We start from the raw sequence: 115,343 nt of genomic DNA, 5'->3' as shown, positions 1-115,343 counted from the left end.
GACCTTCACCCTGTCCGACAGCTGCCTGGCCGGCGGCGACGGCGGCAGCCTGTGCGTATCGGCCGACTGGCCGCGCAACGGCGTGCGCGCGCACTCCGACCGACTGCCGCTGACCCTGGTGCAGCCGTGGCTGCCGCAGCAGGACGGCCGCCAGCTCAGCCTGCGCGGCGACCTGACGCTGGAGGCCAACCTCAAGCCGCAGGCCAACGCCTGGCAGGGCCAGGTGCACATCGCCTCGATGGACGGCGGCCTGAAGATGGGCAAGAACAGCCGCGGCGAACTGGTCCACTACGATCACTTCAGCATCGATGTGGACATGACCCCGCAGAAAATCCACGGCCGTCTCGGCACGGGCTTCGCGGGCAACGGCTTCGTCGATGCGACCTTCGATACCGGCTGGGACAGCTACGCGCCGCTGACCGGCAACATCTATCTCTACAACGACCGCCTGTTCTGGCTGGAGCTGTTCTCGCCGGACCTGGTGCGTCCGCAGGGCAAGCTCAAGGGCCACATCGGCCTGGCCGGCACGCGCGGCGCGCCGTTGCTCAGCGGCGAGGCCGACCTGAGCGACTTCACCGGCGACCTGCCGGCGCTGGGCATCACCCTGGTGCAAGGCAATGCGCAGCTGACCGCGCTGTCCGACGGCACCGCGCAGATCAAGGGCAGCGTGAAGTCGCAGTCGGCCACCGGCGGCGGCGGCACCGGCGGCGCGCTGTCCATCGATGGCTCGCTGGGCTGGCAGGGCGGCGACGAGCCGCTGCTGTTCCACGTGCGCGGCGACAACTTCCTGGCCTCGGACACCACCCAGCTGCGCGCGGTGATCGACCCGGACATGACCATCGCCCTGCAGGGCAAGGTGCTGGGCGTCGGCGGCCAGGTCACCGTGCCCTCGGCCAACCTCAACCTGGAGAAGCTCAGCGAAGGCGTGTCCACCTCCGAGGACGTGGTGGTGCTGGACCCGGCCGACCCGGAGGAAGGCGGCAGCTCGCTGCTCAAGCTGGACCTGGCGGTGAACCTGGGCGACCAGGTGCGGATGAAGGGCTTCGGCCTGGAAGGCTCGCTGCAGGGCCAGATGAGCGTGCACTCGCGCGCCGGCCGCGCCATGTCGGCCACCGGCCAGCTCAACGTCGATGGCCGCTACACCGCCTATGGGCAGAAGCTGACCATCACCCGCGGCGAGCTGAGCTGGAGCAACGACGACGTCTCCGACCCCAACATCAACATCCGCGCCGAACGCGAAGTGGTCAGCGCCGGCGTGACCGCCGGCATCGACGTCACCGGCCGCGCCAGCGCGCCGCGCGCCAGCGTCTGGTCCAACCCGGAGACCTCCGAATCCGACGCGCTGGCCTACCTGGTGCTGGGCCGCCCGCTGAGCACCGCCAGCAGCCAGGAAAGCGCGCAGGTCAGCGCCGCGTCCTCGGCGCTGTCGGCCGGCGCCGGCCTGCTGGCCTCGCAGCTGGGCGCCAAGATCGGCCTGGACGACGCCGGCGTGCTGGAGTCGCGCACGATGGGCGCCTCGGTGTTCGGCATCGGCAAGTACCTCTCGCCCAAGCTCTACGTCAGCTACGGCGTGGCCATGGTCGGCGGCGGCTCGGTGGTCACCCTCAAATACCTGCTGCGCAAGGGCTTCAACGCCGAGATCGAATCGTCCACCGTGGAAACGCGCGGGTCGATCAATTGGCGCAAGGAGAAGTAGTCCTCATCGCCAGCAGCGCGAAGGCGCTGCGCGGCCAGCTCAACATCTTCAAAGGTCAAGGAATCAGGCCATGAACCGGGAAGACTGTATCGCTGTTGGATCGCGCCTGTTCGCGATCTTCCTGTTGATCACGTTGCTGCGGTCGTTCCTGCCGAGCATGGCGGCGCTGCGCGCGCAGCACGACACCACGGCGATGGTCTGGAGCCTGGCGGTGCTGGCCCTTGGCCTGCTGATCTGCGCCGCACTCTGGCGCTTCCCACTGACCATCGCGCGCAAGCTGCTGCCGGTGATGAAGGAGCCGCGCGCCGATCACGCCATGGGCGCCTCGACCGCGTTGTCGGTAGGCCTGACCCTGCTCGGATTCTGGACGCTGCTGACGGCCCTGCCCGACGCCAGCTACTGGGTCACGATCTACCTGCTGACGCGACACGAAGCCTCCGGATACTTCGCCTGGGGCCCCGAGCAGTTGGGCGGCGTGGTCTCGACCTTGCTGCAGCTGGTCCTGGCGGTCTGGATGATCTTCGGAAGCACGGGCCTGCAGCGCTTCGTCACCCATGTGCGATACGGCCGCGACGCCGACTCCGCCTGACCGCGACAAGCCCGCATCGGGCATGGTGCGGGCTTGTCCTGCGCGCTGACGCCCGCATCTTGCCCCCACGGCCGCAGGAACCGGCCCGGGAGCATCACCATGCGGTTGTCGCTTCTGTCGCCGCGCAGGCGGCGCCAAGTTCGCTGGGCGGTCCTGCTGCTGGTGATGCTGCTGTTCGCCACGCATCCGGAAGTGCGGCTGATGCTCCCGGTGCTGGATGCGATCGGGCTGGACGTGGTGCTGATGCTCCTCACCGCGCAGCTGCTCTCCGCCTATGCCGATGCGATGCCGATGCTGCGTGGCCTGCGCTATGCGGTGGTGGCCCCTGCGCTGCAATGGCTGGCCAACGGCTCGCGACGTTGGCCGGTCTGCCGCAACGTAAGAGCCTGGACATCGCGGACGCTGCGGCGCGCGCGGCTTGGTCGCCAGCTCTGGATATCGCTGCACGTGCTGGGCTGGGCGCTGGTCCGACGCACACCTGCGCCCTCGCGCAGGCCAACCGGCACGCCGATGACCGAACCGTCATGCGTTTGCCATTTGCCGCCCGCGCAGACGGCCGCTACTGTCGCGGCCACGTTTTTTCACCCGTCGTGAGCCCATGACCCGCACCCTGCCCCTGGCCGCCTCGCTGGCGCTGCTGCTGTCCCCCACCGCCCGTGCCGACGAAGGCATGTGGCTGCCCACGCAGCTGCCGTCGCTGGCCGAGCCGCTGCGTGAGGCGGGTTTCCGCGGCGATCCGGCCGCGCTGGCCGATGTCACGCAGGCGCCGCTGAGCGCGGTGGTGAAGGTCGGCGGCGGCACCGGCTCGTTCGTCTCGGGCGACGGGCTGCTGGTCACCAATCACCACGTGGCCTATGGCGTGATCCAGTACAACACCAAGGCCGGCGCCAACCTCATCGACGATGGCTTCGTCGCGCAGGCGCGCGGCGAGGAGCTGCCGGCCAATCCCGATTTCCGCGTGCTGGTCACCACCGCCTTCGACAAAGTCACCGACCAGGTGCTGGCCGATGCGAAGGGCAAGACCGGCCGCGCCTACTACGATGCCGTGGACGCGGCCAGCAAGCGCCTGGTGGCCGCGTGCGAGGCCGCCGGGAACGTGCGCTGCAGCGTGGCCACGATGGACTACGGCGCGGACTTCTATCGCGTGACCCAGCTGGAGCTGCGCGACATCCGCCTGGTCTATGCGCCGCCGCGCGCCATCGGCAACTACGGCGATGAGATCGACAACTTCATGTGGCCGCGCCACGCCGGCGATTTCACCTTCCTGCGCGCTTATGTCGGCAAGGACGGCAAGCCAGCCGACTACAGCGCCGACAACGTGCCCTACCAGCCGCCGGCGTTCCTCAAGATGGCCATCGAGGGGCCGAAGGAAGGCGACTTCGCCATGCTGGCCGGCTATCCCGGCATCACCTATCGCAACCGCACCGCGGCCGAGTTCGAGGCGCAGGTCGGCCATGTGCTGCCGGCGCGGGTGGCCGTGTTCGATGCGCTGATCGCGCAGATCGAGCAGGCCGGCAAGGCCAATGCCGAGGCACGCACGCGCTATGCCTCGCAGCTGCAGTCGCTGAAGAACAACCGCAAGCGCGCCGCCGGCGAGCTGGAAGGCCTGCAGCGCAGCGATGCCGCGCGCCTGCGTGCCACCGACGAGGCCGGCATGCTCGCGGCCACGCGCGGCGCGCAGAAGCAGCAGATCGATCAGCTGCAGCAGCTGCTGGCCCAGGGCCAGGCGCTGGGCGATCGCGACCTGCTGCTGGGCCTGGTCGCCGGGCAGACGCAGCTGCTGCGTTCGGCGCTGACCCTGGAGCGCCTGCGCCTCGAGTCGGCCAAGCCCGATGCCCAGCGCGAGACCGGCTACCAGCAGCGCGACCAGGCGCTGATCGAGGGCCAGCTCAAGCAGGTCCAGCGCCGCTACGACGCGGCCACCGAGAAGGCGCTGCTGACCGTGCTGCTGGGCCGTTACCAGCAGCTGCCGGAGGCGCAGCGCGTGCCGGCCTTCGATGCCGCCTTCGGCCGCACCCCGGCCGAACTGGCCAAGGCGCTGGACGCGCTGTACGGCGCGACCACGCTGGGGACCGAAAGCGAGCGCCTGTCGCGCTTCGCTGCCGCGCGCCAGGGCCAGCCGCTGGCCGACGATGCGCTGATCGCACTGGCCGCCAAGCTGGTGCCGGCGCAGCTGGAACTGGAGAACGCCCGCAAGACGCGCGAGGGCGATCTGCTGCGCCTGCGCCCGGCCTATATGCAGGCGCTGGCCGCCTGGCGCGCCAAGCAGGGCCGCGCCAGCTATCCCGATGCCAACAGCACGCTGCGCGTGAGCTTCGGCCGCGTGACCCCGCTGGCGCCGCGCGATGCGGTGGCCTATGCGCCGCTCACCACGGTGGCCGGCATCGTGGAGAAGAACACCGGCACGGTGCCGTTCGATGCACCCAAGCCGCTGCTGGAGGCGATCGCCAAGGGCGATTTCGGCAGCACCGCCGACCCGGTGCTGAAGACCCAGACCGTGGACTTTTTGACCAACCTGGATACCACCGGCGGCAACTCCGGCTCGCCCGTGCTCAACGCCAAGGGCGAGCTGATGGGCCTGAACTTCGACAGCAACTGGGAAGCGGTCAGCGCCAGCTGGTGGTACGACCCGCGCTACAAGCGCGCCATCCACGTCGATGCGCGCTACATCCGCTGGCTGCTGGCCAAGGTCTATCCGGCCCCTGCCCTGCTGCGCGAGATGGGCGTGCCGGCGCAGTAGGTCCTGCTCCTGCCCCCTCCCTTTCGCCGCAGGCGAAGGGGAGGGCTGGGGAGGGGTGCTTTTGCTCTTCGCTTTGAGATCTGCGCGACCTGACACAACCCCCTCCCAGCCTCCCCCTGCTGCGCAAGGGGAGGGGCAGCACGCTGCACCCTGCTTGGCCTTCTGGCCCAGTAAGCCCACAAACCCAAGGCGCTGCACCGCTTCTGCCCCCTCCCTTTCGTCGTAGACGAAGGGGAGGGCTGGGGAGGGGTGCTTTTGCTCTTTGCTTTGAGATCTGCGCGACCTGACCCAACCCCCTCCCAGCCTCCCCCTGCTGCGCAAGGGGAGGGGCAGCGCGCTGTGCTTGTTAGGCCTTCTGGACCAGTAAGCCTACAGACCCAAGCGGCTGCACCGCTTCTGCCCCCTCCCTTTCGCCGCAGGCGAAGGGGAGCTCGAAGTCGCGATCTAGCGACTGAGGGGGATGGGTGCTTTTGCTCTTTGCTTTGAGATCTGCTCGACCCAGGATCGCCTCGCAGTTGCCGGTGGTCTCAAGGTGCAGAATCCTGCTTTCCCCGATCCCCCCACAGGGAGTATGCCGCAGTGACCCAGACCGCCAACGTGATCGCCGTGGATCACACGGGCTTTGCCGTTTCCTCGCTGGACGAGGCCATTCGCTTCTGGACGCAAGCGCTCGGCTTCACGCTGCGGCGGCAGTCGGAGATGGGAGGCGAGTTTCTACGTCAGGTCACAGGGGTGGACGATCCGAGCGTGCGGACCGCGATCGTCGAGGCGCCGGACGGGTTCGTGATTGAACTGCTGCAGTACTCCGGAGGCGGCGAGCATGGAGCCGTACCGGAGAGCGCAGGTGCGATCGGCGCCGCGCACCTGGCGCTGGCCGTGAAGGACATCCACGCCGCCATCGCGCGCGTCGAGGCGGCGGGTTGGAAAGCGAAAGGCAGCCCACAGCCGATACCCGGCGGGCCGCGCAAGGGGACGTTGGTTGCCTATGTCACCGGCCCCGATCGCATCACGATCGAGTTCATGCAGCCGCCAGCGGAATGACCGGGCGCGTGAGAGGCCTAGCCGCGCCTGCAGTCCAAGTGATTAGCAGCACTTCGTTCGACGATGTCGCCGCGCTGGGGCGCAATCCAACGGGAACTGCGATTAGCGAACCAGTCAGTGAAAAGACTGCTGCTCTTCGGTAGAAATCGCCTCGGCTGAGCAACCCCCTCCCGGCCTCCCCCTGCTGCGCAAGGGGAGGGGCGGAGCGTGGGCTAGGTGACCTTCTTGAAGACCGTGATGCCCAGGACGAACAGGATCACGGCGATGATGATGAAGGCCCAGAACAGGAACTTGGCGATGGCGAACGCGCCGCCGGCGATGCCGCCGAAGCCGAGTACGCCCGCTACCACACCGATGATGGCGAAAATCAGCGCCCACTTGAGCATGGGATGTCTCCTTGCACGGTCAGATGACGGCACCCTAGCCAGCGCGCGGTGCGCATCGGGTGAGGACACGCAGACGCGATGCTCACATCCTGCGTAGCCCGGTCCGCAACGACCGCGCGGGCGCGTTGCTGAGGTATCCCATAGCCCGCGCGGGCCGGCGCATGCTGACGGCCCGCCAACCTAGCAATCCCTGCAATCCTCCTGGCCTCTGGCCTCTGGCCTCGGGCACGAGTCTCCCGCGCAATCCCGCCCTAAACCAACGAACCGCCCGCCAACGCCCCACGCGCCGGCTGACGCTGCGCTCAGCGCATCAACGGCGCGTGCTGCTGCACATCCTGCTCGCGCGACTGCACCTGCGGCGGTGGCGCCTGCGGGACCTGCAGGGCCTGTGCGCTCTGCTCCAGCGGCTGGCGGCTGGCCTGGGCGCTTTCGACATGGCTGCGCAGGGCGTCGGGCGCGCCCGGCTGGCCCTGGACCGAGAACAGCCGGCCATCGCGGCCTTCATGCACGCTGTCGATCCGGTGCAGGCCGTCCTGCTGCGCCTGTGCCGCCATCGCCGCGGCGGTCTGGCGGAAGGCCATCCCGTCCAGGACGGCACCGGTCTGCGTGCGTCCCAGGCCTTGCGCGGCATCATCGTAGAGGCGGTTGCCGGATAGCCCGTCAGGCGCCGCGGCCGGCACGCCGAGCCGTGGCTTGGCGCTGGTATCGACATACGTCGCGCTGGTGGAGACCTGGCCCTTGGACACACCCAGCGCCTTGAGGTCGACCTCGATCTGCGGCGCGCCCTTGCCCGGGTGGTAATGCGCCTCGGCCTGGCCGGCATAGTCGAGCAGTTGGGAGACGTTCTGCTGCGGGTAGCCGCGCGCTTCGTAGAAGTAGGTGTTGACCGCGGCCAGGTTCTCCTTGGTCTCCGCCATCTTCAGCCCGTCCAGCGTGATGCCCGGACGCGGCGTGTAGGTCGGGTTGGCCGGCGTGCCGCCCTTCTGGATGTACGGATCCATGTCGCTGGGCGAGGTGTTGTAGACATCGCGCAGCGTCGCCTTGGGATTGTCCTTCAGCACCTGGGCGACCACGACGTTGTAGCCGGTCAGTTCGGCATGCGTCTCCAGGCTGCGCGAGGTCTCGTTGAACTGCTTGATCACCGCGGTGTAGTCGTGGACCTTGCCGCCGCTGCCGGCCAGCGCATTGACGCCTTTCTCCAGGCTGGCGTCCGAGGTCATGATCTGCGCGCGATCGGCCGCGTGCTTGACCTCGTGGCCCAGAGTGAAGCGCACCGAGTTGAGCATCTCCGGGTCGGTGCGCGCGATGTGCAGCTGGCTGGGGGAAATCTGGATGGTGCGCGAATCGCCCATGTAGACGCCCAGCGCGCCGTTGACGTTGAGCGCCTCGATCCTGTCCAGCTGCTTCTTCTCGATCGCGTCGAGCACATTGGCCTTCAGGCCCGGCGTGCTGTCCAGCACGGCCTTGAGGTCTTCCCCCGGATGCACGCTGCCGCTGGCATTGGCCTTGTCGAAGGCATCCAGCATCGACTGCAGCTGCTGTTCCGGGGTGAGCGAGGGCTTGCCTGCGACGTGCTTGTCGTTCATGTCCTAGTCCTCGCCAACGCTACTGGTAGACGCCGATCACCATGGACGCCACGCAGTCCGGCGCAGGCGAGGCGCCGCGCGCGGGGCGGACATGCAGGTTCACGCTCACGCCCTGGCGGGTGAAGTACCAGGCTTCGTTGCCGCGGTGACCGGCCGGCAGGTGCTGGCCGGAGAAGCCGGCGGCCGCCAGCGCGCTGCGGTAGCCCTCGACGCTGGCGCAGGGCGCGGCCGCATCGTCGGGTTCGAAGGAGAGCAGCAGGCTGTCGACCTGGCCGGAGGCGTTCTTGTGCGAGGACACCAGGCTGTAGCGGCCCTGGCCTGCGACCGGGCCGGCGATGCCATAGATCGTCGGGTCTTCGGCATTGACCTCCACCTCCACGCCCGTCAGGCGCTGCAGCTGCGCCGGTGCGAGATCCTCGCGGCTGTGGATGCCGTCGATCAGGCGCAGGACGCGCTGGTTGAGATCGTCCAGGCTCAGGGGCATCGCGGTGGTGGCATTCATCATCGGATCCTTCGAAGGGATGGAAGCGGCGGCGGGGGCGGCGTCCGGACGCGTCGGTGTCGCGCAGCCCGTGGTCGCAAGGCCGCTCAGGGCCAGCCAGATCAGGCGCAGGGAGACGACGGCGGCAGATGGGGTCGGACGGTGCATGGAGATCGGTCTCGCTGCGAGAGAGAGGCCACCCCCGGATGGCCCGGTTCACCTTCTAGCAGCGCCCCGGAAAGGGGTCAAACCCGTCAGCCGCGACGTCTGTCCCAGCTTCAGTGTCTTCACCGGAAGAACTGGCTCGGCGTCTGCCCGAAGCGGCGCTTGAACATGGTCGCGAACGCGCTGGGGCTGTCGTAGCCCAGCGACAGCGCCACATCGATCACCTTCTCGCCCACCGCCAGGCGCTCCAGCGCGCGCAGCAGCCGCGCCTGCTGGCGCCACTGGCCGAAGGTCATGCCCAGCTCGCGCTGGCACAGGCGCTGGATCGTCTTGACGTCCACGTCCAGGCGCGCGGCCCAGTCCTGCAGGGTGGAGGCATCGTCGGGCGCCTGTTCCAGCTGGCGGCCGATCGCGCGCAGCCGCGCGTCGCGTGGCTCGGGCAGATGCAGGGGCAGCACCGGCAGGGTCTGCAGTTCGTCCAGGATCAGGCGCATGAGCCGGCCATCGCGCGAGTCGGCCGCGCACGGCGAGGCGACCTCGGCCGCGGCATGGATCAGCGCGGCCAGCAGCGGCGTCACCGAGACGGTCGAAGGCGCCTTCGGCGCGGCCGGCAGCGCGCCGGGCAGGATGTACAGGCTGCGCATGCGCACCAGGCCGATGCAGTGCACCTGATGCCCGACGCCCGCCGGCATCCACAGCGCGCGCGTGCTCGGCACCACCCAGCGGCCATCGCCGGCGCGCACCGCCAGCACGCCGCCTTCGGCGTAGACCAGCTGGTGCCGGTCGGGATGGTGGTGCAGCGGAATCCGCGTGTCGGCCGGGTAATCGCGGGCCAGGCAGGTCACCGGCACGTCGGCGGCCGCCCCGACGCGGCGGGATTCACCCAAGCCATCGATGTCCTTTTCGCGGGAGGTCATGACCAGATCGCGCAAGAAAGGCGTCGGCCGCGACTTTACCATGCGCCCCCTGCCCGTCCCGGACCGTGCCGCCGTCATGTCGACCACCACCGCGCCCCTGCCCGCCCAGCCCGCCACGTCAGCGCCCGCGCGCGGCCCGGTCGCGGTGGGCGTGCTCGCCGCGCTGACCGGCTCGCACCTGGTCAACGACATGATGCAGTCGCTGATCCTGGCGCTGTATCCGATCCTCAAGGGCCAGTTCCAGCTCAGCTTCGCCCAGGTCGGCCTGATCACCCTGACCTATCAGCTCACCGCTTCGCTGTTCCAGCCGCTGATCGGCCTGCGCACCGACCGCAAGCCGGCGCCGTACTCGCTGCCGATGGGCATGGGTTCCACGCTGTGCGGTCTGTTGCTGCTGGCCTATGCGCCCAACTTCGTCATGGTGCTGTGCGCGGCGATGCTGGTGGGCATCGGCTCGGCGGTGTTCCATCCCGAGTCCTCGCGCATCGCGCGGCTGGCCTCGGGCGGGCGGCATGGGCTGTCGCAGTCGGTGTTCCAGGTCGGCGGCAATACCGGCACGGCCATCGGCCCGCTGATCGCCGCAGCGGTGATCGTGCCCAACGGGCGCACCAGCGTGGCCTGGTTCGCCGGTGCGGCGCTGATCGGCATGGGCCTGCTGACCTATGTCGGGCGCTGGTACGGGCTGCAGCTGGCGCGCAGCGCGGCCAGGCCCAAGGCGGCGGCGCCGGCCGGCATCGCGCCGCTGCCGCGGCGCACGGTGGCCTGGGTGATCGGCGTGCTGCTGGTGCTGATCTTCAGCAAGTACTTCTACATCGCCGGCATCAGCAGCTACTACACCTTCTTCCTGATCCAGAAGTTCCACCTGTCCGTGCCCAGCGCGCAGCTGCATCTGTTCGGCTTCCTGCTGGCCTCGGCGGCGGGCACGCTGATCGGCGGGCCGGTGGGCGACCGCATCGGCCGCAAGCCGGTGATCTGGGCCTCGATCCTGGGCGTGGCGCCGTTCGCGCTGCTGCTCCCCTACGCCAGCCTGGGCTGGACCACGGTGCTGACGGTGATCATCGGCTTCGTGCTGTCCTCGGCGTTCTCGGCGATCCTGGTCTATGCGCAGGAGCTGATGCCGACCCGCATCGGCACGGTGTCCGGGCTGTTCTTCGGCTTCGCCTTCGGCATGGGCGGGCTGGGCGCGGCGGTGCTGGGCGTGCTGGCCGACCACACCAGCATCTTCTGGGTCTACCAGGTGATCTCGTTCCTGCCGCTGCTGGGCATCGTGGCCGCCTTCCTGCCCAACCGCCGGCACGCCTGAGCCGGCGTGCGGCCCGGCCCGCGCGGCAGCAGCTACCGCGCGCCGAGGCCGCGGATCAGCAGGACCAGGATCACCGCGACGACGACCAGCAGCACCGGCACCCACCGCCGGACGCCCGACCGTCGGGTTCGCGCATTCGCATCACCTGGCAATCCCGCCGCCTCCGGCGGTCGACGCGTATGACGCGTCGTGGCCTCGGCTGGGCGAGCGAACGAGGACTGCGCCAGGGTCAGCTGGGTCAGCCGCGTCATGTAGCGGTCGGCGAAGGCGATCTGCTCGGCCTCGGGCAACTGCTGGACGACGGCCTCCAGCGCGCGGCCGGCCTGGCGCAGCATCCGATCCTGTGGGCCTGCGAATTCGCGCGCGTGCTGTTCTGCCAACTGCTCTGGATCGGGGATCATGGTGACGTCCTGTCATGGGTGGTACTTCCGAGTCGGGCGGCGATCCACGGCCCTTAGTTCTTCTAGCAGCGGCTCGGCATCGCGTCAAACCGCAATTTGGACATCCGCGATGAAAGTCAACCGCTTGGACTGACGCACGCAGGAAGCCACAATCGCCGGCCCTGTAGTCCCGGTTGAACCACGCAATGGCAGCACTCTCCGCGGCGCTCGCGCGCCAGATCGCCCAGACCATCGCCGACGAGATCGGCGCGCAGGCCGCGCAGGCGCAGGCCGCCATCGCCCTGCTGGACGAAGGCGCCACGGTCCCGTTCATCGCGCGCTACCGCAAGGAAGTCACCGGCGGCCTGGACGACACCCAGCTGCGCACGCTGGAAACGCGCCTGGTCTACCTGCGCGAGCTGGAAGACCGCCGCGCCGCGATCCTGGCCAGCATCGACGAGCAGGGCAAGCTGACCGACGAACTGCGCAACGAACTGCTTGCCGCCGACAGCAAGTCGCGCCTGGAAGACCTCTACCTGCCCTACAAGCCCAAGCGCCGTACCCGCGCGCAGATCGCGCGCGAGGCCGGCCTGGAGCCGCTGGCCGACGGCCTGCTGGCCGACCCCACGCGCGTGCCGGAGGACTTCGCCGCCGGCTTCGTCGATGCCGACAAGGGCGTGGCCGACGCCAAGGCCGCGCTGGAAGGCGCGCGCGCCATCCTGATGGAGCGCTGGGGCGAGGACGCCGCGCTGCTGGGCGAACTGCGCACCTGGCTGCAGGACAACGGCGTGATCCGCGCCCGCGTGGTGGAAGGCAAGGAAGACGCCGGCGCCAAGTACCGCGACTACTTCGACCACAGCGAGGCGCTGGCCAAGATCCCCTCGCATCGCCTGCTGGCCCTGTTCCGCGCGCGCCGCGAGGAGTTCATCCAGCTCGACCTGGAGCCCGGCGCCGACGTCGAGGCCGGCAACGCCTATGCCGAAGGCCGCATCGCGCGCGCGGCCGGCATCGACCACCGCGGCCGCCCGGCCGACGCCTGGCTGGCGCAGGCCTGCCGCCTGACCTGGCGCGCCAAGCTGCACCTGCACCTGATGCTGGACCTGTTCAACCAGGCGCGCGAGAAGGCCGAAGGCGAGGCCATCGAAGTGTTCGGCGACAACCTCAAGGACCTGCTGCTGGCCGCCCCGGCCGGCCCCAAGACCGTGCTTGGCCTGGACCCCGGCATCCGCACCGGCTGCAAGGTCGCCGTGGTCGATGCCACCGGCAAGCTGGTGGCTACCGACACCATCTACCCGCACGAACCCAAGCGCCAGTGGGAGCAGTCGCTGCAGACGCTCAAGCGCCTGTGCCAGCAGCACGACGTGGCGCTGATCGCCATCGGCAACGGCACCGCCAGCCGCGAGACCGACAAGCTGGCCGGCGAGGTCATCAAGGCCTGCAACAATCCCAAGCTGCAGAAGATCGTGGTCAGCGAGGCCGGCGCCTCGGTGTATTCGGCTTCGGAAACCGCGGCCAAGGAATTCCCCAACCTGGACGTGTCGCTGCGCGGCGCGGTGTCCATCGCCCGCCGCCTGCAGGACCCGCTGGCCGAGCTGGTGAAGATCGAACCCAAGGCCATCGGCGTGGGCCAGTACCAGCACGACGTGGACCAGTTCCGCCTGGCGCGCGCCCTGGACGCGAAGGTGGAGGACTGCGTCAACGCGGTCGGCGTGGACGTCAACACCGCCTCGGCCGCGCTGCTCACGCGCGTGTCCGGCCTGTCCCAGGCCGTGGCCGAGAACATCGTGGTCTACCGCGACCAGCACGGCCCCTACCCCACCCGCAAGGCACTGCTGAAGGTGCCGCGCCTGGGCGAGAAGACCTTCGAGCAGTGCGCCGGCTTCCTGCGCATCAACGACGGCGAGCAGCCGCTGGACGCCTCCGCGGTGCACCCGGAGGCCTATCCGGTGGTCGAGCGCATCCTGGCCCAGGCCGACGGCAAGACCATCAAGCAGATCATCGGCGACACCGCCTTCCTGCGCGGGCTCAAGGCCGAGCGCCTGACCGATGAGACCTTCGGCGTGCCCACCGTGCGCGACATCCTCAAGGAACTGGAGAAGCCCGGACGCGACCCGCGCCCGGAGTTCAAGGCCGCGCGCTTCGCCGAGGGCGTGGAGGACATCAAGGACCTGCGCGAAGGCATGATCCTGGAAGGCGTGGTGAGCAACGTGGCCGCCTTCGGCGCGTTCGTGGACATCGGCGTGCACCAGGACGGCCTGGTCCACATCTCCGCCCTGTCCGACACCTACGTCAAGGACCCACGCGAAGTGGTCAAGGCCGGCGACATCGTCAAGGTCAAGGTGCTCGAGGTGGACGTGGCGCGCAAGCGCATCGCCCTGACCCGCCGCCTGGACGACGTCCCCGGCGCCCCCACCAGCGGCCCGCGCGAGGACCGCACTGCGCGGGGCAATGAACGTGGCGGCGCGCGCCACGGCGGCGGCAACGCACGGCCGCCCAAGCCCACCGCACCGCCTGCGGACAATGCGCTAGCTGCGGCGTTTGCTCGGGCGCGGGGGAAGTGATTGCGCGCGTGCGGCCCAAACACGGGTGATTCGCACGCACTCGCCCAACCCAGGTCCGTCATCCCCGCGCAAGCGGGGATCCAGGGACTTTCGCGCGGACGCTGACGGCACCATCGTCGATGGGCGAGCCAGCATCCGCGGCTTGTCGCAGCCTGCGCGACCAGCACGCGTAGACTCCGAACCAGCCTAGCCGACAGAGGCGGTGCGCAGGTGTGTACCGGTCGGGGGCGTGTCGCCATGGAAGATCTGTCACCGTCGGACTTAAAGACGATCCTGCATTCCAAGCGGGCCAATCTTTACTACCTCCAGCATTGCCGCGTCCTGGTCAACGGCGGCCGGGTCGAATACGTCACCGACGCAGGCAAGCGATCGCTGTACTGGAACATCCCGATCGCCAACACCACCACGATCCTGCTTGGCACCGGCACCTCGGTCACGCAGGCGGCGATGCGCGAACTGGCAAAGGCCGGCGTGCTGGTCGGCTTCTGCGGAGGTGGTGGCACGCCGCTGTTCACCGCCAACGAGATGGACGTCGAGGTGGCCTGGTTCTGCCCGCAGAGCGAGTACCGGCCGACCGAGTACCTGCAGGCCTGGGTACGGTTCTGGTTCGACGACGACTTGCGCCTGGCGGCGGCGAAGGCCTTCCAGCAGGCGCGCGCGCGACGCATTGGCGAACAGTGGCGGCATCGCGCGCTGCGCGAGGCCGGGTTCGCGCCGGACACCGCTCGGCTCGACGCGCTGCTCGCGCGCACGGCCGGGCAGATCGAGCTCGCGCAGGACAGCACCGCGCTGTTGACCGAGGAAGCGCGCCTGACCAAGGCGCTGTTCAAGCTGGCGGTGGACACGGTCGGCTATGGCGAATTCACCCGCGCCAAGCGCGGCACGGGCAGCGATCCGGCCAACCGCTTCCTCGACCACGGTAACTATCTGGCCTACGGCCTGGGCGCCACCGCCGCCTGGGTGCTGGGGCTGCCGCACGGGCTGGCGGTGCTGCATGGCAAGACCCGGCGCGGCGGACTGGTGTTCGACGTGGCCGACCTGGTCAAGGATGCCAGCATCCTGCCGCAGGCCTTCGTCTCGGCCATGCGCGGCGATGACGAGCAGACCTTTCGCCGCGGCTGCATCGAGGCGCTGACCCGCAGCGAGTCGCTGGACTTCATGATCGATAAGCTCAAGGCGGTCGCGCTGGACATCGCCGCGCAGGTCAAGGCATGAACATCCTGCTGGTGTCCGAGTGCGACAAGCGCGCCCTGACCGAAACCCGGCGCATACTCGACCAGTTCGCCGAACGTCGCGGCGAACGCACCTGGCAGACGCCGATCACCCAGGCCGGATTGGACGCGCTGCGCCGGCTGCTGCGCAAGACCGCACGCAAGAACACCGCCGTGGCCTGCCATTGGATCCGCGGCCTGGACCACAGCGAACTGCTGTGGATCGTCGGCGATGCGCGCCGTTTCAACGCCGAGGGCGCGGTGCCCACCAACACCACCGTGCGCAACGTGCTGCGAGGCGAGGACGAGAACGACTGGCACAGCGCCGAGGACATCCGCCTGCTCGCCCAGCTTGGCGCCCTGCTGCACGACCTGGGCAAGGCCAGCCTCGCCTTCCAGCGACGCCTGCGCGGTCAGCTGCAGGAAAAAAATCTATATCGCCACGAGTGGGTCTCGCTGCGGCTGTTCCAGGCCTTCGTCGGCGACGACGACGATGCGGGCTGGCTGGCGCGGCTGGCAGCGGCGGAGTACGACCAGACCTCGTGGACCGCGCCGGGCCGCTACCTGCGGGACGGCGTCGATCCCGGCATCGAACGTCACCCGTTCCGGTCTATGCAGGCGCGCGCGCCACTGGCGGCCGCCGTGGCCTGGTTGATCGTCACCCACCATCGCCTGCCGGTGATCCCCGCGCGGAACGAGGACGGCACCCAGGCCCGGCTGGGGCGGCGTGCCTCGGAGTTCAGGCACGCCTGGCTCACCACGCCGTTGGCGGAGGTCGCCCACGACTGGAACGAGGTGCGGCCCGCAGCCGGCGCCGATGCGAAGCCGTACTGGGAACTGGCCGGTGAGCTGCCCGTCATCGCCGCGGGATGGCGCACGCAGGCGGCGCGACTGGCGCGCCGGCTCGCAGCTCTGCGCGGCCGACGCGACGGTGACTGGCTCGGCAATGCCTACGTCATGCATCTGGCGCGGCTGTGCCTGATGCTGGCCGACCACCATTACTCCAGCCTGAGCCTGAACAAGGCGGGCCAGCCGGTCGCCGCACGCCAAGGCTTCGTACGGAGCGGGCAGACGCTCTTCGCCAATACCGCAAAGAACCTCCACGGCGAACGCATCGCCAACCAGTCGCTGCTTGAGCACCTGCTCGGCGTCGCCCACAGCGCCGGCCTGATCGCCCATGCCCTGCCAGGCTTTGAACGCCACCTGCCACGGCTGGCCCAGCATCGAGGCCTGCGCAAGCGCAGTGCCGATCCGCGCTTCTCCTGGCAGGACAAGGCCTTCGATGCCGCGGCCAGTCTGCGCGGGCAGGCCGTCGAACACGGTGCCTTCGTGGTCAACATGGCCTCCACTGGTTGCGGCAAGACCCTGGCCAACGCGCGCATCCTGTATGCCCTGGCGGATCCGCAGCTTGGCCTGCGCGCCAGCTACGCGCTCGGCCTGCGCACGCTGACCCTGCAGACCGGCCGCAGTTACCGCCACGACCTGCACCTGGGCGACGACGAGCTGGCGGTGCTGGTCGGCGGATCGGCCAGCCGCGCGCTGTTCGAATTCCACGAGCGTCAGGCCGAAGCCGGTGGCTCGGCTTCGGTGCAGTCGCTGCTGGAGGAAGACAGCCGCGTGCTCTACGACGGCAACGTGGCCGACCACCCGCTGCTGTCGCGCGCCCTGGCCGATGCCGACATCCGCAAGCTGCTTTCCGCGCCGATGCTGGTCTGCACGGTGGACCACCTGGCGCCCGCAACCGAGGCCCTGCGCGCCGGGCGCCAGATCGCGCCGATGCTGCGGCTGATGAGCGCCGACCTGGTGCTGGACGAACTGGACGACTACGACCTCGACGATCTGCCGGCGCTGACGCGGCTGGTGCACTGGGCCGGCATGCTCGGCACGCGGGTGGTGCTGTCGTCGGCGACGCTGCCGCCGGCGCTGGTGGAGGGCATGTTCATGGCTTACCGGGCCGGACGCCGCCTCCATCGCCGCAATCGCGGTGCCGACGGCGGCCGCGATGAAGCGCCGGTCGAGGTGCCATGCCTGTGGACAGACGAGTTCGGCGTGCACGTGCAGACCTGCCCTGACGATGCGACATTCGCTGCGGGGCATCGGTCCTTCGTCGACAAGCGCGTCCCCAGGCTGGAACAAGACGAGCCACTGCGCCTGGCCGAAGTCATCCAGCTGCCCGTCGTCGCACAACAACGCGAACGCATCCGCAGCGACTTTGCCGCCCATTTGCATCGCGCCTGCCTGCGTCTCCACGCCGATCACGCCAACGTCGACCCGATCAGCGGCAAGCGAGTCAGCTTTGGCATTGTGCGCATGGCCAACATCGACCCGCTGATCGATGTCGCCTGCGCCCTGCACATACAAGGCGCGCCGGAAGGGACGCAAATCCACTTGTGCGCTTACCACGCGCGCTTTCCGCTGGTGCAGCGCTCGGCTATCGAGCAGATGCTCGATACCGCGTTCAATCGCCGCAACAAGGACGCCATCTGGCGAATGCCCTCCGTACGAGCCGCGCTCGACGCGCATTCGGCACCTGATCAGCTGTTCGTGGTGCTGGCCTCGCCGGTGTGCGAAGTGGGCCGCGACTGGGATGCGGACTGGGCCGTAGTCGAACCCTCCTCGATGCGATCACTGATCCAACTGGCCGGCCGCGTACAGCGGCATCGCCGCTGCGCGCCGCGTACGGCGAACGTCCTGGTGTTCGACACCAATCTGAAAGCACTTGAGTCACCAGGCAGCGGAAGGCCCGCCTTCTGCCTGCCAGGATTCGAGAAGCGCACCGCGGACGAACGCTTTCTGCTGGCCTCGCACCGTCTCACCGATGTGCTACGCGCGCAGGACTTCCATCGCGTGGATGCCATCGCGCGGATCCGCCCGCGCGCCGAGACCGACTGGCGGCCGCGCCACGACCTGGTCGATCTGGAACAGGCACGCATCGCCGCCAGCATGCGCCCCTACCACGCGCCTACGGCAGCGGGTTCTTCGCGCCGTGCGCCGCCACCTTCGCCGGAATCTGAACCCGATCATGCGCCGCTGGGGTGGCGATATCCGCAGGCAGCGCTGATCGGCGTACTGCCGCAGCAGCAGCCCTTCCGCAACGACCGCGAGCCCAAGACTACGCTGGTGTTCCTGCCCGGCGAGGAAGAGGACGAATGGATTCCGTATCGCGTCGAGGAGGCGCTGGAGCGCGGCGGCCAGTCGCCCTACGTTCCGGCGTGCGAACTGCTGCACGAGATCGCCTTGGAACCGGCCCCGGGCATTGCCGTCTGGGGCGGTTTCGAATTGCCCACATTGCTGACCGAACAGGCCGGGGCATTGGACCGCCCTCTGGCCGCCATCGCACCGGCGTACACGATGCTGCAACTGCCGCGCAGCGACCAAGGCTGGCGCTGGCATCCTTGGCTGGGCTTCACCCGCAGGCGCTGAGGCGGCTCAATGCCAGGGATCGACCAACGCGATGCCGCAGTCGGCGAAATCCCGCACGTTGCGGGTCGCCAAGGTCGCGCCGTGCGCTTGGACGATGCCGGCGATCATCTCGTCCGATTGCGATACCGAGGCCCCGCGTCTGCGCCGCGCCACGGCGATCCCGACATGGGCATCGGCGGCGCGGTCGTCGTAGGGAAGAATCCGTCCCGACAGGCGTTCGTCGAGGAGGCGCGCCAGCCCCTGGAGCAGCACCTGCTTGCGCCGCCCTTCGGGCATGCGGTGCACGCCGAACAGCAACTCGTAGCGCGTAATGGCAGTAGTGAACAGCACGTCGCCCGGGTGCTGTGCCATCCAGGCCAGCACCCGGGCCTCGGGCGCAGGCTTGAACAGCTCCGAGATAACGTTGGTGTCCAGCACGATCACGGGTCGTACTCGCCCCCACTGAAGTCCGGCGGCTCACGCAGCGGGATGCGCTGCGGAAGCTCCAGCTCGACCCCACCGAAAGGTTCGACCAGGGCGCGGATGTCCTCCACCAGCGCGCGCCCGCTCGGCGGCTCGGTCTTGAGCGCGTTGCGCAGGATGCTGCGCGCCTCCTCCTCCATCGACTGCCCGTGGCGCGCCGCCCGCAGACGCAGGCGCGCCTTCAGTTCGTCGTCGAGGTTGCGAATGGTCATGGTGGCCATGGAGAGCCCTCCGGAGTGACTGCAATGATTGCATTGTAGTCACTCCCGGAGGGAAGAACTGCCTGCGCGGCAGCAAGTTCAAGAGCGAGCGTCATTAGCGCTACAGACTTTCTGAGCTGCCTACGCGGCAGCGAGCCCGGCCCAGGACTTGATCCCGACAATCCGGTGCCCCTATAGTACCAGCCGAAGCTTAATTCTTAGAACATCATTTTCACTACAGACGGTTAAAAGCCCGGACTTACGAGCAGGTAAGTCCGGGACTGCAGCAGCCGGGTGGAGCCGGGGCCCACGCACAGGGTTCAGATGTGCGATGCCGAGGGTGCAGGAAGTGATCGAAACGACGCATCGACGCTTCATCAGAAGATGCGATTGAGGGCCAAGCCCTCCAACACTCCCTGCGGCGGCTAGCTGCCGCAGGGATTCTACAGGCATGCCCCGGACGGGGCGTATGAAAGGACTCATATGACCGAAGAGCTACACCCCACTTCTCGGGCCGGGCGTTTTCGCCAGGCCATCGCCGCCTTCATCGAGACCCGCCGCGCGGCCAAGCTGAAGGGACAGGAGGACGCAGCCGGGGCCGCGTCCAAGTACGACTACGCCACCTGGCTCGCCGATGCCGCGCGCCGGGTGGGGCAGATCCAGGCGGTCACCCACGTGCTCAAGGCCACCCATCCGGACGCGCGCGGCAGCAGCCTGCACGTTGCGCCGGGCGGCCTGCCGGCGCACGCCGAGATCGGCAGCCATGTGCTGGGCAAGGACTATGCCGAGGACGTGGTCGGCAACGCCGCGGCGCTGGACGTGTTCAAGTTCCTCAAGGTCGAGGTCGAGGGCCGGCGCCTGCTGGACTGGATGCAGGCCAGCGACGCCGATCTGCTGGCCGCCCTGTCCGGCGACGCCGCGCAGGCGGCGGGTTGGATGCAGGCCTTCGCCTCGCTGGTGCGCGAGGACCAGCGGCCGGCCTCGCACCCGATGGCCAAGCAGGTCTACTGGCTGGTCGGCGACGATCCCCTGGACGATGGCGGCTATCACCTGCTGCAGCCGATGTTCTCCAGCACGCTGGCGCACGCGGTGCATACCGAGATCCAGGACGCGCGCTTCGGCGAGGCCAACACGGCCGCGCGCCAGGCCTTCCGCGCCGGCGCGCCGGCGGAGGCCGTCTATCGCGACTATCGCGGCCTGGTCGTGCGCAAGCTGGGCGGCACCAAGCCGCAGAACATCTCCCAGCTCAACAGCGAGCGCGGCGGCGTGAACTACCTGCTGCCGTCCTTGCCGCCGCCGGCGTGGGCGCCGCGCGGCAGCAACCTGTTCAAGCGCGAGTCCGCCTTCGATGAGCTGCTCCGGTTCGGCGGGGTGCGCGAGCTGGTGTATGCGCTGGCCGACTTCCTCAAGGCCAATCCCGACCCGGTGGCGGACACCCGCGAGCAGCGCGACACCCTGGCCCAGGCGATCGCCGACGAACTGGGCATGTTCGGCGCGACGATCCGCGGCGGCTACGCGCCGGGCTGGTCGCGCGAGGCGGAATGCCAGCTGCCCGACTGCGAGCAGCTATGGCTCGACCCGGGACGGTACGACCTGGACATCCGCCACGATCCGCAGCATCCGGAGTGGACCACGCAGGACGAGGCCTTTCGCCGCGACTACGACTGGGGCGACTGGCCCGACGAACTGGCGACCCGCTTCGGACTGTGGCTCAACGGCCAGCTGCGCAAGCGCGGAGACGATGCCCTGGTGGGGCTCAACGAGCCGGAGATGCGCCATTGGGCCAAGCAGGCGGTCCTCGATGTCGCCTGGCCGGTACCCATGCAGCGCCGCGCAAACAGAGGTGCGGCATGAGCGCCCTGCCCCGCTTCACCCATCTGATGGTGCTGCCGCACCTGCGCGTGCAGAACGCCAATGCGATCTCCAGCCCGCTGACCCACGGCTTTCCTTCCATGACGGCCTTCCTCGGCCTGATGTGGGCGCTGGAGCGCAAGGCACGCCAGGCAGGACTGGCGCTGGAGTTCAACGCCGTCGGCGTGGTCAACCATGGCTGGCAGGAACAGGTAACCGAGGGCGGCTTCGTCAAGTCCTTCCGCCTAACCCGCAACCCGGTGGACAAGGACGGCAGCACCGCCGCCATCGTCGAGGAGGGCCGCATCCACCTCGACCTGAGCCTGGTCCTGGCGGTCCATGCCGAGCACTGGGACGCGCAAGCACAGGCGGCAGATGTCTCACGCATCGCCGAGCTGCTGGCCGGCATGCGCGTGGCCGGCGGCAGCGTGCTGGCGCCCGCTCATCCCATGGCGTGGCGCCAGCGTCCCTGGCTGGCCGGGATCACCGGCAGCGAGGAGGATCGGCGCAAGGCGTTCCGCGAGGTCTGCCTGCGGCTGCTGCCCGGCTCGGCGCTGGTCGCACGCGACGACCTGCTCGACGCGCGCCTGTCCCAGCTGCGCGCGGCGGCGCCCGAGACCACGCGCCTGGAGGCATGGCTGTCGTTCTCACGCCTCCACTGGCGTCACGACCCACAGGCGGACCACAACAAGGGCCGCTGGGTCAGTGACCGCAGGAAGGGCAGCGGCTGGATCGTGCCGATCCCGGTGGGCTACGGCGCGCTCGGCCCGGTGCACGCTGCGGGCAGCGTGGCCCACGCCCGCGATGCCGCCACGCCGTTCCGCTTCGTCGAAAGCCTGTACTCCCTGGGCGAGTGGATCGGCACCCACCGCCTGCAGGCCCCGCACCACCTGCTCTGGTACGCCGACAGCCGCCCCGACGACGGCCTGTATCGCTGCCGCAACGACTACCGCCCTGCCGGCTCCACGGCCGATCCGCTCTCCGCTTGATGCCCATCACGACAAGGAATTCCATCATGGCAACCGAAGCCCTCAAGACCGCCTCCGTCCTCGCCTTCGAGCGCAAGCTCGACCCGTCCGATGCCCTGCTCTTCGCCGGCCCCTGGGACCAGCGCAACGACGACGCCGACTGGCAGCCGGTCCTGGTTCGCGAGAAATCCGTGCGCGGCACCATCTCCAACCGCCTCAAGACCAGCGGCCAGGATCCGGCCAAGCTGGACGCGGCCATCCAGAGCCCCAACCTGCAGACCGTGGACGTGGCCGCGCTGCCCGCCGATGCCGACACGCTGAAGGTGCAGTTCACCCTGCGCATCCTCAGCGGCGTTGGCGACCCGTCCGCCTGCAACGACGCCGGCTACCGCCGCAAGCTGCTGGACACCGTGGCCGGCTACGTCCGCGAACACGGCCTGGGCGAGCTGGCACGACGCTACGCCGCCAACCTCGCCAACGGGCGTTTCCTCTGGCGCAATCGCATCGGCGCCGAGCAGGCCGAGGTCCACGTGGCCCATCTGCAGGACGGACTTCCGGTCGCCGAGTGGCGCTTCGATGCGCTGGCCCATGCCATGCCGACGCTGGCGCCGCCGCCGGCGCAGGCCGCATCCGTGAGCGCGCTGGCCGCGGTGATCGAAGCCGGCCTTGCCGGTACAGCCCACGCGCTGTTGCGCGTCACCGCCTTCGTCCGCCTGGGTCATGGCCAGGAGGTGTTTCCTTCGCAGGAGCTCATCCTCGACCGCGGACGCGGCGACAAGAGCAAGACCTTGTACAAGATCGGAGACGACAAGGACGCCGCGGCCGCCATCCACTCGCAGAAGATCGGCAACGCCCTGCGCACCATCGACACCTGGTATCCAGGGGCCGATGAGAATGGCGCCATCGCCGTGGAGCCGTATGGCTCGGTCACGACCCAGGGCAAGGCGTACCGGCAGCCCAAGGAGAAGCAGGACTTCTACACCTTGCTGGATGCCTGGGTGCTCAAGGACAAGGTCCCGCCGGTCGAGCAGCAGCACTTCGTGATCGCCACGCTGGTGCGCGGCGGCGTCTTCGGCGAGGCGGGTTGAGGCCATGACCACGCACTTCATCGACCTGCGCGTGCTGCCCGACCCGGAGACCGGGCCGGCGCAGCTGCTGGGCGCGCTGTACGGCCGCCTGCATCTGGCCCTGGTCCGGCACCGTCGCGACGACATCGGCGTCAGCTTTCCCCACTACAGCCTCAACCCGCGGGCGCTGGGGCCCGTTCTGCGCCTGCATGGGACGGCCGAAGCCTTGCGCGGATTGATGGACACCGCCTGGCTGGGTGGCATGCGTGACCACGTTCGTATCGGCGAACTGGCGCCCGCGCCCCAGCATGCCGAGCACCGCACCCTGCAGCGACGGCAGTTCAAGACCAGCGTCGACCGCCTGCGCCGCCGCCGCATGCAGCGCAAGGGCGAGACCGCCGAGCAGGCGGCGCATGCAATTCCCGAAAGTGTCCAACGGCAACCCGACCTGCCCTATGTGCATCTGCGCAGCAGCAGCACCGCCCAGCCATTCTGCCTGTTCCTTGCCCGCGGACCACTGTGCGAGCAACCAGTGCTCGGCCCCTTCAACAGCCACGGCCTGAGCAGCAGCGTCACCGTGCCCTGGTTCTGACCCTTTTCTCCGCCGCGGGCGGACGCTCTTTGAAAATCAATTACTTGGCCACGACCCTCGGAAAAGGGGGCGTGGCCTTTTCTGCGACTATTCTTTGGGAATTCAGGGGCTTAGGAAAGGAAGTGTGTAGTTCGCTGCCGCGTAGGCAGCTCAGAAAATGCTGTGGTTGATGGATCAAGGCTACTTGACGTTCGCTGCCGCGTAGGCAGCTCAGAAAAGACGAAGCCGACCACGAAGTTCGCGAAGATGGTTCGCTGCCGCGTAGGCAGCTCAGAAAAAACAGATCCACGTTGACCAACTGCAGATATTGTTCGCTGCCGCGTAGGCAGCTCAGAAATTACGCAGATCGACGTCCTTGCGCGTCGCCTTGTTCGCTGCCGCGTAGGCAGCTCAGAAACACAACGGGAGCATCGTCCGCCAGCCAAGTGCGTTCGCTGCCGCGTAGGCAGCTCAGAAAGCCTGCCCTCTCCACCCCATCCCACGCCAGCCGTTCGCTGCCGCGTAGGCAGCTCAGAAAATGTCGGTCTCCGTAGGTGAGGGTGGGTCGCAGTTCGCTGCCGCGTAGGCAGCTCAGAAAATAGGGCGTCCACAGGCTCAGGCGCCAAATTTGTTCGCTGCCGCGTAGGCAGCTCAGAAATGCGCAGCGAGAAGGGGTGGACCGAGAAGCAGGTTCGCTGCCGCGTAGGCAGCTCAGAAAAGCATCGTGCCCGCCGACGCAAGCCTGGGCTCGTTCGCTGCCGCGTAGGCAGCTCAGAAATGGCCGAAAATCCTTGTCTCGGCGCCTTCACCGTTCGCTGCCGCGTAGGCAGCTCAGAAAGCGCTGAAAGGCTGGCAAGGGCAGCTGCCAGTGTTCGCTGCCGCGTAGGCAGCTCAGAAATGCTGCGGCTGAAGGCCCTGGGCGAAGCAGAGGTTCGCTGCCGCGTAGGCAGCTCAGAAATGCTGGCCTTCGCCGAGGTGGTGAACGATTTCGTTCGCTGCCGCGTAGGCAGCTCAGAAAGATCACAGGAGGGATGACGACCGGCGGCGTGTGTTCGCTGCCGCGTAGGCAGCTCAGAAATAAGCCGACCAAGTTCGACGGCATCTTGGTGGGTTCGCTGCCGCGTAGGCAGCTCAGAAATGCGCCGCCCATTCGTCATCCTGACCGGCATCGTTCGCTGCCGCGTAGGCAGCTCAGAAATGAAAGACGAGACGGACCGGGAGAAGAAGACCGTTCGCTGCCGCGTAGGCAGCTCAGAAAGAATCCGAACGCAAGTATCAGGAGGCCTTCGCGTTCGCTGCCGCGTAGGCAGCTCAGAAATGGGACGGCAACAAGCACACCGAGCGCGGGCAGTTCGCTGCCGCGTAGGCAGCTCAGAAATGCTCAGCTTCGCCGCGATCACGGACGACCCGGTTCGCTGCCGCGTAGGCAGCTCAGAAAATGCCTGTGGGCAGCGTCAACACGGTGGTGCCGTTCGCTGCCGCGTAGGCAGCTCAGAAACGCAGAGATGGCCGCGCGCGCAGGGCCGTAGAGTTCGCTGCCGCGTAGGCAGCTCAGAAATGGGCAAGCGCTACGACGCCGTCGCGACAGTGAGTTCGCTGCCGCGTAGGCAGCTCAGAAACGATCCAGGAGTTCAGCTTGGCTTCGTACTTCGTTCGCTGCCGCGTAGGCAGCTCAGAAAGCCACCGGCGACCAGGGCGCTGCCTCCGCCACGTTCGCTGCCGCGTAGGCAGCTCAGAAAATCGCCGCCCAGGCCGGGGAGAAGTCCAATGGGTTCGCTGCCGCGTAGGCAGCTCAGAAAAAGGATTTCCGCCGTTGGCTCACGCGGCACCAGTTCGCTGCCGCGTAGGCAGCTCAGAAACAGACGGCCGGGCATTCGTCATCCACGTCCACGTTCGCTGCCGCGTAGGCAGCTCAGAAATGAGCTGGTTCCCACGGCTCTCCGCCCTGGCCGTTCGCTGCCGCGTAGGCAGCTCAGAAATGTTGGGGCGCACTTGTAGCAAGTCGCGGTTGGTTCGCTGCCGCGTAGGCAGCTCAGAAAAGCTCGCGCATGCGCTTCGAGTGGCGGTCCAGGTTCGCTGCCGCGTAGGCAGCTCAGAAATACGAATCCTCCGTGAGGTCAGGTGACGACACGTTCGCTGCCGCGTAGGCAGCTCAGAAAGCCACCGGCAACCAGGGCGCTGCCTCCGCCACGTTCGCTGCCGCGTAGGCAGCTCAGAAATCGATCGCTCGGGCGAACCTGGGGCTGACGGGGTTCGCTGCCGCGTAGGCAGCTCAGAAAATCTCAACGATGGCCCGGCCCAGGTCGTAGGAGTTCGCTGCCGCGTAGGCAGCTCAGAAAGCAAGGTCCAGGTCGGCTTCGAGGCGTCCTCGGTTCGCTGCCGCGTAGGCAGCTCAGAAATTGTACAAGCTGACCTGGAAGGAGTGGTCTACGTTCGCTGCCGCGTAGGCAGCTCAGAAATTCCAGGATGTGCGCAGCCAGCGCGTCGATGCGTTCGCTGCCGCGTAGGCAGCTCAGAAAAGCACGGTCAGCGGGCCCGCAACCTTGAAGTTGTTCGCTGCCGCGTAGGCAGCTCAGAAAAGGCTCCTGGACGAGACCGTCCAGGCGCGCGGGTTCGCTGCCGCGTAGGCAGCTCAGAAAACTTGCGCGTGTCCGTCTCGAACACCAACTCGGTTCGCTGCCGCGTAGGCAGCTCAGAAAGAGATGACCAGGTTTGACGCGATCGGGCGCGTCGTTCGCTGCCGCGTAGGCAGCTCAGAAAGATCGATGCCGTGACGTTATCCACCCGCTGACGTTCGCTGCCGCGTAGGCAGCTCAGAAATCGGTCAGCGCCTTGACGCTGTAGTAGCTCGCGTTCGCTGCCGCGTAGCAGCTCAGAAACATCGGCGTTGCCGCTCTTGCTCGGGCTGAAGGTTCGCTGCCGCGTAGGCAGCTCAGAAAAGCTCCACGACGCCAGGCACGGCCTCGATCACGTTCGCTGCCGCGTAGGCAGCTCAGAAAAGGAAGGCGCGATGTGGCTGATCCGCGCCATCGTTCGCTGCCGCGTAGGCAGCTCAGAAAAGTTGGCGCGGCCTTAAGCAAGCCGCATAGCTGTTCGCTGCCGCGTAGGCAGCTCAGAAACGGCCATGAACGCCACCGCGGTCTGCTCAGGCGTTCGCTGCCGCGTAGGCAGCTCAGAAAAATGCTGCCGCGCGCTGCCGCCGCTGCGGTTGGTTCGCTGCCGCGTAGGCAGCTCAGAAATCGCGCGCACGGTTGGCCTCAGTAGCGCGCTTGTTCGCTGCCGCGTAGGCAGCTCAGAAAACCTCGACCAGGCCAACGAGAGCGACGTGGCGGTTCGCTGCCGCGTAGGCAGCTCAGAAATTCATGCTCAAGCCAGGTGTTTTTGAGGGCTCGTTCGCTGCCGCGTAGGCAGCTCAGAAATGAACAACCTGTACTACATCACCGACAAGTACGTTCGCTGCCGCGTAGGCAGCTCAGAAAGTGATGTCGCACGGCCGGCTCTCCTCTGCGAAGTTCGCTGCCGCGTAGGCAGCTCAGAAACTGATCGGGACGCCGAAGGCTACCTGAGCCACGTTCGCTGCCGCGTAGGCAGCTCAGAAAGAACACAATCGACAGGATCGAACGCCGCATCGGTTCGCTGCCGCGTAGGCAGCTCAGAAATGCAGACGTTCGTCGTCCCCCTGGGTTCCGAGAGTTCGCTGCCGCGTAGGCAGCTCAGAAATTCAGCCGATCAGACGCCTGCTGCTCGAAGAAGTTCGCTGCCGCGTAGGCAGCTCAGAAAAGACTGGCACCGCTAACACGCCAACCGCGTTGGTTCGCTGCCGCGTAGGCAGCTCAGAAAGCTCGAGCTCGGCGCGACGCTCGTGGCCGCGCGTTCGCTGCCGCGTAGGCAGCTCAGAAAGACCTGGCCAACACCCAGCTGCAGGCGATGGCGTTCGCTGCCGCGTAGGCAGCTCAGAAACGGCGGCCGCGGGGAGCGACGCATCGCCGGATGTTCGCTGCTGCGTAGGCAGCTCAGAAAGGCCCGACGCTGGAACAGCAGGCCAAGACCGCGTTCGCTGCCGAGTAGGCAGCTTAGAAAAGCACGTCGCCGGCGTCGGCCCAGGCGTTTAGGTTCGCTGCCGAGTAGGCAGCTCAGAAATGATCCTGTCGGGGGCGGTCTCATCCTATCCCGTTCGCTGCCGCGTAGGCAGCTCAGAAAAAGAAGGAGGCGCTGCGCTGGAAACGGGAATATGTTCGCTGCCGCGTGGGCAGCTCAGAAAGAGTACCTGGCCAGCCTGCGCCAGCTCGATCCGTTCGCCGCCGCGTAGGCAGCTCAGAAAGATCGAGGCGAGCAGGCCAGCATCGACTACACGTTCGCTGCCGCGTAGGCAGCTCAGAAAAAGAAGCCGGGGGAGAGGATCAGACCGCCGCTGTTCGCTGCCGCGTAGGCAGCTCAGAAAAGGTGCGCGGTGCTGACTTGGGACGGGCTGCCGTTCGCTGCCGCGTAGGCAGCTCAGAAAGCGCCAGCCGCACTTTCCGCACTGCATGAATCGTTCGCTGCCGCGTAGGCGGCTCAGAAAGGCCAGGACATCGACGACCGGGGTCTCGGCCGGTTCGCTGCCGCGTAGGCAGCTCAGAAATGGTCAGCGTTCATGCTGCCGTCGGCCCATGCGTTCGCTGCCGCGTAGGCAGCTCAGAAACAGGGCGCGGTGAACCGCTGCCTGCCCATGCCGTTCGCTACCGCGTAGGCAGCTCAGAAGACCACGGGCACAAGCGGAAGATGGGCGACATCGTTCGCTGCCGCGTAGGCAGCTCAGAAAGGCGACGCAGACACCGCAATGCTCGCCGGAGCGTTCGCTGCCGCGTAGGCAGCTCAGAAACCCGACCCCGACGCCTACCAGTTCGACGAACTGTTCGCTGCCGCGTAGGCAGCTAAGAAAAAGACCAGCTTGGCCGCCTATGCGGTCGCCGGTTCGCTGCCGCGTAGGCAGCTCAGAAGGTCAAGCAGACCGACAGCACGGCGGCCCAAAAAAAGGTCCGTTAGTCAAGCCCTCTCACCCTCGGGCTCAGCAATGATCACCTCAACCCCCATGCGCTGCAGCCCCTCGCGCGTGGCGGCGTCGATGCCGGCGTCGGTGATGATGGTGTGCACCTGCTCCAGCTTGGCGATGCGGTGCAGGCTGACCTTGCCGAACTTGGAGGCGTCGGTCAGCACGACCACGCGGCGGGCGTGTTCGACCATGCGCTGGTTGAGGCGGGCCTCGGAGGCGTCGTGGGTGGTCAGGCCGAACTGCAGGTCCAGGCCGTCCACGCCGAGGAACAGGGTGTCGAAGCTGTAGGCGTTGAGGCTCAGCTCGGCCTGGTTGCCCTGCAGCGACAGCGACTGCTTGCGCAGCTGGCCGCCGGAGAGCAGCACGTTGACGCCGGGCGCGGTGGCCAGTTCCCAGGCGATGTTCAGGCCGTTGGTCATCACCGACACGTCGCGATGGTCGTGCAGGTGGCGCGCCAGGGTCATGGTGGTCGAGCCGGAGTCGATGATGATGTTGTCGCCGGGCCTGACCAGCTGCGCGGCGCGCAGGCCGATGGAATCCTTCAGCGGCAGGTTGAGCGTGTCCTTCTCGTGGATGTCGCGCTCCTGCGGCGGCGTGCGCACCAGGCTGGCGCCGCCGTGCGTGCGCGTGGCCAGCCCCTGAGCCTGGAAGTGATTGAGGTCGGCACGGATGGTCACCGCCGAGACGCCGAAGCGCTCGACCAGCGCGCCCACCTGCACGCCGCCCTGCTCGATCAGGGTCTGCAGGATCTGCTGGCGGCGGGAGCGGGTGTTGCGCGTGGCCATCGCGGGGTGCCGGGAGGGTTCGGCAGCTTAGCCGGACGCGTCGCCGGCGCGAGGACCGGGAAGCGGCGACTGCGACGAGGACATAGCGTGCTCCTGGGGACTCGAGGACAGGCCCGGCTGGCAGGCCAGCAGGGCCGCGCCGCGCGCGCCGCCGGCATCGCCGAAACGCGGCGGCACGATCGGCGGCACCTGCGCGCCGGCGAACAGGTGCGCGGCCACCGCATGGGGCAGCTGCGCATACAGCGGTGCGTATTGCGACAGCCCGCCGCCCAGCACGATCACGTGCGGATCCAGGGCCAGCACCAGCGCGGCCAGGCTGTGGCCGAGCAGATCGCGATGGATCTCCAGCGCCTGGCGGGCACGCGCATCGCCCGCCTCGGCCAGCGCGATCACCGCGGCCGCGTCGGGCGCGGTGCCGCCCAGGTGGCGTTCCAGCGCGGCCAGGCCGCTGCCGGAGACATAGCGCTCCACGCAGCCCTGCAGGCCGCAGCCGCAGGGCAGCAGCGGCAGGCCATGGAGCTGCAGCAGGTGGCCGGGCACGCTCCAGTGGCCCCATTCGCCGGCCAGGCCGTTGAAGCCGGTGATCAGCCGCCCGTCCACGCAGTAGCCGCCGCCCGCGCCGGTGCCGAGGATGGCGCCGAACATGCTCGGATAGCCCTGCGCGGCGCCGCCGTGGGCCTCGGACAGGGCGAAGCACTGCAGGTCGTTGCCGAAGGCCAGTGGCCGCGCCAGCCGCGCACGCAGGTCGGCGGCGACGGTCTGCCCGGTCAGCGCCGGCACGTTGGCGCTGAGCTGGCGGCCGCTGCCGCGCTCGCGCACGCCCGGCAGGGCGATACCGATGGCGCCGGTCGCCTGGCCCAGCGCGGCATCGGCCTGCTCCACCAGTGCGGCGACCGCGGCGAGGAAGCCGGCGTAGTCGCCCTGCGGCGTGGCCACGCGCTGGCGCCAACGCACCTGCGCGGCCGCATCGCAGGCCACCAGTTCGATCTTGGTGCCGCCGATGTCGATGCCGTAGCAGGCGGGCGATGCGTCAGCCATGGTGGATGGTGACGCCCTGCACGACGCGGTTCACGGTGCCGTCGGGGAAGGGATTGTCCGGGGTCAGCCCCAGCGCCGCCGAGCGCCGCAGCGCGTAGAGCTGGGCCAGGCCCAGCCACACCGGCGCCAGCCACGCATCGTCCAGCGCCGGCGTGGTCGCCGGCACGGTCAGGGTGAAGTCGTCGTCGGCCCCGATGTCGGCGTGCGGGCCGATCGCCAGCACCTGGCCGGCCACGCCGTCGCGGCGCAGTTCGGCCAGCAGGTCCTGCTCGTAGCGGCGCGCCAGCGGCTGCACGCTGCGCAGCACGATCACCAGGGTGCGCGCATCCAGCGTGGACTTGGGGCCGTGGCGGAAGCCCAGCGGCGTATTGGCCAGCGCCAGCACGCGCCCGGCGGAGAGTTCGAGCACCTTCAGCGCGGCCTCGCGCGCCAGCGCCTCCAGCGGCCCGCTGGCCAGATAGATCACCCGCTCGAACGGGCGCGCGGCCAGCGCCGCCACCGGCGCGTCCCACTGCGCCAGGCCCTGGCGCGCCAGCGCGGCCACCTGGTGCAGGCGCGCGCCGCGCGTGTCCACATCGCCGCGGTCGAACACCGCCAGCGCCGCCAGCAGCATGCAGGTCAGGCTGCTGGTCATGGCGAAGGCCTGATCGCAGCTGGCCGGTGGCATCAGCAGGGTGAAGGTGTCGGCCCGCCCGGCGCCGCGCCGCGCCAGTTCGCCCTGGGCGTTGCAGGTGATGTCGAGGAAGCGCGCCTGGTCCACGCTGGCACGCACCAGTTCGACCGCCGCCACGCTCTCCGGGCTGGACCCGCTGCGGCCGAAGGACACCAGCAGGGTCGGCCGGTCGCGCTGCAGGTACAGCGCCGGATGGGTCAGCAGGTTGGTGGTGTGCAGGGCCCGCACTTCGGCCGGCCACTGCGCGTTGATCGTGTCGGCCACCATCTCGGCGATGAAGCCCGAGCTGCCGGCGCCGGTGAACAGCACGCGCTGCCGCGGGTCGGTCAGCGCATCGCCCAGGAAGGCCTGCAGCTGCGGCCAGGTCTGGGCGAGGGTCCGGGCCAGCGCCTCCCACAGCGCCGGCTGCTGGGCGATCTCGGCCGCCGTGTGCGCGCCTCCCAGGCGCTGCCAGGCGGGGGCATCGGAAAGCGGAATCAGGTCCATGCAAGCATCCAGTTGGGCCGGCGCAACATCCCGTCTTCCTTTCGAAATGTCAAATAACGAAAGAAAATGAAAAGGTTCGCCGTTGCATGCACCGCGCTGTGGGCAGGTCGTCGCTGCTCCAGCTCGTCAATCGAGCCAGCGGCGGGCAGCTCAACTAGGGAGGCGCCAGCAAAGCGAAACAATCCCGCCGGCAAATCTTTCTTTTCAGCACGCGGTTAGTTGCTTTTGCCTTTCATTTCGTTGACACCTTTCGAAATACTGCCGTACAGTCGGCGGCGAACTGCAATTCGCACGTCGGTCGAACCGGCAAACGGAGCCTTCCAGGTGCAAGTCCGAGCCCCGCGATCGCCGCTGCGTACCACCCTCCTGTCAGCGCTGCTGCTGGCCTCCGGTGCGGCCGGGGCCATGTCGATCGGCAACGTGCAGTCGGTCAGCGCGCAGGGCGAGCACGCCTGGCTGCTGCGCACCGACAACGGCGGGGTGATGCGCATCGAGGTGGTCGCCGCCGACATCGTGCGCGTGCAGGCCGGGCGCGACGGCAAGCTCACCGGCGCCGGCGACAAGGCGACGCCGATCGTGCTGCCGCAGCCGGCCACCGGCGCGCAGGCGCGCCTGGAGGAAGACGCCCAGGAGCTGCGCGTGCGCACCGACGCGCTGGTGCTGCACGTGCAGCGCGCGCCCTTGCGCCTGCGCCTGGAGCGGCTGGACCAGGGCCGGGCGGTGGCGCTGTGGCAGGAGCTGCAGCCGCTCGACCTGGACCAGGACCGCAGCGTGCAGGTGCTGTCCTCGCAGCCGGAGGAAGGCTTCTACGGCGGCGGCCAGCAGAACGGGCGCTACCAGTTCAAGGGGCGCGAGCTGGAGATCTCCTACTCCGGCGGCTGGGAGGACGGCGACCGGCCCAGCCCGGCGCCGATGCTGCTCAGCGACCGCGGCTGGGGCATGTTGCGCAACACCTGGCGCGACGGCGACTACGACCTGCGCCAGCCCGACCAGGCCACGCTGCTGCATCGCGAGGACCGCTTCGACGCCTACTACTTCGTCGGCGCCGGCCTGCCGCAGCTGGTGGAGCGCTACACCCGGCTCACCGGCCGGCCCACCATGCTCGCGCGCTGGGCGCTGTCCTACGGCGATGCCGATTGCTACAACGATGGCGACAACGCCAAGAAGCCCGGCACCGTGCCCGACGGCTGGCACGACGGCCCCACCGGCACCACGCCCGACGTGATCGACACGGTGGCGCGCCAGTACCGCGCGCACGACATGCCCGGCGGCTGGATCCTGCCCAACGATGGCTACGGCTGCGGCTATACCCAACTGCCGCAGGTCGTGCAGGAGCTGGCCAAGTACGGCTTCAAGACCGGGCTGTGGACCGAGAACGGCGTGGACAAGATCGCCTGGGAGGTCGGCACCGCCGGCAGCCGGGTGCAGAAGCTGGACGTGGCCTGGACCGGCAAGGGCTACCAGTTCGCCATGGATGCCAACCGCGCGGCCTACGACGGCATCCTGGACAACTCCGACTCGCGCCCGTTCCTGTGGACGGTGATGGGCTGGGCCGGCATCCAGCGCTATGCGGTGGCCTGGACGGGCGACCAGAGCGGCAGCTGGGACTACATCGCCTGGCATATCCCCACGCTGATCGGCTCGGGGCTGTCGGGGCTGGCCTACGCCACCGGCGATGTGGACGGGATCTTCGGCGGCAGCGCCGAGACCTATACCCGCGACCTGCAGTGGAAGGCGTTCACGCCGGTGCTGATGGGCATGTCCGGCTGGTCGGCCAACGACCGCAAGCACCCCTGGTGGTTCGACGAACCCTATCTCAGCATCAACCGCGCCGCGCTCAAGCTGAAGATGCGCCTGACGCCGTACATGTACGGGCTGGTGCACGAGGCGGCGCAGACCGGCGCGCCGCCGGTGCGCGGGCTGATGTGGGACTTCCCCGGCGACCCGCATGCGCACGATGAGACCTACAAGCACCAGTTCCTGCTCGGCCGCGACCTGCTGATCGCGCCGGTCTACCGCAGCCAGGCCGCCAGCCGCGGCTGGCGCCGCGACATCCACCTGCCGGCCGGCACCTGGATCGACTACTGGGACGGCCGCCGCGTGCAGGCCGGCGCGCAGGGGCGGCAGCTGGATCGCCAGGTCGATCTGGCCACGCTGCCGGTGTTCGTGCGCGCCGGGGCGATCGTGCCGATGTATCCGGAGATGCTGTTCGACGGGCAGAAGCCGCTGGACGAGGTGACCTTCGACCTGTATCCGCAGGGCGACTCGCAGTACACGCTGTACGAGGACGACGGCAGCACGCGCCGCTACCAGCAGGGCGAATCGAGCACGCAGGACGTCGTCGTGCACGCTCCGGAGCAGGGCGCCGGCCCGGTGCGGGTGGAGCTCGGCGCGGTGCAGGGGCAGTACCAGGGCCAGCTGGCGCAGCGCCGCTACGCCTTGCGCGTGTCCAGCCGGCAGGCGCCGCGCGCCGTGCGGCTGGACGGCCGCGCGCTGCCGCAAGTGGCCGATGCCGCCGCGCTGGAGCGCGCGACCGAAGGCTGGTCCTTCGACGCCGCCGAGCGCCGCGGCACGCTGCATCTGCGCACCGCGGCGGTGGACATCCGCACGCCGCTGGCGCTGGAACTGGACTTCCCCGTCGCGCCCGCGCCGGCCGACGACGCCTACCCGGCCGCGCCGGAGCTGGGCCGCGCGCTGCCCGCCGACAGCCTGCTGGTCGTCAACCGACCGGCCGAGGAGCCCGGGCAGCCGCTGGAGAACGCCTTCGACGACGACCCCGGCACCTGGTTCCGCACCGTGCGCAACCAGGCCGTGCGCACCGGCGCGCACGAGTGGGTGGTCGGCTTCGGCGAGCGCAAGCTGATCGACGGCATCGAACTGGCCCCCCGCAACGATGCCAACTGGAAGCACGGCCAGGTGCGCGACTACGAGGTCTACCTGGCCGACAGCAACGGCGAGTGGGGCGCACCGGTCGCGCGCGGCACGCTCAAGCTGGCGCAGGGCACCCAGCGCATCGACTTCCCCGCCCACGCCGGGCGCCTGCTGCGCTTCCGCGTGCTCAGCGTGCAGAACCCGGAGGGCGACGGCGCCTCGGCCACCGATCCGATGGTGCTGGCCGCCCAGGGTGGCGGCGGCGCGCGCGCCATCGATGCGCTGCAGCCGCGCGATGTCGGGCCGATCACGCTGTCCACCTTCCATATCCTCGAACACGTCGAGCCCGAGCGCCCTGCCCAGCAGCGCTTCCTGTCCGAGCTGCCGCTGCCGGCGGCGCTGGCCGGCCGGGTCGTGCCCGACCGCGCGCTGCGCGGCGGCGAGCTGCGCATGAACGGCCTGCTGTTCCGCCGCGGGCTGGGCGTGGGCCCCGACAGCCGCATCGACCTGGCGCTCAAGGGCCAGTGGCGCCTGCTGCGCGCCGACCTGGGCATCGACGATGCCTGTCGTCAGACCGGTGGGCTGCAGTTCCAGGTGTTCGGCGACGGCCGCCTGCTCTACGACAGCGGGCTGGTCCAGGCGCCGGGCGTGGTCAAGCCCGAGCTGGACATCCGCGGCCTGTCGACCCTGAGCCTGCGCACCACCGGTGCGACCGGCGCCTCCCCGTCCCAGGTCTGCGCCGACTGGGCCAATGCCGTGCTGATCGGCCAGGAGGGCGACACCGCCAGCGTCTTGCGCCCATGACCCCCGCGTAACACCGCTCTGCCCCGCCCTTCCAGCCGCGACCGCAAGGCCGCGGCCCTGGGATCGCTTTGTCCGGCGCACCGCCACCCAAGCGCCGTTATCTGCCAGGAGAGACCCTCGATGTTGCCCGCACGCCCGTTCCGCCCCCGCTCCCGTTCCCCGCTGTCGCTGGCCCTGGCCAGCGTGCTGCTGGCCCTCGCCCTGCCCGCCGCCGCGCAGGACACCACCGACCAGGACGCCGAGCAGGCCAAGGACCAGCAGGCCACCGACCTGGCCCGCATCCAGGTCACCGGTTCCAACATCAAGCGCACCGATGTGGAAACCGCCTCGCCGGTGCAGGTCATCAGCAAGCAGGAGATCGAGAACATGGGCGCGCGCACGCTGCTGCAGGTGCTCGACAATCTGCCGGCGGCGCGGCCGGCGCAGCAGGACTTCCGCTCGCTGTTCTCAGGCTCAGACGGCGCCTCGCAGGCCAATCTGCGCGGCCTGGGCGCACAGGGCACGCTGGTGCTGCTCAACGGCCGCCGCCTGTCCTATTACGGCGCGCCGGCCGGCTTCCAGACCCAGTTCGTCAACATCGATGCGATTCCCGCCGCGGCGATCGAACGCATGGAAGTGCTCACCGACGGTGCCTCGGCCGTGTACGGCACCGACGCGATCGCCGGCGTGATCAACGTAATCACCAAGCGCGACTACCAGGGCGCCGAGATCAACCTGACCACCGACCGCTCCTCGCGCATCGACTCCTACGGCGAGCACCAGGCCAGCATCACCGGCGGCTTCGGCGACCTGGATCGCGACCGCTACAACGTCTATGGCTCGGTCAATTATTACAAGCGCGACGCGATCCCGCTGAGCGATGTCTACGACAAGCGCCCGGCGCAGTACTACGTCAACAATCCCAACTACCTCAAGAACCTGCGCCTGGGCACCGGCAGCAAGCCCGGCGAGTTCAATCCGGGCAGCTACTTCGCCTTCGACCCGGTCACCGGCGCACGCGTGCAGGAGGCCGCGCCCGGTTGCAACAACGTGCTCACCACCGAGGCCGCCGGCCCGCGCTGCATCTGGCAGACCTGGATGAACAACGAGATCGACGGCGGCGCGCAGTCCGAGCGCACCACGGTCTACCTCAACAGCCACTTCCTGGTCGGCGACACCACCGAGGCCTTCGCCGAGGGCACCTACACCGACATCGACCTGCGCGCCAACGGCGGCACGCCGCGCGCGTTCAACACCACCACCGGCAATCCGACCAGCTGGTTCTCGCGCAATACCGGCACCACGGTCAACCAGTTCCTGTATCCGTATCTGGGACCGAACAACGAGTACAACCACGCCAGCCCCGCGCTGAAGGCGATGATGGGCGGCGTGGTCGGCCTGCAGTACCTGCTGCAGGACGCCGGCGATGACTACTTCGGCCAGCGCAACACCGACAAGAGCTATCGCGTGGTCACCGGCCTGCGCGGCCAGCTGGGGCAATGGAACTGGGAGACGGCCTTCGCCACCGCCGGCAGCCACTCGGTCACCTACCAGACCGTCAACGTCAACCTGAAGGGCTTCGAGAAGGCCTTCGGCCCGTTCACCGTCGACCCGGGCACCGGGCGGGTGATCATCTCCGACCATCCGGCGTACAAGTTCGGTGAGATCAGTGAGGCCAACGCGGCGCTGATCCGCGAGGCGTTCCCGACCTTCGACATCCAGTCCTGGACGCGCCTGCACACCCTGGACGGCAAGATCGAAGGGCCGATCGCGCAGCTGCCGGCCGGCGAGATGCGCGCGGCGTTCGGCTTCAACGCCACCCGCGAGACCTTCTACACGCCGGGCAACCCGGACGCGGCCAATGGCCTGATCACCCAGCAGGGCGGCTCGTGGTTCGACGGGGCGCGCAATACCTATGCGCTGTTCGCCGAGACCGTGGCCCCGCTGACCGAGAAGCTGGAATTGGACGCGGCCCTGCGCGCGGACAAGTACCCCAACTTCGACACCAACCTGGCGCCGAAGATCGGCCTGAAGTACCAGGCGCTGCCGCAGCTGATGCTGCGCGGCACCTACTCCGAGGGCTTCCGCGCCCCCAGCCTGGCCGAGGCCGGCACCGGCGGCGTGTTCGCCCAGCTCGGCGGCTACCGCGACGAAACCCGCTGCGCCGAGACCAACGCGATCGCCAACCTGCTGCTGCAGTCGCGGCGCGCCGGCGATGTGGACCTGGGCAATGCGCTGCTCAACAGCGACTGCAGCCGCACCGTGGCGCGCATGACCCAGCCCAACAAGAACCTGCAGCCGGAGAAGGCCAAGATCGCCACGCTGGGCTTCGTGTTCGAGCCCGTGCGCTGGCTGTCGGTGTCGGCCGACTACTGGTTCGTCTATCGCCGCAACGAGATCGTGGCGCCGGACTACAGCAAACAGACCGACATCCTGTCGATGACCCGCTCGCCGATCACCGACGCCGACCGCGCCAACCTGGCGCAGCTGGCGGCCATGTGCGCCGATCCCGGCGCCGGCGTGGCCTGCCCCGGCACGCTGCCCGGCTACAGCGTGGGCAACGTGTCCGCCGTGGTGGGCCAGTACAAGAACCAGGGCAAGACGCTGATCGACGGCTTCGACATCGATGCGCGCAGTCAGTTCTCGCTCGGGGCCTGGGGCAAGTTGAACCTGGGCCTGGCCGCCACCATCGCGCGCCGCAGCGAGAGCTACATCGACGAGGAGTACCGCTGGTACTACGGCAACACCGTGGGCTACTACAACAACCCGCGCCTGCGCGCCACGCTCAACGCCGACTGGACCTACCGGGCGTTCACCACCAGCCTGTTCTTCAACTACACCGACGGCACCAAGTGGGGCTGGGACCGGATCGACGCGCAGGACAACAATGCGCAGACCTGCACCGCCGGCTACCTGCCGCTGGAGAAGAGCAAGTGCGACGGCGCGCCGTCGTGGTGGACGGCCAACCTCAGCGTGGCCTGGCGCCCGGACGCGCACTGGAACGTGGGGCTGACGCTGAAGAACCTGTTCGACCGCAAGCCCTTCTACGATCCCAACAGCTTCCTGGGCGACTCCAGCGACTACGCCAGCATCTATGGGCGGGTGGTCAGCCTGCAGGCGGGGTACAAGTTCTGACCGACGTGTGCCCCTCCCCTTGCGAAGCAGGGGGAGGTGGGGAGGGGGTTGGCTCCGCGCGCGTGGTAGAGCCCCCCTCCCCTCCTCTCCTTCGCCTACGGCGAAAGGCAGGGGCGGAAGCCGAGCAACACGTGGCACCGTTTCAACGCGCCGGCGCACCGTGCCGGCACATCGCATTCCAATGAAGAGGACACCGCATCCATGAACCGCAGAGACTTCATCGCCGCAGGCGGCCTGCTGGCGGCCACCAGCCTGTTGTCGGCCACTCCCGCCTGGGCGCGCGGCCGGCGGCTGCGCATGGGCGTGATCGGCACGGGCATGCGCGGCCAGGTGCATCTGACCGAGCTTCTGCGCCGCGACGATGTGGACGTGGTGGCGCTGTGCGACATCGAGCCGATCATGCTCGGACAGGCCCAGGCGATGGTCGCCAAGGCCGGCAAGCCGGCGCCGAAGCTGTACGGCGCCGACGGCGACGTGAACGCGTGGAAGCGCCTGCTCGAGACGCGCGGGCTGGACGGGGTCATCATCGCCACGCCGTGGGAATGGCACGCGCCGATGGCCATCGGCGCGATGCAGGCCAAGGTGGCGGTGGGCTGCGAGGTGGTCGCCGGCATCACCCTGCAGGACCACTGGGACGTGCTGGAGACCCAGCTGCGCACCGGCACGCCGTACATGCTGCTGGAGAACGTGTGCTACCGGCGCGATGTGATGGCGGCCCTGCAGATGGTGCGCGCCGGCCTGTTCGGCGAGCTGATCCACCTGCAGGGCGGCTACCAGCACGACCTGCGCGGGGTGAAGTTCAACGACGGCAATCCCGCCCACCCCTACGACAGCGGCGTGGAGTTCGGGCCGAAGGGCTGGTCGGAGGCGCGCTGGCGCACCGAGCATTCGGTCGAGCGCAATGGCGATCTCTACCCCAGCCACGGCATCGGCCCGTGCGCGATGTACACCGGCATCAACCGCGGCAACCGCTTCACCCGGATCAATGCCTTCGCCACCAAGGCGCGCGGCCTGCACGACTACACGGTGGAGAAGAGCGGCGGCACCACGCATCCCAGCACCAAGGTCACCTTCAAGCTGGGCGATGTGGTCACCACGACCCTGGCCTGCGCCAACGGCGAGACCATCCTGCTGCAGCACGACACCTCGCTGCCGCGCCCGTACTCGCTGGGCTTCCGCGTGCAGGGCACCAAGGGGCTGTGGATGGACCTCAACCACGGCGTCCATATCGAAGGCCGCAGCCCGCCGCACGAGTGGGAGGACTTCAAGGCCTACCAGGACCAGTACGAGCATCCGCTGTGGAAGCAGTACGCCGGCGATGCCGCCGGCGCGGGCCACGGCGGCATGGACTGGTTCGTCATGCACGCCTTCGTCGAGGCGCTCAAGGCCCAGGCGCCGATGCCGATCGACATCTTCGATGCGGTGACCTGGAGCGCGATCACCCCGCTGTCCGAGCAGTCCATCGCGCAGGGCTTCCAGACGCTGGACTTCCCGGACTTCACCCGCGGCCAGTGGCAGCAGCGCAAGCCGATCTTCGCCTTCGACGCACGCTACTAGCCCGCGGCTGCCGGTGTCGATCCCGACGCCGCTTGGCTCTGCCGGGCGGCGTTTTTTGTTCTCGTCGCAGTGTGGGGATACGAATCAGGTGATGGCATCAGAGCGAAGCCGGCGCACGGGCTTCGCCAGCCAGCCTCGACCCGGCCGGGCACGGCTCCTCGGCTCGGTCCGCCGTCCCTGGCGGACTCGCCGCCGCGGGCCATCCATGGCCCGCTCTCCGCGCGCCCGGCCGGGTCGAGGCTCCGCGAGCGTGCAGATCAGGACTTCTTCCAACGAAGGCATTGCACAAGCGCTCTGCCCCCTCCCTTTCGCCGCAGGCGAAGGGGAGGGCCGGGGTGGGGTGCTGTTGCTCTTGCTTCTGTGGCTTTCCCGGTAAAGCCCCGACCCCTCCCCATCCCTCCCCTGCGCTGCGCGCAAGGGAGGGGGCCTCAAGTCGATGATTTCCCGTCACTGATCTAGTTGTGCACGAGGGAGGGGCTCGAAGACCGATCAAACCGAAGCCATGCGACTTGACGCGCGAGGCAGCGGGCCGGCGGGCGGTGGCTGCGCCTAGCGAGGCAGGAAGCCGAGCGCCCGAATCAGGGCAGGATGCCCTGATTGAGGAACGCGCGGCCGCCGCCCGCCAGCCCGCTGCCCATCCGAAGCAAAGCAGGCGCGCCACAAGCACTCAATCGGGGAAAATTCCCTGCGCGCGAGGCCCAGCCATTGGACCAAGGTAGTAGCCCAATGATCCGATATTCGCACCATCAAGCGAATATCGAACTTGAATGCTGCACTGCGATAAAACTAGCGTGTGCACCTGTCCTCGCGGGTGCCGGATCGACGGCGGCCGTTGCCGCGGCATCACGCGCACCCCGCCCTTGCGGCATGCTGCGCGGCCCGCGCAGACACCCCTGTACCGCCGGAGATCCAGATGCGCCCCGTCTTCCTTGTCGCCAGCGGCCTGCTGGCCTGCCTGCCGCTGCTGGCCGCCGGCCATCAGGCCGAGCCCGATCCGGCCCCGCGCCAGGTGCTGAAGGTGGACCGCTACGACGATGACGAGGCCCCGGGCTCGCTGCGCTGGGCGATCACCACCGCCAACGCCGCTCCCGGCACCTACCGGATCGAGATCGCCGCGGTCGGCGCCGCGCCCTATGTGATCAAGCCGCGCGCGCCGCTGCCGGAGATCAAGGGCCCGGTGGCCATCGTCGGGTTGCCCTTCGCGCAGTCCGGCCAGTACGTGGCCATCGACGGCGCCGCCTACGTCACCGGCACCGGCACCCAGGCCTGCCCGGGCGCGGTGCCGGGCCAGTACGGCACCAATGTGCGCACCACGACCCTGCCGGGCCTGGTCCTGCGCGACACGCAAGGCGTCGAGCTGGCCGGGCTGGAAGTGCGCAACTTCTGCATCGGCGTGCTGATCAACCGCAGCCACGACAACTGGCTGCACGACAACCGCATCGTCGCCAACAAGGGCGGCGCCGGGGTGATGCTGACCGGCGACGACGGCAACGGCCAGTCCACGCCCACGACCACCGTGCACAACCGCGTGGTGCGCAACGAATTCATCGACAACGGCGATGGCCTGGAGCTGACCCGCGGCGCAGCCTGGAACCTGGTGGCCGACAACCTGTTCCGCTCCACCGACGCCAATCCCGAGCCCTCCCAGGGCATCGAGATCCTGTGGGGCAACGACAACCTGGTGCTGCGCAACCGCTTCGAGGACTACTCCGACGGCCTGCAGATCAACTGGGGCAACCGCAACACCATCGCCGCCAACACCTTCACCGGCAATTCCATCGGCGTCAGCCTGACCGGCCGCGACAACGTGGTCGACGGCAACACCATCACCGGCAACGGCATCGGCGTGGCGCTGCGCCCGCAGCCGGTCTCGCGGCCCAACCGGATCACCGGCAACGCGATCTTCGGCAACGGGCTGAAGATCGAGCGCTGCCAGGCCGGCGGCGCATGCGTGCCGGGCCAGGCGCGCGGGGCGATCATGTTCGGCGTGCCGGGGCTGGAGCATGCCGACTTCGTCGGCTCGCGCGGCGGCGGCGTGGAGAGCGACCCCGCCAAGCTGGCCAAGATCTGCAGCGCGCGCGTCACCGACCACTGCCAGCCCGCGCCCAACGACGGCCTGGCCGCGCCGGTGGTCGAACAGGCCCGCCGCAGCGGCGCCAGCCTGCAGATCCAGGGCCAGCTGCGCGGCACGGCCAACACCGTCCAGCGCGTGGAAGTCTTCGGCAACCCGCGCGCCGCCGACACCGAGGCGGCCCGCTACCTGGGCGATGCCCTGGTGACCACCGACGCCCAGGGCCAGGCACGCTTCTCCTTCGCCGTGCCGGCCACGGCCGATGTCGCGGGCGTCACGGCGACCGTGACCGCCGTGGACGGGGCCACCTCGCCCCTGTCCGCGCCGCGCGCCGTGGCGCGCTGAAGTCCCTGCCCGACCGCCGCACCCGTAATTCCTTCGCATTCACAGGTAATCCCCCCATGTCGTACGTCTCCCGATCCCTTCCCCGCGCCCTGACGCCGCTGGCGCTCGCCCTGCTGGCCACGCCGCTGCTGGCCCAGGCGCAGGACCGCTTCGATGCGACCACCATGACCGGCGGCTGGAACGGCGAGCGCGCCGCGCTGGTAGACAAGGGCATCAGCCTGCGCGGCGACTACGTCGGCGAGGCGATGGGCGTGGTCGACGGCGGCCTGGACACCGGCGCGCGGTACGCGCAGCAGGTGCGGGTGGGCTTCGACCTGGACATGGGCAAGCTGGCCGGCTGGGACGGCGGCACCTTCCGCTTCACCCTCAACGACCGCCGCGGCCGCAGCACCTCGGCCGACTTGGTGGGCAACCGCTTCCCGATCCAGGAGGCCTACGGCGGCCAGTACACGCGCCTATCCGAGCTCAGCTACGACCAGACCTTCAACGCCGGCCGCTCGTACTTCAAGCTGGGCTTCTACGCGATGGGCAACCAGTTCGGCCTGCTCAGCGCCGGCACCAGCTTCGTCAACGCCGCCTTCTGCGCGCATCCGCTGGCCATGAGCGGCAACAGCGGCTGGTACAACTACCCGACCGCGCGCTGGGGCGGCGAGTTCGCCGAGCAGCTGACGTCCTCGGTGAACCTGCGCGCCGGCTGGTTCCAGGTCAATCCCAACCTGGGCGGCAACATCGAGCGCAACGCCTTCCGGCCCTTCGTCGAGGGCACCACCGGCTCGCTGTTCCCGGTCGAGCTGACCTGGAAGCCGGGCGCCGGTACGCTGTATCCGGGCGTGTACAAGTTCGGCGGCTATTACGACTCCTCGCGCGTGCCCAAGAAGGGCCTGGACACCAGCAGCGTCACCGGCCGCGACGGCGCCTACGTGCTGGCCGAGCAGAAGCTCTACACGCCGGGCAGCGACGCGAGCATCGGCCTGAACGCCTTCGCCGAGTACATGGTCTCCGACAGCGACACCGCCCAGCTCAAGCGCTGGTACGCCATCGGCGGGGTGTGGCAGGGCGTGGGCGCGCGCAGCAAGGACCGCATCGCGCTGGGCTACGTCGGCTCGGACATCAACCACCGTCTGCTCGATGCGCGCCGCGCCGCGCTGACCACCGCCGGCGTGCCGGCCGATTCGCCGCTGTTCGCGCTCACCGGCGCCGAGGAGCTGTACGAGCTGTCCTACAGCTTCCAGGTCAATCCGTGGCTGATGCTGCGCCCGGATGTGCAGTACATCACCAACCCCGGCACCTTCTCCTACGCCCAGACCGACAACGCCTTGGCCGTCGGCCTGCAGGCCAAGATCACCTTCTGAAAGACGCCGCACCGCACGCCATCGCTCCCGGGAGGGACTTGAGATGAAGCTCCGCCGTACTACCCTAGCCGCCCGCATGCTGCTGGCCCTCGCCCTGATGGCCGGCGCCGCCACCGCCGCCAATGCCGCCGACATGACCAACGCGTCCACCCCGCCCGCCGTCCGCATCATCGCCGTCAAGGGCGTGCAGATCGGCCAGGGCGCGCCGAAGACCATCGTGCCGATCACCGGCAAGACCGCGGCCGAGCAGCTGGCCCAGGCCCAGCGCATCGGCGCCAATGCCGACACCGACGTGGTCGAATGGCGCATCGACTACCTGGACATCGCCAGCGATGCCAAGGCGCTGGTCAAGCTGGCCCCGCAGATCGCCGCGGCCGCGGGCGGCAAGCCGGTGATCCTGACCTTCCGCACCAAGGCCGAGGGCGGCGCCACCGCGATCGCCGATGCCGACTACGGCAAGCTCTACGCCGCGCTGATCAAGGCCCATGCCGCCGACCTGTACGACGTGGAGATGTTCCGCGACCGCGCGGTGGTCCAGGCCATCGTCGCCGCCGCGCACGCGGCGGGCGCCTACGTGGTGATGTCCAACCACGACTTCCACGCCACGCCGGACACGGCCGAGATCGTCGCCCGCCTGCGCCAGCAGCAGGCCCTCGGCGCGGACGTGCTGAAGATCGCGGTGATGCCGCAGAATCCCGGCGATGTGCTCAAGCTGCTCGATGCCACCTGGCAGCTGCGCCAGACCAGCGACCGACCGCTGCTGACCATGTCGATGGGCCCGGTGGGCGTGGTCTCGCGCCTGTCCGGCGAGACCTTCGGCCAGGCCATGACCTTCGGCATGATCGGCACCGCCTCGGCGCCGGGCCAGATTGAGGTCGGTCGGCTGCGCGAGGTGCTCGACACGCTGCATCAGGCGGCCGGCGCCGCGCACTGAGCCGGCGTCATACCGCTTAAATTTTTCCATGCCGCCGAGCCGTCCTCCGGCGTGCTCGAACGGGTGCGCAGCACGCCGACGCGCACGATCCGCGTGCGCCTCGATACGCATGACGACGCCGGCGTGACGGCGATGGAGTTCACCGCGTCGCGGGTTGCCAGCGACGGGTGACTGTCGGACCGTGCGCTGGGCCAAAGGTGCGGCGCCGGCCTGACCTGGATCGCCTTGTGCTCGCCGGTCCGGGCGCCGATGGCCGAGCGAACAACGCTGTCGGGACGCGACTTTGGTGACGAAGCGGCCGCCGCGGCGCGGTTCGCCCACAGACCGCGGCGAGCGGCGCGATCGCACGGGCGTGCTCACGCGCAGTTTCGCGTCGCGTCCTCTTTCGCGCTGAGCTCGGGACTCGAACTGTTGGCCGCCGACGCTGGCGGCGGTCGTCCACGCGGCGCACTTACTGCTGGCGAACCGGGCTTGCGTGCGCGTACCGCGCCCACCGCCGACCGCAATTGCGGCCAGGGGCGCAAGGCGCGTACGGCAGATCACCCCTTCCGCAACCGAGCAACCGCTCGCGTCGCGCGTCTCACGCGCAGGCGCCATGCCGGCGCCCCGTTTCCGGTCGCCCTCGCGGCATGCGAGGTGCACTCCCGCCTGGCGACCTCGATAAGCCACCGAATCGAACCACCGCGCGCGCATCGCGCGATGCTGCAATGCAGCTTGCGAAGATCGTTATGGTCAGTAACCTTTATTTGAATTAATCAAATTGCCATCCGGCGCTCGCCGGGATGGTGGCGCGGTCTTCGTTGCAGTCGGTCGTACATGGCATCCGGTCCTTGGGAGGGAATCGATGGCAGTGCAGGACGGAGCAAGACGAGTCTCATCGGCACGGCGCATGCGCCGCCTTTCCGGCTTGGCGGCGGTGCTGGCCGCCGGCGCGGCGCAGGCGGCAGGTCCGCAGGCCAAGCTGTTGCCTTACGAAGAGGACTACAGCGCGCTGGGCGCCGTCTCCAGGACGGGCTGGGAGCGGCTCAAGTACATCCCGGTCGGCTCGGGCTGGCTGAGCCTGGGTGGCGAGAGCCGCACGCTGTACGACTTCCGCCGGAACAACGGCTTCGGGCGCTTCGCCACCGATCCGCACGGCTACTGGCAGCAACGCTTCCGTATGTGGGCCGACTATCGACCCACGCCCAACTTGAGACTGTTCGGCGAGCTGGCCAGCAGTGCTGTCGCCGGACTGCAGACGCGGCCGGTGCAGGCCACCGACCGCAACGCACTGGACCTGGCACAGGGGTTCGTCGAACTGTCCGACGACGCCGCGGCGCCGACCTGGCGGCTGCGCGCCGGCCGCCAGCAGATCGCCTACGCCTGGCAGCGCCTGCTCGACCCGCGCGATCCGGCCAATTCGCGGATGCCGTTCGATGCGCTGCGCGTGCTTTACCAGCGGCCGGGCCTGAGCGGCGGGCTGCTGTGGGGGCGTCCGGTGCAGACCCGCGTGGGCAGCTTCGATGACCGCAGCGACGATGCCCAGCGCCTGTGGGGCGCGCACGTTGAGAAGCCGCTGTACACCGGGATGCAGGGCGCGGCGAAGCTGGAAGCGATCTATCTGGACACGCACCAGAACGGACGGCGCTATGCCGGCGTGACGGGCGAGGACCATCGCCAGACTCTGTCGACCCGCTTCAGCGGCACCTACGCACGCTGGGACTACGACCTGGAGTTGATCGGCCAGCGCGGCCATTTCGCCGGGCAGCGCGTGCGCGCCTGGCAGGGTTCCCTGTTCGCCGGCTACAGCTTCGACCAGGCCTGGAAGCCGCGGCTCGGCCCGCGCATGGAGGCCTCCTCCGGCGACAGGCGTCCCGGCGATGGCGCGCTCAACACCTTCAATGGCCTGTACGCGCGCGCGTCGGTGTTCGACGGCAGCATGCTGACCACCAACGTGCGCTACTTCGGCCCGGAGCTGGTGCTGCGCCCCAGCGAGAAGCTGTGGGTCGACCTGTACGTGCTCAAGCTGCAGCGCCAGAGCCTGCACGACGGGGTGTACGCGGCCGGCTGGCGCGTGGTGCAGCCAGGCGATGCCAACCAGGCGCGCGACATCGGCGTGCGCAAGGTGATGTGGGTGAAGTATCGCTTCAACGACTTCGCCAGCCTGGATGTCTATGTCCATCACACCAGCGCCGGTGCGTTCCTGCGCGAGGGCACGCGCGAAGGCCGCGACTACTTCTACGTCGCCCCGTACCTGACCTTGCGCTTCTGAGCGCGGAGACCGATTCGATGACCGCTGCCGCTCCCGCTCCGATCGTTTCCGCCGCGCCCGGCGCCGCCGCGCACCGGCCGGTCTATGCCTGGTACGTCACCCTGGTGCTGCTGCTGGCCTATACGCTGTCCTTCGTCGATCGCCAGATCCTGGGCCTGCTGGTGCAGCCGATCAAGCGCGACCTGGGGCTGTCCGATGCGGCCTTCAGCATCGTGCACGGGTTCGCCTTCGCGGTGTTCTATACCTTCATCGGGGTGCTGCTCGGCCGCGTGGCCGACCGCCGCAATCGCCGCAACCTGATCGTGATCGGCATCGTGGTCTGGATCCTGGCCACCGCCGCCGGCGCCTACGTCACCAGCTTCTTCACCCTGTTCCTGGCACGCGTGTTCGTCGGCGTCGGCGAGGCCTCGCTGTCGCCGGCCGCGTACTCGATGCTGGCCGACTACTTCCCGCCGCACAAACGCGCGCGCGCGATGAGCGTGTACACCGCCGGGGTCTATATCGGTTCGGCGGCGGCCTTCATCGTCGGCGGCATGGTGATCGCCGCCACCAGCCAGGCCAGCGAGGTGGTGCTGCCGCTGCTGGGCAGCTTCCGGCCCTGGCAGGCGGCCTTCATCATCGTCGCCCTGCCGGGCCTGCTGGCGATCGCGCTGATGCTCACCGTGCGCGAGCCGGCCCGGCGCGAACAGCAGGCCAGCGCTCCCGCGCCGGATCTGTCGCACCTCAGGGGCAACCTGCGCGTGTACGCCGCGCTGTTTCTGGCCAACGGCGTGATCGCGATGATCACCTTCGGTATCACCGCCTGGCTGCCGGCCACCTTCATCCGTCAATGGGGCTGGACGCCGGGGCAGATCGGCCCGGTCTACGGCGTCATCATCCTGACCTGCGGGATCGGCGGCATGCTGCTCAGCGGCTACCTCGCCGACCGGCTGGCGCTGCGCGGGCGCAGCGATGCGGCCCTGCTGATCTCGCTGGCCGGGGCGCTGGTGCTGATCGCCACGAGCCTGCTGTTCGCCTTCGCGCCGAGCCCGACGATCGCGCTGGTGGCGATCGCGCTGACGACGTTCTTCCTGGGCATGCCGGTGGCGCTGGCGCCTTCGATCCTGCAGGCCGTCACGCCCAATCGGCTGCGCGGGCAGGTGACCTCGATCTACCTGCTGCTGGTCAACCTGATCGGACTCGGCCTGGGCCCGTTCCTGGTCGCGGCGGGCACCGACTACGTCCTCGGCGACGAACACCGCGTGGGCCTGTCCCTGGGCATGGTCTGCACCCTGTCGGCAGCGATCGGCGCCCTCTGCCTGATGGTCGCCGCCAGACCCTATCGCGCGCTGCTGCGCGGCAGCGGAGCGCACGCATGAGGCCGCATCGGACCTGCCGGGCCGATGCACGCGGGCACGACCCATCGCTGCGTTATGCTGTGGCTTCCTCCACCGCGTGCCTCCATGCCGGTCTTGAGTACACCCGCTCCCCTCGGCAACAGCGAGACCGTCGAACCGATCGATCAGGCCCGCTTGACCCGTCTGCTCGGTTTCCGGTTGACGCGGACCGAGCTGCGTATCCGCCGCATGTTCCTGGACTGCGTGAGCGCCTGCGAGCTCAAGCCGGTCGATTACTCGGTGCTGGTGCTGGTGGATGCGAACAGCGGCGTCAACCAGCGCCAGCTGGCCGAAGTGCTCGACGTCTCCCCGCCCAACCTGGCGATCGTGATCGCGCGCCTGGTCAAGCGGCGCCTGCTACGCCAGGTGCGCGGACAGCAGGACCGGCGCATGCAGCACCTGCACCTGACCGCCGCCGGCAAGACCCTGCTCAACCGCGCCGAGACGCTGATCCTGGAGATGGAGTCGCGCTTCAGCCAAGCGCTGGGCGCCACACAGAGTCGGGCGCTGCTGCGCGCGCTGGACACGCTGACCGCGCTCGACTGACCGGCCACGCCGGCGCGCCTGTGAGGCGCGCGCGGCGCGAAGTCCACTTCCACTCTCCCGCGTGCGCCTGCACAGGCGGCGCGGTCGTGGCCGCGCGCCATGGACCTGCCGCCGCGGCCGGTCCGTGCCCGCTGTTCCTCCCCCTGCTGTCCTCCCCGCGTCGGCCCTTCAGCTCCTGACCTGAGGTCTTGCCGTGAACCGTCCTCGCACTCGCGTTTGTCGTTTCCCCGCATCCGGCCGCTGGCGTCGGCCCCTGGCCGCCGCGCTGGCCCTGGCCACCGCGCCGGCCTGGGCGCAGGCCGTACCGCAGACCGTGCAGTTGACCAGCGGTCTCAACACCGGCGGCACCAGTTTACTGGACGGCTTCGGCCGCACCGATCCGGGCCTGAGCATCATCCAGTACGCGCGCTACTCGCAGCTCGATGCGATCAAGGACAGCGACGGCGATGATTCGCCGTTGTTCCGCGATCCCCGCATCCGTTCCAGCCTGTTGCTGACCCAGTTCGCCTACGCCACGCCGTACACGCTGGGGCAGGGACGCCTGGGACTGACCGTGCTGCTTCCGCTGGTCAACCTGGACGCCGGCTTCGCCGGCAGCAGCCCGGTGCGCCTGCGCGACAATGGATTCGGATTGGGCGATATCACCTTCGGCCCTTACCTGCAGATGATGCCGGTGATGCGCGGTGGCCGGCCGGTGTTCACCCAGCGCTTCGAGCTGGACGCCATCGCGCCGGTGGGCAAGTTCGACCGCGATCGCGATCTCAACCAGAGCTCGGGTGCCTGGTCGGTCGTTCCCAACTGGGCCTTCACCGTGCTGCCGACCCCGCAGTGGGAGATCAGCGCGCGCCGTCTGAACTACGTCTACAACTTCCGCGCCGACAAGGCCTCCAACCCACCGCCCGTGCCCGGCTTCGTGTTCCGCAACGGCAAGGCCGGCGATGCGGCGTGGCTGAACTTCGCCACCTCCTACGCGCTGAGCCCCTCCTTCCGGCTCGGCCTCAGCGGCTACTACCTCAGGCAGCTGCGCGACAACCAGACCAACGGCCAGCGCGTGGCCGACACCAAGCAGACCCAGTTCTATCTCGGCCCGGGCGGGTCGTGGCAGTTCGATCGCCGCAACATCCTCAACGCGACCTTCTATGCGCCGATCGAGGTGAAGAACACCGCCTCCGGTCACAACGTCAATTTCCAATACATCCACGTGTTCTGATCCGGACCCCACTCCCATGCACCTGCACAACAAGACCCTGGTCGTCACCGGCGTGTCCTCCGGCATCGGCGGCGAAGTCGCACGGCTGGCCCGCTTCCACGGCGCGCGCGTGATCGGCGTGGACCGCAATCCGGTCAGCATGACCCTGGAGGCCTTCCACCAGGCCGACCTGGGCGACCCGGCCGCGATCGATGCCCTGGTCGCCAAGCTGCCCGCACGCATCGATGCGCTGGCCAACATCGCCGGCGTGCCCGGCACCGCGCCGGTCGAACTGGTGGCCAAGGTCAACTATCTGGGCCTGCGCCATCTGAGCCAGGCGCTGCTGCCGCGGATCGTGCCGGGCGGCAGCATCATCAACGTCGCCTCGATCCTGGGCGCCGAATGGCCGCAGCGCGTGGACCTGCACCGCGCGCTGGCCGAGACGCCCGATTACGCCGCCGGCGAGGCCTGGCTGGCGGCGCACCCGGTGCCGCAGGCCACCTGCTACCAGTACTTCAAGGAGGCGCTGATCGTGTGGACCGCGCGGCGCGCGCAGGACTGGTTCGCCCGCCACGATGTGCGCGTCAACAGCGTCGCGCCCGGGCCCGTGTTCACACCGATCCTGGGCGATTTCGTGACGATGCTCGGCCCCGAACGCGTCGAGGCCGACGCCGGCAAGATGAAGCGGCCCGCCTACGCCGACGAGGTCGCCGAGGCCATCGTGTTCCTGGCCTCCGACGCGGCGCGCTGGATCAACGGCGTCAACCTGCCGGTCGATGGCGGCCTGGCCGCCAGCGCGATCTGAACTCCCCTCTCTTTCTCCCCTGGACTGCGCATCATGGACATTCAATCCGCTTCTCCCGTGGCCGACGCCGCCACCTGGCAAGGCAAGCTGTTCGACGGCCAGTGGATCGCCGCGCCCGCGACGCTCGAGGTGATCGAGCCGGGCACCGGCAAGCCGCTGCACACGGTCGGCAAGGCCGGCCCGAGCGAGGTCACCGCCGCCGTGACCCGCGCCCGCGCGGCCCAGCGCGGCTGGGCAGCGACGGCCCCGCGCGAACGTGCCGCGGTCTTCCACCGCGCCGCGGCGATCCTGCAGGAACACGCGGCCGCGGCGGCGGCGCTGATCGCACGCGAGACCGGCGGCATCCTGGCCAAGGGCGAGCACGAGGTGCGCGAGGCGATCGTGCTGCTGCAGCGCGCCGCGGCGATGCCGCTGCACGCTACCGGCCAGGTGCTGCCCAGCGTGCCGGGGCGGCTGAGCCTGGCGCGGCAGCTGCCGCTGGGCGTGATCGGCGTGATCTCGCCGTTCAACTTCCCGCTGGTGCTGTCGCTGCGCTCGGTGGCCCCGGCGCTGGCGGTCGGCAACGCGGTCGTGCTCAAGCCCGATCCGCGCACGCCGTATGCCGGCGGCTTCGTGATCGCCGAGGTGCTCGCCGCCGCCGGTCTGCCCGAAGGGCTGCTGCACGTGCTGCCCGGCGGCGCCGACGCCGGCCAGGCCCTGGTCGAGGCGCCGGGCGTGCCGATGATCGCCTTCACCGGCTCCACCGCCGCCGGCCGCAGGATCGGCGAGCTCGCCGGCCGGCATCTGAAGAAGGTCTCGCTGGAGCTGGGCGGCAAGAACGCGCTGATCGTGCTCGACGATGCCGACCTGGACAAGGCGGTCTCGGCCATCGCCTTCGGCGCCTACTTCCACCAGGGCCAGATCTGCATGGCCACCGGCCGGGTGCTGGTCCAGCGCGGCATCGCCGCCGAGCTGACCCGGCGCCTGGCCGAGAAGGCCCGCGATCTGCCGGTCGGCGACCCGGCCACCGGCCAGGTCGCGCTGGGGCCGATCATCGACCAGCGCCAGCTGCAGAACGTCAAGGACATCGTCGACGCCTCGGTGGCGGCCGGCGCGGTGATCGAGGCCGGCGGCACGCACGAGGGCCTGTTCTACGCGCCGACCGTGCTGTCCAACGTCAGGCCAGGCATGCGTGCGTTCGAGGAAGAGGTGTTCGGCCCGGTCGCCAACATCATCCCCTTCGACCACGACGAGGACGCCATCGAACTGGCCAACGCCACCGAGTACGGCCTGTCGGCCGGCGTCATCTCCGCCTCGGTCGGGCGCGCGATGGCGATCGGCGAGCGCCTGCATACCGGCCTGCTGCACATCAACGACCAGACCGTGGCCGACGAGGTGGTCAACCCGTTCGGTGGCACCGGCGCCTCGGGCAACGGCACCAGCGTCGGCGGCCCGGCCGACTGGGAGCAGTACACCCACTGGCAGTGGGTGACGGTCAAGGACGCCGTGCCGCAGTACCCGTTCTGAGCTTGAAAGCCCCTCTCCCACCGGGAGAGGGGTGAGGGCCCGGCGCGAAAGCGACGCGCGGACTCGCGCGCACGAGGCTTCACCCGAACTCCCATCCGCCCCTTCGGGGCACCTTCTCCCGATGTGAGAAGGCAACTCCCATCCTCCCCCCCGCTAAAGGTATCCACATGAGCAGCAACACCGAACACGAGACCGTCGCCTACGCCATCGAGGACGGCGTGGCCTGGGTGAAGTTCAACCGCCCCGACAAGCGCAACGCCATGAGCCCGGCGCTCAACCGCCGCATGATGGAGGTGCTGGACGAACTGGAGTTCCGCGACGATGTCGGCGTGCTGGTGCTGACCGGCGAGGGCAGCGCCTGGACCGCCGGCATGGACCTGCAGGAGTACTTCCGCGACACCGAGGCGCACGGCCTGGCCGGCACGCGCAAGGCCCAGCGCGAGAGCTACGGCTGGTGGCGGCGGCTGCGCTGGTACCAGAAGCCGACCATCGCGATGGTCAACGGCTGGTGCTTCGGCGGCGGCTACGGCCCGCTGTTCGCCTGCGACCTGGCCTTCGCCGCCGAGGAGGCCAAGTTCGGCCTGTCGGAGATCAACTGGGGCATCCTGCCCGGCGGCGGGGCCTCCAAGGTCGCCGCCGAGCTGCTCTCCTTCCGCCGCGCGATGTACCACGCGATGCTGGGCGAGCCGATCGACGGACGCACCGCCGCCGAGTGGGGCCTGGTCAACGAGGCCCTGCCCGCCGCCGCGCTGAAGGCGCGCGTGGACGAGGTAGCGCAGGCGCTGCGCAAGAAGAACCCCGTCGCGCTGAAGGCCACCAAGGATGCGATCCGCCGCGTGCGCGAGATGACCTACGACAACGCCGAGGACTTCCTGGTACGCGCGCAGGAGGCGGCCAACAGCTATGACGACGGCCGCAAGGAAGGCCTCAAGCAGTTCCTGGACGAGAAGAGTTACAAGCCCGGACTGGGCGCCTACGACCTGTCCAAGCAGCGTCGCGCCTGAGCCATCGTCGAGGGAGGGTAACGATGGACATGAGCACGACTCCGATGCCGGTCGCCGATGCGCGCACGCCGGTGCAGCGGCTGCTGTCGCCGCGTTCGATCGCGATCGTCGGCGCCTCGCCGACGCCCGGGGCGCTGGGCGCCTCGGTGCTGGGCAACCTGCTGCGCAACGGTTATGACGGCGACATCCACCTGATCAATCCCAAGCGTGCGGACATCGAGGGCAGGCCGTGCCTGTCCTCGATCGAGGCGCTGCCCGAGGGGGTGGACGTGGCGGTGCTGGCGATCCCGCAGCCGGCGGTGCTGGAGGCGGTGCGCGCGCTGGCCACGCGCCGGGTCGGCGCGGTGGTGATCTTCTCGGCCGGCTTCGCCGAGGCCGGCGAGGCAGGCCAGGCCCAGCAGCGCCAGATCGCGCAGATCGCCGCGCAGGCCGGCATGCTGGTGCAAGGCCCCAACTGCCTGGGCTGCATCAACTATCTGCAGCGCATCCCGCTGACCTTCATCGAGGTCGCCATCACCGAGGCGCAGGCCGCCAGCAACCGCGCGCAGCCGGCCATCGGCATCCTCTCCCAGAGCGGGGCGATGATGACGGTGCTCAACACCACCCTGGCCAGCCGCGACCTGCCCCTGTCGTATGCGATCTCCACCGGCAACGAGGCGGCCAGCCATCTGGAGGACCATCTCGAGTTCCTGATCGATCAGGCCGGCACGCCGGTGATCGCGATGATCGCCGAGCAGTTCCGCCAGCCGCGCCGGCTGCTGGCCCTGGCCGCGCGTGCGCGCGCGGCCGGCAAGCGCCTGGTGCTGCTGCACCCGGGCAAGAGCAGCGCCGCGCGCGCCTCGGCCGCCACCCACACCGGGGCGATGGCCGGCGACCATGCGGTGATGCGCACCCTGGTCGAACGCGCCGGGGTGGTGCTGGCCGAGACGCTGGAGGAACTGGGCGACATCGCCGAGATCGCGCTGCGCTGCCCACGCCTGCCGGCCGCCGGCACCGCGATCGTGGGCGAGTCCGGCGCGTTCAAGGCGCTGTGCCTGGACCTGTGCGAGGAACTGGAACTGGCCCTGCCGGCGATCGACGATGCCGATTCGCCGGCGCTGCGTGCGGCGCTGCCGCCGTTCGTGGCGGTCAGCAATCCGCTGGATCTCACCGCGCAGGGTCTGGTCGATCCGGACCTGTACACGCGCACGCTGCTGGCGCTGTTCGACGATGCGCGCTTCTCCTCGATCCTGCTGGGCCTGATCCAGACCGATCCGGTGACCTGCGCGATCAAGCTGCCGCCGGTTTTACGCGCGATGCGCGAGCAGCGCCCGGACACCCCGGTCATCTTCGCCGGCCTGGACGAAGGCGCGCAGGTGCCGACGGAATCCATCGCCGAGCTGCGCGCGCTGGGCATCCCATACTTCCCCAGCACCGAGCGCGCGCTGCGGGCGATCCAGCACCTGGCGGCGCTGGCCGAGCGCGACTTCGCGCAGGACCCCACGGCACCGGTCGAACTGTCCCTGCCCGTCGACGGCGGGGTGATCCCGGAGTACCAGGCCAAGGCGTTGCTCGCCCCGCATGGCGTGCCGTTCGCCCGAGGCGAACTGGCCACCACGCTGGAGCAGGCGCAGGCAGTGGCCGAGCGCATCGGCTGGCCGGTCGCGCTGAAGGTGCAATCGCCGCAGCTGAGCCACAAGAGCGATGTGGGCGGGGTGATCCTGGGCCTGGGCGATGCGCAGGCCCTGGCGCAGGGCTGGGCCCGGCTGCAGGCGAACCTGGCCACGCACGCGCCCGGCGTCGCGGTGGACGGCGTCCTGGTGGAAGCCATGGGCGCGCGCGGGCTGGAGATGATCGTCGGCGCGCGCCAGGACCCGCAGTGGGGCCCGGTGATCCTGGTCGGCTTCGGCGGGGTCACCGCCGAGGTCCTGCACGATGTGCGGCTGCTGCCGGCCGACCTCACCGCCGCGGCGGTGCAGCGCGAGCTGGACCTGCTCAAGGCCGCCGACCTGCTGCACGGCCATCGCGGCGCACCGGCGCTGGACACCGCCGCGCTGGCCGCCCTGGTGGTGAAGCTGGGCGCGTTGCTGCGCGGCAGCCCGCGGGTCACCGAGATCGACCTCAATCCGGTGGTGCTGTATCCGCAAGGCCAGGGCCTGGTCGCCCTGGACGCGCTGATGCTGATCGACTGAGCCCGCCACTCGCTCCCCTTCCACCCATCCCCAGCATTGGAGCACGCGATGCAAGCAGATCCCTTCGACCCCTCGCGCCTGGCGCCCGACGTGCTCCAGGCGCTGGGGACCATCGCCGCCGCCGTGGACGGCAAGCCGCCGCTGCACACCTTGCCGCCACCGGCGATGCGCGCCGCCTATCGCGAGATCACCACGATGCTCGGCGGCGATGCGTGGCCGATGTCGGACGTGCGCGACTTCCAGGCCGACGGGCCGCTGGGGCCGATCCCGCTGCGGCGCTATCTGCCCAAGGATGCCGTGGCGCCGTCGGCGGCCGTCGTCTACCTGCATGGCGGCGGCTGGATCCTGGGCGACCTGGACAGCCACGACAAGGTGTGCCGGCGCCTGGCGCAGGCCGCCGGCTGTACGGTGATCGCGGTGGACTACCGCCTGGCGCCGGAGTATCCGGCGCCGGCCGGTCCGGAGGATGTGCTGGCGGCCATCCGCTGGCTGGCGGCGCATGCCGCCGAGCTCGGCCTGGATCCGGCGCGCCTTGCGGTCGCCGGCGACAGCGCGGGCGGCGGCCTGGCCGCCATGGCCTGCCACGCGCTGCGCGGCAGCGCGGTGGCCCTGCGGGCGCAGGTGCTGATCTACCCGGGGACCGAGCTGTCCTCCGCCGGCGATGCGTTCCCGTCCCGGCGCAGGAACGGCGCGGTGCCGCCGCTGACGCTGGAGCTGATGCAGGCCATGTCCGGCCCGTTCCTGTCCTCGGGCCTGGACCCGCGCGATGTGCGGCTCTCGCCGCTGCAGGCGACCGATTTTTCCGGACTGCCGCCCGCGCTGGTGTTCACCGCCGAGTGCGATCCGCTGCTCGACGACGGCCGCCTGTACGCCGAGGCGCTAAGCGCGGCGGGCGTGCCGGTGGAATACGTCGAACTGCGCGGCATGGTGCACGGCTTCATCGAGATGGCCGGCGCGGTCCCGGCCGCTGCGCAGGCCATCGCGCGCAGCGGCGACTTCCTGCGCCAGCATCTGGCCTAGCGGCCGTCGCGCTCGGCGCTTGCGTGGATTGCATGGTTCGCGATCTACGCTGGCATCGACGGCGCGCGCTGGCGCGGTCACGACGCCGCGCTGGTGCCTTGCCGGGCGCGGCGGAACGCGTTCGGCGAGCAGCCGGCGTTGCGGCTGAAGTAGCGGCTGAAATACGCCGCATCGGCGAAGCCCAGCCAGGCGGCGATCTGCTGCACGCTCATCGCGGTGTAGACCAGGCTGCGGCGCGCCTCGAGCATCACCCGCCGCTGCACCAGCTCCAGCGGCGTGGCATCGGCGAACTGCCGGCACAGCAGGCCCAGATGGCCGGCGCTGAGGCCGAGCTGTTCGGCGTAGCGCTGCAGCGGCCAGTGCTCGCGGTAGTGCTGGTCCAGCAGGCTCAGGAACGCGCGCACGTGCGCTGCGCCGCGCGCCTGCTCGGCATCGGGCAGGGCCTGGCGCTGGTGCAGGCAGCGACGCGCGGCCCAGACCAGCAGCTGGCCGGCCAGCGCGTGCAGCATCGCCCCGCGTCCTTCGCGGCCATGCGCATGCTCGCCGGCGATCGCGGCGAAGCAGGCGTCCAGCTGCGGGCGGTCATGGCCCACCTCCAGACAGGCCGGCCGCGCCAGGGCGGCGGCCAGCTCGGGCCACTGCGCCGTCCAGTGCGCCAGCAGCGCCGGGGACAGGGTGACGATGTGACCGCGGATGCGCGCATGGAACTCGAAGCCATGCACATGCAGCGGCGGCATCCACACCACCGTGGCCCGGGCGATGCGACGCACCTCGCCATCGATCTGCACGCCGGCCGGACCGCGCTGCACGTACAGCAGCTGGGACAGGTCGTGATGCCGATGCGGACGGATGTGCCAGTCGTGCAGACGGCTGCGCGCGGGGATGGACTCCCAGTGCAGGGCATCGGTGGGCGCGCTGCCGCCGCGCTCGCCATACAGGCCGAAGGCGGGCACGACGGCGGGGCGGGCGGTCTTCTCGGCCATCTGCGAAAAGTGCATGAACTGGCGCGGTTAGTCCATTGGATTCGGCAAGCCTGCGAAAAACAATGCAGGAAAAGTACCGCCATGCATGCTCGGGAGGGCGAATGAAGACGACCGTGGCCATCATCGGCGCAGGCCCCGCCGGCCTGCTGCTCGGTCAGCTGCTGCTGCGCCAGGGCATCGACAACATCGTGCTGGAACGGCGCTCGCCGCAGTACGTGCTCTCGCGCATCCGCGCCGGCGTGCTCGAACAGGGCACCGTGGAACTGCTCAGGCAGGCCGGCGCCGACGCGCGCCTGCGCACCGAGGGCATCGTCCACCACGGCTTCGAGCTGGTGCTGGGCGAACGTCGCGAGCGCATCGACCTGCGCGGCCACGGCGGTCATGGCGCGGTCACCATCTACGGCCAGACCGAAGTCACCCGCGACCTGATGCAGGCGCGCGCCGACGCTGGCGCGGTCACCGTCTACGAGGCCGATGACGCGACCCTGCACGACCTGGACGGCACGCGGCCCTGGGTCGAATACCGGCACCAGGGCCAGCGCGTGCGCCTGGACTGCGACTACATCGTCGGCTGCGACGGCTTCCACGGCGTCAGCCGCGCCGCGATTCCCGCCGGCGTGCTGCGCGAGTACGAGCGTGTGTATCCCTTCGGCTGGCTCGGCGTGCTGGCCGACACGCCCCCGGTGAACGAGGAGCTGATCTATGCGCGCCACACGCGCGGCTTCGCGCTGTGTTCGATGCGCTCGGCCACGCGCACGCGCTACTACGTGCAGGTACCGGCGGGCGAGCGGGTCGAGGACTGGCCGGACGCGCGCTTCTGGGACGAACTGCGCGCGCGCCTGCCCGCGGAGGTGGCCGCGCGTCTGACGACCGGGCCCTCGATCGAGAAGAGCATCGCGCCGCTGCGCAGCTACGTGGTCGAGCCGATGCAGTACGGGCGCCTGTTCCTGGCCGGCGATGCGGCGCATATCGTCCCGCCCACCGGCGCCAAGGGCCTGAACCTGGCGGCCGGCGACGTCGGCCTGCTGGCGGCGCTGTTCGCCCAGGCGGCGCGCGAAGGCAGCAGTGCGCCCCTGCTGCGCTACTCGGAGCTGGCGCTCAAACGCGTGTGGAAGGCGGTGCGCTTTTCCTGGTGGATGACCACGATGCTGCACCGGTTCCCCAGCGAGGACGCCTTCGACCGTCGCCTGCACGAGGCCGAACTGGACTACCTGCTGGCCAGCCCAAGCGGCCGCGACACCATCGCCGAGAACTACGCCGGCCTGCCGCTTGAACTGCCTGCGGCCGCAGCAACGCCTGAGGCGGGTGAGGCGGTCGAGGCGGTCGAGGCGGTCAGCGCTACAGCTGGCGGCTAGAAACCGCGTTCAACCCCAAGACCGGCAGTCGAGAAACCATCATCCCCGCAAGATCCGCCCCTCCCCTTTCGCGCAGCGAAGGGGGAGGTTGGGAGGGGGTGCTTTTCCGCTTCTCAACCCTTCCCGCGAAGAGCACCCCTCCCCCTCAGTCGCTAGCTCGCGACTTCGAGCTCCCCTTGGCCTACGGCCAAAGGGAGGGAGCAGTACGCGCATCGCTTTTAGAACCCGACGACCCGTTCGGCCCAGCAGGCTCGATTCCGACGCCTTCTTACTCGCGAAAGCGCCTGCTTGTGGTGGGAGCCGCCATGGCGGCGATGAGGCTTTCCCCCTGATCCCTCACACTCCAGGTAAAGCCCCATCGCCGCCGTGGCGGCTCCCACGCGCTTGGCCCCTCCCCTTTCGCGCAGCGAAGGGGGAGGCTGGGAGGGGGTGCTTTTCGCTTCTCAAGCTTTCCCGCGAAGAGCCCCCCTCCCCCCTCAGTCGCTAGCTCGCGACTTCGAGCGCCCTTGGCCTGCGGCCAAAGGCAGGGGGCAGAGCGCGTGCCCTTCCATAACGCCCGACCCATCACTCCCAAAAGGCTCGATTGCGGCGCCCTCGTGCTCGCGAAAGCGCCCGCTTGTGGTGGGAGCCGCCATGGCGGCGATGAGGCTTTCCCACTGATCCCACTCCAGGTAAAGCCCCATCGCCGCCATGGCGGCTCCCACGCGCTTAGCCCCTCCCCTTTTCGCGTAGCGAAAGGGGGAGGTTGGGAGGGGGTGCTTTTCCGCTTCTCAAGCTTTGCCGCGAAGAGCACCCCTCCCCTCAGTCGCTAGCTCGCGACTTCGAGCTCCCCTTGGCCTCCGGCCAAAGGGAGGGGGCAGCGCGCGCGCGCCTCTACAGCGCGTCGCGCCGATAGCCGGTGTCGATGCTGATGCTGGCGCCGAGCGCGCGCGAGACGCAGGCGCAGACGGTCTGGCTGGCCTGGCGCTGGGCGTCGCTGAGGAAGACATCGCGGTGGTCCAGGCCTTCGCCCGCCTCGATCACCTCAACCTGGCACAGGCCGCATTCGCCGCGTCGGCAGTCGGACATCATCGCCACGCCAGCCGCCTCCAGCGCGTCGAGCATGGATTGATTGCCGGCCACCGGGACCTCCATGCCCAGCGCCGGCAGCTTGACCACGAACGGCCGCGCCGGCGCGCTGCCACTGTTGCCGAAGGTCTCGAAGTGCAGGCGCGCGCGCGACCGGCCCGCGGCATGCCAGGCCTTGCGCACCGCCTCGAGCATGGCCAAGGGACCACACACGTAGATCTCCGCGTTGCTGCCCAGGCCGGCGATCTGCGCGTCCAGGTCCGGGGCGCCCTGCGCGTCGCTGCAGTGCAGCTGCAGGCGCTCGCCCAGGCAGGCATGCAGTTCGTCCAGGTAGGCCATCGCGCCCGCGTGGCGCCCGGCATACAGCAGGCGGAACGCGGGATGGCGGCGCGCCAGGCGCTGGGCCATGCCCAGGATCGGGGTGATGCCGATGCCGCCGGCGACCAGCAGGATCTCCTCGGCACCGTCATCGAGCGCGAAGTTGTTGCTCGGCGCCGAGGCCTGCACCGTATCGCCCGGCCGCAGGGTCCACATGTAGCGCGAACCGCCGCGACTGTCGGGCATAGCCCGCACCGCGATCCGGTAGCGTCCATCGGCGCGCGGCTCGCCGACCAGCGAGTACGAACGGATGTCCTCGCGTCCCTCCAGCGGCAGCCGGAAGTCGAGATGACTGCCGACCTCGAAGGCGCGCGCGTGTTCGCCGGCGTCGAGCAGGAGTTCGCGCACGCCGTCGCAGGCATCGGCGACGGCGACGACGCGGAGCGGGGACCACTGGTTGTCCTTGCGCATGGCAGGGCTCCGCTTGCGATGGGAAGGATGCGTTCGAGCGCCGCGCGACGCTGGCCGCGACGCGATGACGCGCTACGAGGCGGACGGCGGCTGGCGGCGGATCAGCGCGTTGCCGGGCACGCGGTCGATCGCATGCTGGTCGCGCAGCGCGTGGTGGAAGTTGCGCTGGGCCAGGCGCGCGTGTTCGCGCATCAGCGCCTCGGCGCGCGCGCCCTGGCGCTGGGCGATGGCCTGGACCACCTGGCGGTGCTGGTCCTGGGCCAGGGTCAGGATCAGGCGCGCCTCGGGGGCGACCGCCTGGGCCATCACGAAGCCATTGGGCGAGGCGAACGGCAGCTGCACGGTACGGGCGAACTCGCGGGCGAGCAGCGCGCTGCCGGCCATCGCGATCAGCAGCGCGTGCAGCTGCTCGTTGTGCTGCACGTAGTCGGCGAAGTCGTCCTCGGTCAGCGCCGAGTCCAGCACCGCATCGATCCGCGCCAGCAGCGCGTAGGCCGCGTCGAGCTGGGCCTGGCTGGCGCCGCGCTCGGCCGCCAGCCGCGCCGCCAGGCCCTCCAGCGTGCCGCGCAGTTCGATCGCGTCGTCGACCTCGCGCTCGCTGAAGGCGGCCACCGCATAGCCGCCGCCGGGCAGCGCCGTGGCCAGGCCCTCCTCGCACAGGCGCTGCAGGGCCGCGCGCACCGGCGTGCGCGAGACGCCGAGGCGTTCGACCACGGCCAGTTCGGACAGGCGCTCGCCGGCGGCCAGTTCGCCGCAGAGGATCAGGTCGCGCAGTTCCAGCAGCGCGCGCGTGGTCTGCGCGGCGCTGGAGCGGAAAGGGGTGGAGGCGGACACGGCAGGCGCGCCTTCAGCCGACCAGGCGCAGGTCGAGCGCGTGGCCGCGCTGCTCGCGCGCGACCATGCGCTCGATCAGCTGCCGCGCCCACATGCCGCCGGCATCGACGTTGAGGTTGTAGAAGGCGTGGTCCGGATGCGCGTCGATCGCGCGCTGCTGCGCCTCCAGCACCGCCTCGTCCTCGCCGAACACGCCGCTCACGCCCTCGCGCAGCAGCGTGGTCATCGACTGCTCGTGCAGCGAGTGGTTGCGCATGAAGGCCCAGAAGTAGTGACAGGTGGTGTCCGTCTCGGGCGTGATGGTGTTGAGCACGTAGCCGTTGACGCCCTGGCTGCGGTCGCCCTCGGGCGCGCCGCTGCCGGCGATGGCCACGCCCACATCGATGGCGATGGTGCAAGGCGCCTCGAAGCGGATGATCTGCCAGCGATCGACCTTGCCGCGGTAGCCCAGCGCATGCTCGATCTGGCGCGCCCAGAAGGGCGGTGCGTCGATGTCGCGCATCCAGCGCGACACCGTCACGGTGCGCTCGCCATGGGTGACCTGGAACGGCGACTCGGCCACTTCGTCCTGGCCGATGCTCGAGCCGTGCACGAAGGTCTCGTGGGTCAGGTCCATCAGGTTGTCCAGCACCAGGCGGTAGTCGCACTTGACCTGGATGGTGCGGCCGTCGCCGGCCCACTGCGGGTCGCTGTTCCAGTGCAGGTCCGGGATCAGCGCGGGATCGGCCAGCGCGGGATCGCCCGGCCAGACCCAGACGTAGCGATGCCGCTCGGCCACCGGGAAGGCGCGCACGCAGGCGGAAGGGTTGATCGTCTCCTGCGAGGGCATGTGCACGCAGCGGCCGCGGGCGTCGTAGACCAGGCCGTGATAGCCGCAGACCACGTCATCGCCGCGCAGCCGTCCCATCGACAGCGGCACCAGGCGATGCCAGCAGGCGTCTTCCAGCGCCACCAGGCGGCCGGCCTGGGTGCGATAGAGGACGACATCGAGATTGCAGAACTTGCGCGGCAGCAGCGCGTGCCGGACTTCATGGTCCCAGGCGACGGCGTACCAGGCATTGAGCGGGAACCGCGGGGCGGCGGTGGACATGGCGGACTCCTGTATACAGGGAGGGTAGCTTTGTCGATGGTCACCGGCGGAATCGTCCATCAATCCGGATTTCCGCCGCTTCTTCGATGCAGACGCTGTGCCTCGGCGGTGATTTTTGTATACATAGGGAGGGCGTCACGCACGCTGCATCGCAGCATCGCGCTCGGGGCTCGAAGGATGGCAGTCCGCGCTCGCGCGGCCTGTCGGGCAGGCCGAAGCCGGCATCGGCGGCAGCGTTTCCAACGCGACCGAGGCCCGCCTTCTCTCGCGGCATCCGCCCCGGCCATGCCGCGAGCGCCAGATCGAGGCCCCTGGGTATTAGACGGATGTCTAGTACGAAATGACCGAATACCGAACGATCAGGCGATATTCGTACTTGATCCCGCAGCCTCCCGAAAACTAGCGTAGAACGCCTTTCGCGCCACTGGCGCCCGCCATCCGCCGGTCCGTGCCCGCCCGCACCCAAGCGCGCCCGCCACGCCCGCCAAGGAACGCCATGTCCCAGTCTTCCCTCGCCCCGCCCCCGCTCACGCTGCAGTCGATGAGCCCGTTCCAGTGGCTGGCCATCGCCATCTGCGTGCTGCTCAACATGCTCGATGGCTTCGATGTGATGGTGATGGCCTTCGCCGCGCCGCACGTGTCGGCCGACTGGGGCCTGAGCGGCAAGGAGCTCGGGCTGATGCTCAGCGCCGGCCTGGTCGGCATGGCCGCCGGCTCGCTGGTGCTGGCGCCGCTGGCCGACCGCTACGGCCGGCGCGCGATGATCCTGTGGTGCCTGGTGATCCTGACCGTGGGCATGGCGCTGTCCGGCCTGGCGCGCAATGCCTGGCAGCTGGCCGGGCTGCGCGTGTTCACCGGCCTGGGCATCGGCGGCATGCTCGCCGGCGTGGGCGTGATCACCGCCGAGTACGCCAGCCCCAAGTGGCGCAGCACCGCGGTGGCGCTGCAGGCCACCGGCTATCCCATCGGCGCCACGCTGGGCGGGCTGATCGCCACGGTGCTGCTGGAGCGCTGGGGCTGGCACGCGGCGTTCTTCTTCGGCGCGCTGGCCTCGCTGCTGTGCATCCCGGTGGTGCTGGCGCTGCTGCCCGAGTCGCTGGACTTCCTGCTCAGCCGGCGCCCGCCCGACGCGCTGGCCCGGCTCAACGCGCTGCTGGCGCGCATGCGCGCCCCCAGGCTGGACGCGCTGCCGCCGGTGCCGCCGGCGCCGGAAAAGGCCGGCTACGCGGCGCTGTTCACCCCGCGCCTGCGCCGCAACAGCGTGCTGATCGCGCTGGGCTTCTTCATGCACATGTTCGCCTTCTACTTCGTGCTGAGCTGGACGCCCAAGCTGCTGGTGCAGGCCGGGCTGTCGGCCGAGCAGGGCGTCACCGGCGGGGTGCTGCTGAACCTGGGCGGCATCATCGGCGGGGCCTTGTTCGGCTGGCTGGCGGCGCGCTTGGCCCTGCCGCGGCTGACCGCCGTCAGCTTCCTGATCGCCGCGCTGGGCATGGTGGTGTTCGCCTCGCTGGGCACGCAGCTGCAGCTGGCCTTCCCGGTGGCCTTCGTGATCGGCGCGGCGCTGTTCGGCTCGATGGCCGGCCTGTACGCGGTGGCGCCGATCGTGTTCGAGCCGACCGTGCGCACCACCGGCCTGGGCTGGGCGATCGGCATCGGCCGCGTCGGCGCGATCCTCTCGCCGATGACGGTCGGCGTACTGGTCGACGCCGGCTGGCAGCCGGCCAATCTGTACTACGTGCTGGCCCTGCCGCTGCTGGTGGCCATCGCCGCGGTGCTGGCGATGCGCCTGCAGCCGGCGCGCTGAGGGCGGGCGCGGAGGCGCGGATGCCGGCCCCGGCGAGGCATTCGACTTTGGTCCAGTTTGTGCGAATAACGAACTTAAAACCGATATTCGGATTGACGCGATTTTTCGCGCGGTCCACCTTGACGGCCCGCGCGGCTTGCGCGCGCGGACTGTCCAAGCGAGAGGATGCGACTTCGATGTCCCTGATTGCCCAAGCGCGCGCGGCCGGCGGCGGCGCGGTGATGCCATGATCGACAAGACCCTGCCCTCGTGCGCGGCGGCGGTGGCCGACATCCGCGACGGCGCCACGGTGATGATCGGCGGCTTCGGCACGGCCGGCATGCCCGATGCGCTGATCGAGGCGCTGATCGAACACGGCGCGCGCGAGCTGACCATCGTCAACAACAACGCCGGCAACGGCGAGACCGGCCTGGCGGCGCTGATCAAGCACAAGCGCGTGCGCAGGATCGTGTGCTCGTTCCCGCGGCAGAGCGACTCGCAGCATTTCGATGCGGCCTACCGCAACGGCGAGATCGAGCTGGAGCTGGTGCCGCAGGGCAACCTGGCCGCGCGCATCCACGCCGCCGGCAACGGGCTGGGCGCCATCTTCACCCCGACCGGCTACGGCACCGAACTGGCCGCCGGCAAGGAAACCCGCGAGATCGACGGCAGGCACTACGTGCTCGAGTACCCGATCCACGCCGACGTCGCGCTGATCAAGGCGCACCGCGGCGATCGCTGGGGCAACCTGGTGTACCGCAAGACCGCGCGCAACTTCGGCCCGCTGATGGCCATGGCGGCCAAGTGCACCATCGCCCAGGTCCACGAGGTGGTCGAACTCGGCGGGCTCGATCCCGAAGCCGTCGTCACCCCCGGCATCTTCGTCCAGCGCGTGGTCGCGGTCGGCCACGCGGAGGCCAACGCATGAGCGGCTACCAGCGCATGACCCGCGAGCAGATGGCCGCGCGCGTGGCGCGCGACATCCCCGAGGGCGCCTACGTGAACCTGGGCATCGGCCTGCCCACCCAGGTGGCCAACTACCTGCCGGCGGACAAGGAGATCTTCCTGCAGAGCGAGAACGGCCTGCTCGGCATGGGCCCGGCGCCCGCGCCGGGCCAGGAGGATCCGGACCTGATCAACGCCGGCAAGCAGCCGGTGACGCTGCTGACCGGCGGCTGCTATTTCCACCACGCCGATTCGTTCGCGATGATGCGCGGCGGCCACCTGGACATCTGCGTGCTGGGCGCCTTCCAGGTCTCCCAGCATGGCGATCTGGCCAACTGGAGCACCGGCGCGCCCGATGCCATTCCCGCCGTCGGCGGTGCGATGGACCTGGCCATCGGCGCCAAGCAGACCTACGTGATGATGGATCTGCTGACCAAGACGGGCGAGAGCAAGCTGGTCGCCGAATGCAGCTACCCGCTGACCGGCCTGCGCTGCGTCAGCCGGGTCTACAGCGACCTGGGCGTGTTCGACCTCGGCCCCGACGGGGCGCGCGTGGTCGAACTGGTCGATGGCCTGTCCATCGAGGAACTGCAGCGCCTGACCGGCCTGACCCTGGCGCACTGAACGGAGCAAGCGCATGAGTGAAGTCTTCATCGTCGATGGCATCCGCACGCCCGTGGGCCGCTATGGCGGCATCCTGAGCGGCGTGCGCGCCGACGACCTGGGCGCGGTGCCGCTGGCGGCGCTGCTGGCGCGCCACCCCGACCTCGATCCGGCCGCGATCGAGGACGTCTACCTGGGCTGCGCCAACCAGGCCGGCGAGGACAACCGCAACGTGGCGCGCATGAGCCTGCTGCTGGCCGGCCTGCCGGTCAGCGTGCCGGGCAGCACGGTCAACCGCCTGTGCGGTTCGGGCCTGGATGCCATCGGCACCGTCGCGCGCGGCATCCGCGCCGGCGAGCTGGGCCTGGCCATCGCCGGCGGCGTGGAGTCGATGTCGCGCGCGCCATGGGTGATGGGCAAGGCCGAGAGCGCCTTCGCCCGCAACCAGCAGATCGAAGACACCACCATGGGCTGGCGCTTCATCAACCCGAAGATGAAGCAGCGCTACGGCGTGGACCTGATGGGCGAGACCGCCGAGAACGTGGCCGCGCGCTACGGCATCTCGCGCGAGGACCAGGACGCCTTCGCCCTGCGCAGCCAGCAGCGCACCGCCGCCGCGCAGGCCGCCGGCTTCTTCGAGGGCGAGATCACGCCGGTCACCGTCCCGGGCAGGAAGCGCGGCGAGACCACCGAGGTCAGCGTGGACGAGCATCCGCGCGCCGACACCACGCTCGAGGGCCTGGCCAGGCTCAAGCCGATCTTCCGCCAGCCCGGCACGGTCACCGCCGGCAACGCCTCGGGCATCAACGACGGCGCCGCCGCGCTGCTGCTGGCCAGCGCCGAGCAGGTGCAGGCGCTGGGCCTGACGCCGCGCGCACGGGTGCTGGGCTTCGCCAGCGCCGGCGTGGAGCCGGCCTACATGGGCATGGGCCCGGTGCCGGCCACGCGCAGGCTGATGGCGCGCCTGGGCCTGTCCATCGGCGACTTCGATGCGATCGAACTCAACGAGGCCTTCGCCGCCCAGGGCCTGGCCTGCCTGCGCGAACTCGGCGTGGCCGACGATGCCGCCCACGTCAACGCCAACGGCGGGGCGATCGCCCTGGGCCATCCGCTGGGCATGAGCGGCGCGCGCATCACCCTGACCCTACTGCGCCAGCTCGAGGCCAGCGGCGGCCGCCGCGGACTTGCGACCATGTGCATCGGCGTGGGCCAGGGCGTGGCGCTGGCGATCGAGCGGGCTTGAGTGGCCCGAGGATCGTTCTGCCTCGTAGAGCGGAGCTTGTGGCAATCCCCTTTTGGGGACTCCGCTGAGGCCTTCCCCGAGCATCGCCCCGTCCTGTAGAGCGGAGCTTGCTCCGCTGGGGACTTCCCAACGAGCTCAACACCTGCACGTCTTTGGCGTGAAGCAAAATCAGCAACAGCAACAGCAACAGCAACAGCAGCGGAGCCCCCAAAAGGGGATTGCAACAAGCTCCGCTCTACATGAAGCAATAGCGGCGCCTCGGTGTCGCCCAGCCAACGGAGCCCGCGATGCGCGATTCCCCCCTTTCCGGTTACCGCAAGCCATACCCCGGCTCGCAACCGCCCTACATCCACCCGCCCTACGCCTCCACGGTGCTGCGCGGCGTGGGCAGCGACCCCATCGCCATCCCGGTGACGCTGTCGGAAGTGACCGGCCCTACGCTCGACCGCCTCACCCTGGGCGAGCATGCGGCCGACCTGACCGCGGGCTTTGCGGGCGAGCCGCTGGGCGAACGCATCATCGTCTCCGGCCGCGTGCTGGACGAGAACGGCAAGCCGGTGCGCAATACCGTGGTCGAGGTCTGGCAGTGCAATGCCGCCGGTCGCTACCTGCACGCCGGCGACCAGCACGACGCGCCGCTGGACCCTAACTTCAAGGGCACCGGCCAGGTGCTGACCGACGCGCACGGCCACTACCGCTTCAAGACGGTCAAGCCCGGCGCCTATCCGTGGCGCAACCACTACAACGCCTGGCGCCCGGCGCATATCCATTTCTCGCTGCATGGCGCGGGCATCGGCCAGCGCCTGGTCACGCAGATGTACTTCCCGGGCGATCCGCTGCTGGCCTTCGACCCGATCTACAACTGCGTGCCCGACCCGCAGGCCAAGGCGCGCATGGTCTCGGCCTTCGACTGGGAGACCACGCAGAACGAGTACGCGCTGGGCTATCGCTTCGACATCGTGCTGCGCGGCCGCAAGCAGACCGTCTGGGAGTAACGCATGAGCCTTCAATCGACCCCGTGGCAGACCGTCGGCCCCTATTACCGTCTGGGGCTGGAGCCGCTGTACCACACGCAGATCGCCCCGCCCGAGGCCAAGGGCGAACGCGTCACCATCACCGGCACGGTCTACGACGGCCTGGGCACGCCGGTCAGCGATGCGGTGCTGGAGCTGTGGCAGGCCGATGCCGACGGCATCTACGACCACGCAGAAGACCCGCGCCGCGACGCGCACGACCCGGCGTTCCATGGCTGGGGCCGTGTGCCGACCGACGCGCAGGGGCGCTTCTCCTTCAGCACCATCAAGCCGGGCCGCGTGCCGGGCCTGAAGGGTGTGGCGCAGGCGCCGCACCTGGTGGCGCTGGTGTTCATGCGCGGCCTGCTCAAGGCGGCGCCGACGCGCATCTACTTCTCCGACGAGGCCAGCAATGGCGAGGACGGCATCCTGGCGCTGGTGCCGGAAGCGCGCCGCGAGACGCTGATCGCGCGGCAGACGGCGCCGGGGCAGTACGCGTGGGATGTGAAGATGCAGGGCGAACGCGAGACGGTGTTCTTCAGCTACTGAGCGCGGCTTTTCGCTCTTTGCATTAGCGGTTGCGGTTGCGGTTGCGGTTGCTGTTGCTGTTGCGGTTGCTGTTGCTGTTGCGGTTGCTGTTGCTTTGCTTCACCTGTCTGAGCCGTAAAGCGAGCCGAGCATCGCAGGAAGACGGGGCCGAAGAGTCGCCCTGTTTGAGCGAAGCGAGTTTGGGCGACGTGCCCCGTCTTCCGAGAAGCGCAGGGGACCGCCGCGGAGCGGCGGCTCGCGTCCCGGCGAGAAGCGGTTTTGGCTACTTTTGACAAGACAAAAGTAGCTCGCGCGGCGAAGCCGTGCGAAAGCTTTGCTTTTAGAAGCGCCTGCATGGCACTCAAGTCTTGCTTGCAAATTTAAACCAAGTTTGACTAAGAACTGGCGTGGCAGTGATTGGACGAAGCAACGCGCCTGCGGCGCGCCAAGTGCAAAGCTTTCGCGCCTGCGGCGCGACTTCCTTTTGTCTTGTCAAAAGGAAGCAAAACCGCTTCTCGCCGGGACGCACGCCGACGCTGCGCGTCGGTCCCCTGCGCTCCTCGCGAAGCAGGGCACGGCGCCCAAACTCGCTTCGCTCAAACAGGGCGCCTCTTCGGCCCTGCTTCGCTGCGGTGCTCGGCGTGCTTTACGGCTCAGACAAAAAGCGAAGTGCAACAGCAACAGCAACAGCAACAGCTAATGCAACGGCAACGGCAACGGCAACGGCAACGGCAACGGCAACGGCAGCATGCGGTTTGACGTCATCCTTCCTGCCATCGGCCCACCATAATCCCATCAAGCCTCACACCGAAGACCCGCATCGATGACTTCCCGCCTGCTCGCCCCCCTGTTCGGCGATCCCGACATCGACACCCTGTTCGATGACCGCGCACGGCTGCAGGCCATGCTCGACTTCGAGGCCGCGCTCGCCCGCGCCGAAGCGCGCTGCGGCGTGATTCCCGACAGCGCCGTCGGCCCGATCGCCGAGGCCTGCCGGGCCGATAACTTCGATCTGGACCCCCTCGGCGCGGCCACCGCGCTGGCCGGCAACCCCGCCATCCCGCTGGTCAAGGCGCTCACCGCCAAGGTGAAGGCGCACGACGAAGACGCCGCACGCTGGGTGCACTGGGGCGCCACCAGCCAGGACGTGATCGACACCGGCACCGTGCTGCAGCTGCGCCAGGCGCTCGACACCCTGACGCCCAAGCTCGACCGGCTGTGCGCCATCCTGCGCACGCTGGCGCAGGCCGAGCGCGACACCGGCCTGCCCGGTCGCACCTTGCTGCAGCAGGCCGTGCCGGTCACCTTCGGGTTGAAGGCCGCCGGTTGGCTCGATGCGCTGCAACGCGCGCAACGACGCCTGCGGGCCCTGCGCGCCGACGCGCTGGCGCTGCAGTTCGGCGGCGCCGCCGGCACGCTGGCCTCGCTCGAGGACCGCGGCCTGGACGTGGCCGAGGCGCTCGCCCGGGAGCTGGAGCTGCCGCTGCCCGCCCTGCCCTGGCATACCGCGCGCGACCGCATCGTCGAGGTCGGCACCGCCTTCGCGCTGCTGGCCGGCGCGCTGGGCAAGATCGCCACCGATATCGTGCTGCTGATGCAGTCCGAGGTCGGCGAGGCCTTCGAGCCCGGCGGCGCCGGCAAGGGCGGCTCCTCGGCGATGCCGCACAAGCGCAACCCGGTCGGCTGCGTGGCGGCCATCGCTGCGGCCACGCGCGTGCCGGCGCTGGTGTCCACGCTGTTTTCCGCCATGAGCCAGCCGCACGAGCGCGCGCCGGGCCAGTGGCATGCCGAATGGGAGACGCTGCCCGAACTCATCCGCCTCACCGCCGGCAGCCTGGCGCAGATGACCGTGGTGCTCGATGGCCTGCAGCTGGACCGCGCACGCATGGCCGCGCATCTGGACAGCTTCGGCGGCCTGCTCTACGCCGAGGCGGTGTCGGTCGCGCTGGCGGCCACGCTCGGCAAGTCCGCCGCGCATGCGCTGGTCGAAGCCGCCGCCAAGCGCGCGGTCGGCGAGCAGCGCCACCTGCGCGAGGTGCTGGCCGAAGACACGCAAGTCAGTGCCGTCCTCGATGCCGCGCGCCTCGACGCGCTGTTCGCCGCCGACAGCTGGCGCGGCATGAGCGACACCTGGATCGACCGCGTGCTCGCGGCCGATTGATTCCTTTCCCGCGACGGAGCCAACCATGGCGTTTCTCGACCTGCCCACCCACCACCTGCACTACCGCATCGACGGCGCCGAAGGCGCGCCCTGGCTGACCTTCTGCAACTCGCTGGGCACCGACCTGTCGATGTGGGAGCCGCAGGTGGCCGAACTCGGGCGCGACTTCCGCATCCTGCGCTACGACCGCCGCGGCCACGGCCAGTCCACCGCGCCCGCCGGGCTTTACACCATCGACCAGCTCGGCGGCGACGTGGTCGCGCTGTGGGACGCGCTGGGGATCGAACGCACGCATTTCTGCGGGCTGTCCATCGGCGGGCTCACCGGGCAATGGCTGGGCCTCAACGCCGCCGACCGGCTGGCACGGCTGGCGGTGTGCGCCACGGCCGGCAAGATCGGCACGGCCGAGAGCTGGGAGGCGCGCATCGCGCAGGTGCGCGCGCAGGGCCTCAAGGCGCTGGCCGAGGGCACGGTGATGCGCTGGTTCACCGAGCACTACACCGACACGCACGAGGAACAGGTGCGCGCGGTATTGGACACTTTCCTGGCAACCTCGCCCGAAGGCTATGTCGGCTGCTGCAACGCGGTCGGCCAGGCCGACTTCCGCCACGACCTGGCCGGCATCGCCGTGCCGCTGCTGGCCATCGCCGGCGACGACGACCCGGTGTGCCCGCCGGCCGACCTGCAGTTCATCGCCGAGCACGTGGCCGACGGCCGCTTCGCCCAGGTGCAGGGCCGCCACATCTGCAATCTCGAATCGCCGGCCGCCTTCACCGCCGCGCTGCGCGACTTCCTCACCGCCTGAAAGCCTCAAGGACCCCCACGATGGACGAACAAGCCCGTTACGAAGCCGGCCTGGCCGTGCGCAAGGCCGTGCTGGGCGAGGCGCATGTGCAGCGCTCGCTGGACGCACGCACCGACTTCACCCACGAGTTCCAGCACTTCATCACCCGCGCCGCCTGGGGCGAGGTGTGGACGCGCGACGGCCTGCCGCGACACACCCGCTCGCTGCTGACCATCGCCATGATGGTCGCGCTGGGCCACGACGAGGAGTTCAAGCTGCACATCCGCGCGGCCCGCAACAACGGCGTCAGCGCCGACGAAATCAAGGAAGTACTGCTGCAGACCGCGATCTACTGCGGCGTGCCGGCGGCGAACCACGCCTTCGCCCTGGCCAAGCCGATTCTGGAAGAGCAGGCGGCCGAGTCGGCTGAGTGAGGCTCTGGTCGGTGTGACACGCTGCAGTGCTTGGAAGGGACACCCGTGTCCCTTCAAAGCCAACGCGTCTGCGCGTCACCCTTGGCGATTTGAAACGGCGCTCTTCGCGCGATCCCGCACCGGTAGATCAAAAGCGAAGCACGAGCGAGAAGCGCAAAGTCCCTGGATTCCCGCTTTCGCGGGAATGACGATCTGAAAGGATTGCTTCAGCCCCGGCTCCCCACCCAGGCCCCGTCCCCCCCTCCGCCCCACCTTCCGCTGTCGCTGTCGCTGTCGCTGTCGCTGTTGCTGTTGCTGTTGCTGTTGCTGTTGCTGTTGCTGTTGCTGTTGCTGTTGCTGTTGCGGTTGCGGTTGCGGTTGCGGTTGCTCGCAGCCTCTGCTTTTGCAGTTGCCTTACCTGTCTGAGCCGTAAAGCACGCCGAGCACCGCAGCCTGATCGGGCCGAAGAGGCGCCCTGTCTGAGCGAAGCGAGTTTGGGCGCCGTGCCCGATCAGGCGAGGAGCGCAGGGGACCGACGCGCAGCGTCGGCGTGCGTCCCGGCGAGAAGCGGTTTTGGCTACTTTTGACAAGACAAAAGTAGCTCGCGCCCGCAGGCGCGAAAGCTTTGCCCTTGGCGCGCTGCAAGCGCGATGCCTTTCGCCTTTGATACCGAAACCCTAGCGCCGGCTTTGAACCCAAGCCAGCGTGGGCGCCCAACTCAACTCAACACCGCCCCCAACCGCGCCGCCGCCTGCCGCAACGGCGGCAACAGCTGCGCATGCATCGTCTGCAGACTCACCCGTCCCGCCTGGGTCCCGATGTTGAGCGCCGCGATGACCGCCCCGGCCCGGTTGCGCACCGGCACCGCGATCGAGCGCAGGCCGATCTCCAGCTCCTGATCGGTCAGCGAGAGCTCCTCGCGCCGCACCTTGGCCAGCACCTCGAGCAGCTCGGTCGGATGGGTGATGGTGCGCTCGGTACGCGGGCGCAGCGGATTGCGCTCCAGATAACCTTCCAGCGTGTCCGGCGGCAGCGAAGCCAGCAGGATGCGGCCCATCGAGGTGCAGTACGCCGGCAGGCGGCTGCCCGAGCGCAGGCCGATGGACATGATGCGCACCGTCTCGGCGCGCGCCACGTACAGCACGTCGTCGCCGTCGAGCACGCCCAGCGAGCAGGACTCGTGCACGGCATCGCGCAGCGCGTCCAGCACCGGCTGGGCCGCCACCGCCAGCGGCGCGGAGGCCACGTAGGCGCCGCCGATGCCCAGCACGCGCGGCAGCAGCACATAGCCGCGGCCGTGCTCGCCCACGTAGCCCAGCTTGGCCAGCGTGTACAGCGCGCGCCGCACCGCCGCGCGCGGGATGCCGGTCTCGGCGCTGATCTGCGACATGGTGACCTCGCGCCCGTGCTGGGCGAACACGCTCAGCACGGCCATGCCGCGCGCCAGCGAGGTCATGAAGTCCGGGTCGCCCTGGGCGGCGTCGATCTGCCGCATGATCTCGCGCGCCAGGCCGCGCTCGGCGATCGCCGAAGCCGGAGCGGGCTTGCGGCGAGCGCGGGGCTTGGAAGAGTCGGTCATCGGCGGGCGAGTCTGCGGGCGGGCGGAGCGCCATGGTAGCGGCGCGCGCGGCGGGCGCCCAAACGAGAAGCGGCGGACCGGTGAAGGTCCGCCGCTCTTTGCTGCCTTAACGCCGGCGTGGCCGACGCGCGAAACGCGGCTTACTTGGCGTCCGGCAGGGTGTAGGCGATCACATAGTCGCCGCGGTCCGGCGACTGGCGCGCGCCGCCGGCGGTGACCACGATGTACTGCTTGCCATTGACCGCATAGGTCATCGGGCCGCCCTGGCTGCCGACCGGCAGACGCGCCTTCCACAGTTCCTTGCCGGTGCCGCTGTCGAAGGCGCGCAGGTAGTAGTCCTGCGTGCCGGCGATGAACACCAGGCCGCCCTGCGTGGCCAGCGTGCCGCCCAGGGTCGGCATGCCAACCGGCATGGGCATGTGCATCTTGATGCCCAGCGGACCGGTGTCCTCGACCGTGCCCACCGGCACCTGCCAGGCGATCTGGCGGGTCTTGAGGTCGATCGCGCTCAGCGTGCCGAACGGCGGGGCCTGGCAGGGGATGCCCAGCGCGGACAGGAAGCGGTTCTTGTTGACCGCGTACGGGGTGCCCTTGAGCGGCACCGCGCCCATGCCGGTGTTGACCGCCTCACCGCCGCTGGAGGCGGCCGCCTTGTCGGCCTTCTGCGGGATCATCTGCACCCACAGGCCCAGGCGCATGTCGTTGGCGAAGGCGTAGCCATGCACCGGGTCGAAGGACAAGCCGCCCCAGTTCATGCCGCCCAGCGAGCCGGGGAAGCTCAGCGACACATCGGTGCCCGGCGCGGTGTACAGGCCCTCGTAGCGCATCTGCTTGAAGGCGATGCGGCACAGCATCTGATCCAGCAGGGTGGCGCCCCACATGTCCGACTCGGCCAGATGCTTGGTGCCGATCTGCGGCATGCCCACCGACAGCGGCTGGGTCAGCGAATAGGGCTCGCCGGGAATGTCGGCGGCCTTGACCGGGACCTCCTTGACCTCGGTCAGCGGCTTGCCGGTGGCGCGGTCGAGCACGTACAGCTGGCCGGCCTTGGTACCGATCATCACCGCCGGGGTGGTGCCGTTGCCGGTGGGGAAGTCGATCAGGCTCGGCTGCATCGGCAGGTCGAAGTCCCACAGATCGTTGTGCACGGTCTGGTAGACCCACTTCACCTGGCCGGTGCTGGCGTCCAGCGCGGTGATCGACGCGCCGAAGCGATGGTCCAGCGCGGTGCGCTCGGCGCCGTACAGGTCGGTGGACGGGCTGCCCATCGGCAGGAACACGGTGTTCATCGCCGCGTCGTAGGACATCGGCGCCCAGACGTTGGGCGTGCTGCGCGCGTAGGTCTGGCCTTCGGCCGGCGGCGCCTTGTCGTCCGGATTGCCTGGGTCGAAGGCCCAGCGCTGGGCGCCGGTGATCACGTCGAAGCCGCGGACCACGCCGCCAGGCATGTTGGCCTGCACGTTGTCGGCCACGCGACCGCCGACCACCACGGTGGTGCCGGCCAGGGTCGGGGCGGAGGTGAGCTGATAGAACGGATCGGGCGCGGCGCCCAGGCCGGCCTTCAGGTCGACCTGGCCATCGGTGCCGAAGCCCTGGCAGAACGCGCCGGTATCGGCATCCAGGGCGATCAGGCGGCCGTCGATGGTATTGGTCAGCAGACGACGCTCACAGTTGGCGCCGGCCGGCAGGCTGACCGGGGTCACCGCCGTGGAGCCGGCCGCGGTGGGCTGCACCAGCGGCTTGCTCGCATCGAAGTAGGCCAGGCCGCGGCAGCGCTGCCAGACCGAGGACTGGGCGTTGATCTCACGCTTCCACAGCTGCTTGCCGCTGGCCGCGTCCAGCGCGATCACGTTGTTGTGCGGCGTGCACAGGAACACCTTCTGCCCGATCTGCAGCGGCGTGGTCTGGTCCTCGGCGCCGTTGCCGTTGCTCTCGGCGATGTCGCCGGTGCGATAGGTCCAGGCGACCTTCAGGTCCTTGATGTTGTCGCGGTTGATCTGGTCCAGCGCGGCGAAGCGGCTACCGCCGTCGGTATTGCCGTAGGCCGCCCAGTCGGTCTGCGCATGCGCCGGGTCCACCGGCACCAGCGCCGGGCCGGGGCCCTTGGCGGCCACCGTCGGATGCGGCACGAACATGCCGGCCAGGCCGCCGGCGCAGGCCAGCGCCAGCACCGCCGCCAGCGCGTAGGCGCCGCGTCCGCCGGGCAGGCCGCGGGCGCGGCGCAGCGTCGGGTAGGCCAGCGCCACCAGCAGTGCCAGCACCGCGGGCATCATCAGCCGCGAGGCCAGCGGCCAGAATTCCAGGCCGGCGTCCCACAGCGCCCAGACGACGCTGAGCACGAAGGCCACGGCGTACAGCCAGGCACCGGCCGGGCGGCGCAGCACCAGCAGCACCGCCGAGACCAGGCTGGCCGCGCCCATCAGCAGGAAGTAGAGGCTGCCGCCGAGGGTGGCGAGCCTGATGCCGCCGGCCAGCAGCGCCAGGCCGATCAGCGCCAGCAGCAGGCCGACGCTCCACAGCAGGATCCGGCCACCGGCCGGCACGTTCGTTTGGGTTTGCACGTTCTGATTCCTCTGCAACGTGATGGCGGCATCCGCCGTCGAAGGACGGCCGCAGCGAGGGCGGGCGCCGGGGCGCAGGATGGCATGCCGCGGCCCAGGCGGGCGTCGGCGGGTTGGGCGATTATCGCATTAGCGTTCGGTAATAGCACAGACGTGCCAGGGCCGATGGATGCGACGGACTGTGCCGGCTCCGACGTTTTTCCGACCTTGGTGAAGGGCGTACAACGCCCCGCCGCGGGGATGTCGCGATGCAACACATCTCGGGAGTAGCGTTGCGCGCTTCTCACCGGCTGCAATCCCATGTCCGACCTTCCGCTGGCGCCTCGTCGTCTTGTTCACTGTGCCCTGTTGCTGGCCGTTACCGCGGCCGGGGGCTGCTCCGCCAACAAGCCGACCACCGAGACGCCGCCGCGGGTCGGGGTGATGACCCTGGGCGCACGCACGCTGCCGGTCGAGCGCACCCTGCCCGGCCGGACGGTGGCCTACGAGACCGCCGATGTGCGCCCGCAGGTCGGCGGGCTGCTGCGCCAGCGCCTGTTCGAGGAGGGCCAGGAGGTCAAGGCCGGGCAGCCGCTGTATCTGATCGATCCGGCGCCGTACCAGGCCGCCTACGACGTCGCCCGCGGCAATCTGGTGCAGGCCGAGGCGGCGCTGGCCAGCGCGCGACCCAAGGCCGAGCGCACCCGCACCCTGACCGCCATGGACGCGGCCAGCAAGCAGGACGCCGACGATGCGCTGTCCGCCCTGCGCCAGGACGAGGCGGCGGTGGTCGCGGCCAAGGCCAATGCGCAGGCGGCCAAGATCAACCTGGACTACACCCGCATCACCGCGCCGATCTCCGGCCGCATCGGCACCTCCGCCTACACCGTCGGCGCGCTGCTCACCGCCGACCAGGACACCGCGCTGACCACCATCCAGCGGCTGGATCCGATCTACCTGGACGTCACCCAGTCCAGCACGCAGATGCTGGCCCTGCGCCGTCAGCTCGATGCCGGGCAGATCCATGCCATCGACGGCAAGGCCCAGGTGCAGGTGCGGCTGGAGGACGGCAGCCCCTATGCGCACGCCGGCACGCTGGAGTTCGTCGGCACCCAGGTCAACGCCGGCACCGGCAACGTCACCCTGCGCGCGGTCGTGCCCAACCCCGAGCACCTGCTGCTGCCCGGCATGTACCTGCGCGCGGTACTGCCGATGGCCACCGACCCAGGCGCGGTGCTGGTGCCGCAGCAGGCGGTGACCCGCGACAGCAAGGGCGAGCCGCTGGTGAAGCTGCTCGATGCGCACAACCAGGTGGTGGAGCGCCGCATCCGCACCGGCGAAGTGGTCGGCCACGACTGGGTGGTGGAGTCGGGCCTGAAGCCGGGCGATCGGCTGATCGTGATCAACGCCAGCCGCGCCGAGCTGGGCAAGCCGGCGCAGCCCTACCCGGTCAGCGCCGCGCAGCTGGACGCCACGCCGGCGCTGCCGACCGACGACGCCCAGGCCGAGTAAGGGACCCCTCGCATGTCGCGCTTCTTCGTCAACCACCCGACGGTGGCCTGGGTCATGGCCATCGTCATCGTGCTGATCGGCATGCTCGCCATCCACGCGCTGCCGGTCGAACGCTATCCGCAGATGGCGCCGCCGACCATCACCGTGCGCGCCAGCTATACCGGCGCCTCGGCGCAGACGGTGGAGAACACCGTCACCCAGCTGATCGAGCAGTCGCAGCAGAGCCTGGACCACCTGCTGTACATGACCTCCACCAGCGCCTCGGACGGCAGCGCCCAGGTCAACCTGGTGTTCGAGACCGGCACCAACGCCGACACCGCCCAGGTGCAGGTGCAGAACCAGCTGCAGTCGGTGATGTCGGTGCTGCCGCAGGCCGTGCAGCAGAACGGCCTGGTCATCACCAAGTCCAGCGGCTCGCTGTTCGAGGTGGTGGCGTTCACCTCCGACGACGGCAGCATGGACAACTTCGATGTCGCCAACTACATGGAGTCGAACATCGATGACCAGATCAGCCGCGTCAGCGGCGTGGGCAACATCCAGCCGCTGGGCTCGGAATACGCCATGCGCATCTGGCTGGATCCGGAGAAGCTGCGCAAGTACGCGCTGATGCCGTCCGATGTGGAGAACGCGCTGCAGTCGCAGAACACCGACGTGTCGGCCGGCGAGATCGGCGGCCAGCCGGCGCTGCGCGGCCAGCGCCTGGACGCGACCGTGACCACCCGCAGCCGCCTGCAGACCCCGGCGCAGTTCGGCGCGATCGTGCTCAAGAGCGACGCCAGCGGCGCGGCGGTGCGCCTGTCGGACGTGGCCACCATCGGCCTGGGCCCGGAGACCTACGACAGCATCACCCGCTTCAACGGCAAGCCCTCGGCCTCGCTGGGCATCGAGCTCAACTCCGACGCCAACGCGGTGGAGACCTCCGAGGCGATCGAGAAACGCCTGCAGGAACTCAAGCAGTACTGGCCGCACGGCTACAACTACCACATCGCCTTCAGCACCACGCCCTTCGTCACCACCTCGATCAAGGAGGTGGTGATCACCCTGATCGAAGCGGTGCTGCTGGTGGTGGCGGTGATGTACCTGTTCCTGCAGAACTGGCGCGCCACGCTGATCCCGACCATCGCCGTGCCGGTGGTGCTGATGGGCACCTTCGGCGTGCTGGCCGCGTTCGGCTATTCGATCAACACCTTGACCATGTTCGCCATGGTGCTGGCGATCGGCCTGCTGGTGGACGATGCCATCGTGGTGGTGGAGAACGTCGAGCGCGTCATGAGCCAGGAAGGCCTGCCGCCCAAGGAGGCCACGCTGCGCTCGATGCAGCAGATCGGCGGCGCGCTGGTCGGCATCGTGCTGGTGCTGACCGCGGTGTTCGTGCCGATGGCGTTCTTCAACGGCGTCACCGGCGTGATCTACCGGCAGTTCTCGATCACCATCGCCGCCTCGATGATCCTGTCGGTGCTGGTGGCCATGACCCTGACCCCGGCGCTGTGCGTGACCATCCTTACGCCGCTGCACCAGGGCGAGGAGGCGATCGGCTCGCACGGGCGCCTGGGCCGGTTCTTCCTCTGGTTCAACACCCGCTTCCGCCAGCTCACCGAGCGCTACCGCGGGCTGGTCGAGCGCGTGCTGGGCCGGCGCGCGCTGGGCCTGATCGCCTATGCGCTGCTGATCGCGGTCACCGGCGTGCTGCTGTGGCGCCTGCCCGGCGCGTTCCTGCCCGACGAGGACGAGGGCATGCTCAACGTGCTGGTCAAGCTGCCGGCCGGCTCCACCCTGGAGCAGACCCTGGCGGTGACCGACCGCCTGACCCAGGCCGCGCTGAAGGATGCCGGCGTGCGCTCGGTGCTGTCCTCGGCCGGCTTCAGCGTGACCGGCGCCGGCCAGAACGTCGGCATGGCCTTCATCCGCCTGAAGGACTGGGACGACCGCGACGACGACGCGGCGACCATCGCCGATCATCTGAACAAGGCGCTGGCCGACGTGCCGGATGCGGAGCTGTTCGTGACCTCGCCGCCGGCGATCACCGGACTGGGCGACGCCTCGGGTTTCACCTTCGAGCTGATGGACTACGAGGGCGCTGGCCACAACGCCCTGGTCGCCGCGCGCGACAAGCTGCTGCGCCTAGCCCAGCACGATCCCAAGCTGATGAACGTGCGCTACGCCAGCCTGGAGGACGCGCCGGTGTACGCGGTCAAGATCGACGACGCCAAGGCGCAGGCGCTGGGCCTGGACCCGGGCGACATCAACGCCACGCTCAACAGCGCGCTCGGTGGCGACTTCGTCAACAACTTCATCTACAAGGGCCGCATCAAGAAGGTCTTCGTCCAAGGCGATGCGCAGGCGCGCATGACGCCGCAGGACCTGGACCGCTGGACGGTGCGCAACGCCGGCGGCGACATGGTGCCGATGTCCTCCTTCACCCAGTCGCACTGGACCAGCGCGCCGGCCGCGCTGGAGCGCTACAACGGCGTGTCGGCGATGGAGCTGACCGGCCAGGCGGTGCCCGGGGTCAGCTCGGGCGCGGCGATGGACGAGATGGCCGAACTGAGCAAGCAGCTGCCGCACGGCTTCGGCTACGCCTGGTCGGACATGGCCTACCAGGAGAAGCTGTCGGCCAACCAGGCGCCGGCGCTGTACGGCATCTCGCTACTGTTCGTGTTCCTGTGCCTGGTGGCGCTGTACGAGAGCTGGTCGATCCCGTTCGCGGTGATGCTGGCGGTGCCCGTGGGCGTGTTCGGCGCGGTGGCGCTGATGAGCCTGCGCGGGCTGGAGAACGATGTGTACTTCCAGGTCGGTCTGCTGACCACGGTTGGCCTGGCGGCCAAGAACGGCATCCTGATCGTCGAGTTCGCGCGCGAGCTCGAGCACAAGGGCGAGAGTCTGCTGGCCGCCACGCTGCATGCGGTGCAGATGCGCCTGCGGCCGATCCTGATGACCTCGCTGGCCTTCCTGCTCGGCGTGCTGCCGCTGGTGTTCAGCAAGGGCGCCGGCTCGGCCGCGCGGCACTCGCTGGGCACGGGCGTCACCGGCGGCACGCTGGCCTCGATCACGCTGGGCCTGTTCTTCGTGCCGCTGTTCTACGTGATCGTGCGGCGGCTGTTCCCGGATCGCACCGCGGCCAGCACGGAGGTGCAGGCATGAGCACGCCCGCCCGCATCGGCGTGGCCACGGCCACGCTGCTGGCCCTGGCCGGCTGCACCCTGGCGCCGACCTACCAGCGCCCGGCCGCGCCGGTGCCGGCCGACCTGGCCGCGGCCGATGCCGCGCCCGCCGCCGGCCCCGCCGTCGACACGCTGGCCCTGCCGGACTGGCAGCAGGTGTTCCTGGATCCGCGCCTGCGCCAGACCATCGCGCTGGCGCTGCAGAACAACCGCGACCTGCGGGTGGCGATGCTGTCTATCGACAAGGCGCGCGCGCAGTACCGCCTCCAGCGCGCCGCGCAGCTGCCGTCGTTCGATGCCAACGCCAGCATGAGCCGCACGCGCACCAGTCCCGCCAGCAACGACGATGGCGTGTCCCAGCTCGCGACCAACGACGCCGTGCAGGTCGGCCTGAGCAGCTGGCAGCTCGACCTGTTCGGCCAGCTGCGCAGCCTCAGCCAGGAGGCGCAGCAGAACTGGCTGTCCAGCGCGGAGAACCAGCGCAGCGTGCGCCTGAGCCTGATCGCCCAGGTCGCCGCGGCCTGGCTGACCGTGGCCGCCGACCAGGCACAGCTGACCCTTACCCAGCAGACGCTGGACAGCCAGGCGCAGACCCTGCAGCTGACCGAGCGCCAGCACAGCGTCGGCAGCGTGTCGGGATTGGACCTGGCCCAGCAGCAGACCAGCGTCGAATCGGCGCGGGTCGCCGTGGCCAGCGCCGCCACCCAGCTGGCGCAGGCGCGCGACGCGCTGCAGCTGCTCGTCGGGGCGCCGCTCGACCCGTCGTTGCTGCCGACCGAGCAGGCGCTGCAGGACAGCGTCGCACTGGCGCCGCTGCCGGCGCACCTGTCCTCGGCCGTGCTGCTGCAGCGCCCGGACGTGCTCGCCGCCGAACACAGCCTGCAGGCGGCCAATGCCGACATCGGCGCCGCGCGCGCGGCGTTCTTCCCCTCGCTGAGCCTGACCGCGTCCACCGGCCGCAGCAGCGATGCGCTGTCCACGCTGTTCTCGGCCGGCAGCCGCACCTGGTCGTTCGTGCCCAGCATCACCGCGCCGATCTTCCACGCTGGCGCGCTGAAGGCCTCGCTGGATGCCTCCAGGCTGGGCAAGGACATCGCCGTGGCGCAGTACGAGAAGGCGATCCAGTCGGCCTTCGCCGAAGTGGCCGACGCCCTGGCCACACGCGACCACCTGCAGGCGCAGCTGACCGCGCAGCAGGCCTTGGTGGACGCCAGCCAGCGCAGCTACACCCTGGCCGACGCGCGCTACCGTGCCGGCCTGGACGGCCACCTGGCGGTGCTGGATGCGCAGCGTTCGCTGTACGCCGCGCAGCAGGCGCTGATCACCCTGCGCCAGCAGGACGCCAGCAACCGGGTCACGCTGTACCAGGTGCTGGGCGGCGGCGCCGACGCGCAGGCCACCGCCGCGCGCTGAGCCGCCGCGGCGCGGGCATGTGCCCGTCATCGCCCGCGCATGAGCCCATGCGCGATCGCCATCTGCGCCGGGCATCGCACGGCCGGCGCGTGGCCGATAATCGCGGTCCATCGCTTCTGGGGAGATCGTCGATGTCGCGCCGCCTTGCCGCCCTGCTGATCCTGGGCCTGTTCGCCTCGTCCCTGGCCCCGGCGCGCACGCCGGCGCAGGGCGCGGCACCGCCCACCGCGCACCTGACCGTGCCCGCCGACGATGGCCTGCCACTCGCTGTCTGGGCGCGCGTGCCGGCGCATCCGCGCGGCACGATCCTGCTGGTGCACGGGCGCACCTGGAGCTCGCGCCCCAACTTCGACCTGCAGGTTCCCGGCGAGCCGGCCGATGCGCGCTCGGTGCTCGCGGCGCTGGCCAAGGCGGGCTACGCGGCCTACGCGCTGGATCTGCGCGGCTACGGCGCCACCCCGCGCGACGCCTCCGGCTGGGATACCCCGGAGCGCGCGGCCAGCGATGTGATCGGCACGCTGCGCTGGATCGCTCAGCGCCATCCCCAGCTGCCGGCGCCTGCCCTGCTGGGCTATTCGAACGGTTCGCTGGTAGCGCTGCTGGTCGCGCAGCAGCAGCCGGCCGCGCTGTCGACGCTGGTGCTGTACGGCTTCCCGGTCGATGTCGACGCGCCGCCCTCGCCGCCCGCCGACACGCCGGCCCAGCCGCCGCGCCAGCCCACCACCGCCGAAGCGGCGGCCTCGGACTTCATCACCGCCGGCGCGTTTCCGCCGGCGGTGCGCGAGGCCTATGTCGCCCAGGCGCTGGCCGCCGACCCGGTGCGCAGCGACTGGCGCGCGACCGAGCAGTTCCGCTTCACCCCCGAACAGGTGCGCCTGCCGGTGCTGCTGTTGCGCGGCACCCACGACCCGCTGGCCACCCAGGACGAGAGCGGCCACCTGTACCGGCGCCTGGGCAGCGGCGACAAGACCTGGGTGACCCTGCCGGATGCGGACCACGTCGCCCACGTCGAGGACGGCCACGCCGGCTGGGTGCGCGCGGTGACCGATTTCCTCAGCCGCCCACGCGTGCCGGCGAAGCCCGCACCGTGAAGCGCACGACGCCCGGCATCGCCGGGCGTCGGATCGGTCACGCGTTGAAGTGAGGGCTTGGCGCCTCAGGCGACGCGGCTGGCGCCGCGCCGCGCGCGCTCCAGGTGCACCAGCAGCAGCGAGATCGCCGCGGGGGTCATGCCGGGGATGCGCTGGGCCTGGCCCACGGTCTGCGGGCGCACGCGTTCGAGCTTGCCCTGCACCTCGGCCGAGAGCCCGCGCACGCCGGCGTAGTCGAACGCCTCCGGAATCGGCGTGCCCTCGTTGCGCTGCTGGCGCTCGATCTCCACGCGCTGGCGATCCAGGTAGCCGGCGTACTTCACCGCGATCTCGACCTGCTCGGCCACCTGCGCATCGTCCACGCCCGGGCCGATGCCTTCGACCCGCATCAGCCGGGCGTAGTCCAGCTCGGGGCGCTTGATCAGGTCCAGCGCGCTGCTCTCGCGGCTGACCGCCACGCCGAGCGCGGCCTCCAGCTGGCGGCCCAGTGCATTGGCCGGGGTGGCCCACAGCGCGCGCAGGCGCTGGGTCTCGCGCTCGACCGCCTCGCGCTTGGCCTCGAAGCGCGACCAGCGCGCGTCGTCGACCAGGCCCAGCGCGCGGCCGATCGGCGTCAGGCGCGCATCGGCGTTGTCCTCGCGCAGCTGCAGGCGGTATTCGGCGCGGCTGGTGAACATGCGGTACGGCTCGGAGGTGCCGTGGGTGATCAGGTCGTCGACCAGCACGCCCAGATAGGCCTGGTCGCGGCGCGGCGACCAGGCGTCCCGGCCCTGCACCGCGCGCGCGGCGTTGAGCCCGGCCAGCAGGCCCTGCGCGGCGGCCTCCTCGTAGCCGGTGGTGCCGTTGATCTGGCCGGCGAAGAACAGCCCGGCCACCAGCTTGGTCTCCAGCGAGGCCTTCAGCCCGCGCGGGTCGAAGAAGTCGTACTCGATCGCATAGCCCGGCCGGGTGATATGCGCCTGCTCGAAGCCGACGATGCTGCGCACCAGTTCCAGCTGCACATCGAAGGGCAGCGAGGTGGAGATGCCGTTGGGGTAGATCTCGGCCACGTCCAGGCCTTCGGGCTCGACGAAGATCTGATGGCTGGCCTTCTCGGCGAAGCGCACCACCTTGTCCTCGATCGAGGGGCAGTAGCGCGGGCCAATGCCCTCGATCTGACCGCTGTACAGCGGCGAGCGGTGCAGCGCGTCGCGGATGATCTGATGCGTGCGCTCGGTGGTGTGGGTGATCCAGCAGCTGACCTGGCGCGGGTGCTCGCGCACATCGCCCAGAAAGCTCATCACCGGCAGCGGGTCGTCGCCGGGCTGCGGCGCCATGGCCGCGTAGTCCAGCGTGCGCCCGTCGATGCGCGGCGGCGTGCCGGTCTTGAGCCGGTCGATGGCGAAGGGCCGCTCGCGCAGGCGCGCGGCCAGCGTCGTGGCCGGCGCATCGCCCATGCGCCCGGCGGCGTACTGGGTCGGCCCGATATGGATCTTGCCGGCCAGGAAGGTGCCGGCGGTCAGCACCACGGCCGGCGCCTCGAAGCGCAGCCCGGTCTGGGTCAGCACCCCGCGCACGGCGTCGCCTTCGATCAGCAGGTCGTCCACCGCGGCCTGGAACACGGTCAGGCCCGGCTGCGACTCGACCATGCGCCGGATCGCGCTGCGGTACAGCGCGCGGTCGGCCTGGCAGCGGGTGGCGCGCACGGCCGGGCCCTTGGAGGCGTTCAGCGTGCGCCACTGGATGCCGGCCAGGTCGGCGGCGCGGGCCATGGCGCCGCCCAGGGCGTCGATCTCCTTGACCAGGTGGCCCTTGCCGATGCCGCCGATGGCCGGGTTGCAGCTCATCGCCCCGACCGTCTCGATGTTGTGGGTCAGCAGCAGGGTGCGGGCACCGGCGCGGGCGGCCGCCAGCGCGGCCTCGGTGCCGGCATGGCCGCCGCCAACCACGATGACCTCGTAGCGGTGGAAGGACGCATTCATGACGCGGATTTTCTCATGCGAAGGGCGGTCGCGGGCCCGGCAACGGGGCCGGCGCGAAAAAGTTGGCACGGCTTCTGCGTAACCCCATCGGCACCCATCGTGGCAAGCGACTTCGGGCGCCTAAGGCTGGTATTGGAACAGGGGCCAGCCGCTAGCGCACGTTGGGGACGCCGGGGTCGGCAGTCGGGGGACTGCCGGCCCCTCTTTTTTTTGTGGCCACGGCGGCGGTCGAACAGCGGCGCGCCCTGGCCGGGAATCCAGCGGATCCCCAGAAAACACAACGCCCGGCATGGCCGGGCGTTGTGCTGTTTAGGCGCCGACGACCGGCAAGGGCCGGAACAGGGGGGATCCAGATTTCCCCACCGGGCGTCGGCATGGAAGCCGTTGTCAGCTCGTGTTACGTCAGAAAACGACGCAACCGGTCAACGTGGCGCTAGCTTGCGGGCGCGACCGGCTCGGACGCAAGCACTCATTCATCGTTGCCGATCGGGCGATGACGGAAGTGAGACGCCCGTGGCATTGCCTATTCCTCGTTGCGCGAACGCGGGGTCAGCCGCGGCGGCAGGGCCGGGCGGCTGGGCATGGACCGCATCGGCCGCTCGACGCCTTCGGCGCGAGGCGGCATGGCCGGGCGCGACATGCCCGCCGGGTTGGACGGATTGGACGGCCGCTGCGGGCGCAGGCGGTCGGGCAGCTGCGGGCGCCCGTTGTCGCCGGTCATCGGCGGTCGCGGCCAGCCGCCCGGCGGCGGGCGATGGTCGCCATCGCCGGGCCGGCCGTCGTGCGGCGGGCGCGGCACCGGGCGGATCACGTAATAGGGGCGGTTGTAGTAGTAAGGCGCGTAGCCATACCCATAGCCGCCATAGCCGCCGCCGTAGCCGTAATAGCCATAGCCCGGGGCGCCGCCGTAGTAGCCGCCCCAGTAGCCGTCGGGATAGGTGTAGCGGTAGGTCGGGCTGCCCCGGTAATAGCCACCCGGGCCACTGCCGCCGGCGTAGTCGTAGGTGGCGCAACCGCCCAGCGCGGTGAGGGCGATGGCGGCGATCAGCAGGCGTTTCATGGTGGACCCCCCGGTCTGCACCGTTCTCAAGGTCGCCAGATTGGGCTTAACGCATTGAACCCGTGATTAATTCTGTCAAGCGCGTGACTTGCTGCAGTGCGGCGGCAAAAGCGCATCGGGTACGCTTAAGGGCATGTCCGACCTGCCCCATTTCGACGACGTTCTCGACGCCGCCGCCCGCATTGCGCCGCATGCGCGCCTCACCCCGACGCTGACCTCCTCCACCCTCGACGCCATGAGCGGCGCCCGGCTGTTCTTCAAGGCCGAGCACCTGCAGCGCACCGGCGCCTTCAAGTTCCGCGGCGCCTGCAATGCGGTCTGGGCGCTGGACGATGCGCAGGCCGCGCGCGGGGTGGTCACCCATTCCTCGGGCAACCACGGCGGCGCCCTGGCGCTGGCCGCGGCCACGCGCGGCATCCCCTGCCATGTGGTGGTGCCCGAGAACGCCGTGGAGACCAAGCTGGCCGCGATCCGCCGCAACGGCGCGGTGCTGCACCTGTGCGCGCCGACCATCGCCGCGCGCGAGGCGGGCGCCGCCCGGATCCAGGCCGAGACCGGCGCGCACCTGGTCCATCCCTACACCAACCCGTTCGTGATCGCCGGCCAGGGCACCGCGACCCTGGAGCTGCTGGAACAGGCCGGCCCGCTCGATGCGCTGGTCACACCGGTCGGCGGCGGCGGGCTGGCCTCCGGTTCGGCGCTTGCCCTGCACGCGCGCCATCCCGAGGCGCAGCTGTGGCTGGCCGAGCCGGAAGGCGCCGCCGACACCGCGCGCTCGCTGGCGGCCGGGACGCTGCAGCTGGACTTCGTCCCCGATACGGTCTGCGACGGCCTGCGCGGCACGCTGGGCGCGCCCGATTTCGACCTGCTGCGTCAGCACCAGGCCCGCGTGGTCACCGTGTCCGACGCCGACACCATCGCCGCCATGCGCCTGCTGTGGCAGGTGACCAAGCAGATCGTCGAGCCCTCCTCGGCCATCGTCCTGGCCCTGGTGCTGGCCAACCGCGAGGCCTTCGCCGGCAAGCGGGTGGGCCTGGTGCTGTCCGGCGGCAACGTCGACCTGGACGCGCTGCCCTGGTCCAGGGTGTGAGCCGCACGCGTCGCCGCTGGGGCCTGTGGGGCTGGGCGTGGCGCCTGGTCTGCGTGCTGCTGCTGTGGCTGGTCGGGGTCTCGGCCTACATCATCGGCGTGGGCTGGCGCGACGAGGCCGCGCCGGCCGACGCGATCATCGTGCTGGGCGCGGCGGCCTACGACGCGCGGCCTTCGCCCGTGTTCGAGGAGCGCCTGCGCCACGGCATCGACCTGTACCAGCGCGGCCTGGCCGGGCATCTGATCTTCACCGGCGGCTTCGGCGGGGCCGGGGCGCGCTTCGCCGAATCGCAGGTCGGGCGGCGCTATGCGCTCAAGGCCGGCGTGCCCGAGCAGGCGATCCTGATCGAGACCACCTCGCGCACCACGCGCCAGAACCTGCAGCAGGCCGCGCGCCTGATGCAGGCGCACCAGCTGCACACCGCGATCATCGTCTCCGACCCGCTGCACATGGCCCGGGCGATGCGGCTGGCGCGCCAGGAAGGCATCAGCGCGCTCGCCTCGGCCACGCCGACCAGCCGCTTCCGCAGCGTCCGGGCCAGCTGGAAGTTCTTCCTGCAGGAGCTGTACTTCTTCCACCGCGACCTGGTGCTCGAAGCGGTCTAGGCCGGCCCCTTCAAGCCCCGCCATCCCCCGGGCGTTATCATTCCGCCTCACCCCACAGAAGCGACTGGCTTACATGAAGATCGACGGTACCCGGCGCCAGGACCGCGCCACCGAGTTGGTGCTGGCCTATTACGCGGCCTTCAACCGCAGCGATCGCGCGGCGATGCTGGCCCTGCTCACCGACGATGTGGCCCACGACCTCAACCAGGGCGCGCGCGAGATCGGGCGCGAGGCGTTCACCGCCTTCCTGCAGCGCATGGATGCCAGTTACAGCGAGCAGCTGCGCGACATCGTGGTGATGGTCTCGCCCGATGGCCGGCGCGCGGCAGCCGAGTACGTCGTGCACGGCACCTATCACCACAGCGATGCCGGGCTGCCCGAGGCTTCCGGCCAGACCTATGTGCTGCCGGGCGGGGCCTTCTTCGAGATCGAGGACGAGCGCATCGCGCGGGTCAGCAACTACTACAACCTGCAGGACTGGATCGCCCAGGTCGGCGGCTGAGGGCCGCGGCGGGATCGCACGCTCCACGCGTCCCGGGCGCCAGCGGGCGTGCCGGGCGCCCTTGCCGTTGCTGCGGCGTGCCATGGCGATCGACGCGGGCGTGCGATGCTGGCGTCCCCCCGCGTCCCTGTCCGTTTAACGGAGCCTGCAATGATCAAGATCAGCGTGATGTATCCCTACGTGGCCGGCGCGCGGTTCGATCACGCCTACTACGCCAACACCCACATGCCGCTGCTCAAGGCGCGCATGGGCGATGCCTGTCTGTTCTACACGGTCGACAAGGGCCTGTCGGGCGGACTGCCCGGCAGCGATCCGGCCTTCGTGGCCATGTGCCACATCTATAGCGACTCGGTGGACAGCTTCACCGCGGGCTTCGGGCCGCATGCGCAGGAAATCCTGGGCGACATCCCCAACTACACCGACCTGGAGCCGGTCATGCAGATCAGCGAGGTCGTGATCGGCCAGCCCTGAGCGGGCGCGCGTCGCCGCGGCTCATTCGCCGCGGCGGCGGATCGGGATGCGCGAGACCGGCACCGCCGCCACATCGCGCCCGCTTTCGCGGATCGGTGCACCGGCCTGCGGCGCCCAGGCGTGGGCGTAGATGACTTCCCAGCTGCTGGGCAGCACGCCCTGCGGCGTGCGCATCGCCTCGTAGGCGCGCACGGCGGCGGCCAGCCGCGCCTTGCCGGTCAGCGTCGCGCGGCGCTGGGCCAGCGCATTGGTCGCGCCCAGCGCGCGCAGTTCGCGCATCAGCGCCGGCAGATCGGGATAGGTCAGGGTGAACAGGTCGCGGTCCAGCACCGGATCGCGGAAGCCGGCCATCATCAGCGCATCGCCGAACTGGGCGATCTGCGGGAACGGGCTCACGTGCGGCGCCGGATCGCCGGCGAAGGCCTCGCGCAGCTCGATCAGCGTCTGCGGACCGAAGGTGGAGCACAGCAGCAGCCCGCCGGGCTTGAGCACGCGGCGAAAACCCGCGAACGCGGCCGGCAGGTCGTCGACCCACTGCAGGCACAGGTTGGCGAACAGCACATCGACGCTGCCCTCGGCCAGCGGCAGCGCGCGCGCATCGGCGCATACCCGCGCGAACGGCTTCCACCAGCCGGCCTGCTTCTTCGCCTCGCGCAGCATCGGCAGCGAGAAATCCAGCGCCACCACCTGCGCCTTGGGCCAGCGCTTGCGCAGCCTGGCCGCCGCGCTGCCCGGGCCGCTGCCCAGGTCCAGCACGACCTGCGGCACGCGCTGGTCCAGGTAGTCGAGCGATTCGAACAGGCGTTGCTCGACCTCGCGGTGGAGCACGGCGGCATCGGCATAGGTGCCGGCGGCGCGCGCCAGGGCGCGGCGCTGGTGGCGGACATCGAACAGGGGCATGGGCGTATTGTCCGCCAGCGCACAGTCCCGCGTCAGGCGCGGCGCTGGCACGCTCCAGTTCACCGCGTGCGCAAGGCGCCGTCCAGGAACGGCACCAGCGCCGCTTCCACCGCCTCCAGGTGCGCCAGGAACGGCGCATGGCCGCCGCCGGCGATCTCCACGAAGCCGGCCTGCGGTGCCAACCCGGCGGCGGCGGCCATGCCGCGCGGCTGCACCAGCCGGTCGCGCGCGCCGGCGATCCACAGCGAGGGCATGCCCAGGCCCGGCAGCAGGTGGCGCAGGTCGCTGCGTTCGAGCAGCGCCAGGCCGGCCTGCAGCGCGGCCGGCGCCGGCTCGCCGCGGGCGAAGAGCATGGCGCGCAAGCTGCGCAGCGTGGCCTGCCCGTGTGCGCTGCCCAGCGTGTCCAGGGCGATGAAGCGCTCCAGTGTGCCGCGATAGTCCTGCGTCAGGTCGCGGCCGAACTGGGCGAACACCGCCGGCGGCACCGCGTGCGGCCAGTCCGGCGCGGCGGTGAAGCGCGGCACCGAGGACAGCATTGCCAGCGCGCGCACCTGGCCGGAGCTGGCCGCGGCCTTGAGCGCGAACAGGCCGCCCAGCGACCAGCCCAGCCATGCAGCCGGCGGCGTGGCGGCGCAGATCGCCGCGGCCGTGGCCGCCAGGGTCAGCGGCACCGTGCTGTCGCGGCTCAGGCCGTGCCCCGGCAGATCGACCACGTGCAGCTCGAAGCGGTCGGCCAGGCGTTCGACCAGCGGCGCGAATACGCCGCCATGCAGCGCCCAGCCGTGCACCAGCACCAGGGGCGCGCCGCGGCCGTGGGTTTCGATGTGCAGGGTCATGAAGGTCGCGGTGTGGGCTGCAAGCGATCTGCCACGCGCGCGGACGCCGAACGGGCATCGACCCCGCGCGGCACGGAGACAGGCGCCGCGCTCACGCCACGCCGGCCGCCTCTTGCAGCTGCGGCGCGCGGGTGCGGGCCAATGCCTCGACCAGGCCGTCGATGTCTTCGGGCGTGTGCAGCGCGGTCAGCGTGACGCGCAGGCGTGCCGTGCCCTCGGGCACGGTCGGCGGGCGGATCGGCTTGACCCAGTAGCCGGCCGCTTCAAGCGCCGCCGACCAGGCCACCGCCTGCGCGTCGGCGCCGCACAGCACCGGCTGGATCGGCGTGTCCGAACGCAGCAGGTCCAGCCCGGCCGCCGCGGCCTTGGTGCGGAAGCGATCGATCAGGCCGGCCAGCCGCTCGCGCCGCCAGTCGTCGCGCCGCGCGTGGCGGATCGCCTCGCTGCTGGCGCGGGCCAGCGCCGGCGGCAGCGCGGTGCTGTGGCTGTAGGGCCGCGCGGTCTCGGCCAGGTGCTGGATCAGCGCGGCATCGCCGACCACCAGCGCGCCGTAGCCGCCCAGCGCCTTGTCCAGATTGATCAGCTGCAGCGGGACGTCTTCCACGGTCAGGCGCGCCTCGGCGACGCTGCCGCGACCGGCCGGACCGCGCACGCCCACGCCGTGCCCATCGGCGACGTAGAACAGCGCCTTCTGCACCCGCGCCACCAGGGCCAGCGCGCGCAGCGGCGCCACGTCGCCGTCCATGCCGAACACGCCATCGGTGGCCAGCAGTGCCGCGCCATCGGGCACGTTGCGCAGCTGGCGGATCGCGCCTTCGGCATCGCCATGCGGATAGCGGCGCAGCCGGCAGCCGGCCAGGCGCGAGGCGTCCATCAGGCTGGCGTGGTTGAGCCGGTCCTGCACGCAGACATCGCCCTCCTCGCCCAGCAGCGCCTGCTGCACGGCCAGGTTGGCCAGGAATCCGTTGCCGAACAGCAGCGCCGCCGGCGCCTCCAGCCAATCGGCGACGTCGCGTTCCAGCGCCGCGTGCGCGGCGTGATAGCCGCTGGCCAGCGGCGAGGCCCCGGCGCCGGCGCCCTCGCGCGCGGCCGCCTCGGCCAGCGCGTTGGTCACCTGGAACTGCTGCGACAGGCCCAGATAGTCGTTGCCGCAGCATTCGACCAGCCAGCGGCCGTCGACCTCGACCCGCACGCCGTCGCGGCGTGCGACGGCGCGGCGCACCCGCACGCGGTCCTGGGCCACGCGCAGCTTGCGCAGCGCGGCGATGCGGTCGTGCAGATCGGGGCGGGCCATGCTGCGTCCTGTGCGTCTGGCTTGGATCGGCCGGCTAGCGTAATCCAGCCGATGGCGACCCGGATGACCGGCCACGCCGCCTAAAGGCGCCGCGTATCCGCCAGCGCCGGCCCGGCCATGGCGCCCGGCGGCGCGACAGGCGCTAAAGTCGCCGTATGCATCGGCAAGGACTGCCCTGGACGATCCGCATGGAGGCTTCCCCGACACAGTGGCTGCAACGCCTGGGACGCGCGCTGTTGGCGCCGCGCTGCCTGGTCTGCGACGCGCGCGGCGAGGGCGGGCTGGACCTGTGCGCGGACTGCGCCGCCGCCCTGCCGTGGAATACCACCGCCTGCCCCCGCTGCGCGCTGCCGATGCTGCACGCCCAGACCTGCGGGCACTGCCTGCGCCATCCGCCGCCGATGACCCTCACCGTCGCCGCGCTGGTCTATGGCCCGCCGCTGGACCGGCTGGTGCCACGCCTGAAATTCCACGGCGACCTGGCGGCCGGCCGGCTGCTCGCCGCGCTGATGGCCCAGGCCATGTCCGGCGCGCCACGGCCACAGGCCCTGGTGCCGGTGCCGCTGCACGACCGGCGCCTGCGCCGCCGCGGCTACGACCAGGCGCTGGAACTGGCGCGCGCCGTGGGCCGCCGCCTCGACCTGCCGGTCCTGGACAGCGCGCTGCTGCGCAGCCGCGACACCGCCCCCCAGTCCGAACAGGATGCGCAAGCCCGCCGCCGCAATCTGCGCGGCGCCTTCACCGTGCGGCCAGGCGCCGCCCTGCCCGCGCACTTGGCCCTGGTCGACGACGTGATGACCACCGGCGCCACCCTGCACGCCGCGACGCGCGCCCTGCAGCGCGCCGGTGTCGCGCGGGTGGATGGTTGGGTCTGCGCGCGGGTGGAGTGAGTCGGCTGCTCACTGGGCCTGTCTTGGATGCTGGAGCAACGGCGAGAGGTTTATGCTGCTGGGCAGACCGCCGTGGCATCGCGCCCGCGTGTCATCCTGCCCTCGCCGGCTTGTCAGGAGAATGCCGATGTCCTTCGCCGCCGTTTCGGTTTCGCGCAGTTGGTGGGTGTTCCTGCTGTTCGGTCTGGTGGCCGTGCTGTTCGGCGTGTCCACGCTGATCTGGCCAGGCGGCACCGTGCTGGCGCTGGTGCTGGTCTTCGGCGCGTTCTCGCTGGCCGATGGCATCGTCAGCCTGATCAGTGCCTTCAGTCGCGAACACGTGCTGCCGCGCTGGCTGCTGGCGCTCTATGCGCTGATCTCCATCGCCTTCGGCGTGCTGGCCATCGCCCAGCCGGCGCAGATGGCCGCCGCGCTGCTGTGGCTGCTGGCGGTGTGGCTGGTGATCGCCGGGGTGGCGCGCATCGTGTTCGCCGTGCAGGTGCGCAAGCACATCCGCGGCGAGTGGCTGCTGGTGCTCAGCGGGGTGCTGTCGATCCTGCTGGGCGTGCTGTTCTTCGTCTACCCGGCGGCCGGGCTGCTGACGATGGCGCTGTGGTTCGGCATCGGCGCAATCGTTTACGGCGCGCTGCAGCTGGTGGTCGCCTTCCGCCTGCGCGGGCATCGCCTGGCGGCCTGAGCCCGTCCGCTCAACCGGCCGGCATCACCGGCGGGACGTAGGGCAGGGTCAGCCCGAGCAGCCACAGCAGGCCGATCACCAGCGGGATGTGCACCAGCAGCTGGATGAAGGTGAAGCCGACGATGTCGCGCGCCTTCAGCCCCAGCACGCCCAACAGCGGCAGCATCCAGAACGGGTTGATCAGGTTGGGCAGGGCCTCGGCGGCGTTGTAGACCTGCACCGCCCAGCCCAGGTGCGCGTGCAGTTCGTTGGCCGCCTGCATCACATACGGCGCCTCGATCAGCCACTTGCCGCCGCCGGAGGGGACGAAGAAGCCCAGGATGGCCGAGTACACGCCCATCACCGCCGGGAAGGTGTCCTGCGTGGCCACGTGCACGAACAGCTGCGAGAGATGGTGCGCCAGGGTGTCGCCATCGGCGCCCTTGGCCCCGGTGAGGATCATCGCGATGCCGCCATACAGCGGGAACTGGATCAGCACGCCGGTGGTGCTGGGCACGGCCTTGGCCACCGCGTTGAGGAAGCTGCGCGGGCGCCAGTGCAGCAGCAGGCCCAGCGAGAGGAACAGGAAGTTGTAGGTGTTCAGGCTGGCGATCGCGGTGACCACCGGCTTGGAGGCGAATTCGCCGGCCAGCCAGCCGAAGGCCAGCAGCGACAGCAGCACGGTCAGCAGCGGGCTGTATTCGAGCCATTCGCCCGGACGCGTGCGCGGCGGCAGCGCCTTGTCCGGCTCGCCCTGCGCCGCCTCGGGGAAGTCGGCCGCAGTACGCGCGGCCCGGCCCTGCGGCGCGGTGACCCAGCAGATCAGCAGCGAGACCCCGATCAGCACCGCGGTCAGCACGATCGACTGCCACAGGAAGATCGTCTCGGTGAAGGGCAGCACGCCGGTGATCTCCAGCAGGCCCGGCGGCATCGAGGCCGGATTGGCCTGCAGCTGTGCGGCCGAGGAGCTCAGGCCCATCGCCCACACCGCACCCAGTCCGAGGTAGGCGGCGGCACCGGCGGCGCGGTAATCCATCTTCAGCTCGCTGCGCCTGGCCAGCGCGCGCACCAGCAGGCCGCCGAACACCAGCGAGAAGCCCCAGCTCAGCAGCGAGGCCAGCATGCTCACCAGGCCCACGTACACGATCGCCCCGCGGCCGCTGCGCGGCACCCGGGCCAGCTGGTCGATGAAGCGCGCCACGACCGGCGCGGTCGCCACCGCGTAGCCGCCGATGACCACGAAGGCCATCTGCATGGTGAAGGGAATCAGGCTCCAGAAGCCGCCGCCGAAGGCCTCGGCCGTGGCCTTGGGCGTGGCGCCGGCGAGCATCGCGGCGATGGCCACCAGGATCACGCCCAGCACCGCGAACACGTAGGCGTCGGGGAACCACTTCTCGGCCCAGGCCGCGCTGCGCAGCGCCGCGCGGGCCATCACGCCCTGCCGGGCCTCGCCTTCGTTCGCTGCCATGAGCCTGCCCTCGTCATCCGATCCCCGGCCCGCATTGTCCAAGCCCCGGCCCGGCGCGGTCTGCTGGACGATGGTCTAGGCAAGGCCGCGCCGGTCGCCCGGCCGCGGCGCGTCAGGCCTTGAGCGCCAGCGACACCGCGATCCCGGCGAACACCGCCGCGCCGACCCAGTTGTTGTGCAGGAAGGCGCGGAAGCAGGGTCCGCGCTCGCGGTGCCGGCACAGCCAGAACTCGTAGGCCACCAGCGCCACCGCCACGCCCAGGCCCAGCCAGTACGGCCAGCCCAGCGCCGCCTGCCGCCCGACCAGCGCCAGCGCCACGAACACCAGCGCGTAGAGCAACCCCTGGATCACCAGATCCAGATCGCCGAACAGGATGGCGGTGGACCTGGACCCGGCGCGCAGGTCGTCCTCGCGGTCGACCATGGCATACCAGGTGTCGTAGGCGGTGGCCCACAGGATGTTGGCCGCGTACAGCAACCAGCCCAGCGCCGGCACCGTGCCCTGCACCGCGGCGAAGGCCATCGGGATGCCGAAGCCGAACGCCAGCCCCAGATAGACCTGCGGCAGGTAGGTATAGCGCTTGAGATAGGGATAGCTGGCGGCCAGGAAGGCGGCCACCACGCTCAGGCCGATGGTCAGCCGGTTCATGGTCAGCACCAGGCCGAAGGCCACCACCATCAGCACCGCGAACACCCACAGCGCCTCGCGGCCGCTGACCCGCCCGGCGGCCAGCGGCCGCTCGCGCGTGCGCTCGACCTGCGGGTCCAGCCAGCGGTCGGCGTAGTCGTTGATCACGCACCCGGCCGAGCGCGTCAGCCAGACCCCGGCGGTGAACACCAGCAGCGTCCACCAGGGCGGCAGACCGCCCGCGGCCAGCCACAGCGCCCACCAGGTCGGCCACAGCAGCAGCAGCGCGCCGATCGGCCGGTCGCCACGGACCAGCTTCCAGTATTCCCCCAGCCGCCCGGGCCGCGGCGCCGGCGGCGCGTCGAATCGTTCGTAAGCCATCGCAAAAGGGTAGCAGGCCCGCGCAAGCCACCACCGCGGCGTGCGCTCGCCCAAAGTCGTCGCCTGCCTCGCTTCGTCGTCCTCCCGGGGGAGCCACTGTCTCCTCCGATCACGTCGCGCCCTCCTTTGTAGAGCGGAGCTTGTGGCAATCCCCTTTTGGGGACTCCGCTGCTCTTCGCCCGGTCCGCGGGAAAGCCCCAGCGGAGCAAGCTCCGCTCTACAGGGGGAGCAGCCCTTCGGCCCATGGCGGCGAGAGGCCTTCCCCACGCCGCCCCCACCGCATTGCCGCTTCCGGCCACAACTGGCGTTAGTCCCCCGCAGGGCGCACTGCGCAGCCCCCCCGACGCCCCCATTACCGTCCACACCCCAGGAAAACTCGATCGCATGCACGTTCTGGTCTGTGGAGGAGCCGGTTACATCGGTGCGCACGCCGCGCTGGCGCTGGCGCGGGCGGGCCATGAGGTCACCGTCCTGGACAACCTCAGCACCGGCCACCGCGCGGCGGTGCGCTGGGGGCGGCTGGTGGAGGCCGACCTGCTGCAGCCGCGGACGCTGGACGCGGCCTTCGATCGCCCGGTCGATGCGGTGATGCATTTCTGCGCGCACTCGCTGGTGGACGCGTCGGTGCGCGATCCGTACGCGTACTACGAGAACAACGTGGTCGGCACGCTCAACCTGCTGCAGGCGATGCGCCGGCACGGGGTGGAGCGGCTGGTGTTCTCCTCGAGCGCGGCGATCTTTGGCCATCCGCAGGGCGCACGGATCGACGAGGCCCACCCCTGCGCCCCGATCAGCCCCTATGGCGCCAGCAAGCTGATGGTCGAGCGCATGCTGGCCGACGCCGCGCGCGCCTACGGGCTGCGCTCGGTGTGCCTGCGCTACTTCAACGCGGCCGGCGCCGCGGCCGAGGAAGGCATCGGCGAATCGCATGCCCGCGAGACGCATCTGATCCCCAACACCTTGCGCGCGGCGCTGGGCCGCGGGCCGGCGCTGCAGATCTTCGGCGACGACTACGACACGGCCGACGGCACCTGCGTGCGCGACTACGTCCATGTGCTGGATCTGGCCGACGCGCACCTGCGCGCGCTGACGCTGATGGAACAGACGCCCGGCGCGCATGCGTTCAACCTGGGCAACGGCCGGGGTTTCAGCGTGCTGCAGGTGCTGCAGGCCGCGCGCGCGATCAGCGGGCGCCAGATCGACTACACGCTCGCGCCCCGCCGCGCGGGCGATCCGGCGATGCTGGTGGCCTCCGGGGACAGGGCGCGCACGGTGCTTGGCTGGCAGCCGCGGCACGCCACGCTGGACGCCATGATCGGCAGCGCCTGGCGCTGGCATCGCGCGCAGGCGTACTGAGATCCGCTGCGAGCGGCCTGCACAGCGCCCTGGGCGCGTTGCGCGGGTGCGGCGGTCCCGCCCGGTTGCATCGGACGCGCGCCGCTGGCGACTGCGGCTGGCGGCAAGTTCGCGTCGGCCGATGTTTTCAGGGATAATGCGCGCCGCCGTCGGCCCGCCGCGGCGTGTTGTTGCACCATGCGCCTGTAGCTCAGCCGGATAGAGTAGTGGCTTCCGAAGCCATTGGTCGGGGGTTCGAATCCCTCCAGGCGCGCCAGCACTCGTTCCGGATCATGACGGAGCAACCCAAAGCCCTCGAGCGATCGAGGGTTTTTTGTTGTCCGGCGTCCTGGCGATTCATCAGGTCTTCGAGCGTCGCCCTGACGGTGGGCCCATGTCTGCGCTCGTCATCCCGCGTCCGACCGGACACGCGACGCTGTCCGGTCGGACACCCTGCATCCAGAACACGCCGCACCACGGGCGCTGACGGTTAGCACGTGGCCTGCGTAAGAGACTTCCAGCCGGGCGATCTCGCGCGCCGCAATGGAGGATCGAAGTGATGCCGAGCCATGCACTTGCAGGGGCGCTGACGCTGCTGTCGCTGGTTTCCAGCCAACCACGGCTTGATGCTTCGACGCGCTACGAGCTCAGCGCCGAGACCGACGACGGCCGGATCACCGCGCTCGATGTGACGATCCGGCTGCAGGCCGACCCCTCCGGGCGGACGGTGATCGACTGGGCCGAGCAATGGGCGGGCGAGGAGCATCTGGGCCAGTGGGCGCGCGATATTTCAGTCGAAGGTGCGCGGCGCACCGCGGTGGCGCCACACGGGGGACGCATCGTGGACTCGGCGCCCGGCGCGCCGCTGGTGATGCGCTATCGGATCGTGTCGGCCCATCAGGCCGCTCCCGCTGTCTCGAACAGCAGGCAGCCGGATCCGATCGTGCGTCCCGACTGGTTCTACGCGGTCGGGTTCTCGCTCTATGCCCAGCCCGCCGGACGCGAGGACTTGCCGGCGACGTTCACCTGGCGCGGTCCGCACGGCATCGGCTTCGCTTCGGACGCGCAGCACCTGCAAGGGTTGATGCACCAACCGCGCACGGGCAAGGACATTCGGGAAAGCGTGGCCATCGTCGGCCGCGGCCTGCAGGTCTCGACCATGCGGGTGGGCGGTGAGCCGCTGCGCGTGGCCTCCATCGGCCGTTTCGGTTTCGATATGGCGGCCTTCGCCCGCCTTGCGGGGAAGGTCATTGCGTCCGAGCGCACGTTCTGGGGCGACGACCAGGCAGGCCCCTTCCTGATCACGGCCATTCCCCTGGCTTCGGAGCCGAAGCAGACGGGATTCAGCGGGACGGGCCTGGGCGATGCCTTTGCCACCTGGATCGGACAGGACACGCCGCTGCCGGATCTGGCCTGGTTCCTTGCGCACGAATACTTCCATAGCTGGAATCCCAGGCAGCTGGGGCATACCGAAGACGCGACCGAGGCCCGGACGTACTGGATCAGCGAGGGGTTCACCGACTTCTTCGCGCGCAGGCTGATGCTGCGGGCGGGGCTGCTTTCGCCGGAGCGGTTCGTCGAGGAGTGGAACGAGGTCCTCGCCCACTACGCTCGCTCGCCGTATCGCACCTCGCCCAATGCCGTCGTCGCCGATCGCTTCTGGAAGGACGAACGCGCCCGTATGATGCCGTACCAGCGCGGCGCGCTGCTGGCCGCGGTCTGGGATCGCCGCTTGCGTCAGCGCTCCGGCGGGCGCGCGAGCCTGGACGACGTGCTCCAGGACCAACGCAGGCGCGCGCAGGCCGATCCCGCGCTTGCGCTGCAGGACGCGCTGATCGCGGCGGCCGCGCACGCCGGGCTGGACCTGCGGCCGGAGATCTCGAGATACGTCGACCACGCGGTGCCCGTGCTGCTGCCGGAAGACGCTTTTGGCGAATGCGCCCGCGTGGTCTCCGTCGACACGCCGGTGTTCGACAGGGGCTGGGACACCGAGGCGACGACGCGGCAGGGGGATGTCGTCACCGGGCTCGACCCGACCTCCATGGCCTATGCCGCGGGACTGCGGAACGGGATGAAGTTGCTCTCGCAGTCCGGCGGAAACCCGGCCGATCCACAGGTCGAGATCGCGCTCGTGGCCCAGGACGCGTCCGGCCAGCATCATCTGCGTTTCAGGCCCCTCGGGCGGGAGACGGTGAGGCTCCAGCGCATCGAGTTGAACGCCGCGCGCTTCTCCGCCAGGCCGGAGACGTGTCGCCAGGCCCTCGCCGGCTAGAGGCTGGCCGCGCGACGGCGAACACGGCGCCGCGCGGACCGCGCAGCGTCAGACCCTTTCCACCGCGATCGCCAGCCCCTGGCCGACACCGACGCACATCGTGGCCAGGCCCAGCCTGCCGCCGCCGCCGACATGCAACTGGTGCACGGCGGTCTGTACCAGGCGGGTGCCGCTCATGCCCAGCGGATGGCCCAGGGCGATGGCGCCGCCGTTCGGGTTCACGCGGGCGTCGTCGTCGGCCAGGTCGAGCGCGCGGGTCACCGCCAGCGCCTGGGCGGCGAAGGCTTCGTTGAGTTCGATCACGTCGAAGACCTGCAGCGGGCGCTGCAACCGCGCCAGCAGCTTGCGCACCGCCGGCACCGGGCCAAGGCCCATCACGCGCGGCGCGACGCCGCCACTGGCCATCCCCAGCACGCGTGCGCGCGGCGTCAGGCCGTGGCGCTGCACGGCGGCGGCCGAGGCCACGATCATCGCCGCGGCGCCGTCGTTGATGCCCGATGCGTTGCCGGCCGTGACCGTGCCACCCGGATTCACCGGCTTGAGGGCGGCCAGGGTCGCCGCATCGGTCTGCGGGCGCGGATGCTCATCGGTATCGACCACCGTCTCGCCTTTGCGCCCGGGGATGCGCACCGGGACGATCTCCTCGGCGAAGTAGCCCGCAGCCTGCGCCCGCACGGCGCGCTGCTGGCTGCGCAGGGCCAGCGCATCCTGGTCCTCGCGCGACACGCTCGCGTCGGCCGCCACGTTGTCGCCGGTCTGCGGCATGGTGTCCACGCCGTACAGCGCCTTGAGCTGCGGATTGACGAAGCGCCAGCCCATGGTGGTGTCTTCCAGCTTCTGATCGCGGCGGAACGCGCTGCCCGCCTTGCCCATCACGAATGGCGCACGCGACATCGACTCGACACCCGCGGCGATCGCCAGCTCCATCTCGCCCAATGCGATGGCCCGGTACGCCGCGCCCACCGCCTCCATGCCGGACGCGCACAGGCGGTTGAGCGTGACGCCCGGCGCCTCCTGGGGCAGCCCGGCCAGCAGCAGCGCCATGCGCGCGACGTTGCGATTGTCCTCGCCCGCCTGGTTGGCGCAGCCCATGAAGACCTCGTCCAGCGCCGACCAGTCCACGCCGGGATTGCGCTGCATCAGCGCGCGCAGCGGAAGCGCGGCCAGATCGTCGGTACGCACCGGCGCCAGGCCACCGCCGTAGCGGCCGATGGGCGTGCGCACGGCATCGCAGATGAAAACGTCCTGCATGGGAACTCCGTGAAGCGAAGGGGAAGTCAGGGACGGGCCGGCGCGCGCGTGGCGGCCACGATGGTGATCGCGCCGGCCAGCAGCAGCGTGCCGTAGGCCAGCTGCGAGGCGGCCAGGGTCCCGGTCTTGTCGATCAGCACGCCGACGATCATCGGCACGAACACGTTGCCCAGGCCGGCCAGCGTGGTGACCAGCGCGATGCTGCCCGCTGCCTTGGGGCCGGAGAAGGTGCTGCCCGGCAGGGTCCAGAACGGTCCGGTCGCGCCCAGGGTGGCGGCGGTGCACACGGTCAGCAGCGCGATCGCCGGTGCGGTGGTCAGGTGGGTCGTGCCCAGCACCAGCCAGGCGGCGGCGGCCGTGCCCAGGCACAGGGCCACGTGCCAGCGGCGCTCGCCGACCTTGTCCGAGTGGCGCGCCACCAGGAACTGGGTGACCAGGCCGGCCAGGAACGGGATCGAGGACAGCAGGCCGACGTGCAGCACGTCCTTGATGCCCGAGTTCTTGATGATGGTCGGGATCCAGTACGCATTGGCCGCCGCACCGCTGAAGACCGCCAGCGCGACGAAGGACAGGATGTAGACGCGCTTGTCGCCGAAGGCCTGCCACAGCGAGTGGTGCTGGCCCGGCGAGGCGGCGCTGTCGCGGTCCACGTCGGCCTGGACCAGCGCCTTCTCCGGAGCCGTCAGCCACTTGGCGTCGGCCGGCTTGTTGTCCAGGAAGTAGTAAACGACCACGCCCAGCACGCAGGCCGGCAGGCCTTCGACGATGAACAGCCACTGCCAGCCGTGCAGGCCAAGCGCACCGTCGAACAGCCGCATGATCGTGCCCGCCAGCGGTCCGCCCAGCATGCCGGCGATCGGCAGCGCGGCCATGAACAGCGCGGTGACGCTGGCGCGGCGCGCCTTGGGGATCCAGAAGGTGATGTACAGCAGCACGCCCGGGAAGAAGCCCGCCTCGGCCGCGCCCAGCAGGAAGCGATAGAGATAGAACTCGGTCGGCGAGCGCATCATCGCGAACGCCGCGCAGGCCAGCCCCCACAGGATCATGATGCGCAGGAACGTCAGGCGCACGCCGATCTTCTGCAGCCACAGGTTGCTGGGTACCTCGAACACGAAGTAGCCGATGAAGAACATGCCGGTGCCGATGCCGTACATGACCTCGTTGAAGCCCAGCTGGTGCATGAAGTCCAGGCGGGCGAAGCCGATCACGTTGCGGTCGATCAGCGCCACGGTGTAGCACAGCATGATCAACGGCAGGATGCGCCACTTGATCTTGCGGTAGGTGGCATCGGCCGGCGAGGGCTCGGCCACGCCGGTAGCGGAAGAGGGTTGCACCTGGGAACTCATCGGGAATCTCGCATCAGGGTGTCAGGCGGCGCCACACCCCGCCAGACTGGCCGGCGGCGACGCGCTGCGTTAGGAGGAGGCTGCGGGCGGGCATTCAGTACTTGACGTGCAGGCCCAGGGCCAGGTTGTCGACCGTGGCGCCCACCGGCGCGCGCACCGGCGAGCCGTAGCTGGACGAGACGCCGTTGTCGATGCGCCCGGCCAGGGCGACCAGCGAGGTGTACTTGAACAGGCTGTACTGCACGCCGACGTTGTAGGCCTGCGCGCCCAGCCCGTAGGTGCTGCATGGCGCCGCGCCCGACAGCACGCAGTGGCCGGCGCCGGCGTGGATGTAGTTGGCCGCCAGGGTCAGCTTCGGCGTGGCCTGCCATTCCGCGCTGACCTTCCAGGTCGGCACGGTGTAGGACTTGAACTTGCCGTAGGCCGCGGTCGGGTCTTCGGCGTACTGCACGCGCGAGAGGTCCACGCCCAGCTTGATGCGCTTGGTCTGGTAGGCGGCGCTGAGGCGCAGGTTGCGGTCCTGCGAACCGCCGCCCTGGTTGGTGATCGAAGTGGCCGCCGGCGTGGTGGTCGGCACGCCACTGATCACCAGATGGTTGGTATGCCGCTCGTATTGCAGCGCGGCGTACCACGGCCCCTGCTCCCAGCGGATGCCGTAGGAGTACGCGCGGCGGGGACGGCCGTAGTCGGGGCCGTCCCGGTGCGGCATGTAGCTGGTCCCGAGGGAGAAGCCGTTCCACTTGGCGCTCTCCCACTTGTAGCCGTGGCTGGCGCGGGTGACCCATGTCGTCGTCCCTGCGCGACTGCCCGTGCCGAAGGCCGCGCCGCCGAGCAACGCGGAGGTCGACACGAAATTGCTTTCGCTCACGCCGAGCATGCGCACCGGATCGCCCCAGTTGGACAGGATGCTGTTGATGCGTCCGCCGGTGAAGGTCCCCAGGACGCGATGCGCCACGTAGACGTACGCATCGCGGCTGCGGTTGAAGTACTCGCTGTTGTCGTAGGGCTCGGTGACCTGCTCATCCAGGCGGAAGCCGACATCCCAGTCCGGGTTGAAGCGGTAGTGCCCGCGCATGGCGAAGAACGACTGCGACCAGTTGACCCGGTCGGCATCCGGCTTGTCGGTGACGCTGCGCAGGGTCGTGCTGGTGTTGGACTTGGTGGTCAGCGTGCTGACCTGGCTGCCGACCGCGGTGTGCTGACCGAACGAGGTCCACTGGTACTGCGGATACAGGTTGCCGAAGAACTCGATGTTGGCGTCTTCGTTGCCGAAGGTGGCGGCATGGCCGCTGCCGACCATGGCCATCAGGCAGGCGCCGACGGCGATGCGATGGCGGCGCGGACGCGGCGAGGTGTTGCGGACAGGCATCGAGTTCCCTCCCAGGAGTGGATGCGAGAAGCGGGAGCGAGGCCGCCTGCGGCGGCACGCTGGATGGATGAAGCGCGGAACGGGCGCGCGGCGGCTCAACGCAGGCCGGCCGACCAGCGGGCGATGGCCTCGACCACCTGCTGCGGCTGCTCGGGCAGCAGGGCGTGGCTGGCGCCGGGAATGGTGACCACGCTGACGCGCGGGCCCAGTTCCTCGCGCAGCTCCTGGCGGCGATCGGCCGGCATGAAGGGATCGGATTCGGCCTGCAGGTCCAGCAGTGGCACCTTGCCGCCCGCGCTCCACCACAACGCCTTGGGCGTGGCATCGCTGGCGTTGCGCTGGCTGGTGCGCACCTCGGGGTGCCAGCCGTCCAGCCACACCGAGGCATCGTTGCCCGGCGCGAAGAAGGTCGCCTGCAGCTCCTTCAACCGATCCTCGCGCGAGGTCTTGGGATCGGCGATACGGATGATGCTGGCCGACAGGGACTTGGGATAGGTCTTGGCCGCCGCGGCCGCGACCACCACACCGCGCACGGACTGCGGATGCCGTGCGGCGAGCATGCGCGCCACCCAGTTGCCGTAGGCATGCCCGACGACGATCGCCGGCGCCTTGCCGGCCTGGTCGATCGTGCAGGCCACATCGTCGGCCAGATCCGCCAGCGTGATGCCTTCCATCGGCCCGCGGCTGTCGCCCAGCCCGCGCGGCTGCGGGCGCAGCACCTGGTAGCCCTTGGCGGCCAGGCCCTCGGCGATCGGGTCGTAATCCAGCGAATCGCGGCCCAGCGACGGCAGCAGCACGATGGTCGGCCCCTGGCCGTCCACCACCACGTCGATGCTGGCATCGCCGCAGCTCAGCTGGCGATGCGCACGCGCACCTGCCGCCTCGGCGGCGCCCACGGTGGCCGGCAAGGCCAGACAGAACAGAACACGCATCCACGAGCGCTTCATCAGACAATCCCTCCCGGTATTGCAGGCGCCGGGCCGGACGCGGCCGCACGACGCCTGTGCGCCGCATCCCAGGGACGACGGCACGACGGACTTCAATCGGATGACCGGCCTGACGCGGCCGGACGGTGTTAGTGGACCGGTCTTGGCACCGGCACCTGTCGCGTGCCGCAGGCGATCGCCTGGCGCGCGTCCTGGCTGGACATGAGGCCCTCCTCCTCGATGGCGTGGACCTGCGTTGCGCTGCAGGCGTCGATGGGGCGGAGTCTAGGCACGGTGTTTTTTCGGGCGCACGCCGTCGACGGTCAATCCAGCTATGGCGCGAATGCGATGGCTCGCAGCGGCCCTGCCGATCGCCCGCAAACGCGAGGTTTCCAGGGGATTCAAGGCGTCGGAGCGGCCCTTATCCTTTAGTCGAAGGGCGCGCCTGGAGGCGTTTGGCGCCGTTGGTCATCGGGCGGTTTGCTACCCTCGTTCACCTGATCCAGCGCGCCCGCCGTTCCGTCATGCCCACACCCAAGGTCACCAATCTTTCGCTCGATCTGGTGACCGATCTGGGGCGCTGGCGCGCGTTCGTGGCGATCGGCGAGCTGGGCAGCGTCACGCGCGCGGCGTTGTTCCTGGACACCAACCAGTCGGTGCTCAGCCGCCAGATCAACGCACTGGAGCGCGACTGCGGCGCGCGCCTGTTCAATCGCACCGGGCGCGGCGTGCAGCTGTCCGAGCTGGGCGAACGCCTGTTCCCGCAGGTCAAGGCGCTGCTGGCCGACGCGGCGCAGCTGGAACGCGACATCCGCGGCGAAGCGCTGGAGCCGACCGGCCGGGTCACGATCGGCATGCTGCCGTCGATCTCGCAGGCGGTGACCGGCCGCCTGTTCTCGACCCTGCGCACGCGTTATCCCGCGGTCACGCTCAAGATCCTGGAAGGCTCCGGCGGCCAGGTCGAGGAGTGGCTGGCCGATGCCCGCGTCGATATCGCCGTGCTGTACCGCTATGGCACCTCGCTGCCGGAAGGCGAGCAGTCTCTGGCCGTGGTCGACAGCTATCTGATCGGCCGACGCGGCGATGCGCTGACCGCCGCCGAGACCGTACCGTTCACCCGTCTCGACCAGCTGCCCCTGGTGGTCCCCAGCGCGCCCAACGGGTTACGCACGGCGCTGGATGCGCTGGCGCGCAGCTGCCATATCGGGCTCTCGCCGGCGATCGAGGCGGACTCGCTGCCGCTGCAGAAATCGCTCTCCGCCGGCGACGGCGTCTACACGGTGCTGCCCATCCACGCGGTGTGGAAGGAACTGGCCGACGGCGTGCTGCAGGCCGCGCGCCTGGTGGATCCGCCCATGCAGCGGATCATCTCCATGGCGCTGAGCCGCTCCAAAGGGCCGGCCCGCGCGGTCTCGGCCGTGGCCAGCGAGATCGATCACGCCTTCCAGTCGCTGGCGGCCGAAGGCCTGTGGCAGCGCGCCTTCGCCCCGACCCCCGACGCATAGCAGACATGCCGGCGGACGCGTAGCGCGCCCCGTCGCCCCACCCTATAACGGCCGATCGCGCGTCCGATGCGCGCCGTCCTGCGTTTCGAACCGGAGTTGCCATGCCCCGCATCACCCTGCCCGATCCCGCCCACATGGATGCCGACCAGCGCGCGGTCCACGACCGCATCGTCAACGGCAAGCGCGGCAGGATCCAGGGCCCGCTGCGCGCCGCACTGCATAACGCGGAGCTGGCGGCGCGCTGGTCAGCCCTGGGCGAACTGCTGCGTTACGACACGTCCCTGACGCCGCGCCAGAGCGAGCTGGCCATCCTGGTCACCGGCCGGGCCTGCAACTCGCCGTTCGAGTGGCACGCGCATCGCCTGGAGGGCGAGAAGGCCGGCCTGTCCGCGGAGATCCTCGAGGCGCTGCTGGCGCAGCAGATCCCCGCGGGGCTGGACGAGACCGAGCACGCCATCGTCTGCTTCGCCCGCGAGCTCAACGCCGCCAACTCGGTCAGCGACGCGACCTACGCGCGGGCGCTGGCCCTGCTGGGTGAGAAGGCCGTGGTCGAGCTCACCGCGCTGGTGGGCTATTACACGATGGTGGCGATGACGCTGAACACCCACGAGATCCCCCTGCCGGAGGGCGTCGCGCCGGCCTTCGACCTACCGCAGCGCAACGGCCTGTGAGCGGCTGGGACTGCCATGCGCATGTCTTTGGCCCGTATGCGCGCTTTCCGCTGGCCGACACCAGCGTGCATTCGCCCCCGCAGGCCAGCGTCGAGCAGTACCTGGCGCTGCTGCAGGCGCTGGACCTGCAGCATGGCGTGCTGATCCATCCCAGCGCCTACGGCCGGGACTTTTCCGCGCTGTTCGACGCACTGGACCGCTTTCCGCAACTGCGCGGGGTGGCCGTGGCGCGCGTGCAGGATGGTATGGACCTGCGCGGGCTGCGCGAGCGCGGCGTGCGCGCCTTGCGCTTCAGCCACCGCAGCGGCGGCGACTTCCCCGGCGCGGCCACGCTGGAGGATCTGAAGCGGCTGGCGCCGGCGCTGGCCGCGGCGGGCCTGCATGCCGAACTGTGGAGCGACACCGCGGCGCTGTCCGGCGTCATCGGCACGCTGCGCGAACTGCCCGTGCCCCTGGTGATCGACCACGCGGGCGGCTTCGATCTGGATGCAGGCGTCGACGCGCCGGCGTTCCGCGCGCTGCTGTCCTTGCTGGAAGGCGGCAACACCTGGATCAAGCTGTGCATGTACCGCAACCTGCTGCGCAAGCCGCAGCCCGAGCGCGGCCGTGCCTTCCAGCAGGCGCTGCAGCACGCGCGCGCGGACCGCATGCTGTGGGGCAGCGACTGGCCGCATCTGCGCGTGGAACCGGCGCCGGACACCGGCGCGCTGCTTGCGACCTTCCGCGACTGGGCGGGCGATGCCGCGCTGGCGCGCCGGATCCTGGAAGACCATCCGCGCGCGCTGTATGTCTGACCGGCGCGGCGCGCGCGCAATACGACCTTGGTCCTAAACGGCTATGCGCGCAGCCGCATAGCAGCTCTGCCTGGCATCGCGTCGGCGCGCGCGCAGGGGCTTCCTAGACTGGCCTTCGACGAATCATCAAGGCCTTGCCGCAATGGACGACCTGACCCAGCTGCGCGTGGAGATCCAAGCCCACGTGACGGTGCTGACGCTGGATGCGCCGCCGGTCAACGCGCTGACCCGCACGCTCAACGACGAGCTGGTGCTGGCGCTGGACCGCATCGGCGAGCTGGATGAGGTCCGCGCGGTGGTGCTCACCGGCGCCGGCAAGGTGTTCTGCGCAGGCGCCGACCTCAAGGGACGCGCCGAAGTGATCAAGGGCCCGGGCGATCTGGGCGCGCACCTGCGCCGCACCCGCGAATGCTTCCACGCGATCCGCGAATGCGCCAAGCCGGTGGTGGCGGCCATCAACGGGGCCGCGCTCGGCTCCGGCCTGGCGATGGTCGCCTCCTCGGACATCCTGGTCGCCTCGGAGCGCGCCTCGCTGGGCCTGCCCGAGATCGACGTCGGCCTGCTCGGCGGCTGCCGCCACGCGATGCGGCTGTTCGGCCACTCGCGCCTGCGCCGCATGGCGCTGACCGGCCTGCGCGTCGACGGCGCCGAGCTCTACCGGCTGGGCCTGGTCGAGGCCTGCGTGGCGCCGGAGGCGCTGCTGCCCACCGCGCTGGAGATCGCCCGCACCATCGCCGCCAAGAGCCCGGTCGCCACGCGCATGAGCAAGCACACGCTCAACACGATCGAGCAGCTGAGCCTGCGCGATGGCTATCGCTACGAGCAGGACATGACCGCCGCGATCGGCCGCACCGAGGACGCGCGCGAGGCGCAGGCCGCCTTCCGCGAGAAGCGCGCGCCGGTCTTTGTCGGCCGCTGATGCCCTCCTTCCCTCTCCCATCGCCGCCGCGCGGCGATGTCGCACGGATATCCCGATGAGCTCCAACGCACGCCCGCTGTCGGGCATCAAGGTCCTGGATCTGAGCCGCATCCTGGCCGCGCCGTGGGCCGGGCAGATCCTGGCCGACCTGGGCGCCGAGGTGATCAAGGTGGAGCGGCCCGGCGCCGGCGATGACACCCGCGCCTGGGGGCCGCCCTTCCTCAAGGACGCCGACGGCCGCAACACCGGCGAGGCGGGCTACTACCTGGCCGTCAACGCCGGCAAGCAGTCGATCACCATCCGCATCGACACGCCCGAGGGCCAGGACATCGTGCGCAGGCTGGCGGCGCAGGCCGACATCGTGCTGGAGAACTACAAGGTCGGCACGCTCAAGCGCTACGGCCTTGACGCCGACAGCCTGCGCGCCATCAACCCCAGGCTGATCTATTGCTCGGTCACCGGCTTCGGCCAGGACGGCCCGCGCGCCGAACAGCCGGCCTACGACTTCCTGATCCAGGCCATGGGCGGCCTGATGAGCGTCACCGGCGAGCGCGATGGCAAGCCCGGCGGCGGCCCGCAGAAGGTCGGCATCCCCATCGTCGACCTGATGACCGGCATGTATACCGCCGTGTCGGTACTGGCCGCGCTCAACCGGCGCCACGTCACCGGCCTGGGCGACACCATCGACATCTCCATGCTGGATGTCCAGGTCGCCTCGCTGGCCAACCAGGCGATGAACTACCTGGTGTCCGGCCGCACGCCGCAGCGCAACGGCAATGCGCATCCCAACATCCAGCCGCAGGACGTGTTCGCCTGCGCCGATGGCGACGTCATCCTGGTGGTCGGCAACGACGGCCAGTTCGCCAAGCTGTGCCAGGTGCTGGGCCAGCCCGCGCTGGCCGAGAGCGCCTTCGCCACCAATGCCGGGCGCGTGGAAGGCATCCAGGCGCTGTCCGCGCGGCTCTCCGAGGCCTTCGCCGGGTGGCGGCGAGCCGACCTGCTGGCCGCACTGGATGCGGCCGGCGTGCCGGCCGGCGCCATCAACTCGGTGCCCGAAGTGCTCGAAGACCCGCAGGTGGTGGCCAGACAGATGGTCCGCCGCGTCCCGCATCCGCTGGGCGTGGAGGTGCCCCTGGTGTCCAGCCCGATGCGCTTCGCCGATGCGCCGCTGCAGCCACGCGTGGCGCCGCCGCTGCTGGGCCAGCACAGCGACCGCGTGCTGCAGGCGCTGGGTTACACCGACAATGACATCCAGGCCCTGCGGGCCAAGGGAGTGATCTGATGAAACTGCACTGGTCGCCCAAGTCGCCGTTCGTGCGCAAGGTGATGGTGGTGGCCCATGAGCTGGGCTGCGTCGAGGCGCTGCAGCTGCAGCGCTCGGTGGCGGCGATGCTCAAGCCCAATCCGGCCATCATGGCCGACAACCCGCTGTCCAAGATCCCCACCCTGGTGCTGGACGATGGCCAGGTGCTGTTCGATTCGGCCGTCATCTGCGAGTACCTGGATGCGCGCTTCCACGGCGCGCTGTTCCCGTCCGGCGATGCGCGCTGGAAGGCCCTGCAGCAGCTGGCGTTGGGCGACGGGCTGCTGGACGTGCTGATCCTGTGGCGCAACGAGCGCGAACGCGCGCTTCCGCTGCCGTCGTTGATCGATGCCTTCGCGCTCAAGACCGAGGCCTCGCTCGCACGTATGGAGCGCGAGATCGAAGCCCGCCCCGGCGCGACGATCGACATCGGTCAGATCGCGATCGGCTGCGCGCTGGGCTATCTGGACTATCGTTTCGATGCGTTCGCCTGGCGCGCGCACGCGCCGAAGCTGGCCGCCTGGTACGCCACGCTGGCGCAGCGTCCGTCCTTCATCGCCACGGAGCCGGCCGATGGCTGATGCCCATGCCCTCGCGCTGGATCGCGCCGTGGTCGTCATCGGCGCCGGCACCATGGGCGCCGGCATCGCCGAGGTGGCCGCCGTCGCCGGCCATCGCGTCTACCTGTGCGACACCAGCGAGGCCGCGCTGGACCGGGGCCGTGCGCAGATCCGCGCCAGCCTCGACCGGCGCGTGGCCAAGGGCAGGGCCAGCGCCGAGGATGCCGCCTCCGCCTTCGCCCGGGTGATCGCCGCGGGCCCGAGCGCGCCGCTGCAAGGCGTGGGCCTGGTGATCGAGGCCATCGTCGAAAACCTCGACATCAAGGTCGCCGCGCTGACCGAGATGGCCAGGCGCGTGGACGACGATGCCATCCTGTCCACCAACACCTCCTCGCTGTCGGTGACCGCGCTGGCCGCACGCCTGCCCGCGCCGGAGCGCGTGGCCGGGCTGCATTTCTTCAATCCGGCGACCATCCTGCCGCTGGTCGAAGTGGTCCGCGGCCACGCCACCGACCCGGCCCTCGTCGAGACGCTGGTCGCCACCGCGCGCGCCTGGAAGAAGACGCCGGTGGTGTGCCAGTCCACGCCCGGGTTCATCGTCAACCGCGTGGCGCGCCCGTTCTACGGCGAGGCGCTGCGCCTGCTGCTGGAACAGCAGGCCACGCCGGAGACCGTCGATGCGGTGATGCGCGAGTGCGGCGGCTTCCGCATGGGACCGTGCGAGCTGATGGACCTGATCGGCCATGACGTCAACTTCGCCGTGACCCGCTCGGTGTGGCAGGCGTTCTTCCACGATCCGCGCTACCAGCCCTCGCTGGTGCAGCAGCAGCTGGTGGACGCCGGCTGGCTGGGGCGCAAGAGCGGTCGCGGCTTCTACGATTACCGCGACGATGCGCCGCGCCCCGATGTGCGCGACCTTCAGGGCCCGGCGCCGGCGCGGGTCCGCATCGAAGGCGCGCTCGGCCCCGCGCAGGGCCTGGTGGCGCCGCTGGAACAGGCCGGCCTGAATGTCGAAAAGACCGAAGGCGCGGGCCTGCTGCGCGTGGACGGCGTCGCCCTGGCGCTGACCGATGGCCGCAGCGCCGGCCCACGCAGCCAGGCCCTGGGCGAGCCGGTGGTGCTGTTCGACCTGGCCCTGGACTACGCCGCCAGCAAGCGCATCGCGTTGTCGGCCGCCGAGGGCACGCCCGCGGACGTCATCGCCCAGGCTGCAGGCCTGTTCACCGCGTTGGGCAAGCAGGTCTCGCTGCTGGGCGACGCCGCCGGGCTGGCGGTCTCGCGCACCGTGGCCATGCTGGTCAACGAAGCCGCCGACGCCGTGCAGCAAGGCATCGCCTCGGAAGCCGACATCGACGCGGCCATGACCGGCGGGGTGAACTACCCGATCGGGCCGCTGGCCTGGGGCCGGCTCGTGGGGCTGGACTATGTCGCCGCCGTGCTGACCCATCTGTCGCAGGGCTACGGGGAAGACCGCTATCGCGTCTCGCCCTGGCTGCAGGCGCGTGCGCGCGAGGTGTCGCATGGCTGAGTTCGTCAGCGTGGCCACGCAGGCGCGCGTGGCGGTGGTGACCCTGTCGCGGCCGGCGCGCCGCAACGCCCTCAACCTACAGGTCAAGCGGGAACTGGTCGACGCGCTGGAAGGGGCGCTGGCCGACGCGGAGGTCGCGGCGATCGTGCTCACCGGCGCCGGCGGCTACTTCGTGGCCGGCACCGACATCGCCGAGATGGCCGACATGCGGCCGATCGATCATGTGCTGCAGCGCTCGGGACACCTGTTCGAGGTCGTGCGTCACGCCTCCAAGCCCATCATCGCCGCGGTCGAGGGCTATGCGCTCGGCGGCGGCTGCGAGCTGGCGCTGGCCTGCGACCTGATCGTCGCCGCCGAGGATGCCCGCTTCGGCCAGCCCGAGATCAAGGTCGGCATCATGCCCGGCGCGGGCGGCACCCAGCGCCTGCTGCGCGCCGCCGGCCGCTACAAGGCCGCGCTGTGGGCGCTGACCGGCGAGATGATCCCCGCCGGCGAGGCCTACGCCGCCAACCTGGTTTCCAGGCTCGTCCCCAGCGGCCAGGCGCTCGATGCCGCGCGTGAGATCGCCCTGCAGATCGCCGGGATGCCACCGCTGGCCGTGCAGGCCATCCGCGAAGCCCTGCGGCTGGGCGCCGACGCCCCGCTGGGCACCGCCCTCTCCCTGGAGCGCCGCCTGTTCGAGCGCCTGTTCGACACGGCCGACCAGCGCGAAGGCATGCGCGCCTTCCTCGAGAAACGCGCCGCGGTCTTCAGCGGGCGCTGAGCGTTGATGGCGCGGCGGGATCGAAACGCCGCTCTGGCGGATGCGCTCAAGTTTGCTTACTCAGCAAGAGAGCGTGTGCGTGCTCAGAGCCCTTCGCGGGACATCGCGCCGCGCGTCTTGCCGCGGCCTGGGAGCTTTGGGTTAACGCCTGGACGAAGCGTCCCGCTGGCCGCTTCGCTCGATTTCTAAACGGAGAGGTCTCGATACTCGTATCTTCGGGCCGTGAGCAGCGATCGCAGATTTTCCATCGCGGACTTGTGCAGCTGGGAAACACGCCCCTTCGTCAATCCGAGCTCATCGGCGATCACGTGAAACTTGATCCCGAGAAAGTAGTGCTTCACCACGATCTCACGTTGACGCTCGGGGATACCCGTCAGGACCTCTCTGAGCACATCCCCCACCTGACTTCTCTCCGCATCGCGCAGCGCGATGTCGTGCTCCAGGATGTAACCAATAGCGAGGTAAGCGATCTGCCTTTCCAGCACGCTCAGGTCGTCGTCACCTGGCTCGAATCCGGTGACAAGCCCCTCGGGCGCTGAAGCCTGGGGCACCTCTCTGGATGGCGCTACCGGTGCGCGCAGCGATGCGCGAAGACCGTTAAAGACGGCACCACGCACGCGCCGCAAGGCGAAGGCCTGGAAGGGCACGCCGCGCGTGGGTTCGTACTTGCCTATGGATTCGAGCAGCCCCAGGTTCGCGTTCTGAACGTAATCCTGCCAATCCACATCGACATAGCGCAGCCGTGCGAACACCGAAGACGCCAGGGAACGCGCCCACCCCATGTGCCGCAGGAACAAGGCGTCGCGCAGATCGCCACTCGGCGATGCGCGATAGCGAAGCCAGAGCTCCCTCTCGTCATCATCCATGGTCGATCCGGCGGCGCCTAGTTCCAAAAGCTTCCCATCAGCGAGCGTGAAACGAGCACCCAGCCATCGATGAGAACGAAAAGAAGCAGCTTCAAAGGCAGACTGATGGTGGTCGGCGGAAGCATGATCATTCCGAGCGCCATCAGGATCGCGGATACCACGATATCGATAAGCAGAAAAGGCAGGAAGATAACGAAGCCGATCTGGAACGCGGTCTTGAGTTCACTCAGGAGGAAGGCCGTCGCCAGATGCGTGAATTTGACCTCAGCCAGCGACTTGGGCAACGGCGCCCTGGCCATCTCCACCACGGCCTTCAGATCGGATTCGCGCGTCTGGTGAACCATGAAGGATTTCAGAGGGCTCTCGGCGCGGACGACCGCCTCGTCGAGCGTGATTTCCTTTGCCATGTAGGGTTGCAGGGAGTGCTTGCTGACATCATCAATGACTGGACCCATCGAGAAGATCGTCAGGAAAATCGCCAGCGTCATGAGCACGCTATTGGGTGGCGTCTGAGGAATTCCCAAGGCATGCCGAAGCAACGCGAGCACGACCACGATGCGCGTGAATGAGGTCAACCCGATCAGCAGCGCCGGAATGACCGCGAGGATGCTCAGGACAAGAAAGGTCCTGAGTGTCGAGTCCAGCTGCCCGCCGACCGACTGCGCAAGAGACTGGAGCGGCGTATCGGCCGCAAGGGACGGCAGCGAAAGCGCCATGATCGCCGCTCCCGACAGCATGGCGATCGATTTCGATTTATTCATGGCCGGCCGAGCCTTGCGATGTTCCGTCCGAAGGCAAGGACCTGCGGGCTGGATGGATGGCGACTCCCCCGCGTGAGGATTCGACGATGATGTATTGCGCTTCTCCATCGCTGATCACATGCGCGCTCACCTGCCTGGATAACCTGCACGAGCTGAGCTTGGTCAGTCCGGCGTGCTTGGCGCCCATGGCTTGCGCGCCCTTCCAGCGCTCCAACCAGCCCTTGCGATCCGCCATCTTCAACGCAGCCCATGTCACGATCAGCAGCGCGACGAGCACGCCGGACGCATACAGGAGGTAGCCGGCTCCTAGCGCGCTCTCGGTGCGGAACCCGATCTGCGGCTCCATCATGGAGACAAACAGACTGCTCAATTGCGGGCCTACAGCACTTCGATGATGCGGACGCCAAGCCTCTCGCCGATTGCGATGAGCTCCCCGCGGGCGACAGATTTGCCCTCCAGCGTCAGCGTAATGATCGCCTCGACGCTCTCATTCAGAGGAACAAGCGCATCAGCCTGAAGCTGCAGCAGGTCCTGCACCGAGATGGACGCGGTACCGACCTCGGCGCAGAGGCTGACTTGCATATGACCAATTCTTTCCACGTTCGCCAGCGCCGTCAGGGCGTTGGGATTCTTGATCATCTCGTTCATGTGGTCCCCATTTCACCAGTCAGCAGTTGGCGGGTACGCACGTGCATCGTCCCGCCCCTTTCTATCTCCAGACATCCATCCGCCAGTCCCCTGCCGTCAAGCGACAGACGTGTCCGGGGCGTCTCAGAACCCTCGATCAGCAGGACGTCGCCGGGACCCAACGACATGAACTCATCGATGGGCATTGCGCCCAGGCGCATCTGAGCGCTCAAGCCAACGCGCATCTGCGCCAGGGCCGCGCCCAGTTCGCTACGCGCTGGATCAAACCTTTGATCGGGGCTTGCCGCGTACCTGCCGGGAGCCGACACCACATAGAAGGCGAAGTGGCCCATCGAGACTTTGAGAAGCGCATGGCCATGTCGCGGCTTG

89 protein-coding genes, 1 tRNA gene, 1 pseudogene and 1 CRISPR repeat array (2 of these 92 running past the window's edge) are annotated in these 115,343 nt (G+C 69.8%); of the genes and pseudogenes, 59 read left to right on the top strand and 32 right to left on the bottom strand.

Features of this window, described 5'->3' with window-relative positions; translation table 11 throughout:
* The 5 genes from QE438_RS16560 to QE438_RS16540 all read left to right on the top strand — a co-directional run.
* On the top strand, window positions 1-1,696 hold the end of the coding sequence (locus QE438_RS16560) for a translocation/assembly module TamB domain-containing protein (RefSeq protein ID WP_307184071.1). It extends 2,153 nt beyond the left edge of the window; 1,696 of the gene's 3,849 nt are visible here — the last part of the coding sequence; its start codon lies off the left edge, out of view; its stop codon occupies window positions 1,694-1,696.
* A 70-nt stretch (window positions 1,697-1,766) separates the two neighbouring features.
* Complete coding sequence (locus QE438_RS16555) at window positions 1,767-2,285, top strand: hypothetical protein (protein ID WP_306994050.1); 519 nt, start codon at window positions 1,767-1,769, stop codon at window positions 2,283-2,285.
* 99 nt (window positions 2,286-2,384) lie between these two features.
* Window positions 2,385-2,879 (top strand): hypothetical protein, encoded by a 495-nt coding sequence (locus tag QE438_RS16550; RefSeq protein ID WP_306994052.1) that lies wholly within the window; start codon window positions 2,385-2,387, stop codon window positions 2,877-2,879.
* A gap of 4 nt (window positions 2,880-2,883) precedes the next feature.
* The gene (locus tag QE438_RS16545; RefSeq protein WP_306994054.1) at window positions 2,884-5,025 is read left to right on the top strand and encodes a S46 family peptidase; all 2,142 of its coding nucleotides are present in this window, start codon (window positions 2,884-2,886) and stop codon (window positions 5,023-5,025) included.
* 597 nt (window positions 5,026-5,622) lie between these two features.
* The gene (locus tag QE438_RS16540) at window positions 5,623-6,066 is read left to right on the top strand and encodes a VOC family protein (RefSeq protein ID WP_306996237.1); all 444 of its coding nucleotides are present in this window, start codon (window positions 5,623-5,625) and stop codon (window positions 6,064-6,066) included.
* Between the two features lie 212 nt (window positions 6,067-6,278).
* Here QE438_RS16540 and QE438_RS16535 read toward each other — a convergent pair whose 3' ends face one another.
* The 4 genes from QE438_RS16535 to QE438_RS16520 form a co-directional block, all read right to left on the bottom strand.
* Window positions 6,279-6,452: a DUF1328 domain-containing protein gene (locus tag QE438_RS16535; RefSeq protein WP_130514813.1), complete on the bottom strand. Its 174-nt coding sequence runs from the start codon at window positions 6,450-6,452 to the stop codon at window positions 6,279-6,281.
* 302 nt (window positions 6,453-6,754) lie between these two features.
* Window positions 6,755-8,038: an XVIPCD domain-containing protein gene (locus QE438_RS16530; protein ID WP_306994056.1), complete on the bottom strand. Its 1,284-nt coding sequence runs from the start codon at window positions 8,036-8,038 to the stop codon at window positions 6,755-6,757.
* A gap of 19 nt (window positions 8,039-8,057) precedes the next feature.
* A complete protein-coding gene (locus QE438_RS16525; RefSeq protein ID WP_306994058.1) occupies window positions 8,058-8,540 on the bottom strand; it encodes a hypothetical protein in 483 nt (160 codons plus the stop codon).
* A gap of 266 nt (window positions 8,541-8,806) precedes the next feature.
* The gene (locus QE438_RS16520; RefSeq protein WP_130523922.1) at window positions 8,807-9,601 is read right to left on the bottom strand and encodes a helix-turn-helix transcriptional regulator; all 795 of its coding nucleotides are present in this window, start codon (window positions 9,599-9,601) and stop codon (window positions 8,807-8,809) included.
* A 76-nt stretch (window positions 9,602-9,677) separates the two neighbouring features.
* On the opposite strand from QE438_RS16520, the gene QE438_RS16515 reads away from it, so the two are divergent.
* On the top strand, window positions 9,678-10,904 hold the full coding sequence (locus tag QE438_RS16515; RefSeq protein WP_130514808.1) for an MFS transporter: 1,227 nt from the start codon (window positions 9,678-9,680) through the stop codon (window positions 10,902-10,904).
* 32 nt (window positions 10,905-10,936) lie between these two features.
* On the opposite strand, the gene QE438_RS16510 is transcribed toward QE438_RS16515, so the two are convergent.
* Window positions 10,937-11,305: a hypothetical protein gene (locus QE438_RS16510; protein ID WP_306994060.1), complete on the bottom strand. Its 369-nt coding sequence runs from the start codon at window positions 11,303-11,305 to the stop codon at window positions 10,937-10,939.
* Window positions 11,306-11,490: 185 nt separating this feature from the next.
* Between QE438_RS16510 and QE438_RS16505 the strand changes: the two genes are divergently transcribed.
* The 3 genes from QE438_RS16505 to cas3f all read left to right on the top strand — a co-directional run bounded on the left by QE438_RS16505 (window position 11,491) and on the right by cas3f (window position 18,479).
* Window positions 11,491-13,845, top strand: coding sequence for a Tex family protein (locus tag QE438_RS16505; RefSeq protein ID WP_307184072.1), 2,355 nt, complete (start codon window positions 11,491-11,493; stop codon window positions 13,843-13,845).
* Window positions 13,846-14,082: 237 nt separating this feature from the next.
* The gene (cas1f, locus tag QE438_RS16500) at window positions 14,083-15,060 is read left to right on the top strand and encodes a type I-F CRISPR-associated endonuclease Cas1f (RefSeq protein WP_306994062.1); all 978 of its coding nucleotides are present in this window, start codon (window positions 14,083-14,085) and stop codon (window positions 15,058-15,060) included.
* On the top strand, window positions 15,057-18,479 hold the full coding sequence (cas3f, locus tag QE438_RS16495) for a type I-F CRISPR-associated helicase Cas3f (protein WP_307184073.1): 3,423 nt from the start codon (window positions 15,057-15,059) through the stop codon (window positions 18,477-18,479). Before cas1f ends, cas3f begins: the two co-directional genes overlap by 4 nt.
* A gap of 6 nt (window positions 18,480-18,485) precedes the next feature.
* Here cas3f and QE438_RS16490 read toward each other — a convergent pair whose 3' ends face one another.
* Window positions 18,486-18,902, bottom strand: coding sequence for a type II toxin-antitoxin system VapC family toxin (locus QE438_RS16490; RefSeq protein WP_131658729.1), 417 nt, complete (start codon window positions 18,900-18,902; stop codon window positions 18,486-18,488).
* Window positions 18,899-19,162, bottom strand: coding sequence for a plasmid stabilization protein (locus QE438_RS16485; RefSeq protein WP_131658730.1), 264 nt, complete (start codon window positions 19,160-19,162; stop codon window positions 18,899-18,901). The genes QE438_RS16490 and QE438_RS16485 overlap by 4 nt, the downstream gene beginning before the upstream one ends.
* Before the next feature lie 462 nt (window positions 19,163-19,624).
* Here QE438_RS16485 and csy1 point away from each other — a divergent pair, with 462 nt between their 5' ends.
* The 4 genes from csy1 to cas6f are packed head-to-tail and all read left to right on the top strand — an operon-like array spanning window position 19,625 to window position 23,619.
* Window positions 19,625-20,995, top strand: coding sequence for a type I-F CRISPR-associated protein Csy1 (gene csy1 / locus QE438_RS16480; RefSeq protein WP_306994067.1), 1,371 nt, complete (start codon window positions 19,625-19,627; stop codon window positions 20,993-20,995).
* On the top strand, window positions 20,992-21,981 hold the full coding sequence (gene csy2, locus QE438_RS16475; protein ID WP_306994069.1) for a type I-F CRISPR-associated protein Csy2: 990 nt from the start codon (window positions 20,992-20,994) through the stop codon (window positions 21,979-21,981). Before csy1 ends, csy2 begins: the two co-directional genes overlap by 4 nt.
* A 26-nt stretch (window positions 21,982-22,007) precedes the next feature.
* Window positions 22,008-23,048 carry a type I-F CRISPR-associated protein Csy3 gene (csy3, locus tag QE438_RS16470; RefSeq protein ID WP_306994071.1) on the top strand — a complete coding sequence of 347 codons (1,041 nt, stop codon included), beginning with the start codon at window positions 22,008-22,010 and terminating at the stop codon, window positions 23,046-23,048.
* 4 nt (window positions 23,049-23,052) lie between these two features.
* The gene (gene cas6f, locus QE438_RS16465; RefSeq protein WP_306994072.1) at window positions 23,053-23,619 is read left to right on the top strand and encodes a type I-F CRISPR-associated endoribonuclease Cas6/Csy4; all 567 of its coding nucleotides are present in this window, start codon (window positions 23,053-23,055) and stop codon (window positions 23,617-23,619) included.
* Window positions 23,620-23,748: 129 nt separating this feature from the next.
* Window positions 23,749-28,577: a CRISPR direct-repeat array (repeat unit 27 nt; unit sequence GTTCGCTGCCGCGTAGGCAGCTCAGAA).
* 46 nt (window positions 28,578-28,623) lie between these two features.
* Here cas6f and QE438_RS16460 read toward each other — a convergent pair.
* The 3 genes and pseudogenes from QE438_RS16460 to QE438_RS16450 all read right to left on the bottom strand — a co-directional run bounded on the left by QE438_RS16460 (window position 28,624) and on the right by QE438_RS16450 (window position 31,612).
* Window positions 28,624-29,415: a DeoR family transcriptional regulator gene (locus QE438_RS16460; protein ID WP_306994074.1), complete on the bottom strand. Its 792-nt coding sequence runs from the start codon at window positions 29,413-29,415 to the stop codon at window positions 28,624-28,626.
* A gap of 105 nt (window positions 29,416-29,520) precedes the next feature.
* Window positions 29,521-30,453 (bottom strand): annotated as a pseudogene (locus tag QE438_RS16455) (ROK family protein); the annotation flags it as partial.
* Window positions 30,446-31,612 (bottom strand): SIS domain-containing protein, encoded by a 1,167-nt coding sequence (locus QE438_RS16450; protein ID WP_306994076.1) that lies wholly within the window; start codon window positions 31,610-31,612, stop codon window positions 30,446-30,448. The gene QE438_RS16450 and the pseudogene QE438_RS16455, both read right to left, overlap by 8 nt.
* Before the next feature lie 405 nt (window positions 31,613-32,017).
* Here QE438_RS16450 and QE438_RS16445 point away from each other — a divergent pair, with 405 nt between their 5' ends.
* The 15 genes from QE438_RS16445 (at window position 32,018) to QE438_RS16375 (ending at window position 56,528) form a co-directional block, all read left to right on the top strand.
* A complete protein-coding gene (locus QE438_RS16445; RefSeq protein WP_307184074.1) occupies window positions 32,018-35,287 on the top strand; it encodes a TIM-barrel domain-containing protein in 3,270 nt (1,089 codons plus the stop codon).
* A 120-nt stretch (window positions 35,288-35,407) separates the two neighbouring features.
* A complete protein-coding gene (locus QE438_RS16440; RefSeq protein WP_306994081.1) occupies window positions 35,408-38,401 on the top strand; it encodes a TonB-dependent receptor in 2,994 nt (997 codons plus the stop codon).
* A 201-nt stretch (window positions 38,402-38,602) separates the two neighbouring features.
* Window positions 38,603-39,958 carry a Gfo/Idh/MocA family oxidoreductase gene (locus tag QE438_RS16435; RefSeq protein ID WP_130514786.1) on the top strand — a complete coding sequence of 452 codons (1,356 nt, stop codon included), beginning with the start codon at window positions 38,603-38,605 and terminating at the stop codon, window positions 39,956-39,958.
* Window positions 39,959-40,871: 913 nt separating this feature from the next.
* The gene (locus tag QE438_RS16430) at window positions 40,872-42,374 is read left to right on the top strand and encodes a NosD domain-containing protein (protein WP_306994083.1); all 1,503 of its coding nucleotides are present in this window, start codon (window positions 40,872-40,874) and stop codon (window positions 42,372-42,374) included.
* A gap of 56 nt (window positions 42,375-42,430) precedes the next feature.
* On the top strand, window positions 42,431-43,726 hold the full coding sequence (locus QE438_RS16425) for a carbohydrate porin (protein ID WP_306994085.1): 1,296 nt from the start codon (window positions 42,431-42,433) through the stop codon (window positions 43,724-43,726).
* Window positions 43,727-43,802: 76 nt separating this feature from the next.
* Window positions 43,803-44,660: a type I 3-dehydroquinate dehydratase gene (gene aroD, locus QE438_RS16420; protein WP_306994087.1), complete on the top strand. Its 858-nt coding sequence runs from the start codon at window positions 43,803-43,805 to the stop codon at window positions 44,658-44,660.
* A gap of 889 nt (window positions 44,661-45,549) precedes the next feature.
* Window positions 45,550-46,911 carry an alginate export family protein gene (locus QE438_RS16415; RefSeq protein ID WP_306994089.1) on the top strand — a complete coding sequence of 454 codons (1,362 nt, stop codon included), beginning with the start codon at window positions 45,550-45,552 and terminating at the stop codon, window positions 46,909-46,911.
* Window positions 46,912-46,928: 17 nt separating this feature from the next.
* Window positions 46,929-48,269, top strand: coding sequence for an MFS transporter (locus QE438_RS16410; RefSeq protein ID WP_306994091.1), 1,341 nt, complete (start codon window positions 46,929-46,931; stop codon window positions 48,267-48,269).
* Between the two features lie 84 nt (window positions 48,270-48,353).
* The gene (locus QE438_RS16405; RefSeq protein ID WP_130514778.1) at window positions 48,354-48,833 is read left to right on the top strand and encodes a MarR family transcriptional regulator; all 480 of its coding nucleotides are present in this window, start codon (window positions 48,354-48,356) and stop codon (window positions 48,831-48,833) included.
* Window positions 48,834-49,086: 253 nt separating this feature from the next.
* Window positions 49,087-50,043 carry a transporter gene (locus tag QE438_RS16400; protein WP_309736368.1) on the top strand — a complete coding sequence of 319 codons (957 nt, stop codon included), beginning with the start codon at window positions 49,087-49,089 and terminating at the stop codon, window positions 50,041-50,043.
* A 16-nt stretch (window positions 50,044-50,059) separates the two neighbouring features.
* The gene (locus QE438_RS16395; protein WP_306994093.1) at window positions 50,060-50,827 is read left to right on the top strand and encodes a coniferyl-alcohol dehydrogenase; all 768 of its coding nucleotides are present in this window, start codon (window positions 50,060-50,062) and stop codon (window positions 50,825-50,827) included.
* A gap of 33 nt (window positions 50,828-50,860) precedes the next feature.
* Window positions 50,861-52,333 (top strand): benzaldehyde dehydrogenase, encoded by a 1,473-nt coding sequence (locus QE438_RS16390; protein WP_306994095.1) that lies wholly within the window; start codon window positions 50,861-50,863, stop codon window positions 52,331-52,333.
* Window positions 52,334-52,500: 167 nt separating this feature from the next.
* On the top strand, window positions 52,501-53,337 hold the full coding sequence (locus QE438_RS16385) for a p-hydroxycinnamoyl CoA hydratase/lyase (protein ID WP_306994098.1): 837 nt from the start codon (window positions 52,501-52,503) through the stop codon (window positions 53,335-53,337).
* Between the two features lie 29 nt (window positions 53,338-53,366).
* Entirely contained in the window at window positions 53,367-55,508 is a 2,142-nt protein-coding gene (locus QE438_RS16380; protein ID WP_306994100.1) for an acetate--CoA ligase family protein, read from the top strand.
* Window positions 55,509-55,556: 48 nt separating this feature from the next.
* The gene (locus QE438_RS16375) at window positions 55,557-56,528 is read left to right on the top strand and encodes an alpha/beta hydrolase (RefSeq protein ID WP_306994102.1); all 972 of its coding nucleotides are present in this window, start codon (window positions 55,557-55,559) and stop codon (window positions 56,526-56,528) included.
* Between the two features lie 77 nt (window positions 56,529-56,605).
* Here the strand turns inward: QE438_RS16375 and QE438_RS16370 are convergent, their stop codons facing one another.
* Window positions 56,606-57,526 (bottom strand): helix-turn-helix domain-containing protein, encoded by a 921-nt coding sequence (locus QE438_RS16370; RefSeq protein WP_306994105.1) that lies wholly within the window; start codon window positions 57,524-57,526, stop codon window positions 56,606-56,608.
* An 86-nt stretch (window positions 57,527-57,612) separates the two neighbouring features.
* Between QE438_RS16370 and pobA the strand changes: the two genes are divergently transcribed.
* Window positions 57,613-58,866 carry a 4-hydroxybenzoate 3-monooxygenase gene (pobA, locus tag QE438_RS16365; protein WP_306994107.1) on the top strand — a complete coding sequence of 418 codons (1,254 nt, stop codon included), beginning with the start codon at window positions 57,613-57,615 and terminating at the stop codon, window positions 58,864-58,866.
* Between the two features lie 873 nt (window positions 58,867-59,739).
* On the opposite strand, the gene QE438_RS16360 is transcribed toward pobA, so the two are convergent.
* The 3 genes from QE438_RS16360 to QE438_RS16350 form a co-directional block, all read right to left on the bottom strand.
* Window positions 59,740-60,723, bottom strand: a complete 984-nt coding sequence (locus QE438_RS16360) for a PDR/VanB family oxidoreductase (RefSeq protein ID WP_306994110.1) — start codon at window positions 60,721-60,723, stop codon at window positions 59,740-59,742.
* 72 nt (window positions 60,724-60,795) lie between these two features.
* A complete protein-coding gene (locus QE438_RS16355; protein WP_306994111.1) occupies window positions 60,796-61,557 on the bottom strand; it encodes a GntR family transcriptional regulator in 762 nt (253 codons plus the stop codon).
* Window positions 61,558-61,570: 13 nt separating this feature from the next.
* Entirely contained in the window at window positions 61,571-62,647 is a 1,077-nt protein-coding gene (locus tag QE438_RS16350; RefSeq protein ID WP_130514757.1) for an aromatic ring-hydroxylating dioxygenase subunit alpha, read from the bottom strand.
* A 496-nt stretch (window positions 62,648-63,143) separates the two neighbouring features.
* Between QE438_RS16350 and QE438_RS16345 the strand changes: the two genes are divergently transcribed.
* The 9 genes from QE438_RS16345 (at window position 63,144) to pcaC (ending at window position 72,141) form a co-directional block, all read left to right on the top strand.
* Window positions 63,144-64,451: an MFS transporter gene (locus tag QE438_RS16345; protein ID WP_343228799.1), complete on the top strand. Its 1,308-nt coding sequence runs from the start codon at window positions 63,144-63,146 to the stop codon at window positions 64,449-64,451.
* 226 nt (window positions 64,452-64,677) lie between these two features.
* Entirely contained in the window at window positions 64,678-65,358 is a 681-nt protein-coding gene (locus QE438_RS16340; protein ID WP_306994115.1) for a 3-oxoacid CoA-transferase subunit A, read from the top strand.
* Window positions 65,355-65,999 carry a 3-oxoacid CoA-transferase subunit B gene (locus tag QE438_RS16335; RefSeq protein WP_130514751.1) on the top strand — a complete coding sequence of 215 codons (645 nt, stop codon included), beginning with the start codon at window positions 65,355-65,357 and terminating at the stop codon, window positions 65,997-65,999. Before QE438_RS16340 ends, QE438_RS16335 begins: the two co-directional genes overlap by 4 nt.
* Before the next feature lie 13 nt (window positions 66,000-66,012).
* Window positions 66,013-67,221 carry a 3-oxoadipyl-CoA thiolase gene (pcaF, locus tag QE438_RS16330; RefSeq protein WP_306994119.1) on the top strand — a complete coding sequence of 403 codons (1,209 nt, stop codon included), beginning with the start codon at window positions 66,013-66,015 and terminating at the stop codon, window positions 67,219-67,221.
* 287 nt (window positions 67,222-67,508) lie between these two features.
* Window positions 67,509-68,216 (top strand): protocatechuate 3,4-dioxygenase subunit beta, encoded by a 708-nt coding sequence (gene pcaH, locus QE438_RS16325; protein WP_130514747.1) that lies wholly within the window; start codon window positions 67,509-67,511, stop codon window positions 68,214-68,216.
* A gap of 3 nt (window positions 68,217-68,219) precedes the next feature.
* Window positions 68,220-68,783 carry a protocatechuate 3,4-dioxygenase subunit alpha gene (gene pcaG / locus QE438_RS16320; RefSeq protein WP_306994121.1) on the top strand — a complete coding sequence of 188 codons (564 nt, stop codon included), beginning with the start codon at window positions 68,220-68,222 and terminating at the stop codon, window positions 68,781-68,783.
* 802 nt (window positions 68,784-69,585) lie between these two features.
* A complete protein-coding gene (locus QE438_RS16315; RefSeq protein ID WP_306994123.1) occupies window positions 69,586-70,923 on the top strand; it encodes a 3-carboxy-cis,cis-muconate cycloisomerase in 1,338 nt (445 codons plus the stop codon).
* 25 nt (window positions 70,924-70,948) lie between these two features.
* On the top strand, window positions 70,949-71,728 hold the full coding sequence (gene pcaD, locus QE438_RS16310; protein ID WP_306994125.1) for a 3-oxoadipate enol-lactonase: 780 nt from the start codon (window positions 70,949-70,951) through the stop codon (window positions 71,726-71,728).
* A 20-nt stretch (window positions 71,729-71,748) separates the two neighbouring features.
* Entirely contained in the window at window positions 71,749-72,141 is a 393-nt protein-coding gene (gene pcaC / locus QE438_RS16305; protein ID WP_306994127.1) for a 4-carboxymuconolactone decarboxylase, read from the top strand.
* Between the two features lie 697 nt (window positions 72,142-72,838).
* Here the strand turns inward: pcaC and QE438_RS16300 are convergent.
* On the bottom strand, window positions 72,839-73,699 hold the full coding sequence (locus QE438_RS16300; protein ID WP_130514733.1) for an IclR family transcriptional regulator C-terminal domain-containing protein: 861 nt from the start codon (window positions 73,697-73,699) through the stop codon (window positions 72,839-72,841).
* Window positions 73,700-73,839: 140 nt separating this feature from the next.
* Complete coding sequence (locus QE438_RS16295; protein WP_306994130.1) at window positions 73,840-76,260, bottom strand: membrane-bound PQQ-dependent dehydrogenase, glucose/quinate/shikimate family; 2,421 nt, start codon at window positions 76,258-76,260, stop codon at window positions 73,840-73,842.
* Window positions 76,261-76,683: 423 nt separating this feature from the next.
* On the opposite strand from QE438_RS16295, the gene QE438_RS16290 reads away from it, so the two are divergent.
* From QE438_RS16290 to QE438_RS16275, 4 genes are all read left to right on the top strand, one after another.
* On the top strand, window positions 76,684-77,751 hold the full coding sequence (locus QE438_RS16290) for an efflux RND transporter periplasmic adaptor subunit (RefSeq protein WP_306996244.1): 1,068 nt from the start codon (window positions 76,684-76,686) through the stop codon (window positions 77,749-77,751).
* 12 nt (window positions 77,752-77,763) lie between these two features.
* A complete protein-coding gene (locus QE438_RS16285) occupies window positions 77,764-80,892 on the top strand; it encodes an efflux RND transporter permease subunit (protein WP_306994133.1) in 3,129 nt (1,042 codons plus the stop codon).
* Window positions 80,889-82,325, top strand: a complete 1,437-nt coding sequence (locus QE438_RS16280; protein ID WP_306994136.1) for an efflux transporter outer membrane subunit — start codon at window positions 80,889-80,891, stop codon at window positions 82,323-82,325. Before QE438_RS16285 ends, QE438_RS16280 begins: the two co-directional genes overlap by 4 nt.
* Window positions 82,326-82,456: 131 nt before the next feature.
* A complete protein-coding gene (locus QE438_RS16275; protein ID WP_306994138.1) occupies window positions 82,457-83,416 on the top strand; it encodes an alpha/beta fold hydrolase in 960 nt (319 codons plus the stop codon).
* A gap of 65 nt (window positions 83,417-83,481) precedes the next feature.
* Here QE438_RS16275 and mnmG read toward each other — a convergent pair whose 3' ends face one another.
* Window positions 83,482-85,377 carry a tRNA uridine-5-carboxymethylaminomethyl(34) synthesis enzyme MnmG gene (gene mnmG / locus QE438_RS16270; protein WP_307184075.1) on the bottom strand — a complete coding sequence of 632 codons (1,896 nt, stop codon included), beginning with the start codon at window positions 85,375-85,377 and terminating at the stop codon, window positions 83,482-83,484.
* Between the two features lie 523 nt (window positions 85,378-85,900).
* A complete protein-coding gene (locus QE438_RS16265) occupies window positions 85,901-86,437 on the bottom strand; it encodes a hypothetical protein (RefSeq protein ID WP_205954196.1) in 537 nt (178 codons plus the stop codon).
* Window positions 86,438-86,570: 133 nt separating this feature from the next.
* Between QE438_RS16265 and QE438_RS16260 the strand changes: the two genes are divergently transcribed.
* The 4 genes from QE438_RS16260 (at window position 86,571) to QE438_RS16245 (ending at window position 89,105) form a co-directional block, all read left to right on the top strand.
* Entirely contained in the window at window positions 86,571-87,527 is a 957-nt protein-coding gene (locus tag QE438_RS16260; RefSeq protein WP_306994141.1) for a pyridoxal-phosphate dependent enzyme, read from the top strand.
* Window positions 87,512-88,132 (top strand): YdcF family protein, encoded by a 621-nt coding sequence (locus tag QE438_RS16255; RefSeq protein ID WP_130524224.1) that lies wholly within the window; start codon window positions 87,512-87,514, stop codon window positions 88,130-88,132. The genes QE438_RS16260 and QE438_RS16255 overlap by 16 nt, the downstream gene beginning before the upstream one ends.
* A 73-nt stretch (window positions 88,133-88,205) precedes the next feature.
* The gene (locus QE438_RS16250) at window positions 88,206-88,634 is read left to right on the top strand and encodes a ketosteroid isomerase-related protein (RefSeq protein WP_130514722.1); all 429 of its coding nucleotides are present in this window, start codon (window positions 88,206-88,208) and stop codon (window positions 88,632-88,634) included.
* Between the two features lie 150 nt (window positions 88,635-88,784).
* Window positions 88,785-89,105, top strand: a complete 321-nt coding sequence (locus QE438_RS16245) for an EthD family reductase (RefSeq protein ID WP_306994145.1) — start codon at window positions 88,785-88,787, stop codon at window positions 89,103-89,105.
* A gap of 21 nt (window positions 89,106-89,126) precedes the next feature.
* On the opposite strand, the gene bioC is transcribed toward QE438_RS16245, so the two are convergent.
* From bioC to QE438_RS16230, 3 genes are all read right to left on the bottom strand, one after another.
* The gene (bioC, locus tag QE438_RS16240) at window positions 89,127-90,005 is read right to left on the bottom strand and encodes a malonyl-ACP O-methyltransferase BioC (protein ID WP_306994147.1); all 879 of its coding nucleotides are present in this window, start codon (window positions 90,003-90,005) and stop codon (window positions 89,127-89,129) included.
* 59 nt (window positions 90,006-90,064) lie between these two features.
* A complete protein-coding gene (gene bioH, locus QE438_RS16235) occupies window positions 90,065-90,835 on the bottom strand; it encodes a pimeloyl-ACP methyl ester esterase BioH (RefSeq protein ID WP_306996246.1) in 771 nt (256 codons plus the stop codon).
* Between the two features lie 97 nt (window positions 90,836-90,932).
* Window positions 90,933-92,135 (bottom strand): 8-amino-7-oxononanoate synthase, encoded by a 1,203-nt coding sequence (locus tag QE438_RS16230; protein WP_286576211.1) that lies wholly within the window; start codon window positions 92,133-92,135, stop codon window positions 90,933-90,935.
* Window positions 92,136-92,323: 188 nt separating this feature from the next.
* On the opposite strand from QE438_RS16230, the gene QE438_RS16225 reads away from it, so the two are divergent.
* Window positions 92,324-93,025, top strand: a complete 702-nt coding sequence (locus QE438_RS16225; protein WP_306994149.1) for a ComF family protein — start codon at window positions 92,324-92,326, stop codon at window positions 93,023-93,025.
* 127 nt (window positions 93,026-93,152) lie between these two features.
* Window positions 93,153-93,701 (top strand): DUF308 domain-containing protein, encoded by a 549-nt coding sequence (locus QE438_RS16220; RefSeq protein WP_130523952.1) that lies wholly within the window; start codon window positions 93,153-93,155, stop codon window positions 93,699-93,701.
* A 10-nt stretch (window positions 93,702-93,711) separates the two neighbouring features.
* Here QE438_RS16220 and QE438_RS16215 read toward each other — a convergent pair whose 3' ends face one another.
* Entirely contained in the window at window positions 93,712-95,112 is a 1,401-nt protein-coding gene (locus QE438_RS16215) for a TIGR00366 family protein (protein ID WP_306996248.1), read from the bottom strand.
* A gap of 148 nt (window positions 95,113-95,260) precedes the next feature.
* The gene (gene ubiA / locus QE438_RS16210; protein ID WP_306994153.1) at window positions 95,261-96,157 is read right to left on the bottom strand and encodes a 4-hydroxybenzoate octaprenyltransferase; all 897 of its coding nucleotides are present in this window, start codon (window positions 96,155-96,157) and stop codon (window positions 95,261-95,263) included.
* Between the two features lie 384 nt (window positions 96,158-96,541).
* Here ubiA and galE point away from each other — a divergent pair, with 384 nt between their 5' ends.
* The 3 genes from galE (at window position 96,542) to QE438_RS16195 (ending at window position 99,764) form a co-directional block, all read left to right on the top strand.
* Window positions 96,542-97,513 (top strand): UDP-glucose 4-epimerase GalE, encoded by a 972-nt coding sequence (gene galE, locus QE438_RS16205; protein ID WP_307184076.1) that lies wholly within the window; start codon window positions 96,542-96,544, stop codon window positions 97,511-97,513.
* Between the two features lie 179 nt (window positions 97,514-97,692).
* Window positions 97,693-97,769: transfer RNA gene (locus QE438_RS16200), tRNA-Arg, on the top strand.
* A 282-nt stretch (window positions 97,770-98,051) separates the two neighbouring features.
* Window positions 98,052-99,764: a hypothetical protein gene (locus tag QE438_RS16195; RefSeq protein WP_306994155.1), complete on the top strand. Its 1,713-nt coding sequence runs from the start codon at window positions 98,052-98,054 to the stop codon at window positions 99,762-99,764.
* Between the two features lie 48 nt (window positions 99,765-99,812).
* On the opposite strand, the gene pcaF (QE438_RS16190) is transcribed toward QE438_RS16195, so the two are convergent.
* The 4 genes from pcaF (QE438_RS16190) to QE438_RS16175 form a co-directional block, all read right to left on the bottom strand.
* Window positions 99,813-101,015 carry a 3-oxoadipyl-CoA thiolase gene (gene pcaF, locus QE438_RS16190; protein ID WP_306994157.1) on the bottom strand — a complete coding sequence of 401 codons (1,203 nt, stop codon included), beginning with the start codon at window positions 101,013-101,015 and terminating at the stop codon, window positions 99,813-99,815.
* Window positions 101,016-101,041: 26 nt separating this feature from the next.
* Window positions 101,042-102,361: an MFS transporter gene (locus tag QE438_RS16185; RefSeq protein ID WP_130530145.1), complete on the bottom strand. Its 1,320-nt coding sequence runs from the start codon at window positions 102,359-102,361 to the stop codon at window positions 101,042-101,044.
* A 94-nt stretch (window positions 102,362-102,455) separates the two neighbouring features.
* On the bottom strand, window positions 102,456-103,730 hold the full coding sequence (locus tag QE438_RS16180) for a porin (RefSeq protein ID WP_306994159.1): 1,275 nt from the start codon (window positions 103,728-103,730) through the stop codon (window positions 102,456-102,458).
* A gap of 95 nt (window positions 103,731-103,825) precedes the next feature.
* Entirely contained in the window at window positions 103,826-104,662 is an 837-nt protein-coding gene (locus tag QE438_RS16175) for an alpha/beta hydrolase (RefSeq protein WP_306994161.1), read from the bottom strand.
* Between the two features lie 518 nt (window positions 104,663-105,180).
* On the opposite strand from QE438_RS16175, the gene QE438_RS16170 reads away from it, so the two are divergent.
* From QE438_RS16170 to QE438_RS16135, 8 genes are all read left to right on the top strand, one after another.
* Complete coding sequence (locus tag QE438_RS16170; protein WP_131659866.1) at window positions 105,181-106,161, top strand: LysR substrate-binding domain-containing protein; 981 nt, start codon at window positions 105,181-105,183, stop codon at window positions 106,159-106,161.
* A 101-nt stretch (window positions 106,162-106,262) separates the two neighbouring features.
* On the top strand, window positions 106,263-106,832 hold the full coding sequence (locus tag QE438_RS16165) for a carboxymuconolactone decarboxylase family protein (RefSeq protein WP_130514692.1): 570 nt from the start codon (window positions 106,263-106,265) through the stop codon (window positions 106,830-106,832).
* The gene (locus QE438_RS16160; RefSeq protein WP_306994164.1) at window positions 106,829-107,626 is read left to right on the top strand and encodes an amidohydrolase family protein; all 798 of its coding nucleotides are present in this window, start codon (window positions 106,829-106,831) and stop codon (window positions 107,624-107,626) included. Before QE438_RS16165 ends, QE438_RS16160 begins: the two co-directional genes overlap by 4 nt.
* Window positions 107,627-107,768: 142 nt before the next feature.
* The gene (locus tag QE438_RS16155) at window positions 107,769-108,545 is read left to right on the top strand and encodes an enoyl-CoA hydratase/isomerase family protein (protein WP_306994166.1); all 777 of its coding nucleotides are present in this window, start codon (window positions 107,769-107,771) and stop codon (window positions 108,543-108,545) included.
* Between the two features lie 55 nt (window positions 108,546-108,600).
* Window positions 108,601-109,827, top strand: coding sequence for a CaiB/BaiF CoA-transferase family protein (locus tag QE438_RS16150; protein ID WP_306994168.1), 1,227 nt, complete (start codon window positions 108,601-108,603; stop codon window positions 109,825-109,827).
* A complete protein-coding gene (locus tag QE438_RS16145) occupies window positions 109,827-110,429 on the top strand; it encodes a glutathione S-transferase (protein ID WP_307184077.1) in 603 nt (200 codons plus the stop codon). The genes QE438_RS16150 and QE438_RS16145 overlap by 1 nt, the downstream gene beginning before the upstream one ends.
* The gene (locus tag QE438_RS16140; protein ID WP_306994170.1) at window positions 110,422-111,936 is read left to right on the top strand and encodes a 3-hydroxyacyl-CoA dehydrogenase; all 1,515 of its coding nucleotides are present in this window, start codon (window positions 110,422-110,424) and stop codon (window positions 111,934-111,936) included. Before QE438_RS16145 ends, QE438_RS16140 begins: the two co-directional genes overlap by 8 nt.
* On the top strand, window positions 111,929-112,699 hold the full coding sequence (locus QE438_RS16135; RefSeq protein WP_306994171.1) for an enoyl-CoA hydratase-related protein: 771 nt from the start codon (window positions 111,929-111,931) through the stop codon (window positions 112,697-112,699). The genes QE438_RS16140 and QE438_RS16135 overlap by 8 nt, the downstream gene beginning before the upstream one ends.
* 185 nt (window positions 112,700-112,884) lie before the next feature.
* On the opposite strand, the gene QE438_RS16130 is transcribed toward QE438_RS16135, so the two are convergent.
* The 5 genes in view from QE438_RS16130 to QE438_RS16110 are tightly spaced (at most 17 nt apart) and all read right to left on the bottom strand, a layout consistent with a single transcriptional unit that may run on beyond the window.
* The gene (locus QE438_RS16130) at window positions 112,885-113,565 is read right to left on the bottom strand and encodes a sigma-70 family RNA polymerase sigma factor (protein WP_306994173.1); all 681 of its coding nucleotides are present in this window, start codon (window positions 113,563-113,565) and stop codon (window positions 112,885-112,887) included.
* Between the two features lie 17 nt (window positions 113,566-113,582).
* On the bottom strand, window positions 113,583-114,326 hold the full coding sequence (gene fliP, locus QE438_RS16125) for a flagellar type III secretion system pore protein FliP (protein WP_306994175.1): 744 nt from the start codon (window positions 114,324-114,326) through the stop codon (window positions 113,583-113,585).
* Window positions 114,319-114,696, bottom strand: a complete 378-nt coding sequence (locus tag QE438_RS16120; protein WP_306994177.1) for a hypothetical protein — start codon at window positions 114,694-114,696, stop codon at window positions 114,319-114,321. The genes fliP and QE438_RS16120 overlap by 8 nt, the downstream gene beginning before the upstream one ends.
* A gap of 8 nt (window positions 114,697-114,704) precedes the next feature.
* Entirely contained in the window at window positions 114,705-114,974 is a 270-nt protein-coding gene (locus QE438_RS16115) for a FliM/FliN family flagellar motor C-terminal domain-containing protein (RefSeq protein ID WP_306994179.1), read from the bottom strand.
* Window positions 114,971-115,343, bottom strand: the 3' portion of a protein-coding gene (locus tag QE438_RS16110; protein ID WP_306994181.1) for a hypothetical protein. The gene runs 272 nt beyond the window's last position; only the last 373 of its 645 coding nucleotides appear in the window; its start codon lies beyond the right edge, outside the window — the gene reads right to left on this strand; the stop codon is at window positions 114,971-114,973. The genes QE438_RS16115 and QE438_RS16110 overlap by 4 nt, the downstream gene beginning before the upstream one ends.

The sequence above is a fragment of the Pseudoxanthomonas sp. SORGH_AS_0997 genome (assembly GCF_031453535.1).
GTDB lineage: Bacteria > Pseudomonadota > Gammaproteobacteria > Xanthomonadales > Xanthomonadaceae > Pseudoxanthomonas_A > Pseudoxanthomonas_A winnipegensis.
The sequence above is the reverse complement of the archived record's forward strand: the minus strand, read 5'-3'. Positions and strand labels throughout refer to the sequence as shown.

What these genes read in the sequence shown, in the direction of transcription:
- QE438_RS16555 (WP_306994050.1), top strand. Translation starts at nt 1,767, where the DNA reads ATGAACCGGGAAGACTGTATCGCTGTTGGATCGCGCCTGTTCGCGATC.
- QE438_RS16550 (WP_306994052.1), top strand. Translation starts at nt 2,385, where the DNA reads ATGCGGTTGTCGCTTCTGTCGCCGCGCAGGCGGCGCCAAGTTCGCTGG.
- QE438_RS16545 (WP_306994054.1), top strand. Translation starts at nt 2,884, where the DNA reads ATGACCCGCACCCTGCCCCTGGCCGCCTCGCTGGCGCTGCTGCTGTCC.
- QE438_RS16535 (WP_130514813.1), bottom strand. Translation starts at nt 6,452, where the DNA reads ATGCTCAAGTGGGCGCTGATTTTCGCCATCATCGGTGTGGTAGCGGGC.
- QE438_RS16530 (WP_306994056.1), bottom strand. Translation starts at nt 8,038, where the DNA reads ATGAACGACAAGCACGTCGCAGGCAAGCCCTCGCTCACCCCGGAACAG.
- QE438_RS16525 (WP_306994058.1), bottom strand. Translation starts at nt 8,540, where the DNA reads ATGAATGCCACCACCGCGATGCCCCTGAGCCTGGACGATCTCAACCAG.
- QE438_RS16520 (WP_130523922.1), bottom strand. Translation starts at nt 9,601, where the DNA reads ATGACCTCCCGCGAAAAGGACATCGATGGCTTGGGTGAATCCCGCCGC.
- QE438_RS16515 (WP_130514808.1), top strand. Translation starts at nt 9,678, where the DNA reads ATGTCGACCACCACCGCGCCCCTGCCCGCCCAGCCCGCCACGTCAGCG.
- QE438_RS16510 (WP_306994060.1), bottom strand. Translation starts at nt 11,305, where the DNA reads ATGATCCCCGATCCAGAGCAGTTGGCAGAACAGCACGCGCGCGAATTC.
- QE438_RS16505 (WP_307184072.1), top strand. Translation starts at nt 11,491, where the DNA reads ATGGCAGCACTCTCCGCGGCGCTCGCGCGCCAGATCGCCCAGACCATC.
- cas1f (WP_306994062.1), top strand. Translation starts at nt 14,083, where the DNA reads ATGGAAGATCTGTCACCGTCGGACTTAAAGACGATCCTGCATTCCAAG.
- cas3f (WP_307184073.1), top strand. Translation starts at nt 15,057, where the DNA reads ATGAACATCCTGCTGGTGTCCGAGTGCGACAAGCGCGCCCTGACCGAA.
- QE438_RS16485 (WP_131658730.1), bottom strand. Translation starts at nt 19,162, where the DNA reads ATGGCCACCATGACCATTCGCAACCTCGACGACGAACTGAAGGCGCGC.
- csy1 (WP_306994067.1), top strand. Translation starts at nt 19,625, where the DNA reads ATGACCGAAGAGCTACACCCCACTTCTCGGGCCGGGCGTTTTCGCCAG.
- csy2 (WP_306994069.1), top strand. Translation starts at nt 20,992, where the DNA reads ATGAGCGCCCTGCCCCGCTTCACCCATCTGATGGTGCTGCCGCACCTG.
- csy3 (WP_306994071.1), top strand. Translation starts at nt 22,008, where the DNA reads ATGGCAACCGAAGCCCTCAAGACCGCCTCCGTCCTCGCCTTCGAGCGC.
- cas6f (WP_306994072.1), top strand. Translation starts at nt 23,053, where the DNA reads ATGACCACGCACTTCATCGACCTGCGCGTGCTGCCCGACCCGGAGACC.
- QE438_RS16460 (WP_306994074.1), bottom strand. Translation starts at nt 29,415, where the DNA reads ATGGCCACGCGCAACACCCGCTCCCGCCGCCAGCAGATCCTGCAGACC.
- QE438_RS16450 (WP_306994076.1), bottom strand. Translation starts at nt 31,612, where the DNA reads ATGGACCTGATTCCGCTTTCCGATGCCCCCGCCTGGCAGCGCCTGGGA.
- QE438_RS16445 (WP_307184074.1), top strand. Translation starts at nt 32,018, where the DNA reads ATGTCGATCGGCAACGTGCAGTCGGTCAGCGCGCAGGGCGAGCACGCC.
- QE438_RS16440 (WP_306994081.1), top strand. Translation starts at nt 35,408, where the DNA reads ATGTTGCCCGCACGCCCGTTCCGCCCCCGCTCCCGTTCCCCGCTGTCG.
- QE438_RS16435 (WP_130514786.1), top strand. Translation starts at nt 38,603, where the DNA reads ATGAACCGCAGAGACTTCATCGCCGCAGGCGGCCTGCTGGCGGCCACC.
- QE438_RS16430 (WP_306994083.1), top strand. Translation starts at nt 40,872, where the DNA reads ATGCGCCCCGTCTTCCTTGTCGCCAGCGGCCTGCTGGCCTGCCTGCCG.
- QE438_RS16425 (WP_306994085.1), top strand. Translation starts at nt 42,431, where the DNA reads ATGTCGTACGTCTCCCGATCCCTTCCCCGCGCCCTGACGCCGCTGGCG.
- aroD (WP_306994087.1), top strand. Translation starts at nt 43,803, where the DNA reads ATGCTGCTGGCCCTCGCCCTGATGGCCGGCGCCGCCACCGCCGCCAAT.
- QE438_RS16415 (WP_306994089.1), top strand. Translation starts at nt 45,550, where the DNA reads ATGCGCCGCCTTTCCGGCTTGGCGGCGGTGCTGGCCGCCGGCGCGGCG.
- QE438_RS16410 (WP_306994091.1), top strand. Translation starts at nt 46,929, where the DNA reads ATGACCGCTGCCGCTCCCGCTCCGATCGTTTCCGCCGCGCCCGGCGCC.
- QE438_RS16405 (WP_130514778.1), top strand. Translation starts at nt 48,354, where the DNA reads ATGCCGGTCTTGAGTACACCCGCTCCCCTCGGCAACAGCGAGACCGTC.
- QE438_RS16395 (WP_306994093.1), top strand. Translation starts at nt 50,060, where the DNA reads ATGCACCTGCACAACAAGACCCTGGTCGTCACCGGCGTGTCCTCCGGC.
- QE438_RS16390 (WP_306994095.1), top strand. Translation starts at nt 50,861, where the DNA reads ATGGACATTCAATCCGCTTCTCCCGTGGCCGACGCCGCCACCTGGCAA.
- QE438_RS16385 (WP_306994098.1), top strand. Translation starts at nt 52,501, where the DNA reads ATGAGCAGCAACACCGAACACGAGACCGTCGCCTACGCCATCGAGGAC.
- QE438_RS16380 (WP_306994100.1), top strand. Translation starts at nt 53,367, where the DNA reads ATGAGCACGACTCCGATGCCGGTCGCCGATGCGCGCACGCCGGTGCAG.
- QE438_RS16375 (WP_306994102.1), top strand. Translation starts at nt 55,557, where the DNA reads ATGCAAGCAGATCCCTTCGACCCCTCGCGCCTGGCGCCCGACGTGCTC.
- QE438_RS16370 (WP_306994105.1), bottom strand. Translation starts at nt 57,526, where the DNA reads ATGCACTTTTCGCAGATGGCCGAGAAGACCGCCCGCCCCGCCGTCGTG.
- pobA (WP_306994107.1), top strand. Translation starts at nt 57,613, where the DNA reads ATGAAGACGACCGTGGCCATCATCGGCGCAGGCCCCGCCGGCCTGCTG.
- QE438_RS16360 (WP_306994110.1), bottom strand. Translation starts at nt 60,723, where the DNA reads ATGCGCAAGGACAACCAGTGGTCCCCGCTCCGCGTCGTCGCCGTCGCC.
- QE438_RS16350 (WP_130514757.1), bottom strand. Translation starts at nt 62,647, where the DNA reads ATGTCCACCGCCGCCCCGCGGTTCCCGCTCAATGCCTGGTACGCCGTC.
- QE438_RS16345 (WP_343228799.1), top strand. Translation starts at nt 63,144, where the DNA reads ATGTCCCAGTCTTCCCTCGCCCCGCCCCCGCTCACGCTGCAGTCGATG.
- QE438_RS16340 (WP_306994115.1), top strand. Translation starts at nt 64,678, where the DNA reads ATGATCGACAAGACCCTGCCCTCGTGCGCGGCGGCGGTGGCCGACATC.
- QE438_RS16335 (WP_130514751.1), top strand. Translation starts at nt 65,355, where the DNA reads ATGAGCGGCTACCAGCGCATGACCCGCGAGCAGATGGCCGCGCGCGTG.
- pcaF (WP_306994119.1), top strand. Translation starts at nt 66,013, where the DNA reads ATGAGTGAAGTCTTCATCGTCGATGGCATCCGCACGCCCGTGGGCCGC.
- pcaH (WP_130514747.1), top strand. Translation starts at nt 67,509, where the DNA reads ATGCGCGATTCCCCCCTTTCCGGTTACCGCAAGCCATACCCCGGCTCG.
- pcaG (WP_306994121.1), top strand. Translation starts at nt 68,220, where the DNA reads ATGAGCCTTCAATCGACCCCGTGGCAGACCGTCGGCCCCTATTACCGT.
- QE438_RS16315 (WP_306994123.1), top strand. Translation starts at nt 69,586, where the DNA reads ATGACTTCCCGCCTGCTCGCCCCCCTGTTCGGCGATCCCGACATCGAC.
- pcaD (WP_306994125.1), top strand. Translation starts at nt 70,949, where the DNA reads ATGGCGTTTCTCGACCTGCCCACCCACCACCTGCACTACCGCATCGAC.
- pcaC (WP_306994127.1), top strand. Translation starts at nt 71,749, where the DNA reads ATGGACGAACAAGCCCGTTACGAAGCCGGCCTGGCCGTGCGCAAGGCC.
- QE438_RS16300 (WP_130514733.1), bottom strand. Translation starts at nt 73,699, where the DNA reads ATGACCGACTCTTCCAAGCCCCGCGCTCGCCGCAAGCCCGCTCCGGCT.
- QE438_RS16290 (WP_306996244.1), top strand. Translation starts at nt 76,684, where the DNA reads ATGACCCTGGGCGCACGCACGCTGCCGGTCGAGCGCACCCTGCCCGGC.
- QE438_RS16285 (WP_306994133.1), top strand. Translation starts at nt 77,764, where the DNA reads ATGTCGCGCTTCTTCGTCAACCACCCGACGGTGGCCTGGGTCATGGCC.
- QE438_RS16280 (WP_306994136.1), top strand. Translation starts at nt 80,889, where the DNA reads ATGAGCACGCCCGCCCGCATCGGCGTGGCCACGGCCACGCTGCTGGCC.
- QE438_RS16275 (WP_306994138.1), top strand. Translation starts at nt 82,457, where the DNA reads ATGTCGCGCCGCCTTGCCGCCCTGCTGATCCTGGGCCTGTTCGCCTCG.
- mnmG (WP_307184075.1), bottom strand. Translation starts at nt 85,377, where the DNA reads ATGAATGCGTCCTTCCACCGCTACGAGGTCATCGTGGTTGGCGGCGGC.
- QE438_RS16265 (WP_205954196.1), bottom strand. Translation starts at nt 86,437, where the DNA reads ATGAAACGCCTGCTGATCGCCGCCATCGCCCTCACCGCGCTGGGCGGT.
- QE438_RS16260 (WP_306994141.1), top strand. Translation starts at nt 86,571, where the DNA reads ATGTCCGACCTGCCCCATTTCGACGACGTTCTCGACGCCGCCGCCCGC.
- QE438_RS16250 (WP_130514722.1), top strand. Translation starts at nt 88,206, where the DNA reads ATGAAGATCGACGGTACCCGGCGCCAGGACCGCGCCACCGAGTTGGTG.
- QE438_RS16245 (WP_306994145.1), top strand. Translation starts at nt 88,785, where the DNA reads ATGATCAAGATCAGCGTGATGTATCCCTACGTGGCCGGCGCGCGGTTC.
- bioC (WP_306994147.1), bottom strand. Translation starts at nt 90,005, where the DNA reads ATGCCCCTGTTCGATGTCCGCCACCAGCGCCGCGCCCTGGCGCGCGCC.
- QE438_RS16230 (WP_286576211.1), bottom strand. Translation starts at nt 92,135, where the DNA reads ATGGCCCGCCCCGATCTGCACGACCGCATCGCCGCGCTGCGCAAGCTG.
- QE438_RS16225 (WP_306994149.1), top strand. Translation starts at nt 92,324, where the DNA reads ATGGAGGCTTCCCCGACACAGTGGCTGCAACGCCTGGGACGCGCGCTG.
- QE438_RS16220 (WP_130523952.1), top strand. Translation starts at nt 93,153, where the DNA reads ATGTCCTTCGCCGCCGTTTCGGTTTCGCGCAGTTGGTGGGTGTTCCTG.
- QE438_RS16215 (WP_306996248.1), bottom strand. Translation starts at nt 95,112, where the DNA reads ATGGCCCGCGCGGCGCTGCGCAGCGCGGCCTGGGCCGAGAAGTGGTTC.
- ubiA (WP_306994153.1), bottom strand. Translation starts at nt 96,157, where the DNA reads ATGGCTTACGAACGATTCGACGCGCCGCCGGCGCCGCGGCCCGGGCGG.
- galE (WP_307184076.1), top strand. Translation starts at nt 96,542, where the DNA reads ATGCACGTTCTGGTCTGTGGAGGAGCCGGTTACATCGGTGCGCACGCC.
- QE438_RS16195 (WP_306994155.1), top strand. Translation starts at nt 98,052, where the DNA reads ATGCCGAGCCATGCACTTGCAGGGGCGCTGACGCTGCTGTCGCTGGTT.
- pcaF (WP_306994157.1), bottom strand. Translation starts at nt 101,015, where the DNA reads ATGCAGGACGTTTTCATCTGCGATGCCGTGCGCACGCCCATCGGCCGC.
- QE438_RS16185 (WP_130530145.1), bottom strand. Translation starts at nt 102,361, where the DNA reads ATGAGTTCCCAGGTGCAACCCTCTTCCGCTACCGGCGTGGCCGAGCCC.
- QE438_RS16180 (WP_306994159.1), bottom strand. Translation starts at nt 103,730, where the DNA reads ATGCCTGTCCGCAACACCTCGCCGCGTCCGCGCCGCCATCGCATCGCC.
- QE438_RS16175 (WP_306994161.1), bottom strand. Translation starts at nt 104,662, where the DNA reads ATGCGTGTTCTGTTCTGTCTGGCCTTGCCGGCCACCGTGGGCGCCGCC.
- QE438_RS16170 (WP_131659866.1), top strand. Translation starts at nt 105,181, where the DNA reads ATGCCCACACCCAAGGTCACCAATCTTTCGCTCGATCTGGTGACCGAT.
- QE438_RS16165 (WP_130514692.1), top strand. Translation starts at nt 106,263, where the DNA reads ATGCCCCGCATCACCCTGCCCGATCCCGCCCACATGGATGCCGACCAG.
- QE438_RS16155 (WP_306994166.1), top strand. Translation starts at nt 107,769, where the DNA reads ATGGACGACCTGACCCAGCTGCGCGTGGAGATCCAAGCCCACGTGACG.
- QE438_RS16150 (WP_306994168.1), top strand. Translation starts at nt 108,601, where the DNA reads ATGAGCTCCAACGCACGCCCGCTGTCGGGCATCAAGGTCCTGGATCTG.
- QE438_RS16145 (WP_307184077.1), top strand. Translation starts at nt 109,827, where the DNA reads ATGAAACTGCACTGGTCGCCCAAGTCGCCGTTCGTGCGCAAGGTGATG.
- QE438_RS16140 (WP_306994170.1), top strand. Translation starts at nt 110,422, where the DNA reads ATGGCTGATGCCCATGCCCTCGCGCTGGATCGCGCCGTGGTCGTCATC.
- QE438_RS16135 (WP_306994171.1), top strand. Translation starts at nt 111,929, where the DNA reads ATGGCTGAGTTCGTCAGCGTGGCCACGCAGGCGCGCGTGGCGGTGGTG.
- QE438_RS16130 (WP_306994173.1), bottom strand. Translation starts at nt 113,565, where the DNA reads ATGGATGATGACGAGAGGGAGCTCTGGCTTCGCTATCGCGCATCGCCG.
- fliP (WP_306994175.1), bottom strand. Translation starts at nt 114,326, where the DNA reads ATGAATAAATCGAAATCGATCGCCATGCTGTCGGGAGCGGCGATCATG.
- QE438_RS16115 (WP_306994179.1), bottom strand. Translation starts at nt 114,974, where the DNA reads ATGAACGAGATGATCAAGAATCCCAACGCCCTGACGGCGCTGGCGAAC.